This window comes from uncultured Algibacter sp., assembly GCF_947490405.1.
In the GTDB taxonomy this organism is placed as follows: domain Bacteria; phylum Bacteroidota; class Bacteroidia; order Flavobacteriales; family Flavobacteriaceae; genus Algibacter_B.
This window is the reverse complement of the sequence record NZ_CANLGU010000007.1, coordinates 115,343-217,751: the sequence shown is the minus strand read 5'-3', so window position 1 is coordinate 217,751 and position 102,409 is coordinate 115,343. Positions and strand designations below refer to the sequence as shown.

The 102,409-nt window shown below is 32.6% G+C and carries 96 protein-coding genes, 5 tRNA genes, 1 other RNA gene and 1 pseudogene; 42 read left to right on the top strand and 61 right to left on the bottom strand.

Annotation, left to right across the window (positions count from 1 at the left end; genetic code table 11):
• Positions 1–2,294 (bottom strand): Ig-like domain-containing protein (locus Q0772_RS15030; RefSeq protein WP_298346468.1); only part of this gene is annotated, 2,294 nt, incomplete at its 3' end.
• A 497-nt stretch (positions 2,295–2,791) separates the two neighbouring features.
• Here Q0772_RS15030 and Q0772_RS15025 point away from each other — a divergent pair.
• The gene (locus tag Q0772_RS15025; protein WP_298346466.1) at positions 2,792–4,381 is read left to right on the top strand and encodes a peptide chain release factor 3; all 1,590 of its coding nucleotides are present in this window, start codon (positions 2,792–2,794) and stop codon (positions 4,379–4,381) included.
• A gap of 52 nt (positions 4,382–4,433) precedes the next feature.
• Positions 4,434–4,691 carry a (4Fe-4S)-binding protein gene (locus Q0772_RS15020; RefSeq protein ID WP_366105885.1) on the top strand — a complete coding sequence of 86 codons (258 nt, stop codon included), beginning with the start codon at positions 4,434–4,436 and terminating at the stop codon, positions 4,689–4,691.
• Positions 4,692–4,731: 40 nt separating this feature from the next.
• Here Q0772_RS15020 and Q0772_RS15015 read toward each other — a convergent pair whose 3' ends face one another.
• From Q0772_RS15015 to rpsU, 18 genes are all read right to left on the bottom strand, one after another.
• The gene (locus tag Q0772_RS15015) at positions 4,732–5,049 is read right to left on the bottom strand and encodes a DUF3467 domain-containing protein (RefSeq protein ID WP_298346464.1); all 318 of its coding nucleotides are present in this window, start codon (positions 5,047–5,049) and stop codon (positions 4,732–4,734) included.
• Between the two features lie 87 nt (positions 5,050–5,136).
• Positions 5,137–9,438 (bottom strand): DNA-directed RNA polymerase subunit beta', encoded by a 4,302-nt coding sequence (gene rpoC, locus Q0772_RS15010; RefSeq protein WP_298346462.1) that lies wholly within the window; start codon positions 9,436–9,438, stop codon positions 5,137–5,139.
• A gap of 32 nt (positions 9,439–9,470) precedes the next feature.
• On the bottom strand, positions 9,471–13,283 hold the full coding sequence (rpoB, locus tag Q0772_RS15005) for a DNA-directed RNA polymerase subunit beta (RefSeq protein ID WP_298346460.1): 3,813 nt from the start codon (positions 13,281–13,283) through the stop codon (positions 9,471–9,473).
• A 196-nt stretch (positions 13,284–13,479) separates the two neighbouring features.
• Positions 13,480–13,860, bottom strand: a complete 381-nt coding sequence (rplL, locus tag Q0772_RS15000; RefSeq protein WP_298346458.1) for a 50S ribosomal protein L7/L12 — start codon at positions 13,858–13,860, stop codon at positions 13,480–13,482.
• A 73-nt stretch (positions 13,861–13,933) separates the two neighbouring features.
• On the bottom strand, positions 13,934–14,455 hold the full coding sequence (rplJ, locus tag Q0772_RS14995; protein ID WP_298346456.1) for a 50S ribosomal protein L10: 522 nt from the start codon (positions 14,453–14,455) through the stop codon (positions 13,934–13,936).
• Positions 14,456–14,475: 20 nt separating this feature from the next.
• Entirely contained in the window at positions 14,476–15,165 is a 690-nt protein-coding gene (rplA, locus tag Q0772_RS14990; protein WP_298346454.1) for a 50S ribosomal protein L1, read from the bottom strand.
• A gap of 20 nt (positions 15,166–15,185) precedes the next feature.
• Positions 15,186–15,623 (bottom strand): 50S ribosomal protein L11, encoded by a 438-nt coding sequence (gene rplK / locus Q0772_RS14985; RefSeq protein WP_298346452.1) that lies wholly within the window; start codon positions 15,621–15,623, stop codon positions 15,186–15,188.
• A 70-nt stretch (positions 15,624–15,693) separates the two neighbouring features.
• Complete coding sequence (gene nusG, locus Q0772_RS14980) at positions 15,694–16,248, bottom strand: transcription termination/antitermination protein NusG (RefSeq protein WP_298346450.1); 555 nt, start codon at positions 16,246–16,248, stop codon at positions 15,694–15,696.
• A gap of 12 nt (positions 16,249–16,260) precedes the next feature.
• Positions 16,261–16,458, bottom strand: coding sequence for a preprotein translocase subunit SecE (gene secE / locus Q0772_RS14975; RefSeq protein WP_298346448.1), 198 nt, complete (start codon positions 16,456–16,458; stop codon positions 16,261–16,263).
• A 48-nt stretch (positions 16,459–16,506) separates the two neighbouring features.
• A tRNA-Trp gene (locus tag Q0772_RS14970) sits at positions 16,507–16,579 on the bottom strand.
• Positions 16,580–16,643: 64 nt separating this feature from the next.
• Entirely contained in the window at positions 16,644–17,831 is a 1,188-nt protein-coding gene (gene tuf / locus Q0772_RS14965) for an elongation factor Tu (protein ID WP_298346446.1), read from the bottom strand.
• A gap of 67 nt (positions 17,832–17,898) precedes the next feature.
• A tRNA-Thr gene (locus Q0772_RS14960) sits at positions 17,899–17,970 on the bottom strand.
• Between the two features lie 93 nt (positions 17,971–18,063).
• Positions 18,064–18,136, bottom strand: a tRNA-Gly gene (locus Q0772_RS14955).
• A 171-nt stretch (positions 18,137–18,307) separates the two neighbouring features.
• Positions 18,308–18,389 (bottom strand) — tRNA-Tyr (locus Q0772_RS14950).
• Between the two features lie 33 nt (positions 18,390–18,422).
• Positions 18,423–18,496, bottom strand: a tRNA-Thr gene (locus tag Q0772_RS14945).
• A gap of 112 nt (positions 18,497–18,608) precedes the next feature.
• Positions 18,609–18,911, bottom strand: coding sequence for a ribosome-associated translation inhibitor RaiA (gene raiA / locus Q0772_RS14940; protein WP_298346444.1), 303 nt, complete (start codon positions 18,909–18,911; stop codon positions 18,609–18,611).
• 39 nt (positions 18,912–18,950) lie between these two features.
• Positions 18,951–19,841, bottom strand: coding sequence for a tyrosine-type recombinase/integrase (locus Q0772_RS14935; RefSeq protein WP_298346442.1), 891 nt, complete (start codon positions 19,839–19,841; stop codon positions 18,951–18,953).
• A gap of 198 nt (positions 19,842–20,039) precedes the next feature.
• Positions 20,040–20,234 carry a 30S ribosomal protein S21 gene (gene rpsU / locus Q0772_RS14930; RefSeq protein ID WP_298346440.1) on the bottom strand — a complete coding sequence of 65 codons (195 nt, stop codon included), beginning with the start codon at positions 20,232–20,234 and terminating at the stop codon, positions 20,040–20,042.
• A gap of 291 nt (positions 20,235–20,525) precedes the next feature.
• Here rpsU and Q0772_RS14925 point away from each other — a divergent pair, with 291 nt between their 5' ends.
• Positions 20,526–21,341 (top strand): hypothetical protein, encoded by an 816-nt coding sequence (locus Q0772_RS14925; protein WP_298346438.1) that lies wholly within the window; start codon positions 20,526–20,528, stop codon positions 21,339–21,341.
• Positions 21,342–21,753: 412 nt separating this feature from the next.
• Here Q0772_RS14925 and Q0772_RS14920 read toward each other — a convergent pair whose 3' ends face one another.
• The 7 genes from Q0772_RS14920 to Q0772_RS14890 form a co-directional block, all read right to left on the bottom strand.
• Complete coding sequence (locus Q0772_RS14920; RefSeq protein WP_298346435.1) at positions 21,754–22,920, bottom strand: acyl-CoA dehydrogenase family protein; 1,167 nt, start codon at positions 22,918–22,920, stop codon at positions 21,754–21,756.
• Positions 22,921–23,799, bottom strand: coding sequence for a helix-hairpin-helix domain-containing protein (locus Q0772_RS14915; protein ID WP_298346433.1), 879 nt, complete (start codon positions 23,797–23,799; stop codon positions 22,921–22,923). It abuts the gene before it with no gap.
• 18 nt (positions 23,800–23,817) lie between these two features.
• A complete protein-coding gene (locus Q0772_RS14910) occupies positions 23,818–25,449 on the bottom strand; it encodes an alanine/glycine:cation symporter family protein (protein WP_298346430.1) in 1,632 nt (543 codons plus the stop codon).
• A 106-nt stretch (positions 25,450–25,555) separates the two neighbouring features.
• On the bottom strand, positions 25,556–26,575 hold the full coding sequence (locus tag Q0772_RS14905; protein WP_298346428.1) for a potassium channel protein: 1,020 nt from the start codon (positions 26,573–26,575) through the stop codon (positions 25,556–25,558).
• Positions 26,572–26,799 carry a PspC domain-containing protein gene (locus Q0772_RS14900; protein WP_092851643.1) on the bottom strand — a complete coding sequence of 76 codons (228 nt, stop codon included), beginning with the start codon at positions 26,797–26,799 and terminating at the stop codon, positions 26,572–26,574. Before Q0772_RS14900 ends, Q0772_RS14905 begins: the two co-directional genes overlap by 4 nt.
• Positions 26,800–26,843: 44 nt before the next feature.
• A complete protein-coding gene (locus tag Q0772_RS14895) occupies positions 26,844–28,115 on the bottom strand; it encodes a DUF2851 family protein (protein ID WP_298346421.1) in 1,272 nt (423 codons plus the stop codon).
• Positions 28,116–28,141: 26 nt separating this feature from the next.
• Positions 28,142–32,170 (bottom strand): FG-GAP-like repeat-containing protein, encoded by a 4,029-nt coding sequence (locus Q0772_RS14890; RefSeq protein ID WP_298346419.1) that lies wholly within the window; start codon positions 32,168–32,170, stop codon positions 28,142–28,144.
• 148 nt (positions 32,171–32,318) lie between these two features.
• Here Q0772_RS14890 and Q0772_RS14885 point away from each other — a divergent pair, with 148 nt between their 5' ends.
• Positions 32,319–32,714: a DUF2721 domain-containing protein gene (locus Q0772_RS14885; protein ID WP_298346417.1), complete on the top strand. Its 396-nt coding sequence runs from the start codon at positions 32,319–32,321 to the stop codon at positions 32,712–32,714.
• A gap of 3 nt (positions 32,715–32,717) precedes the next feature.
• Here Q0772_RS14885 and Q0772_RS14880 read toward each other — a convergent pair whose 3' ends face one another.
• Positions 32,718–33,563, bottom strand: a complete 846-nt coding sequence (locus Q0772_RS14880; RefSeq protein ID WP_298346415.1) for a sterol desaturase family protein — start codon at positions 33,561–33,563, stop codon at positions 32,718–32,720.
• Positions 33,564–33,586: 23 nt separating this feature from the next.
• The gene (locus Q0772_RS14875) at positions 33,587–34,078 is read right to left on the bottom strand and encodes a YkgJ family cysteine cluster protein (protein WP_298346413.1); all 492 of its coding nucleotides are present in this window, start codon (positions 34,076–34,078) and stop codon (positions 33,587–33,589) included.
• Positions 34,079–34,194: 116 nt separating this feature from the next.
• Between Q0772_RS14875 and Q0772_RS14870 the strand changes: the two genes are divergently transcribed.
• The gene (locus Q0772_RS14870) at positions 34,195–34,893 is read left to right on the top strand and encodes a class I SAM-dependent methyltransferase (protein WP_298346411.1); all 699 of its coding nucleotides are present in this window, start codon (positions 34,195–34,197) and stop codon (positions 34,891–34,893) included.
• Here the strand turns inward: Q0772_RS14870 and Q0772_RS14865 are convergent.
• From Q0772_RS14865 to Q0772_RS14855, 3 genes are all read right to left on the bottom strand, one after another.
• Positions 34,883–35,299 (bottom strand): hypothetical protein, encoded by a 417-nt coding sequence (locus tag Q0772_RS14865; RefSeq protein ID WP_298346409.1) that lies wholly within the window; start codon positions 35,297–35,299, stop codon positions 34,883–34,885. The genes Q0772_RS14870 and Q0772_RS14865 overlap by 11 nt on opposite strands.
• A 289-nt stretch (positions 35,300–35,588) precedes the next feature.
• Positions 35,589–37,316: a TonB-dependent receptor gene (locus Q0772_RS14860; protein ID WP_298346407.1), complete on the bottom strand. Its 1,728-nt coding sequence runs from the start codon at positions 37,314–37,316 to the stop codon at positions 35,589–35,591.
• A gap of 73 nt (positions 37,317–37,389) precedes the next feature.
• Positions 37,390–40,410 (bottom strand): tetratricopeptide repeat protein, encoded by a 3,021-nt coding sequence (locus Q0772_RS14855; RefSeq protein ID WP_298346405.1) that lies wholly within the window; start codon positions 40,408–40,410, stop codon positions 37,390–37,392.
• A 356-nt stretch (positions 40,411–40,766) separates the two neighbouring features.
• Here Q0772_RS14855 and Q0772_RS14850 point away from each other — a divergent pair, with 356 nt between their 5' ends.
• Positions 40,767–41,450, top strand: a complete 684-nt coding sequence (locus Q0772_RS14850; RefSeq protein WP_298346403.1) for an ATP-binding cassette domain-containing protein — start codon at positions 40,767–40,769, stop codon at positions 41,448–41,450.
• On the opposite strand, the gene Q0772_RS14845 is transcribed toward Q0772_RS14850, so the two are convergent.
• Positions 41,451–42,278, bottom strand: coding sequence for a 2OG-Fe(II) oxygenase (locus Q0772_RS14845; protein ID WP_298346401.1), 828 nt, complete (start codon positions 42,276–42,278; stop codon positions 41,451–41,453).
• A 100-nt stretch (positions 42,279–42,378) separates the two neighbouring features.
• Between Q0772_RS14845 and Q0772_RS14840 the strand changes: the two genes are divergently transcribed.
• Positions 42,379–43,233 carry a glycosyltransferase family A protein gene (locus tag Q0772_RS14840; protein WP_298346400.1) on the top strand — a complete coding sequence of 285 codons (855 nt, stop codon included), beginning with the start codon at positions 42,379–42,381 and terminating at the stop codon, positions 43,231–43,233.
• Positions 43,230–44,168 (top strand): glycosyltransferase, encoded by a 939-nt coding sequence (locus Q0772_RS14835; protein ID WP_298346398.1) that lies wholly within the window; start codon positions 43,230–43,232, stop codon positions 44,166–44,168. Before Q0772_RS14840 ends, Q0772_RS14835 begins: the two co-directional genes overlap by 4 nt.
• A gap of 66 nt (positions 44,169–44,234) precedes the next feature.
• Here Q0772_RS14835 and Q0772_RS14830 read toward each other — a convergent pair whose 3' ends face one another.
• From Q0772_RS14830 to typA, 6 genes are all read right to left on the bottom strand, one after another.
• On the bottom strand, positions 44,235–45,305 hold the full coding sequence (locus Q0772_RS14830; RefSeq protein ID WP_298346396.1) for a glycosyltransferase: 1,071 nt from the start codon (positions 45,303–45,305) through the stop codon (positions 44,235–44,237).
• Between the two features lie 9 nt (positions 45,306–45,314).
• Positions 45,315–46,394: a phosphoethanolamine transferase gene (locus tag Q0772_RS14825; protein ID WP_298346394.1), complete on the bottom strand. Its 1,080-nt coding sequence runs from the start codon at positions 46,392–46,394 to the stop codon at positions 45,315–45,317.
• Between the two features lie 545 nt (positions 46,395–46,939).
• Positions 46,940–48,193 (bottom strand): O-antigen translocase, encoded by a 1,254-nt coding sequence (locus Q0772_RS14820; protein WP_298346392.1) that lies wholly within the window; start codon positions 48,191–48,193, stop codon positions 46,940–46,942.
• Positions 48,194–48,288: 95 nt separating this feature from the next.
• Positions 48,289–49,590 (bottom strand): O-antigen translocase, encoded by a 1,302-nt coding sequence (locus Q0772_RS14815; RefSeq protein WP_298346390.1) that lies wholly within the window; start codon positions 49,588–49,590, stop codon positions 48,289–48,291.
• 184 nt (positions 49,591–49,774) lie between these two features.
• Positions 49,775–50,005, bottom strand: coding sequence for a uroporphyrinogen decarboxylase (locus tag Q0772_RS14810; protein WP_298346388.1), 231 nt, complete (start codon positions 50,003–50,005; stop codon positions 49,775–49,777).
• Position 50,006: 1 nt separating this feature from the next.
• Positions 50,007–51,806, bottom strand: a complete 1,800-nt coding sequence (gene typA / locus Q0772_RS14805) for a translational GTPase TypA (RefSeq protein WP_298346385.1) — start codon at positions 51,804–51,806, stop codon at positions 50,007–50,009.
• A 142-nt stretch (positions 51,807–51,948) separates the two neighbouring features.
• On the opposite strand from typA, the gene Q0772_RS14800 reads away from it, so the two are divergent.
• From Q0772_RS14800 to Q0772_RS14790, 3 genes are all read left to right on the top strand, one after another.
• Positions 51,949–52,308: a hypothetical protein gene (locus Q0772_RS14800; protein WP_298346383.1), complete on the top strand. Its 360-nt coding sequence runs from the start codon at positions 51,949–51,951 to the stop codon at positions 52,306–52,308.
• A 191-nt stretch (positions 52,309–52,499) separates the two neighbouring features.
• The gene (gene kdsA / locus Q0772_RS14795) at positions 52,500–53,318 is read left to right on the top strand and encodes a 3-deoxy-8-phosphooctulonate synthase (RefSeq protein WP_298346381.1); all 819 of its coding nucleotides are present in this window, start codon (positions 52,500–52,502) and stop codon (positions 53,316–53,318) included.
• A gap of 40 nt (positions 53,319–53,358) precedes the next feature.
• The gene (locus Q0772_RS14790) at positions 53,359–53,595 is read left to right on the top strand and encodes a CDGSH iron-sulfur domain-containing protein (protein WP_298346379.1); all 237 of its coding nucleotides are present in this window, start codon (positions 53,359–53,361) and stop codon (positions 53,593–53,595) included.
• 21 nt (positions 53,596–53,616) lie between these two features.
• Here the strand turns inward: Q0772_RS14790 and Q0772_RS14785 are convergent, their stop codons facing one another.
• Positions 53,617–53,985, bottom strand: a complete 369-nt coding sequence (locus tag Q0772_RS14785; RefSeq protein ID WP_298346377.1) for a DUF1801 domain-containing protein — start codon at positions 53,983–53,985, stop codon at positions 53,617–53,619.
• Between the two features lie 90 nt (positions 53,986–54,075).
• Here Q0772_RS14785 and Q0772_RS14780 point away from each other — a divergent pair, with 90 nt between their 5' ends.
• From Q0772_RS14780 to Q0772_RS14750, 7 genes are all read left to right on the top strand, one after another.
• Positions 54,076–54,684 carry a hypothetical protein gene (locus tag Q0772_RS14780; RefSeq protein WP_298346375.1) on the top strand — a complete coding sequence of 203 codons (609 nt, stop codon included), beginning with the start codon at positions 54,076–54,078 and terminating at the stop codon, positions 54,682–54,684.
• A 116-nt stretch (positions 54,685–54,800) separates the two neighbouring features.
• On the top strand, positions 54,801–55,094 hold the full coding sequence (locus tag Q0772_RS14775; RefSeq protein ID WP_298346373.1) for a transcriptional regulator: 294 nt from the start codon (positions 54,801–54,803) through the stop codon (positions 55,092–55,094).
• An 84-nt stretch (positions 55,095–55,178) separates the two neighbouring features.
• Complete coding sequence (locus tag Q0772_RS14770) at positions 55,179–55,676, top strand: Coq4 family protein (protein ID WP_298346371.1); 498 nt, start codon at positions 55,179–55,181, stop codon at positions 55,674–55,676.
• Positions 55,677–55,688: 12 nt separating this feature from the next.
• Positions 55,689–57,068, top strand: coding sequence for a DUF4173 domain-containing protein (locus Q0772_RS14765; protein WP_298346369.1), 1,380 nt, complete (start codon positions 55,689–55,691; stop codon positions 57,066–57,068).
• A 6-nt stretch (positions 57,069–57,074) separates the two neighbouring features.
• Complete coding sequence (locus Q0772_RS14760; protein ID WP_298346367.1) at positions 57,075–57,458, top strand: hypothetical protein; 384 nt, start codon at positions 57,075–57,077, stop codon at positions 57,456–57,458.
• Positions 57,455–58,084 (top strand): ElyC/SanA/YdcF family protein, encoded by a 630-nt coding sequence (locus tag Q0772_RS14755; RefSeq protein ID WP_298346365.1) that lies wholly within the window; start codon positions 57,455–57,457, stop codon positions 58,082–58,084. Before Q0772_RS14760 ends, Q0772_RS14755 begins: the two co-directional genes overlap by 4 nt.
• A complete protein-coding gene (locus tag Q0772_RS14750) occupies positions 58,081–58,452 on the top strand; it encodes a DUF2809 domain-containing protein (RefSeq protein WP_298346363.1) in 372 nt (123 codons plus the stop codon). The genes Q0772_RS14755 and Q0772_RS14750 overlap by 4 nt, the downstream gene beginning before the upstream one ends.
• Positions 58,453–58,766: 314 nt before the next feature.
• Here the strand turns inward: Q0772_RS14750 and Q0772_RS14745 are convergent, their stop codons facing one another.
• Both Q0772_RS14745 and Q0772_RS14740 read right to left on the bottom strand, forming a co-directional pair.
• Positions 58,767–59,546, bottom strand: a complete 780-nt coding sequence (locus Q0772_RS14745) for an SDR family oxidoreductase (protein ID WP_298346362.1) — start codon at positions 59,544–59,546, stop codon at positions 58,767–58,769.
• Positions 59,547–59,576: 30 nt separating this feature from the next.
• Positions 59,577–60,782 (bottom strand): NAD(P)-dependent oxidoreductase, encoded by a 1,206-nt coding sequence (locus Q0772_RS14740; protein WP_298346361.1) that lies wholly within the window; start codon positions 60,780–60,782, stop codon positions 59,577–59,579.
• Between the two features lie 246 nt (positions 60,783–61,028).
• Here Q0772_RS14740 and ssrA point away from each other — a divergent pair.
• The 3 genes from ssrA (at position 61,029) to Q0772_RS14725 (ending at position 64,783) form a co-directional block, all read left to right on the top strand.
• Positions 61,029–61,423, top strand: a transfer-messenger RNA (tmRNA) gene (gene ssrA / locus Q0772_RS14735).
• 118 nt (positions 61,424–61,541) lie between these two features.
• Complete coding sequence (locus tag Q0772_RS14730) at positions 61,542–62,942, top strand: hypothetical protein (protein WP_298346359.1); 1,401 nt, start codon at positions 61,542–61,544, stop codon at positions 62,940–62,942.
• Positions 62,943–63,172: 230 nt separating this feature from the next.
• The gene (locus Q0772_RS14725) at positions 63,173–64,783 is read left to right on the top strand and encodes a hypothetical protein (protein ID WP_298346357.1); all 1,611 of its coding nucleotides are present in this window, start codon (positions 63,173–63,175) and stop codon (positions 64,781–64,783) included.
• A gap of 45 nt (positions 64,784–64,828) precedes the next feature.
• Here the strand turns inward: Q0772_RS14725 and Q0772_RS14720 are convergent, their stop codons facing one another.
• The 7 genes from Q0772_RS14720 to Q0772_RS14690 form a co-directional block, all read right to left on the bottom strand.
• On the bottom strand, positions 64,829–65,428 hold the full coding sequence (locus tag Q0772_RS14720) for a nucleotidyltransferase family protein (RefSeq protein WP_298346355.1): 600 nt from the start codon (positions 65,426–65,428) through the stop codon (positions 64,829–64,831).
• A complete protein-coding gene (locus tag Q0772_RS14715; RefSeq protein ID WP_298346353.1) occupies positions 65,428–66,459 on the bottom strand; it encodes an XdhC/CoxI family protein in 1,032 nt (343 codons plus the stop codon). The genes Q0772_RS14720 and Q0772_RS14715 overlap by 1 nt, the downstream gene beginning before the upstream one ends.
• A 130-nt stretch (positions 66,460–66,589) precedes the next feature.
• Positions 66,590–66,859: a hypothetical protein gene (locus Q0772_RS14710; protein ID WP_298346352.1), complete on the bottom strand. Its 270-nt coding sequence runs from the start codon at positions 66,857–66,859 to the stop codon at positions 66,590–66,592.
• A gap of 202 nt (positions 66,860–67,061) precedes the next feature.
• The gene (locus Q0772_RS14705) at positions 67,062–67,400 is read right to left on the bottom strand and encodes a rhodanese-like domain-containing protein (RefSeq protein WP_298346350.1); all 339 of its coding nucleotides are present in this window, start codon (positions 67,398–67,400) and stop codon (positions 67,062–67,064) included.
• Positions 67,401–67,464: 64 nt separating this feature from the next.
• Positions 67,465–67,779: a rhodanese-like domain-containing protein gene (locus tag Q0772_RS14700; protein WP_298346348.1), complete on the bottom strand. Its 315-nt coding sequence runs from the start codon at positions 67,777–67,779 to the stop codon at positions 67,465–67,467.
• 106 nt (positions 67,780–67,885) lie between these two features.
• A complete protein-coding gene (locus Q0772_RS14695; RefSeq protein WP_298346345.1) occupies positions 67,886–68,527 on the bottom strand; it encodes a thioredoxin family protein in 642 nt (213 codons plus the stop codon).
• 7 nt (positions 68,528–68,534) lie between these two features.
• Positions 68,535–69,083 (bottom strand): TlpA disulfide reductase family protein, encoded by a 549-nt coding sequence (locus Q0772_RS14690; RefSeq protein ID WP_298346343.1) that lies wholly within the window; start codon positions 69,081–69,083, stop codon positions 68,535–68,537.
• A 303-nt stretch (positions 69,084–69,386) separates the two neighbouring features.
• Here Q0772_RS14690 and Q0772_RS14685 point away from each other — a divergent pair, with 303 nt between their 5' ends.
• The 10 genes and pseudogenes from Q0772_RS14685 (at position 69,387) to Q0772_RS14640 (ending at position 78,459) form a co-directional block, all read left to right on the top strand.
• On the top strand, positions 69,387–69,683 hold the full coding sequence (locus Q0772_RS14685) for a GIY-YIG nuclease family protein (protein ID WP_298346341.1): 297 nt from the start codon (positions 69,387–69,389) through the stop codon (positions 69,681–69,683).
• Positions 69,684–69,730: 47 nt separating this feature from the next.
• Positions 69,731–71,137 carry an anthranilate synthase component I family protein gene (locus Q0772_RS14680; RefSeq protein WP_298346339.1) on the top strand — a complete coding sequence of 469 codons (1,407 nt, stop codon included), beginning with the start codon at positions 69,731–69,733 and terminating at the stop codon, positions 71,135–71,137.
• 258 nt (positions 71,138–71,395) lie between these two features.
• Complete coding sequence (locus tag Q0772_RS14675) at positions 71,396–71,962, top strand: aminodeoxychorismate/anthranilate synthase component II (RefSeq protein ID WP_298346337.1); 567 nt, start codon at positions 71,396–71,398, stop codon at positions 71,960–71,962.
• 98 nt (positions 71,963–72,060) lie between these two features.
• Positions 72,061–73,053, top strand: a complete 993-nt coding sequence (trpD, locus tag Q0772_RS14670) for an anthranilate phosphoribosyltransferase (RefSeq protein WP_298346335.1) — start codon at positions 72,061–72,063, stop codon at positions 73,051–73,053.
• Positions 73,054–73,368: 315 nt separating this feature from the next.
• Positions 73,369–74,151 (top strand): indole-3-glycerol phosphate synthase TrpC, encoded by a 783-nt coding sequence (gene trpC / locus Q0772_RS14665; protein ID WP_298346333.1) that lies wholly within the window; start codon positions 73,369–73,371, stop codon positions 74,149–74,151.
• A gap of 68 nt (positions 74,152–74,219) precedes the next feature.
• Positions 74,220–74,888, top strand: a pseudogene (locus tag Q0772_RS14660) (phosphoribosylanthranilate isomerase); the annotation flags it as partial.
• Between the two features lie 33 nt (positions 74,889–74,921).
• Entirely contained in the window at positions 74,922–76,103 is a 1,182-nt protein-coding gene (gene trpB / locus Q0772_RS14655; RefSeq protein ID WP_298346478.1) for a tryptophan synthase subunit beta, read from the top strand.
• Between the two features lie 218 nt (positions 76,104–76,321).
• Complete coding sequence (gene trpA / locus Q0772_RS14650; RefSeq protein ID WP_298346331.1) at positions 76,322–77,086, top strand: tryptophan synthase subunit alpha; 765 nt, start codon at positions 76,322–76,324, stop codon at positions 77,084–77,086.
• Positions 77,086–77,538 carry a tRNA (cytidine(34)-2'-O)-methyltransferase gene (locus Q0772_RS14645; protein WP_298346329.1) on the top strand — a complete coding sequence of 151 codons (453 nt, stop codon included), beginning with the start codon at positions 77,086–77,088 and terminating at the stop codon, positions 77,536–77,538. The genes trpA and Q0772_RS14645 overlap by 1 nt, the downstream gene beginning before the upstream one ends.
• Positions 77,539–77,655: 117 nt before the next feature.
• On the top strand, positions 77,656–78,459 hold the full coding sequence (locus Q0772_RS14640) for a DUF1080 domain-containing protein (RefSeq protein ID WP_298346328.1): 804 nt from the start codon (positions 77,656–77,658) through the stop codon (positions 78,457–78,459).
• On the opposite strand, the gene Q0772_RS14635 is transcribed toward Q0772_RS14640, so the two are convergent.
• Genes Q0772_RS14635 through Q0772_RS14625 form a run of 3 tightly spaced genes read right to left on the bottom strand, consistent with a single transcriptional unit; the run spans position 78,456 to position 80,191 of the window.
• Complete coding sequence (locus Q0772_RS14635) at positions 78,456–78,683, bottom strand: VF530 family protein (RefSeq protein WP_298346326.1); 228 nt, start codon at positions 78,681–78,683, stop codon at positions 78,456–78,458. The genes Q0772_RS14640 and Q0772_RS14635 overlap by 4 nt on opposite strands.
• A complete protein-coding gene (locus Q0772_RS14630) occupies positions 78,683–78,898 on the bottom strand; it encodes a DUF6500 family protein (protein WP_298346324.1) in 216 nt (71 codons plus the stop codon). Before Q0772_RS14630 ends, Q0772_RS14635 begins: the two co-directional genes overlap by 1 nt.
• 6 nt (positions 78,899–78,904) lie before the next feature.
• The gene (locus Q0772_RS14625; protein ID WP_298346322.1) at positions 78,905–80,191 is read right to left on the bottom strand and encodes a DEAD/DEAH box helicase; all 1,287 of its coding nucleotides are present in this window, start codon (positions 80,189–80,191) and stop codon (positions 78,905–78,907) included.
• Between the two features lie 210 nt (positions 80,192–80,401).
• Between Q0772_RS14625 and Q0772_RS14620 the strand changes: the two genes are divergently transcribed.
• Positions 80,402–81,232, top strand: coding sequence for a hypothetical protein (locus Q0772_RS14620; RefSeq protein WP_298346320.1), 831 nt, complete (start codon positions 80,402–80,404; stop codon positions 81,230–81,232).
• A 98-nt stretch (positions 81,233–81,330) separates the two neighbouring features.
• Here the strand turns inward: Q0772_RS14620 and Q0772_RS14615 are convergent, their stop codons facing one another.
• Positions 81,331–82,020 (bottom strand): uracil-DNA glycosylase family protein, encoded by a 690-nt coding sequence (locus tag Q0772_RS14615; RefSeq protein ID WP_298346318.1) that lies wholly within the window; start codon positions 82,018–82,020, stop codon positions 81,331–81,333.
• A 144-nt stretch (positions 82,021–82,164) separates the two neighbouring features.
• On the opposite strand from Q0772_RS14615, the gene Q0772_RS14610 reads away from it, so the two are divergent.
• The gene (locus Q0772_RS14610; protein WP_298346316.1) at positions 82,165–82,299 is read left to right on the top strand and encodes a 30S ribosomal protein THX; all 135 of its coding nucleotides are present in this window, start codon (positions 82,165–82,167) and stop codon (positions 82,297–82,299) included.
• A 55-nt stretch (positions 82,300–82,354) separates the two neighbouring features.
• On the opposite strand, the gene Q0772_RS14605 is transcribed toward Q0772_RS14610, so the two are convergent.
• A complete protein-coding gene (locus tag Q0772_RS14605) occupies positions 82,355–82,993 on the bottom strand; it encodes a hypothetical protein (RefSeq protein ID WP_298346314.1) in 639 nt (212 codons plus the stop codon).
• Between the two features lie 140 nt (positions 82,994–83,133).
• Positions 83,134–83,892, bottom strand: coding sequence for a peroxide stress protein YaaA (gene yaaA / locus Q0772_RS14600; RefSeq protein ID WP_298346312.1), 759 nt, complete (start codon positions 83,890–83,892; stop codon positions 83,134–83,136).
• 212 nt (positions 83,893–84,104) lie between these two features.
• Here yaaA and Q0772_RS14595 point away from each other — a divergent pair, with 212 nt between their 5' ends.
• Positions 84,105–84,533, top strand: a complete 429-nt coding sequence (locus Q0772_RS14595) for a DUF1330 domain-containing protein (RefSeq protein WP_298346310.1) — start codon at positions 84,105–84,107, stop codon at positions 84,531–84,533.
• Between the two features lie 319 nt (positions 84,534–84,852).
• Here the strand turns inward: Q0772_RS14595 and Q0772_RS14590 are convergent, their stop codons facing one another.
• Both Q0772_RS14590 and Q0772_RS14585 read right to left on the bottom strand, forming a co-directional pair.
• Positions 84,853–85,887, bottom strand: a complete 1,035-nt coding sequence (locus tag Q0772_RS14590; protein WP_298346308.1) for an RluA family pseudouridine synthase — start codon at positions 85,885–85,887, stop codon at positions 84,853–84,855.
• Positions 85,888–85,889: 2 nt separating this feature from the next.
• Positions 85,890–86,447, bottom strand: coding sequence for a PASTA domain-containing protein (locus Q0772_RS14585; RefSeq protein WP_298346306.1), 558 nt, complete (start codon positions 86,445–86,447; stop codon positions 85,890–85,892).
• 370 nt (positions 86,448–86,817) lie between these two features.
• Between Q0772_RS14585 and Q0772_RS14580 the strand changes: the two genes are divergently transcribed.
• The 4 genes from Q0772_RS14580 (at position 86,818) to Q0772_RS14565 (ending at position 90,533) form a co-directional block, all read left to right on the top strand.
• The gene (locus tag Q0772_RS14580; protein WP_298346304.1) at positions 86,818–87,798 is read left to right on the top strand and encodes a D-alanine--D-alanine ligase; all 981 of its coding nucleotides are present in this window, start codon (positions 86,818–86,820) and stop codon (positions 87,796–87,798) included.
• 94 nt (positions 87,799–87,892) lie between these two features.
• The gene (gene coaD, locus Q0772_RS14575; RefSeq protein ID WP_298346302.1) at positions 87,893–88,351 is read left to right on the top strand and encodes a pantetheine-phosphate adenylyltransferase; all 459 of its coding nucleotides are present in this window, start codon (positions 87,893–87,895) and stop codon (positions 88,349–88,351) included.
• A gap of 5 nt (positions 88,352–88,356) precedes the next feature.
• Positions 88,357–89,895, top strand: a complete 1,539-nt coding sequence (locus tag Q0772_RS14570; RefSeq protein ID WP_298346301.1) for a phospholipase D family protein — start codon at positions 88,357–88,359, stop codon at positions 89,893–89,895.
• A gap of 191 nt (positions 89,896–90,086) precedes the next feature.
• Positions 90,087–90,533 (top strand): HEAT repeat domain-containing protein, encoded by a 447-nt coding sequence (locus Q0772_RS14565; RefSeq protein ID WP_298346299.1) that lies wholly within the window; start codon positions 90,087–90,089, stop codon positions 90,531–90,533.
• 172 nt (positions 90,534–90,705) lie between these two features.
• On the opposite strand, the gene Q0772_RS14560 is transcribed toward Q0772_RS14565, so the two are convergent.
• A complete protein-coding gene (locus Q0772_RS14560; protein ID WP_298346297.1) occupies positions 90,706–91,443 on the bottom strand; it encodes an SDR family oxidoreductase in 738 nt (245 codons plus the stop codon).
• A 101-nt stretch (positions 91,444–91,544) separates the two neighbouring features.
• Between Q0772_RS14560 and Q0772_RS14555 the strand changes: the two genes are divergently transcribed.
• The 3 genes from Q0772_RS14555 (at position 91,545) to Q0772_RS14545 (ending at position 93,540) form a co-directional block, all read left to right on the top strand.
• Positions 91,545–91,889, top strand: a complete 345-nt coding sequence (locus Q0772_RS14555) for a helix-turn-helix domain-containing protein (protein WP_298346295.1) — start codon at positions 91,545–91,547, stop codon at positions 91,887–91,889.
• A gap of 358 nt (positions 91,890–92,247) precedes the next feature.
• A complete protein-coding gene (locus tag Q0772_RS14550) occupies positions 92,248–92,850 on the top strand; it encodes a Crp/Fnr family transcriptional regulator (protein ID WP_298346293.1) in 603 nt (200 codons plus the stop codon).
• A gap of 51 nt (positions 92,851–92,901) precedes the next feature.
• Complete coding sequence (locus tag Q0772_RS14545) at positions 92,902–93,540, top strand: hypothetical protein (RefSeq protein WP_298346291.1); 639 nt, start codon at positions 92,902–92,904, stop codon at positions 93,538–93,540.
• A gap of 320 nt (positions 93,541–93,860) precedes the next feature.
• On the opposite strand, the gene Q0772_RS14540 is transcribed toward Q0772_RS14545, so the two are convergent.
• Entirely contained in the window at positions 93,861–95,474 is a 1,614-nt protein-coding gene (locus Q0772_RS14540; protein WP_298346290.1) for a SulP family inorganic anion transporter, read from the bottom strand.
• Between the two features lie 99 nt (positions 95,475–95,573).
• Entirely contained in the window at positions 95,574–95,945 is a 372-nt protein-coding gene (locus Q0772_RS14535; protein ID WP_298346287.1) for a hypothetical protein, read from the bottom strand.
• Between the two features lie 146 nt (positions 95,946–96,091).
• Between Q0772_RS14535 and Q0772_RS14530 the strand changes: the two genes are divergently transcribed.
• Positions 96,092–97,828 (top strand): M14 family metallopeptidase, encoded by a 1,737-nt coding sequence (locus Q0772_RS14530; RefSeq protein ID WP_298346476.1) that lies wholly within the window; start codon positions 96,092–96,094, stop codon positions 97,826–97,828.
• Positions 97,829–97,831: 3 nt separating this feature from the next.
• Here Q0772_RS14530 and Q0772_RS14525 read toward each other — a convergent pair whose 3' ends face one another.
• Together Q0772_RS14525 and Q0772_RS14520 are read right to left on the bottom strand one after the other, a co-directional pair.
• Entirely contained in the window at positions 97,832–98,416 is a 585-nt protein-coding gene (locus Q0772_RS14525) for an NUDIX domain-containing protein (RefSeq protein ID WP_298346285.1), read from the bottom strand.
• A gap of 163 nt (positions 98,417–98,579) precedes the next feature.
• Positions 98,580–102,407, bottom strand: a complete 3,828-nt coding sequence (locus Q0772_RS14520; RefSeq protein ID WP_298346283.1) for a T9SS type A sorting domain-containing protein — start codon at positions 102,405–102,407, stop codon at positions 98,580–98,582.
• Positions 102,408–102,409: the final 2 nt, after the last annotated feature.

The following is a 102,409-nucleotide window of genomic DNA, read 5'->3' as shown; positions in this document are numbered from 1 at the left end:
TCTGCATCACATATCTCATAGGTGATCTGGTCAGGACCGTTATAATCCGCATTTGGGGTGTAATCAATCGTATCATCCGTTGGATCGTTTGGTGTGTTGCCATCGTTTACCGTAGCTGTTCCATTGCTTGGGCCACTAGTGATACTTATAGTACCTGTGCTTGGACCATCGCCTCCAAAATCATCATCATCTAATACGACAATGTTTACCGTGTCGTCTTCATCTACACTTGCCGTATCATCTACAGCCGTTGGCTCACAAGCAGAAACGCTAGCATTAGTAGCATTACCTACTCCTTGACCACTTCCAGAATTGGCAGCATTAGGTACACCTGTTGAACTTACTCCACCAGGTATTCTATCGTTACCATCTAATTGAGAAGAAAGGATACTTAAAGTACCTTCAACAGCGTCAGGACAACCATCACCGTCACTATCCGTGTCTATATGATCTGCAATACCATCTCCATCAGTATCAACAGTAGTCGTACTTGAAGGATTTGTAAAATTTGAAGCACAATCAAATTCAACATTATGTTGTCGCCCACTTGCTGATGCTCCTGCAACCTTTGCTATAACACCCAGACGTATTGTATACGAGGATTTACCTGAATGTTGGGTTGCATAATTAACTTGAGGAAAAGTATTCGTTACTCCAGGATATTCAATAACACCTGAAGTACCTACTACAAAATTGTCAACTGTATTTATCGTTAATTCTGTAGGGTCATCAACGAAATAACCAACAGGCAATTGTGACCAATTTTGCTCACTGTAACTACTGTTGCCATCAACATCATTAAAATTCACAAAAAATTCGGGGATAATCACATCATTAACACCAACTGCTCCTCCAGTAGTCACAAAATCAAACCTAAATTCTGTATATGCTTGGTCTCCTATATTTGCGAGACTAAAAGCAGATTGCGGTTGAAACGAATTAGGATTAGAACCATTATCATCAAGAGTTGGTAACGTAGTTCCATTAAGTTCCACTACAGTTACCAAGGCATCAATACCTAGAGCAACATTTGGGAACCTAAAAGTTTCCCCTTGTAAAAATGTACTATTATTACCATCACCTCCAGGTTCTTCAGTAAATGCATTATTAAAATTTAATACTGTTTGCGATCCACAAGCTGGTTGTGAATTGGTTGTTGTTGAAAAGCCTTCGTCTATATCTAGAATACCATCGTTATCGTCATCGTCATCACATATATCACTTATATTATCATCATCACTATCCAAATTCCCAGATGCAGTAGCATTACATCTATCAACGACAGTAATTTGTAAATTCCCTTGATTAGAACTTACACCTAAATCATCTTCAACACTAAACAAAATAGAAGCATCTCCTATGTAGTCAGTTTCCGGAATAAAAATTACATTACCACTATTATCAACAGTATAAGTTCCAATTCCTGTAATGACTAATGGATTTCCAACAGTACCCTGATTAGCAGGATTACTAGGGTCTATAAGTCTTACTGTTGTCGGGTCTAAATTTCCATCAGGATCACTTGAACCCGTAAGTACATTATCTGAAAATGAAGAATTAGAACTAATTATGTTTCCAAGATTATCAATAACAACTGGAGGTTCATTGACTGTAGTTGTATTCTCTATATCAAAAGTCACCTCTCCTAAGAAGCTTATAGAGTTTTGCCTGTTATTACTATCATTTGAACTACCATTTCTAAAGTTAATTGTACTAATGTTAGTATAATCGACCCTTACAACATATTGAGTATTGGCGGCACTTATTCCAGGTGCAAAATCAACATCACTTTGAAACCTTGTCCATGGTCCATTTTGAGATACCACTAATTCTGTCGCAGGTGTAGTTCCTCCCTCTATAGTATATGAATCTGTTACAATAACTTCAAAATACTCAAAACCATCAACATCTATAGCTTCAACTGCAAAACTATCTAACCTAGCTCTCACACCAACATCGTTAGCATCAATAACTGTTCCATCAAGTACAAATTCAACTTGCCATTCTACATAACCATCTCCAGCACCAGTATTAACAGTTGGCTCAAATCTATCGTCCACTCCTAAAGTAGAATCAATAGTAAATGAATCAGCATTGGGTTCATCCATATTTACTTTATCTACTATAGTTACTATAGCATCAATTAGCACTCCATCTGAAGAAAACTCAATATCTTGATAAATATACTTAGCTCCTATTTGTTCAGCGGCAGCTCCATTTGCTAATAAAGTTGGGCCTTGAGATAAATTAAATGTTGGCTGAGTTTGGGCAAGTACATTAACATTTGCAAGCAATAAAAAAACTAAACAAACGTAAAGCAAATTAAATTTTAAATTAGTTGAGAATCGTGTAAAATATATCATATTACTGAGGGTATGTTATAAACATTAAAAATGTAGAAAAGGGTATTCTTTCGTAAAAAAAGATGAGATTTTCAGACACTATGCTTGTTTGAGAGAATTAAATTTTCGCTAATACATATAAAAAATTAACATTTGTTAATAAAATTTTAAAAACGATTATGAAATCTAAAATTTGAAAATTGATCGTATGATATCAATTAATTTATGATAAAAATATTAAATGCAAATACTACAAACTATTAATACAACTACTCACTGACTACTCGAAAAAATATTTAAAAATTGTTTCTTTAAAAATTTAGACACAAAAACCTTTGTTAGTCACTTAAAAACAAGCATTTTTTTATTAAAGGTTAAAGTATGGTAGTATTGGTTTTAAAATATATGTTTTATACCACTATATTTGCAATCGCTTTTAATTAAACCATATGACATTTATTAAAGAAATAAATAGACGACGAACTTTCGGAATTATCTCTCATCCAGATGCAGGAAAAACTACCTTAACGGAAAAGTTATTACTTTTTGGTGGAGCAATTCAAGAAGCTGGTGCGGTAAAGAGTAACAAAATAAAAAAAGGAGCTACGAGTGATTTTATGGAAATTGAGCGTCAACGTGGTATCTCTGTTGCTACTTCAGTTTTAGCTTTTGAATATGACGGTATAAAAATTAATATTCTTGATACACCTGGACATAAAGATTTTGCTGAGGATACCTTTAGAACTTTAACAGCTGTTGACAGCGTAATCGTAGTTATAGATGTAGCGAAAGGTGTTGAAGAACAAACAGAAAAATTAGTTGAAGTTTGCCGTATGCGAAATATCCCTATGATTGTTTTTATCAATAAATTAGATAGAGAGGGAAAAGACGCTTTTGATTTATTAGATGAAGTTGAACAAAAATTAGGTTTAAAAGTAACCCCCTTAAGCTTTCCTATTGGTATGGGTTATGAATTTAAAGGTATTTATAATCTATGGGAGAAAAATATTAATTTGTTTAGCGGAGATAGTAGAAAAGATATTGAAGAAACCATTGAGATTTCAGATTTATCGTCTTCGGAATTAGATAATTTAATTGGTGAAGATTCAGCAAATACTTTAAGAGAGGAAATTGAATTAGTAGAAGGTATTTACCCAGGTTTTAATAAAGAAGAATACTTAAATGGAAACCAGCAACCCGTATTTTTTGGGTCTGCCTTAAATAATTTTGGAGTAAGAGAATTATTAGATTGTTTTGTAGAGATTGCTCCAAAACCTAGAGCTAAACAAAGTGAAGAACGTTTAGTAAAACCAGATGAACAAAAATTTAGCGGTTTTGTTTTTAAAATTCATGCTAACATGGATCCCAATCACAGAAACAGACTTGCTTTCGTAAAAATAGTTTCGGGTGAATTTAAACGCAATACACCTTATTTACATGTAAGACATAATAAGAAAGTAAAATTCTCAAGTCCTAATGCGTTTTTTGCTGAAAAGAAAGAGATAGTTGATATATCCTACCCTGGTGATATTGTTGGTTTACAAGATACTGGTACTTTTAAAATAGGTGATACTTTAACAGAAGGTGAAGTACTCAATTATAAAGGTGTACCAAGTTTTTCACCAGAACACTTCAGGTACATTAATAATGCAGACCCTTTAAAATCTAAACAACTTTACAAAGGTATCGATCAATTAATGGATGAAGGTGTTGCACAACTATTTACCCTAGAACTTAATGGCAGGAAGGTAATTGGTACAGTAGGGGCTTTACAGTATGAAGTTATACAATACAGACTTGAACACGAGTATGGAGCAAAATGTACTTACGAAAATTTAAACGTACATAAAGCATGTTGGATTGAAGCTGAAGATGAAAAAAGTGATGAATACAAGGAATTCATTAGAGTTAAACAACGATTTTTGGCCAAGGATAAAAGAGACCAATTGGTTTTTTTAGCTGACTCCCCTTTTTCACTTCAAATGAGTCAACAAAAGTACCCAAGTTTAAAATTTCATTTTGTCTCAGAGTTTAAATGATTTGGCACTTTTATGGAAAGAACGTATTTAGTCGTATTTTTTATTTAACTAACTGAATCTAACTCAAATTGATTTACTTATAAAAATTAACACTGATGAATTTAGTAATAAAACGATTACTGTAACCTACGACCCTTGTATATGCAAACAATCCGACACCTACTCCAAACAGCTTTCGGCTGTATTTAGAGATTCTGTAATTCCTTGGATAGATATAGATGCAGCTCCCGTTAAAGATATCGAGAAGCAAATAAGGAAATGTCCATCTGGTACTTTAAAATTTAAAAGCAATAAAAAAGTAGTGGCTTAATAAAAAAAGCCTATGAAAATTCATAGGCTTTTTTAATCTTTTAAGCTTGACCAGTTGGCCCAAAGTTAAGAGGTATTGGTGGTTGCTCGTAATCTTTAATTTCACCATGAGCATTTTCAAATCGCTTCACATTATCTCCTAATGCTTTTAGTAAACGTTTTGCATGTTGTGGAGTTAAAATGATTCTAGATTTAACTTTATTCTTAGGAACCCCAGGCATAATATTTACAAAGTCTACAACAAATTCTGAAACTGAATGGTTTATAATTGCAAGGTTAGAATATGTCCCCTCTGCTACTTTCTCATCTAACTCTATGTTAATTTGTCCTTGGTTTTGTTTGTCTTTTTCCTCAGCCATAATAGTACAATTTAAAAAAGCCCCCAAGTATTAAATATACATGAAGGCTTTTGTTTTTATATATTCCTACCTCCGCAGGAATTAATATTAATTATAATTTAACTCTTGCTTTACTTGCATCATTTCGTCAAATTCTTCTTTTGAACCCACAATGATGTCCGTATAACTTCTCATACCAGTACCTGCAGGAATTCTGTGTCCTACAATTACATTTTCTTTCAAGCCTTCTAAAGTATCTACTTTACCGGCTACTGCTGCCTCATTAAGTACTTTAGTAGTTTCTTGGAAAGAGGCTGCTGAGATAAACGATTTTGTTTGAAGAGAAGCTCTTGTAATACCTTGTAATATTGGCGTAGCTGTTGCAGGTTGTGCATCTCTTGCTACTACAAGTTGCTTATCTTCTCTACGTAGAATCGAATTTTCATCTCTTAACTCACGAGGTGAAATAATCTGCCCTGGCTTAAGATTTACTGAATCTCCAGCGTCTTCAATAACTTTCATTCCAAAGATTTCATCATTTTCTTTAATGAAATCAGCTTTATGAGCTAATTGATCTTCTAAGAAGATAGTATCACCAGAATCAATAATTCTAACTTTACGCATCATTTGTCTAACAACAACTTCAAAGTGCTTATCATTTATCTTCACACCTTGTAAACGATATACTTCTTGTACTTCATTCACTAAGTATTGTTGAACAGCTGAAGGCCCTTTGATATTTAAAATATCATTAGGTGTTATTGAACCATCAGATAAAGGCATACCTGCTTTTACATAATCATTTTCTTGTACAAGAATTTGATTAGATAACTTAACTAAGTACTTCTTAATATCTCCTAATTTAGATTCAACGATAATCTCACGGTTACCTCTTTTAATTTTACCGAAAGACACCACTCCATCAATCGCACTTACAACTGCTGGATTAGAAGGGTTACGTGCTTCAAATAACTCTGTTACACGAGGAAGACCACCAGTAATATCTCCAGCTTTAGCAGATTTACGAGGAATCTTAACTAAAATCTTACCAACATTAATTTTCTCACCATCATCAATCATTAAGTGTGCACCAACTGGTAAATTATAAGAACGAATTGTTTCACCTTTGGAATCTTCAATGTGAAGTGTTGGAATAAGCTTTTTGTTTCTAGACTCAGAAATTACTTTCTCTTGGAATCCTGTTTGCTCATCAATTTCAACTTGGTAAGTAATACCTTGCTCAATATTTTCATACTTCACTTTACCAGCGAACTCTGAAATAATTACACCATTATATGGATCCCATGTACAAACAACATCTCCTTTTTTCAAGTTATCTCCAGTCTTAACAAAAATAGTAGAACCGTAAGGGATATTATTATTACTTAAAACAATACCTGTTTTCTTATCTGTAAGTTTAAGTTCAGATGTTCTTGAAATAACAATATCAATGTCATTTCCTTCATTATCTTTTCCTTTAACTGTTTTTAAATCTTCTATTTCGGCAACACCATCAAACTTAACAGCTAATTTGTTATCTTCTGAGATGTTTCCTGCAATCCCACCCACGTGGAACGTACGTAAGGTAAGCTGTGTACCTGGTTCACCAATAGATTGTGCAGCAACTACACCCACTGCTTCTCCACGCTGTACCATTTTACCAGTTGCTAAGTTTCTACCGTAGCATTTAGCACAAATACCTTGCAACGCCTCACATGTTAATGCAGAACGTACTTCTAAACTTTCAATTGGAGATGCCTCAATTGCTTTAGCAATATCATCTTCGATTAATTGACCTGCTGAAACTAACAACTCATCAGTTAGTGGATTATGTACATCGTTTAATGACACACGACCAACAATTCGCTCTTCTAGTTTTTCAACAACTTCATCATTCTTCTTTAATGGCTCAACTTCAACACCTCTTAATGTACCACAATCTTCAGTATTGATAATTACATCTTGAGATACATCTACCAAACGACGTGTTAAATAACCTGCATCTGCTGTTTTAAGAGCGGTATCAGCAAGTCCTTTACGTGCACCGTGTGTAGAAATAAAGTATTCTAAAATTGAAAGGCCTTCTTTAAAGTTAGAAAGAATAGGGTTTTCAATAATCTCTCCTCCACCTGCATTAGATTTTTTAGGCTTTGCCATTAATCCACGCATACCTGTAAGCTGACGAATCTGTTCTTTAGATCCACGAGCTCCAGAATCAAGCATCATAAACACTGAGTTAAATCCTTGTTGGTCTTCTCTAATACGCTTCATAGACAGTTCTGTCAATTCTGCATTGGTAGACGTCCAAATATCAATAACTTGATTGTAACGTTCGTTATTAGTTATAAGCCCCATGTTATAGTTACCAGTAATACCGTCAACTAAACCATTAGCTTTATCAATCATTCCTTGCTTCTCTGGTGGAATAATAATATCACCTAAACTAAATGATAATCCCCCTTGGAAGGCGAATTTAAATCCTAAAGTTCTAATACTATCTAAGAAATTTGCCGTTTCAGGAACTGATGTTACTTTTAAAATATCACCAATAATATCTCTTAATGATTTTTTAGTTAGGACTTGATTAATGAATCCTGCTGCTTGCGGTACGTGTTGGTTAAACAATACACGACCAACAGTAGTTTCAACAATCATTCTATCAAGCTTACCATCTTCATTAATATCTATAGTTCTTACCTTGATACCTGCATTTAGGTCTACACGTTTCTCATTGAAAGCAATTTCAACTTCCTCCGGAGAATAAAATGTTAAACCTTCACCTTTAATAGGTAATTCTTTAGTAGACTTACGCTCTTTTGTCATATAGTAGAGACCAAGAACCATATCTTGAGAAGGTACAGTTACAGGCGAACCATTAGCAGGATTCAAAATATTATGTGATGCCAACATTAGTAATTGACATTCCAAAATAGCCTCTGGCCCTAATGGCAAGTGTACCGCCATTTGGTCACCATCAAAATCCGCATTAAATGCTGTACATACTAATGGGTGTAATTGAATTGCTTTCCCCTCAATTAACTTTGGTTGAAATGCTTGAATACCCAAACGGTGTAATGTAGGAGCACGGTTAAGTAATACTGGATGGCCTTTAAGCACATTTTCCAAAATATCCCAAACCACAGGCTCTCTTTTATCTATAATTTTCTTTGCAGACTTTACTGTTTTAACAATACCTCTTTCAATTAATTTTCTAATGACGAAAGGCTTATATAACTCAGCTGCCATATTTTTTGGCAATCCACATTCAAATAATTTCAATTCTGGACCAACAACAATTACAGAACGTGCTGAATAATCTACACGCTTACCAAGTAAGTTTTGACGAAAACGTCCTTGTTTACCTTTTAATGAATCTGATAATGATTTTAATGGTCTGTTAGAATCTGTTTTTACTGCAGATGATTTACGTGTGTTATCAAATAGTGAATCAACAGATTCTTGCAACATACGTTTTTCATTACGTAATATAACCTCTGGTGCTTTTATTTCAACCAAACGCTTAAGACGGTTATTACGAATAATTACACGACGGTATAAATCATTTAAATCTGAAGTTGCAAAACGACCACCATCTAACGGCACTAATGGACGTAATTCTGGTGGAATAATTGGCACAACCTTCATAATCATCCATTCTGGACGGTTCTCTCGATTGTTATTCGATTCTTTTAAAGATTCAACAACCTGTAAACGCTTTAAAGCTTCAGTCTTACGTTGCTTAGACGTTTCTGTGTTTGCTTTGTGACGTAACTCATAAGACAATGACTCTAAATCAATTCTTGCCAATAGGTCTATTAAACACTCAGCACCCATTTTAGCCAAAAACTTATTTGGGTCTTCATCATCTAAATACTGATTATCTTGAGGAAGCTCTTCTAAAATGTTTAAATATTCTTCTTCAGTAAGGAAATCCATTTTTTGTAATGGCTCACCTTCTTCATTTTTAGCTAAACCTGGCTGAATTACTACGTAACGTTCGTAGTAAATAATCATATCCAATTTCTTAGATGGTAAACCAAGTAAATAACCAATTTTATTTGGTAACGAACGGAAGTACCAAATATGAGCAACAGGTACAACTAAATTAATATGCCCTACTCTATCTCTACGAACTTTCTTTTCAGTTACTTCTACTCCACAACGGTCACAAACGATTCCCTTATAGCGTATTCTTTTATATTTACCACAAGCACATTCATAATCCTTTACAGGACCAAAAATACGCTCACAGAACAAACCATCACGTTCAGGTTTGTGTGTACGATAATTGATAGTTTCTGGTTTTAAAACTTCACCTCTAGATTCTGCTAAAATAGCTTCTGGTGATGCTAAACCAATTGAGATTTTATTAAACCTCTTAACTGCGTTTTTATCTTGTTTTCTTGCCATAATAAATGGTTGAAATGAATTTAATTAATTAACTACTCCTCTAATCTGATGTCTAACCCTAAACCTTTCAATTCATGCATTAATACGTTGAAAGATTCTGGTAAACCTGGATCTGGCATTGGTTCTCCTTTAACTATACTTTCGTAAGTTTTAGCTCTACCAATAACATCATCAGATTTTACAGTTAAGATCTCACGCAAGGTACTTGATGCACCATAAGCTTCAAGTGCCCATACTTCCATCTCACCAAAACGCTGACCACCAAACTGAGCTTTACCACCCAATGGTTGTTGTGTAATTAATGAGTAAGGTCCTATAGAACGTGCGTGCATTTTATCGTCAACCATATGTCCTAGTTTCAGCATGTAAATCACACCAACTGTTGCTGGTTGATCAAAACGCTCTCCTGTTCCACCGTCATATAAATACGTATGACCATATCTTGGAATTCCAGCTTCATCTGTAAATCCGTTAATTTGATCTATAGTAGCACCATCAAAGATTGGTGTTGCATATTTACGACCTAGTTTTTGTCCTGCCCATCCTAATACTGTTTCATAGATCTGGCCTATATTCATACGAGATGGTACTCCTAATGGATTTAGTACAATATCAACAGGCGTTCCATCTTCTAAGAATGGCATATCTTCTTGACGAACAATACGTGCAACAATACCTTTGTTACCATGACGTCCTGCCATTTTATCACCTACTTTAAGCTTACGTTTTTTAGCGATATAAACTTTAGCTAATTTAATAATACCTGCTGGTAACTCATCACCTACAGAAATAGTAAACTTCTCACGACGTAAAGAACCTTGTAAATCGTTTTCTTTAATCTTATAATTGTGAATTAAATCAGCTACTAACTTATTAGTATGATCATCAGTTGTCCATTTTCCAGAAACTAAATGCGCATAATCATCAACAGCATTCAACATTTTAAGTGTAAACTTCTTACCCTTTGGTAATACTTCTTCACCTAAATCATTAAAAATACCTTGAGCTGTTTTCCCATTAACAATAGCAAAAAGCTTTTCAACTAAAACATCTTTTAGTTCATCAAACTTTCTATCATATTGAGCTTCTAATGCTAAGATATCATCTTTATCTTGAGCTCTCTTTCGCTTATCTTTTACAGCTCTAGCGAATAATTTCTTCTCAATTACAACTCCATTTAATGATGGTGAAGCTTTTAGAGATGCATCTTTCACATCACCAGCTTTATCACCAAAGATAGCACGTAATAACTTCTCTTCTGGGGTTGGATCAGATTCACCTTTTGGTGTAATCTTACCAATTAAAATATCACCAGGCTTCACTTCAGCACCAACGCGAATCATACCATGTTCATCAAGGTCTTTTGTAGCTTCTTCCGAAACGTTTGGAATATCATTTGTTAATTCCTCGTTACCTAATTTTGTATCTCTAACCTCAAGAGAATACTCATCAATATGAATAGATGTAAAAATATCTTCACGAACAACTTTTTCAGATATTACAATCGCATCCTCAAAGTTATACCCTTTCCATGGCATAAAAGCAACTTTCATATTTCTACCAAGTGCTAACTCGCCTTTTTGAGTTGCATAACCTTCACATAATACCTGACCTTTAGTTACCTTATCTCCCTTAACCACAATTGGTTTCAAGTTAATAGAAGTCCCTTGATTCGTTTTTCTGAATTTTACTAATGGATATGTTTTAATATCGCTATCAAAACTTACTTTAGCTTCATCCTCAGTACGATCGTATTTGATTTTAATTTCATTAGCATCTACATAAAGAACTTCTCCAGTACCCTCAGCATTAATTAATACTCTAGAATCTGAAGCGACTTGACGTTCTAAACCTGTTCCTACAATAGGTGCGTCTACTCTTAATAATGGTACTGCTTGACGCATCATGTTTGATCCCATCAATGCACGGTTTGCATCATCATGCTCTAAGAATGGAATTAAAGATGCCGAAATAGACGATATTTGGTTTGGTGCAACATCAGTATAATGCAATTCGTTTGGATCAATCACAGGGAAATCTCCTTCCATTCTTGCAATTACCTTATCGTGTAAAATTTTACCATCTCCATCAACCTCTACAGTAGCTTGAGCGATTAATTTTTCTTCTTCTTCTTCAGCACTTAAATATGTAGGTGTATTTTTAATATCAACTACACCATCAGTTACTTTTCTATATGGTGTTTCAATGAATCCCATAGAATTCACTTTAGCAAATACAGAAAGTGAAGAAATTAAACCAATATTTGGTCCCTCTGGTGTTTCAATAGGACAAAGTCTTCCGTAGTGTGTATAGTGTACATCACGTACCTCAAACCCTGCGCGTTCTCTTGATAGACCACCTGGTCCTAATGCCGATAAACGACGTTTGTGTGTGATCTCTGCTAATGGATTCGTTTGATCCATAAACTGAGATAACTGGTTTGTTCCAAAGAATGAATTAATAACAGACGATAATGTCTTTGCATTAATTAAATCTATTGGTGTAAACACTTCGTTGTCACGTACATTCATACGCTCACGTATAGTTCTTGCCATACGTGCTAAACCAACACCAAACTGAGAGGATAATTGTTCACCTACCGTACGTACACGACGGTTTGATAAGTGATCGATATCATCAATCTCTGCTTTAGAGTTAATTAGCTCAATTAAGTATTTTATAATAGTAATAATATCTTCTTTGGTAAGCACTTGCTTATCCATTCCGATATCTAAACCTAATTTTTTATTCATTCTATAACGCCCAACTTCACCTAAAGAGTAACGTTGGTCAGAAAAGAATAACTTATCTATAATACCACGAGCCGTTTCTTCATCTGGCGGTTCAGCATTACGCAATTGTCTATAGATATGCTCAACAGCTTCTTTTTCAGAGTTTGTTGGATCTTTTTGAAGTGTATTATGAATGATAGCATAATCGCCTTTATCTTGATCTTCTTTATGTAATAAGATAGTTTTTACACCAGCTTCGAGAATTTCTTCTATATTTTCTTTATCAAGAATCGTATCACGATCAAGCACAATTTCATTACGCTCAATAGATACTACTTCCCCTGTATCTTCATCAACAAAATCTTCATGCCATGTATTTAATACACGTGCTGCTAATTTTCTTCCTAAATATTTCTTTAATCCTGTTTTTGAAACTTTAGCCTCTTCTGCTAAGTCAAAAATCTCTAAGATATCTTTATCACGTTCAAAACCAATAGCACGGAAAAGCGTAGTAACAGGTAATTTTTTCTTTCTATCAATGTATGCATACATCACTTGATTGATGTCTGTTGCAAACTCAATCCAAGAGCCTTTGAAAGGAATTACCCTTGCTGAATATAATTTTGTTCCATTGGCATGGAAAGATTGACCAAAGAAAACCCCTGGTGAACGGTGTAATTGTGATACCACTACACGCTCTGCACCGTTGATACAAAATGTACCAGAAGGTGTCATGTAAGGGATAGTTCCTAAGTATACATCTTGAACAATTGTTTCGAAATCCTCATGTTCAGGATCTGTACAATATAACTTTAACCTAGCTTTTAGCGGCACACTGTAAGTTAATCCTCTTTCAATACACTCTTCAATAGCATATCTTGGTGGATCAACGAAGTAATCTAAAAATTCTAAAACAAATTGATTACGAGAATCTGTAATTGGAAAGTTTTCCATGAAGGTATTGTATAAACCTTCATCACCTCTTTCTTCAGACTTTGTTTCTAATTGGAAAAAATCCTGGAAGGATTTTATCTGAATATCCAAGAAATCTGGATATTCCGTTCTATTTACAATAGAGGAGAAATTTAATCTTTCAGCTTGTGTTGACAACATCAATGGACGGAATTTTGATTAAAAAATATTTTGATAGTGTTTTAAACACTAGATAAAACAGCGAAATATCTAACCTACTTAGAAAACTGCTTTTGCAATTTATTTGCGTATATGTTTATATACGCAAAATGGTCTAGGTGTTATCCCGCCTTAATGCGGGATATACCTAAACCTTTGTATTATTGAGTAATTAAGCTTACTTAAGCTCAACCTCAGCTCCAGCCTCTTCTAAAGATGCTTTTAAAGCTTCAGCTTCATCTTTAGCTACACCTTCTTTAATTGGAGATGGTGCATCGTCAACTAAACCTTTAGCTTCTTTTAATCCTAAACCAGTTAATTCCTTAACTAATTTTACAACAGCTAATTTAGAACCACCTGCTGCTTTTAAGATTACATCAAATTCAGTTTGCTCTTCAGCAGCGTCTCCACCACCAGCAGCACCTCCACCAGCAGCAACTGCTACAGCTGCAGCAGCAGGCTCGATACCATACTCATCTTTTAATATAGTTGCTAACTCATTCACGTCTTTAACTGATAAGTTAACTAATTGTTCTGCGAAATCTTTTAAATCTGCCATTTTTCTATCGTTTTAATAATTTTTTAATAATAATAATAATAATATAATTGTAATAAGTGCGTACTGTTTAATACTATCCTTCTTTTTCAGATAGTGTTTTAATAATTCCAGCCAAAGTACCTCCACCTGATTTAAGTGCAGAAATAACATTTTTAGCAGGAGATTGTAATAATGTTACAATTTCTCCTATTAACTCTTCCTTAGACTTGATATCTACTAACATGTCTAATTGTTCGTCACCAATGTAAACTGCTTCCTCAATAAAAGCTCCTTTTAATAAAGGTTTTTCAGATTTTTTACGGAAGTTCTTAATTAACTTAGCCGGTGCATTACCTGTTTCAGAATACATCACTGATGTATTTCCTTTTAAAACTGTAGGAAGGTCTCCAAATTCTTTATCAGAAGCCTCCATTGCTTTTTCAAGTAATGTATTTTTAACAACTGCCATTTGCACGTTTGCTTTAAAAGCTGCACGACGCAAATCTGAGGTAGTTCCTGCGTTTAATCCTGAAATATCTGTTAAATAGATATTTGCATTATTAGCTAATTCTGCAGTTAAGTCCTCAATTACTTGTGATTTTTCTTCTCTTGTCATAATTTAAAGTTTTAACTTAATTAACCAATTTTAGGATCAATCGCTAAACTTGGGCTCATTGTAGAAGACATAAATATGCTCTTTACGTAAACACCTTTAGCGGTTGTCGGTTTTAGTTTCATTAATGTTGTTAATAATTCATTTGCGTTACCCGCAATTTTATCAGCACTAAAAGATGCTTTTCCTATAGCTGCATGTACAATTCCAGTTTTATCAACTTTAAAGTCAATTTTACCAGCTTTTACTTCGCTAACAGCTTTAGCAACATCCATAGTTACTGTACCTGTTTTTGGGTTAGGCATTAAACCACGAGGACCTAACACACGTCCTAAAGGACCTAATTTACCCATAACACTTGGCATAGTAACGATAACATCTACATCTGTCCAACCACCTTTAATTTTATCAAGGTACTCATCTAAACCAACGTAATCAGCTCCAGCTTCTTTAGCTTCTGCTTCTTTATCTGGTGTTACTAATGCTAATACTTTCATGTCTTTACCTGTACCATGTGGTAACGAAACCACACCTCTTACCATCTGATTAGCTTTACGAGGATCTACTCCTAAACGTACTGCTAAATCGACTGATGCGTCAAACTTAGTATTGGTAATATCTTTAATCAATGCTGATGCTTCATCAACAGAATAAAGTTTTCCTTTTTCAATTTTCGCTAAAGCTTCTTTTTGCTTTCTTGTTAATCTTGCCATTTTCTAATGTCTTTAATAGATTAAGAAGGAAATTTTCCTGTTACAGTTATTCCCATCGATCTTGCTGTACCAGCAACCATTTTCATAGCAGATTCAATAGTAAATGCATTTAAATCTACCATTTTGTCTTCTGCAATAGTTTTAATCTGATCCCAAGATACTTTAGCTACTTTTTTTCGGTTTGGCTCTCCAGACCCTTTCTTCACCTTTGCTTGTTCTAATAATTGAACAGCAGCTGGTGGAGTTTTAATTACAAAGTCAAATGATTTGTCTTTGTAAACAGATATAACCACTGGTAATACTTTACCTGGCTTATCTTGGGTTCTGGCATTGAATTGCTTACAGAACTCCATGATGTTAACACCTGCAGCTCCTAAAGCGGGTCCAACCGGTGGCGATGGATTCGCAGCACCTCCCCGAACTTGTAACTTAACTACTTTACCTAATTCTTTTGCCATTTTTAATAATTTAATTTTGATGTTATCTCTTTTTGGAAGCAAGAGACTCATCTATCTTAATGTAACACTATTATACTTTTTCAACTTGCATATAACTTAATTCTAATGGTGTTTTTCTTCCGAAAATTTTAACCATTACTTCTAGTTTACGCTTTTCTTCATTTATCTTCTCAATAGTTCCATCAAACCCGTTAAAAGGTCCGTCAATAACTTTAACCGTTTCTCCCTTAGTAAAAGGAATAGCGACATTTGCTGATTCTTCTACAGCCAGTTCATCAACTTTACCTAACATTCTGTTTACTTCAGATTGTCTTAATGGCACAGGATCACCACCTTTAGTTTCACCTAAAAATCCTATTACGTTAGTAACAGATCTTATGATATGAGGTACTTCACCAGTAAGGTTTGCTTGAACCATTATATATCCAGGAAAAAAAGTTTTCTCTTTTTGAATCTTTTTTCCATTACGGATTTGAATTACTTTTTCTGTAGGCACAAGAACTTGATCAACGTAATCCTGCAAACCTAAACGAGCAATTTCATTCTCGATGTAGGTTTTGATCTTATTCTCTTGACCGCTTACTGCGCGAACAACATACCATTTTTTTTCACTCACTTCAGACATAAAATTCTCCTTTTAACCGTTAATCCATTGAAAGTAAGCTGCAATAACTTTACTAAAAACTGTATCAACCCCCCAAATAGCAAGGGAAAATATAATTGAAAATACAGCAACTAAAACTGTTAAACTTTGTGCTTCAGCCCAAGTAGGCCATGTCACATTATTTTTTAGTTCCCCGAATGATTCTTTTATATAATTTACAATTCCAGCCATGTTATTTCTTTTTTTATCTAAATTGAAATGATACTCAATTTTGTATTGCACGGGTTGAGAGACTCGAACTCCCGACACCTGGTTTTGGAGACCAGTGCTCTACCAACTGAGCTAAACCCGTAAATATAAGTCAAGGTATTCCGAAAAAACGGAATACCTTTAACTCAATATTTATTTAAACTGTATTAGTCTAATATCTCAGTTACTTGACCTGCACCAACTGTTCTACCACCTTCACGGATAGCGAAACGTAAACCTACGTTCATTGCAATTGGTTGAATTAACTCAACAGTAATAGTTAAGTTATCTCCAGGCATAACCATCTCAACTCCTGAAGGAAGCGCAATGTTTCCTGTTACGTCAGTTGTACGAACGTAGAACTGTGGACGGTAGTTATTATGAAATGGAGTGTGACGTCCACCTTCTTCTTTCTTAAGGATATAAACCTCAGCTTTAAATTTAGCATGTGGTGTTACAGAACCTGGTTTAGTAATTACCATACCTCTAGAGATTTGAGATTTCTCAATACCTCTTAATAAGATACCTGCATTATCACCAGCCTCACCTCTATCTAATATTTGACGGAACATTTCGATACCTGTAATAGTAGATGTTAATTTCTCAGCACCCATACCGATAATCTCTACAGGATCTCCTGTGTTAGCTACACCAGTTTCAATTCTACCAGTTGCAACAGTACCACGACCAGTAATAGAGAATACGTCTTCTATAGGCATCAAGAAAGGCTTATCCATATCACGTACAGGCTCTTCAATCCACTCATCACAAGCAGCCATTAATTCCATTACAGTATCAACCCACTTTTGCTCACCATTAAGCGCACCTAAAGCTGAACCAGAAATTACAGGACCATTATCTCCATCATACTCATAGAAGTTTAATAAATCTCTAACTTCCATATCTACTAATTCTAATAACTCTTCATCATCCACCATATCAACTTTGTTTAAGAAAACAACGATACGAGGAATTCCTACTTGACGACCTAATAAGATGTGCTCACGAGTTTGCGGCATAGGACCATCAGTTGCAGCTACAACTAATATAGCACCATCCATTTGTGCAGCACCAGTTACCATGTTCTTAACGTAATCGGCGTGACCTGGACAATCTACGTGTGCATAGTGACGATTTTGTGTTTGATATTCTACGTGAGACGTATTAATTGTGATACCTCTTTCTTTTTCTTCTGGAGCGTTATCAATTTGATCGAAATCTCTTGCTTCAGATAAACCTGCATCAGCTAATACTTTAGTAATAGCAGCAGTTAAAGTTGTTTTACCGTGATCTACGTGTCCAATTGTACCAATATTTAAGTGTGGTTTTGAACGATCGAAAGTTGCCTTTGCCATGTTTTTAAATAATTTTAATCTTAGTTATATAATAATATTAGTGTATTCTATTTTTTACTCTAAATAGAGCCAATGACGAGATTTGAACTCGTGACCTCTTCCTTACCAAGGAAACGCTCTACCCCTGAGCTACACCGGCGTAAAGTTTTTATTCCCTTTTCTTTCTCAAAACAATCTTCAAAAGATTATTTAATTTGAAAGAAGAGATTCCTGCCTTCGCAGGAATTTTTAGAGCGGGAGACCAGGTTCGAACTGGCGACATTCAGCTTGGAAGGCTGACGCTCTACCAACTGAGCTACTCCCGCAATTTTATGATAAATTTACATTCATCAAAACTTCAATATTTCAACAAAAAATCAAAAAAGTCAGATTAACTCCCTCAGGTCGTTGATCCTGATTGGTTACCAATCCAATTAATTTTTAAACACAACTTTACAAAAGCAATCTTTTGACAAGCCTTTATTAAAAATTAAATGTGGGGAGAGCAGGATTCGAACCTGCGAAGACATAGTCAGCAGATTTACAGTCTGCCCTCGTTGGCCGCTTGAGTATCTCCCCAATTAACTTATTCCAATTTTTTTAAAGAACTTGAGCCGATGGAGGGACTCGAACCCACGACCTGCTGATTACAAATCAGCTGCTCTAGCCAGCTGAGCTACATCGGCGTTTTTCATGTTATTTTTATAAAAAAACCACATAAAAAAAGCCCGCTATTTCTAACGGACTGCAAATGTATAGATTTTTTACTTTATTCAAAACATTTTTTAAGAAATTTTATTATAAATGTGCTCTTAATTTTTCTTTTCTCTTTTTTAGTTGTCTTTGTAGTGATGCAACAGCCATATCTGCACCTTCTTCAAAGGTTTTACATTGTTTCTTAACTATTAAGCTATCTCCTGGTACACTTACTTTTGCTTCAAAAATTTTATTCTCTTTATCACTGGTATTTTCAACCTTTAAAAAAACATCAGATTTAATAACTTTATCATAATACATATCCAATTTATCCATACGCTTTTGGATAAACTGAATCAATTTTTGGTCGGCATTAAAATTTACTGATTGTGTGTTTACTTTCATAATACTCTTTTTGGTTAGACAATACACTTAAATACTATTTTACTTTTTACTTCTTGGGTGAGCTTGTATGTGCACTTTTTTTAATTCTGCTATACTATTGTGCGTATAAACTTGCGTTGCAGCCAAACTGGAATGCCCTAGAAGCTCCTTAACAGCATTTAAATCTGCACCTTGGTTTAACAAATGTGTAGCAAAAGAGTGCCTAAGTATATGCGGGCTCTTTTTTACTTTTGAAGATGCCAAACTAAAATACTCATTTATTATTCTGTAAACAAGTGTTTCGTATATTTTAATACCTTTTTTCGTTAAAAAAAGGTGCTCCTTATCTGTAATGGTTTCTAACTCGCTTCTCTGATTTAAATACTTGTTTGCTGTTTGCACTACAGATTTCAATAACGGTACGATGCGCTCTTTATTTCTTTTTCCAAGAACTTTTAACGTTTTGTTATGCAGATCTATACTGGATAGTTTGAGTTCTACCAACTCTATTCTTCTTATTCCTGTGGAATAGAATAATTCTATAACAAATTTGTTCCTTAAACTTTCAAAATCATCAGCAAAGTTTAATTCGTTTAAAACAGTTTCTATTTCTTGTTCTGAAAATGGTACCTGAACTTTTTTACTCGTTTTTAAAGCTTTATGTTTTAATAATGGATTGAGTTTGATAGCTCCTGTTTTAATTAGAAACTTGTAATAGGTATTTAAGGCTGATACTTTACGGTTTACACTTCGGTTTGATAGCCCACTCTCTACCAATGCCACTATCCAACTTCTTATTTGTGAATAGTTGACTTTGTTAATTGATTTTTCGTCGTATTCGTTTTGAATAAAAAACAAAAAGGCTTCTAAATCGGTTTGATAAGCGTTTACAGTTAATGCTGAATATTTTTTTTCTAAGAGTAAGTATTCTGTAAACTGTTGGAACGACATAATTTGGTTTGAAATTTCTAAGTTACAACTTTTAATATTTTTTACGAACGTGTTTTGGGTAGTTTTTTTTAAGGATTTCTTTTATGAGATGCCTGTTAATACACTTCTTATTATTAACAAAACAAAATACTCTTTATGAATAATAGTAAATAAAAAATCCCGCTTTTGGCGGGATTTAAATATTCAAAAAGAAATTTATTAAACTTCTTCTGCGTCTTTTAATGACTGTATGTATTGCGCTTTTTGAACTTGTGCTCTGCGTGCTACAGAAGGTTTAGTAAACTGCTTACGTTCTTGCAACTGATTTTTAATCGTTGTTTTTACAAACTTACGTTTGTAACGCTTTAACGCTCTATCTATATTTTCTCCTTCTTTAACTGGAATTATTAACATAGTGTCTTAACCTCCTCTCTTTTAGAATTTTTCGGGTGCAAATATAAAAAGTAATTTAGAGTTTGCAATTTTTAAAATAGTTTTTTTAGACTTGACTTTGTAAAAATTTTCTTCTATATTCGTTTAACGTCGGATATAAGTCATTAAAACGACGCATATCCGTAAAAACATTAGCCATTATTAAAAAAACCGAGTGAATCAATGAATAAGTTGACAAATATTGTACAACTAACTGTAAAAAAAATTAAATCAAATATAATTTCTTTAGTCTTGTTTCTGTACTCTATAATTATGAAGTTGGTAAAACTTATTCAACCATTAATTAATAAAATTAAAGAAAATGCAATTTCTTTACTTTCGTTACTATGTGCTATAATTGCGCTGTATTATTCACAAAAATCTATTGAACTAAGCGTAATGCAATTCAGTAAAAACTCTATTGCATCCGATAGTCTTTTCCAAGTGCAACTTGATAATTCTAAAAGGTTAAATGATAGCCTAATAAGAGAGGTAAGCAAAATTCAAGAAATTAACTCTGAATTACATAACATTAATAGATTACAATTAAATTCAATTGAGCGTCTTAATATTGCCACAAAAAAAACCTTAGATAATATTATATATTCAGAAAGACCTAATATATCTAATAATGGTTCTCTTAAATTATCCGATATAAATAGTGATGAAAAGTATATTAAACTCGATATTCAGAATATTGGAAAGAGGACTGCAAAATCAATAGCATATAGAAAATATATTATTAGTGAAAGTGGAGAAATAATATATTCAGATACACAAAAAAATAATCCCTTAAATATTTCATTAGAAAGCAACCAAGAATTCGTATTAGGATTTAAGTTCAAAACTAATTTAAAACAAAAAAAATTAAACGATTTTTATTTCTGCTACGAGTTAAGCTATTTAGACTCCAACCTTTCTAAAAAATTCTATTATACTAAATTTACTAAATACAGATTAAATAAAGCACTTGTAGATAAGCCTCTTTTTTATGCGTGCAATACACAAGAAACGATAAAACTACTTGAGATAATTAATACTGATTTGAAAAATAAAAAGGAACGTATATTTTCAAATAGGCCTGAATAATAAAATAACAATGGCTAACACCGTATAAAAAAAATTGCTAGTTTTAGCTAAACCAAAGTTAGTTGCTCGTTTGCTAGCTTCTGATTTTCCTTCGGAAAATCCTCGCACACAAACACGCAACTTTCCATATACATAAACGTTAAACGAACTCCTCAAAAAAACTAACGTTTAGGCTATAAAACTAAATTTAGCAAACACTCTTGCGTTAGTCCCGATAGCTATCGGGAGAAACGGCATCCTTTTTAAAATAGACATGTACTGAATTGCTTTTGAAGTAAATAATAAACAGATAGCTACGTCGCTCGCTCCTCGCTATGACGTTTAAAAAGATATAGTGGGAAAGCCCGACCCTTGTAATAACCTGCATATCGGTAAGCAGGCGCCCAAATTATAAGTTTAAAAACAAAGTAATTTAAGTTACTGGCTTATATTCTTTTTTATCGATAATAATTTTAGCAAGTATTTCTCTGAGTATCTCTGAAGTCCCACCTCCTATTGGCCCCAACCTACTATCGCGGAGTAATCTGGCCATTGGGTACTCTTCCATGTAACCGTAACCACCTAAGAATTGTAGGCATTGATATATAACATCGTCAGCAACTTTTGTGGACTTTAGCTTAGACATGGTTGCTTCCTTTACAACATACTCGCCCTTATCTAATCTGGCTGTTATGGCGTAGTTAAAAGTTTTACAAAACTCCATTTCTGTATATAAATCTGCTAAGCTGTGCCTTAGGGCTTGAAATTTATCGATGGTCTTACCAAAGGCATGACGTTCGCTCATGTATTGAAGGGCGTACTCTAAGGCGAATTCTGCACGTGCGTGGGCATTAACACCCATAATTAAGCGCTCTAAAGAAAAGTGTTGCATAATATATGAAAAGCCTTGATTTTCTTTACCTAAGAGGTTTTCTGTAGGTACTTTTACGTTATCAAAGGCTATTTCTCCAGTATCTGATGCACGCCATCCTAGTTTATCTAGTTTGGTTGCTGATATACCTTCCATATCTCTATCTAAAACAAATATGCTAATACCTTTATTACCAAGCTCTGAAGCGGTTTTTGCGGCTACCACTAAATAATCGCTGGTTACTCCATTTGTTATGAATGTTTTTGACCCATTTATGATGTAATGGTCGCCATCTTTTACTGCAGTAGTTCGCATGCCTGCCACATCACTTCCTCCAAATGGCTCTGTAATTGCTAAACAGCCTATTTTATCGCCTGCTATACTTGGTACTAAGTATTTTTGTTTGATAGCTTCATCCCCTTCAGCATTTAAGTGCGTCATGGCTAAATATGCATGTGCCCAAATTGCTGCTGCAAAACCACCTGAATTTATTTTTTGAAGTTCTTCTAAAAAGATAATGGTGTAAAACAAATCGAGGTTCATGCCCCCGTAAGCTTCTGGGTAATTTATACCAAAGAACCCCATTTCTCCAAATTCTTTCCAGATGAAACGCTCAATAGTTCCTGACTTTTCCCATTTATCGATGTGTGGAACTACTTCTTTCTTTAAAAAATGTTGAAGGCTTTTTCTAAAAAGGTTATGCTCTTCGGTGAAGTACATGCTATTCATTTAGTTTTCTTTTTCGAAGTGCAAATATAATTCAATTATCTTGATTTTATTTACGGGAAAGTCCTTAACTTTTGTTAATTCGTTTATTGTTTTATATCCTTCACGAAGCTGTCGCTGTTCTATGATGTTGTGTGCCAAATCATAATCTATATGAGGGATGGTAACCAAATCGTCAATGGTGGCTATATTTATATTTATTTTTTTAACTGCCTTTGGTGTTTTTACAGTAAAGTGGTTGGTTATTTTTTGAATAGTTTCTGGGGTTAAACCGTAAATATCGTTTAATTGCACATCTGCTATAAATCCGCCTTTTGATTTGTTTCTGAATTTTATAATACGGTTTGACAATACTTTGCCAACACCATTTACATCTTGAAGCTGTAGTGCTGTTGCTGTGTTTAAATCTTGTTTTTGCGCGTAGGTTTTGGGTTTATTATTGTAATTAAAAGAGGGATTGCTTTTAGGTTGAGGGTTTGTAACCCATTCTGGAAATTTAAAATACGGTGATATTGTTGCTAATAGAGAATCTGAAACCTTTGTAACGTTTTGAAACTGTTCTGCTGAGTTAATCCATTTATCTTGTTTTCGGAATGTTAATAGTCTATCTATTTCTTCATTAGACATTCCTATAGTTGCTCCTTTATAATCTGTAATAAAATTAGGGTTGAATGGATAAATTTTTGGTTGTCTTGATTCAATTTCAATGCGCCTTAAAGAATCTATTTCTTTAGTAAATCTTGAAAGTTCTTCTTGATTAATTGGAACTTCTTTGGGTGAAAAATCAACAAAAAAGTAAATACATTGAAAAATTACTATAAGTATTAGTAATAAAAAAATCCCATTCCGTTGTTTTCTTGAAAACGTGAAATGGGATTTCATATAATTTATTTATGTTATTTATTCTTTTGCGTCTTTTATAGCACCAAGATATCTATTTAATTGTTTTTTAACAACTGGGAATAAGAAATATAAACCAACCATATTTGGAAATATCATAGCAAAAATCATAGCATCTGAGAATTTCCAGATAGATCCCATACTAGCTGCAGCACCTATGATTACAAATAATAAGAATAATAATTTGTATGTTAAATCTGCTGCTTTACCTCTACCGAATAAAAATTTCCAAGATTGTAATCCGTAGTAAGACCATGATATCATAGTTGATACGGCGAATAAAACAACTGCAATAGTTAAGAACACATTAGAATAAGGTATATAAGCTGCAAATGCTTGTGACGTAATTCCTGCACCCTCATAAGCAACACCGTCAATTAACACTGCTCCAGAACCATCACCACCGTATTGGAATATTGCACCATCACCACCACCAAAATTGAATATGATAATTACTAAAGCCGTCATTGTGCAGATAACAACTGTATCAATAAAAGGTTCTAACAATGCCACTAAACCTTCAGAAGCTGAATATTTTGTTTTTACAGCTGAGTGCGCAATAGATGCTGAACCAGCACCAGCTTCATTTGAAAAGGCTGCTCTTTGGAATCCTACTAATAAAACTCCAATGATACTACCAACTCCAAAAGCTGTTGGATTAAATGCTTCTCTAAAAATTAATCCGAAAGCATCATCTATAAAAGAAAAGTTACTTCCGATTATGTATAAACATGCTATTAAATACATAACAGCCATAAAAGGAACAACTTTTTCAGTTACTTGCGCAATTCTTTTAATACCTCCAATAATTATTATACCAACTAAAACTGCGAGTACCAATCCTATAATGGCACCAGCACTTGTGCTTTCTAAACCCATCAATTCTTTTAGTACAATAGTTGCTTGGTTTGATTGTGCAGCATTACCTCCACCAAAAGAACCACCAATACAAAAAATTGCAAAAAACACTGCAGCAATTTTACCTACCATTCCAAAGCCTTTTTCTTTTAAACCTTTACTAATGTAGTACATTGGTCCGCCATAAACTGTCCCATCTTCACCAACATCTCTATATTGAACCCCCAAAGTACACTCAACAAACTTGGTAGACATACCTAACAAACCACATACAATCATCCAAAATGTTGCTCCAGGTCCACCTAAAGCAATTGCCAAAGCTACACCAGCAATATTTCCATTTCCTACGGTACCGGAAACTGCAGTTGCTAATGCTTGAAAGTGAGATACTTCTCCTTCTTCACTTTCATCTCTTATTGTTTCTATAGAATCCCCTCCTGGTGTTACATCACCATAAGCTGGTTCCACAACTGGATGATCTACATCATCAAACTTACCTCTTACGACATTTATAGCTGTTTTGAAGTGAAAAATATTAGGAAACTTGAAATAAATAGTAAAAAATAGTGCACTACCAACCAATAATACTAGTACAAAAGGAATGGTAATGGCATCACTTTTGTAAATTGGAAAGAATATAAAATCAAAAAAACCATCAGCTACTGGTTGAAATGCTTCATCTATACGTTGGTCTAAACCTTTTTCGGCTGTTTCTTGAGCAATTATTAAAACTGGAGTTATTAATGTAAAAATTGATAGAAGATATTTCTTCATAAGGATTGTGTTAGTTAGTTTTTATTGAAAGATTCTTACTAGATGACAGCAAGATGCTAAAAAAAAATGATTTTTTAAAACAAAGGCTGTTAAAATAGCAAAATTGCTAATTAATATCGTATTCTGAATTTAGAGCTTCAATTTGCTCAGGACGCCCTAAAACTATAATCTTTGATCGTCTAGCTAATTTCATTTCTGCACCGGGATTTACTGTATATTCTCCGTTTTCATCTTTGTACCCAATAACGGTACATCCTGTTTTTTTACGAAGATCCAAATCTTTAATTGTTTTAGGTTTTTTAGAATCATAAAATTTCTCAACAGCGACTTCCTCAATATTAATATCTGATTTGCCAACAATAGAAAGATTATCTATAAACTCCATTAATCCGGGAACCACAACCAATGAGGCCATATGATCCCCTCCTATTTTATCTGGAAGAATGACATTATCTGCTCCAGCAAATTTTAATTTATTATAAGACGATTCATTAGATGCACGACTAATTATAGTAATCTTACTATTCAATTGTCTTGTAGAAAGTACCACAAACAAATTATCAGCATCGTTAGGTAAAGCTGAAATAAAACATGCTGCTCGATCTACACCTGCTGTTACCAAAACCTCATCTTCATTTGCATTTCCTATAACATAAGGCACTTCATCTAATTGTAATCGCTCTTCCATCTCCTTATCTTTCTCAATAACTACAAATTGCTTTTTGTAAGCTGCTAGTTTTCTTGCAGCTTGTTTACCATTTCTACCATAGCCACAAATAACGATGTGGTTTTTAAAGCTATCAATCTTTTTTTGCATCTTTTTGTGTTTTAATTCTTCAACATCATTTTTGCTTAAAATATATTCAGTGATAATAGATAAAGCATAACCCACTATAACGATACTAGCTAAAATTAAAAAAATTGTAAAAATCTTAGACTCGTCGTCCAACGGAACTACCTCCCCAAAACCAACAGTAGTCATGGTTATAACTGTCATATACAAAGCATCGATCCAGGAATATCCCGATATCATAACATAACCAAAAACACCAACCATTAGAATAATGATTAGCATTAATACAGCTGTATAAATTTTTGTTCTAAAAAATTTTATAAGTGGATTCATAAATCAAAAACCGATGACCGTTTTGTATATATTAAATCTTTAATACGCATCCAAAATGCCAGAAACATGTATAATGCAAACCCAAATCCTACAGTAACAAAGGTTATGTACATAAAAGATGTTCTAACCACTTTTGCTCTTATACCAAAACGGTCTGCAATACGCTGACATACATAATATCCGTGTTTTTGAAAAAACAATAAAGGTTTATAAATACTGTTCATGTTGCAATTTAAGACTTACTTTTTTAGTTTAAAAAGTTTATGCCTTATTTATTGATTAATGAATTTCCTATGGCACATTGCAAACATTTATTTTTGTCACAATACTCTGTTTTGAGTTGAATTAAAGACTGCGACTGTAATGCAGATTTTGAAACTTTTTTAAGTTTATTGAAAGTCTCTATAATCGTATTTTTTTCAGAAGTTATTGTTGATGCCAGTTCAATTAAATCAGTATTTACTTCTTCTCCTTTCTGTTTTGCATAACTAAATTTTAGAGGTAAAATCGTATTAATTAATAATAAATCAATAAATGATTTTGATATCATTTTAGTTGAAGCCTTTGATTCTTTTTGAAAAGTATAATGCGTTTTCCAAAATTCAGAAGTAGAAACTTTGAAGAGCTCATAAAAATCTTCTCTCTGATTTATTTTAACAACTTTTGAAAATAAATTTTGATGTTTGTTGTATAAACTCGCTAATTGAGATAAACGGATTGTTGGAAAGTTTGGTGGTCTAAGCCTAAAAAACTGTAATGGTAAAACCTGACTGTTTTGAAGATTAAATTTTTGCTTTAAGAAATCGTACTCTTTAACCAAATTTGAGTAATATGGATGTTCTACTTCCTCATTTAGCAACCCAGATTGCCCAAATAGCAAGGCTTCAATAATTTGTTGATTAGATTGCGTCTTCCTTATTATTGAAAAATCAATTGAATTACCTAAACTAAAAAAGGCATCGCCATTTACTTTTAATCCAAAATTTTTAGTTAGCATTTTGAAAAGAACCGCTTCCCAATCGTTCTTAGAAGTTTGCAATAAATTTTGGATAGTATTCGATTTTCTATCTAAACGCTCAAAATATAGGCGTTCTAACCAATGATCTAAAACGAATTGATCTGTTAAAGCAAAATCATTTTCACAATTAATCCATTTATCTTTTTTTGATAGTAATTTTTCATAGTTATTTAATAAGGACTTATCTATATAATTCTTCAATTCTAAAGTAGGTATTACTGAGTTATCTTTTCTAAACACCTCTGTATCATCATCCCACACTACATGTAAAATAACATTATCATAAGCTTTATCTTGTTCATGATTATGTAAAAACCAATCTGAAGATTTTAAATGAATTTCTAGATTTCCTGCCCAAAGCTGCTCTCCTATTTTAATTTTTGCGTTAAAGAAATCTGGACCAGAATTAAAGTTATGTTGCCCTACGCTAGAGATAACAATAGCTTCCCCTTTGGTTGTTTTTAGATTATTAAAATTAATTTTCTTGTGTTTCCAGATGTAGTGTAAAAAATCTTCTTGCATGTGGCTGTATGTTTATCTTGGAAACTTTATTGTCCTTTATTTTTTTTGACAACAATAATTTTTGATTGACTATTTTTTCTAATAACATAAAAACCTGAAGCTAAACTCGTAGGCAATTCTATTTCTACAGCGTTGGCATTACTATTATAGATTTTGTTTTGTGGTATAATTTGCCTTCCAACCATATCAAAAACTAAAAGTTTATCACTCATATCTGAATTTAAAATAGTTATCTTACTATTTAAAACGGGAGATGGGAATACTTCCAAACGATTAGAATTTTTACCACGAGAACTAAAATATGGAACAGCAAAATTAAACGCATCTATTCCCACTTTCTTACCTATAATTCTACCTGGAATGTCATCTGCAGGTGGATGTATCCCTCCCCAAATCCTGGATAAACTACATTGGTCTGAAGCATCTTGATAAGTAGCCCATTGTAAGTTGATATCAATTGATGGCCCTTCCTCAAAAACCAAAAATTTATTTTTTTCAGCTTTAAATTCACCCAAGCCTCCTGGAAAAAACTCACTCCCTGTAATAGCTGCAAGCACCTCAGCGGCGGCTCTAGAATATGTTGAATGTCCAGAAACGTATCCTGCAAAAGGTGGTGTTACAAAATTGGGTCTTTGATACGGCCACCAATCTTCAGCTAGAATCCAGCCTACACCTGCCACATCTGTTTCTGTATTGTTTATAAAGTTATGCCCTTTCCAAGTATATAATTTTATTTTATTAATATGCTCTCCATTTATTCCAGATAGCGGATCGTTTTCTGAAACCAATTCGATATAGTCTGGGATTAATTCTATACCTTCCATATTATAATTTGGAGCAGTATTATCTGAACTTTGCCCTCTAGATGCCATATATCTAATTGCTGAAATAGGTCTAATATAATCGTACCATCCTTTAATACTCCATGCTGATATTGCAGCATCATGCATTGCGCCTCCTAAAATAAAATATGATTTTACATCCCATTCTAAAGGACTAAGAGTCTCTCCTTCTCCTTTAAATCGCTTTTCTAAAAAAGGATTATCGTTTACATAATTCAAAATTGTAAACCAATGCCCCGGCGGGGTTTCTGAATCTGGGCCATCTGCCCAAAACTCTGCTAAAACTCTTGCATAATCACCTCTTGGAACAACTTGTTCTTCATACGGTTGTTGCGTGATTGGGTTTATATCTCTTCCCTGACTAATATCTCCTCCTTCAAAAAATTTATAAAAATCAGGATACTCTTCATAATTAGTTGGCAAACTATTAAAATTAATATTGCCTATAGTTTTGGGTGAAATATCCCAGAAAACATTATCTGAGGTATCTAAATGTGATTGCCAAACTGAAACCATGGAAAACCCCCATTTATATGATTTGGAAGATCTCGTATCATTTTCGTTTAGATAAGGTGGAGCATCAGGGTCATTAAAAACACTGTATGTGTTACCACCTCTATTGTATATTGTTTTTTCATTATCTGTTAAAGCAAAACCATTTACAGCACCCCATTCTGGACTTAAAAAATCAATAACATCGCCTTCTATGAGGTTTCCACTTTGATCTACAAAACCATTTAAACTTAGCGGCTGCCACCTGTTTGGATTCGTGGTAAGAAAATCATTCGTCAAATTAGGGTTTAACGGAAAGTTAATTGGTTGATAAAATGCATTATTATAATCGGATTGCTCTCTAGCTCCATCTTGATTTCCATAAGCTATTAATGTCTGACCTATATAGTTCCCTAATGCACGAGCATCTCCAGAAATATAATCAGAATCAGTGAAATTCAAATCGTATCCTAATTGTGCCATGATTAAATCTAATCGTTCTTGTGTTTCTATTACTCCAGGAGAAATCCTGAATCGATGACTTAATAATCTATAAGCAGCATAACTAATAGCTTTTTTTCTTGACTCTTCTACAGATTCTAATGGTGTAAAACTTAAAAGCTCGCTAGTAAATCCTCTTACAGTATTTCCAATTAAATAGGGTCGTGCTTCTTTACTATAAATAGCCCAAGCATCATACACCGCTATACTGGCATGAAATAAGTTTCTAGCATGAACGGTTGGTCTCGCAAAATCGTTTCGAATGGCTTCCAGCAAAGCCTCATTCCATAATCTAGCAATAGATGTGTTTTCTGGAATATTTTGAGTATTTAATATTACCGTTTTAACCACAGGTTCACTAAAACATGAATTATTAAATTCTCGCACAGAAATCCTACCTTCTGCTTCAATATGCCATCTTACTGTTATGGCTTCTGAATTTTGGCCATCCAATAATTCTCCTCCTGTTATTTCCCAGATTGCGGTTGCTTCATCTTCTAAAGGATACATGTATGTTTCCGTTTTGAAAAAAGATGATGTATCTGAACCGCTAATAACTTTCGAGGTTAAATACTCACAAGAACCATCATCCAATATGGCTAAAGGGTTATAATTACAAGACTCTGGATCAATACATCCATAAGCTTTTTGGCTGGGTTGAATATTTAACACCGTATATCCATTTCCTTCAATCGCTTTTATAAAAGTATTAGTCTCTATTAGTTGAAGTGTTTCTACTAAACCAGACGGCCAACTTATTTTTAGTTGATTAATAATAGCATTTGAAGGCAACCCGAAATGAACCGGTTGCATACTTTGACTTAGAAAACCAACACCATTAAAGTAACGGATGATGTTACCTTCTGAAGTAGAGAGTTCTAGTTTAGTTCCAATAGCACTTCTGTTTGAAGTGGTTCCTTCTAAGCTTACTTTAAACCATTTTAAAGTTGAAGTTTCATCAAAATTTAAAAGTTTATTTTCATAAAAAAACGATTTAGACTCTCCATTTGTAACAAATAAATCCAAATCTCCATCATTATCATAATCAAAATCAAGAGCTTCAACACTTTTGGTAATTTCTGCTAATCCCGATGTATTGGATTCATCTTGAAAAGTATTTTGACCTTCCTGAATTAAATTTTTATAATATCTATTTTGTTCATCACCTCTACCTTCAAAACTATAGCCATTTAATATATATAAATCTTCATCACCATCTAAATCAAAATCCGCAAAACGAGCACCCCAAGCCCAACCTAATCCTATTAAATCAAACTCTGAGGCTTTATCTTCAAAGTTATTATTTCCGTTATTTACTAAAAGTGAATTTTCATCTATACCGGTAATAAAAAAATCAAAATCATTATCATTATCAAAATCATTAATAACAATAGCCATATCGTCTATTCCATTATCCAAACCATAGGTTGATGCTTGATCTGTAAAGGACATTCCACTCTGGTTTATATATAAATAATTAGATCGATCTAAATCGTTAGCTACAATAAGATCCATCCAACCGTCTTCATTGATATCAAAAGGAAAAGGTGTGTATCCAAATCTACTTACTGGTTCTATCAATCCACTTGCTTCAGTAACATTTGTAAATGTATTATTACCATTATTCCTGTAAAATGTATTGCCTGTACATCTATTCCAATCGCTAATGTATACATCTAAAAACCCATCATTATTATAATCAAACCATGAGGCTCCTGTATTCACACAACCGTTTACTTCTGGTAGACCTGAAATTTCCGTTATATCTAGAAACGTACCATTGCCTTGATTTAAAAACAGCTGGATTTTAAAAACATGTGTAAACAGTATATCTGGGAAACCATCATTATTTATATCTCCCCAAAACACACCTAATTTGTGTCCCGCTTGTGCCAGAGTAGTACTCGTTACATCTTCTGAAGTTAATAAATTGGTTAAGCCAGAGCTTTCTGTAACATCAGTAAACGTACCATTATTATTATTTCTGAATAACTTGCTTTTTGATGCTTCTGAGGTATTATTTTCAACAGCATTGGCAACAACAAAAACATCTAAATCGTTATCACCATCATAATCTGCTACTGCAACACCATTATTCCTCTCTAAAACACCAACACCAACAACATCTTCAACCCTTTGGAATGTTTGTCCATTGGTTATGTTTACGCTACTCCATAAAAAGATTAGCAATAGTGATATGTTAGTAAAATAAATCTTCATTCAAGCAATTATACAAATATAAAACATTGGTACTAGATAGACTTCTAACATCACACAATTAGGATATGTGAAATACCCAGAATGCGTTAGTTATCAATCATCAAAATTATTCGTTTATAAATCAATAACTTTGTATAAAATTGTTTTCATGGAACAGCTTACATTAACGACGCCTGCACTTTTATTTTCTGCAATTTCATTAATTATGTTAGCCTATACTAACAGGTTTATAGCATACACATCTGCAATTAGGGATTTGTATGATAAATACCAAAAGAATCATGATGAGCGTTTTTTTAAACAAATTAAAAATATAAAACATCGCTTGTATCTTACCAGATATATGCAAATTTTGGGAATTACTAGTTTACTTTTTTGTGTACTGACTATGTTTTTAATTTACATAAAACAAAATACTATTGCAGTTTGGATTTTTGGATTAGCACTAATTTTACTTATAGCATCATTAGCACTTTTAATTATTGAAATACAAATTTCTGCTAAAGCTTGGGAGCATCATATTAGTGATATTGAGAAGAGTTAATTTTTAACCTTTTGGAATATCTTCAGAAGACGTTGGCTTTTGATATTTCTGAAAAGGTTGTTTAAGTAAATCTTTGATATTACTGTTCTTTGCTTCATCGGGAAAAACATCAACTCCATACACAATTTTATCAGTATCTAACTCCATATAAGTTCCAAAAAGCCTATCCCAAACTGAAAATATATTTCCGTAATTAGAATCTGTATATGGCATTTTATAATGGTGATGTACTTTATGCATATCTGGAGAAACTATAACATAACTCAGCAGCTTATCTACTTTTTTAGGTAGTTTAATATTTGCATGATTAAATTGTGTGGCTACTACTGATAATGATTGATATAATAAAACAAGGGCTATGGGCGTACCTACAACAAAAATACCCATTAGTGTAAACACATAACGTATTAAACTCTCTAAAGGATGGTGTCTGTTTGCTGTAGTAGTATCAACCTTATGGTCGGAATGATGTACTAAATGTACCATCCAAAGTGGTTTTACTTTATGTTCTATAAGATGTGGTAAGTACGCACCAATACAATCAATTAAAAAAACACCAACTATGGCATATAACCAAACTGGCATTTCTGGCAACCAATTTAGAATACCAAAATTGTTTGCCATAACCCAATCCGAAGATTTTAGAAATAAGAACGCCAAAGGTAAGTTAACTAAAATAGTGGTTAAGGTGAAGAAAATATTTGGAATGGCATGTTTCCATTTTTTATAATTAAATCCTATTAACGGAATAATACCTTCTATTATCCAAAAGAATGTTAAACCACCAACAATAATAAAAGCACGATGGTGTGAAGGGATAGTTTCAAAGTAGTTTAAAATAGTTTCCAAAATTAATTTTTGTTTTAAAGATACTATTTTATTCTTTTCTTCATATCCTCAACTATATTAAAAGCAGCAGGACAAATGGCAACATTCTTGAGTGTAAGATTAGATATTTGCTGAAACTTTTTTCTATCAGTATGCGGAAACTCCCTACATGCTTTTGGTCTCACATCATAAATAGAACAGTAATTATCGGCTCCTAAAAATGTACATGGCACGCTTTTTAAAACAAAATCATTTTCCTCATCAATTCTTAAATAGGTCTCAATAAATTTTTGCGTTTTCATTCTAAAATGCTTCGCAATTCTATCTACATCTTTATCTGTAAACAGAGGCCCAGTAGTTTTACAACAGTTGGCACACTCTAAACAATCTGTTTTTTCAAATTCTTGATCATGCAATTCCTGCATCGTATAATCCAAATTTTTAGGCGGCTTTTTTTTAAGCTTTGCAAAGAACTTTTTGTTCTCGTTATGTTTATCTTTGGCGAGCTTTGGGAGATTATTTATGATGTCTTGCATGGTGTAAAAATAGTAACTTTCGTAATTACTAGAGATGAATAAACAAAGTAATCTTTAAAATTGAAACTTTAAACTAGAAGATTGCCACGACTTAAAAAGTCTCGCAATGACATACTATGAAAGATATTTTTGGAAAGGCTTTATTGGATTACCACAACGGAAACTATACTGAAGATATCGTTACCTCAACAAATATTTCAGATGAAGATGTTTTACCACTTCCCTATTTGTTTCGAGATTATAAAGACATGCCGAAGATTGAAAAGATGGCTTTAAAATTTTGTAAAGGTTCAATATTAGATGTTGGTTGCGGCTCTGGCAGCCATAGTTTGTATTTACAAGAACATAGTTTTGCAGTAAAAGCTATTGATATCTCTGAGGGTGCTATTAAAGTTGCTAAAGAACGTGGTGTTAGACATACTGAAATAAAATCGCTTTTAGATGAAACGGATACTTTTGATACCATTTTACTATTAATGAATGGGACTGGTATTTTTCAAGAAATTATTCAGGTATCTAAATATTTATCGCATATGAAAAGTCTTTTGAAATCTGGTGGCCAAATATTAATTGATTCGTCTGACATTAAATATATGTACGAAGATGATGATGGTGGTTACTGGATGGATATGAATGCTGGATACTACGGCGAACTGGACTACTTTTTATCGTATAAAGGCAAAGAAGAAACCCCTATAAAGTGGTTGTATTTAGATTTTGAAACTTTAAAATTAGCTTGCGAAAGTGTTGGGTTACAATGTGAGCTGGCCTTAGAAGGTGAGTATTTTGATTATTTGGCGCGAATCACTTCTTAATTCTATCTCTTGTAAAGATTCTTTTAGAATTTTTATTACCATAAATGAAGTTTGATTCATTTAAAACCAAAATTTGTTCAATTACAGTATAAGTTAAACTTTGTATTTCAATAAAATAAGTCTGTTTTTTTAATGATATTTTAAAAATCTCATGATCATTAATAATAATGTCATCTTCTCTAGTTTTTTCAGCTTTTGGAGGTAAATTCATTTCCTTCAAGACTTCAATAAAGCCTTTATCTCCAGAAAAACTAAATCTGTAAACTACATTCTTAGAATCCCCTTCTAACTTCCAATCGCCTTCAACTAGAGATTTTACCTCAGAAATAGTTTTACAACATGTTAAGTTCTGAGATAAACTATTAAAAAAGGATAGCAAAAATATAGCACAAAACAATCTTTTCATTCATTAGATTTTAACGATTACAAATTTATCAATTATGTTAGTTAACTAAAAGCATACAAAATATAAATGCTATTTATGAAGCTGATTTTAGCACAATCTGCGTTAAGGATTGCAGAGGAAAGCCCACAGGTTTTGCGCCTTAGCGCAAAAGCGAGGACTTGGAACGGAAAGCCTGACCCGACAGGGTAACGCCCTAAAAAATTAAATTCTATGAAATCTTCATGAAATTCCTACCTCCGTGGGAGTGATACTATGAGATCCTGAAACGAGTTCAAGATGACACTTCGTGTCAAAAATCAAACTTATACGTAGCGCCTGCTAAAAACTGAATGCTTTGCACTGGGAAATTCTGCCATTTCTCATAAGCTTTATTTACCATATTATTTGCTTTTGCAAACACAGAAAATTGGTCGTTTATATGGTATCCAAGATGCGCATTGGCATCAAAATAACTATCTAAAGCTACTGTAAATGGTGATGTTACAGTTACTCCATCATTTAAGAAAAATTGGTCTTTACGCTCACCTACGTAAAATAGATTTGCTCCCATAAACCAATGTTCATCCATTTGATAATCCAGAAAAAGAGAACCTCTTAAATCTGGCAAGTTCCAAGCTTCTGCCTCATCATCTGTGTTATATGTAAAATATTCTGCTTTAATACCAAGCTTAAAATTTCTATTCACATCTACATTAATCTCTCCGGCTACGCCAAAAGTATCCACATCGTCATAAACAATACCAAAAGAGTTCCCGTAGGTATAGTCTTGATTAGTTAAGGTAATCTCGTTATTTCTAAATAAGGCTTTGTTTCTATCAGCTAAATAGCGTCCGCTAATGTTATAGCTCATGTTACTGGATAGTTTTCCCTTTAATCCAACAAAAGCATTGTATAGCTGATCGGTTGGAGTGATGAATAATGTTGGAGAGACAAACGGATTCTCTGTAGCAAAACCATAATAGGAATTTTGAATTAAATCCCCTTGAATACCACCGTAAGCAATCAATACATCATTAACCAACCTGTACGTTGCTGTTATGTTTGGGTAAATAAATATTTTGTTTTCACCTGCTTCTCGGTCTCTTAGATAATAGATTGAAGCTCCTAAATCTAGCGTTAAATCGTCCTGTTTCATTTGGTAGGTTGGCGATAAACCAACTTGAAAATTCCCATAATTTAGCGCATTATTAGTCGCATAATTTCTATCGAAAGTTCCGCCTATGTAATCAATTTTTATATCCGTTGAAATTTCAACATCATTAATAGGCACATCCACTTTTGCTTTTGCTACGAACCTATTTTCTCCAGAGCCTTGGTTATCACTAAATCGTCTGAAAAAGAAACTTCCAGAGTTGATATAAGTATCTTCAAATTCAATATCACCTCCAAAATGGGCATTAAAAAAAGAATGTCCAACTTCAATATTATTAGCTTGTGCCTGAGCTAATTGTGTTTCATCCACACCGTACCAATTATACATTTGATGCTGAAAACCCGCCTCTACATTCCATGCTAAATCTCTTAATCTACTGGAATAATTCAAGTTGATTTTCGAGTTAGAAAAGTTATCATCAAAAGACACTCCTTCTATACCTCCTGCTGATGAATGATGGCTAACATAGCCTCCAACACTTTCATTTCTTGAAATGGCATGATTTAAATACACTTCACCTAAAATAGTAGTATAACTGCCCACTCCTAATGTAGCATAATTATCAAATAGTTTAGCTGGCGGACGCTTTTCTACTACAGCAGCTTTTCCTTTTGCTGGTGTAAATGTTGATGCTACAGGAAAAGAAAAAATATTATACTTAATCTCTTTTTTTGTTTCTGTAGTTTCATCATCTAAAGCAGGAACTTCCTTTACTTTAAATGCATCAGAAATTGTTGGTGTGTATGGCTTAACAACATCTATAACACCTGTATTTATTGTATCGTTTTCGGTTCTTTGAGCGAAACTTAATGTTATACTTAATAAAAGAATTCCTGTTGATATGATTTTGATTTGCTTACGCATTCTTATATTTTTTTGATTTACGATTGATGATGATATGCCTAGACTTTGCTGAGCATGACCATATAACTTGTATTTAATCTTCTGAAACTATTGATGAATTTGTTTTAGCTTCTTCTCTTTTGATTTTCCTAAGTTCTGTTTTTGCTTCGGAAACCACATCTTCAAATTCTGGAAAATTTTGAATAACACTTTCTAAAATATATGTGGCTTGAAATGCATCATCTAAAGCATAATAATTCTTAGCCATTAGCACCAACCCTTTTGCACTATAGTACTTATATCCAGAAAAATCTTTTGCTAATTTCTGTACTGATGCATTAGAACCTTTATAATTTCCTTCCTTATTTTTAAAATAGGCATTAAAGTATAAAGCTTCAGCTGCTGTTTCGCCTGTAGCAACACGCTCAACTTTTGCATAAGCAGACTTTGCTTTAGTTTCATCTCCTGTTTTCATTGCAGAACGTGCAATAATAATATGGGCATCACTTTTAATTTTATTATCAATTTTTGAACTGTTTAGTACTTTTTCAGCGTAAGCTACAGCATTATCATAACTCTCTAATTGATAATTAGCCTTCATCAAGTTAGACTGTGCAAATACAATATTCTGCGGATAGTTTGCTTCTTCTTCTAAACGTTGCAAAATTGGGATGGCTTTATTCCAGCTTTTACTTTCTAAATAAAACTGAGATAGACGTGATAAAGCCTCTTCTGTAAACTCGCTTTGGCTTGCATCTACAACATACTTGTAATGCGGTGCTGCATTTTCCAACAGATCTTTCTTGTAATACATTTGAGCCAAGTAAAAATGTGATTGCAATGCATGAATTCCATTAGGGAATTGATTTAAATATCCATTAAATTGCCTTATTGCCTTATCTGTATTGTTTTCTAAATACTGCTTCTCTGCAGCTTCGTATGTGGTATTATCTAAATCGGCATCAGTTACCTCAACATAATCCAATTGCTTCACCCAATTAGCATACTCGTCCACTTTACCTAAATCAATATATATTAATCGTGCTGTTGAAACTGCCTGAACCGCTTCTGGTGTTCCTGGGTAATCACCTGCCACTTTTTTAAATTTAGTTAAAGCGCTTTCGTTTTTACTTCCATTGTAATACACCAAACCTTGACGTAACAGTGATTTTGGTACGAAAGAACTCATTCTATACTCGCTATTCAACTGATTGTAAGCTTTCATAGCTTTATCTGTTTCATTTGCTTTTACAAATGAATTACCAAGTTCATATAAAGCATCATCTCTTAATTTTGATTTTGAATACTGGTTTATAAATTGCTCTAACTCTTTTATCTTCTTTGAAGTATTACCAGCGTAACCTACACTAATTGCCTTCTGAAATGCTGGATAATCAGAATCGATTTCATTCAATCTAATTGCGTTTTCATAAGCTGAAATAGCTCTTTGGTATTGACTTGAAACGAAATGAGCATCGCCTAAACGCAGGTAGGTATCATTAAGTCTAACTTTATCTTCTTTTTTATTTGAAATAAATCGATTAAAATACTCTGTAGCTTTTCCATAATTTTTTATTTTGAAATAAGTGTAGGCTAAATTGTAATCTATATTTTCTATCTCTGGAGTTGATGATGCTTCTGATTGTTGCTGAAATTGTTTAAAACCAACCAAGGCATCATCATAATTGGTTAAGTTATAATCGGCTTCTGCTTTCCAAAAGGTTGCTCTCGATGTATATTTGGGTTCTAATGCTTCTTTTAATGAAGCATCAAAAAGCGCTTCTGCTTCTTGATAATTACCTTCATTATATAATTCTAAACCTCTATAAAAAGCTACTTTTTGATAAGCTACTTTATTTTCAAAACTCTTTTTATTTCCCAACAGGTTTAAAGCTTCTTTATAATTTTTTGAAGTTATGTATGAATCTATTAAAAGAGTTTCGATTTCTTCTTGATACGGTGTTTCAGGATATTTTTCAAGGTAACCCGCTAATACCTGTGGCGCTGATTGATACGGGTTTCCTATTTCATAACTAATCTTTGCATAATTTAACCATGCATCTTCTTGAATTTTTAAATCAAAATCCATTTGAGAAGCATTTCTAAAAGCATTTAGGGCTTCCTGCTTTTTTTCTAAATTAATATAACTCTCTCCTAAATGATAATAGGCATTTTGGGCAATAGCATTGGTCCCTCCTACTATTTTATTAAATTCTGAAATCGCATTTTCAAAATCTTTTTGTTTGTAATACGCGTAACCTAATTGGTAAAAATCTGTATTATTCCATTTACCTCTTTTACCTTTATATGCTTTTAAAAAAGGAATAGCTTCAGCATACTGTTCTAGATTAAAATAACTTTCTCCAATGATTTTTGAAAGCTCTGAAACTTCAGCTTCATCACTAGATTCTAATCTTTCCTTTGCAAGCTGAATAGCGTTTTCAAACTTTCCTAATTTAAAATTTAAATCAGCTTGATAATACGATAGTTTTTCTTTGTAACGTTCTTGATCGTTAACTTGCTCAAAGTATTCATTAGCCTTGTCGTAATCATCACCTTCATAAGCCATAAAGCCAATATAATATTTAGCTTGTGAGCCAAATTCTTGAGAGCTTTCTACGCGACTTAAATACTTTTTTGCTGTTTTATAATTTTTAGTTGTAAACGCTGTGTAACCATAATTGAAGTAAAAATTTTCACGCTCTTTTCTGGCCAAAGCGTTTTCATCTACTTTCTTATACCATTTACTAGCATAAGCATATTTCGAGTTCTCGAAGTAGTAATCAGCAACGTCTATAAATGCTGTATTTCGTTTTGTGCTAGTTGGATATTCTTTTACAAAATTCTCTATTAACTGGTCTGCATTTTGCTGATTTAAACGCACAGCGCAATTTGCTATATAATAGGTGCAATTAGACTGTAAAATGGCTTCATTAGCAGTCTTTTTTACATCACTAAACATAGATTGGGCTGCTCGATATTGCTGATTGTTATAAAGCGACAAAGCTTTTTGATAATCCACCAAACTACTTGTATATGCCGCAGATTGCTGCGCAAATATTTGAAAACTAAAACTTACTACAATTATTAGTGAAAGAAAACTTCTTTTAGTCATTCTTGGATTAATTTTAAATTTAGAATCAAAGATAAATAAAGGCTCTTTGTTTTTGTTATAAGTAAAAAACAAAAATCTTTTATTTTAGATTCCCGTTTTCACGGGAATGACAAATTCAACTGAAACCTCGATAAAATTATCTCGGAGTTAGTTTTTATTTAAACTAAATCCTATAACGTAATAATCGTGCCATAATTATAAACCAACTTATTAAATGTTAAAAAAATCCAGAAAACAGCAGATAGAAAATTAAATTTTTCAATCACAACTATTCCAAACTTTTTACGTTTAGTTTTTACTTTCAAGTTTTAAATAATACATTTACCACAGTCAACAAAAAGAACCTTGTTTAGTTTATGTCAACTCCTATTTTACAATTAAAAGATGCTTCTATTTTTCAGGGCGAAAATTTAGTCCTCTCTGATGTTAATGTAGAAATTAACAAAGGAGATTTCGTGTATTTAATTGGAAAAACAGGAACTGGAAAAAGTAGTTTTATGAAAACACTTTATGCCGATTTACCGCTTACAGAAGGAGAAGGCCATATTGTTGATTTCGATTTAAAAACATTAAAAGAAAAAGACATTCCTTTTTTAAGACGAAAATTAGGAGTTGTTTTCCAAGATTTTAAATTATTAAGTGATAGAACGATTAATGATAATCTACGTTTTGTTTTAAAAGCTACAGGCTGGAAAGACAAAGATAAAATGAACGCAAGAATAGAAGAGGTTTTGAATAAAGTAGATATGAAAACCAAAGGCTTTAAATTTCCACACGAACTTTCTGGTGGCGAACAACAGCGTGTGGCCATTGCAAGAGCTTTATTAAATGATCCTGAGTTAATTTTAGCAGACGAACCTACAGGAAACTTAGACCCACAAACAAGTGTAGAAGTTATGGAAGTTTTGCAAGACATAAACAAAAATGGTAATACCATTTTAATGGCTACACATGACTATGCTTTGCTACTAAAATACCCAAGCAAAACTTTAAAATGTGACGACAATCAGGTTTATGAAGTAGTGCAGCGTAAAGGATAATCAATTATGCTTTTTGTAAACGTGAGGGTTTTTTCTAATGCCCTTTTTAAATACTTGCCTAACAAACATTCTTAATCCAGAATCACAATCTAATACTAAATTTTTCAATGTTTCATCTGGTCTTCCTCTGTACTTCGTCACATGAAATTTATCTGTTTCCTTTAAGGGGTTATCACTAAAATAGTAATTGGATATACAACGTCTATATTCATCAACTTCAACTTTATTTACAGAATGCCATGAAGTTTGATGAGTAGCCATTATTACTAGTCGATTAAAACTACTTTCAATCAATATTGGCTCTTTTTTAGGACCATTAGGCCAAAGCTCTAAATGACCTCCATTCTCTTTTTTCCAATTAGGAGTAACATAATAAAGTAAGTTCAATACCCTCCATCTTTCACGTTCTGAATCATGAGAATTATCTAAGTGGGGATTTAAAAAATTATTTTTAGCCATTAAAGACAATCCCCCAGCATATAGAGATTCATCAGCATATAGAGATTCTATATCACATATCTCCCCAATTAAATCTATTATACGCTTATCTTGAAAAGCATAAAGTACTTCCTCTAATAATGGATTATGCCGATTCATTTGAGCTGAGATATATTTATATTCTCGTATACTTTTTAGGCATCTCATTTCTTCCATTTGAGGAAATGATTCAAAACAAGCAACGGCTAATTCTTCAGGAAGCAAATTATCAATATAAAAATGACCTATATCTGGCTTGGTTTCAAAATACCCCCCCTTTAAACGCGACTTTTCATAAACTAATCTATCTAAAATCAAATTTGCTATTTCAATTCTTGATATTTTTCTCATGAGTACTAGATATAGTTAATGCAATTTAAACTTTATCTATTTAAATAAAAAGGAAATATTCAACTTAAAACTGTATTTTTGAGTTTTATTTAAGCCTGTAATGCTTTCTATTTTAATTCCCACTTTCAACTACAATGTTACACCTCTAGTAGAAGAACTTTCCAAACAAGTAATTGATTGCGGTATAACCTATGAGATTTTGGTCATTGATGATGGATCATTATCAGCAAGTAATAGCAAAAATAAATCTATCAATAACTTAAATAATTGCACTTTTGAATCCTTAAAAACTAATATTGGCAGAAGTGCAATAAGAAATTTATTGGCTAAAAAAGCACAGTACAACCTCCTTATTTTTATTGATGCCGGTACGTTTCCAAAACATAACAATCTAATCAATAGATATCTGACTTTTAAAAACAAAAATGTAGTTTGTGGAGGCATGACGCAACTTGAAAACCCTCCCAAAAAACCTTATAAATTAAGATGGTTATATACAAAAAAACGAGAGTTTAAAACTTTGTGTTCTTCTAATTTTATGATAAATAAAGATATTTTCTTTTCAAATCCATTTGATGAAACACTAAAAAAATATGGATGTGAAGATGTTCTTTTTTTTTCAGAATTAGCTGATAAAAAAACAGAAATTCTATTCATTAACAATCCTGTTACACATAATGCAGATGATGATGCTAATAGATTCATAAAAAAAACTGAAGATGCAATAAGAAACCTAATTGTTTTAATTCAAGACAAAAAAATAAATTCAAATAAATATATTATTTCGGAAATTTATTCAGTATTGCACAAATTGAGATTGAGTTTTTTAGTGGCTAAAATTTTTGTTTTTTTTAAACCAGCATTATTAAAGAATTTTAATTCATCATACCCTTCTATTTTTCTTTATGATTTTTATAGATTAGGTTATTTTTGTCTAATTAAAACAAAACAATGACTCCTTTCTTTTCTGTTGTAATACCACTTTATAATAAGGAAGCTTTTATAGAAAAGACCATAAAAAGTGTTCTTAACCAAGATTTACAAGACTTCGAACTTATAATTGTCGATGATGGAAGTACGGACAATAGTTTTAAAATTGTATCAAACTATAAAAATTCTAAAATAAGAATTCTAAAACAGTTAAACCAAGGAGTTTCTGTAGCTAGAAATAATGGTATTGAAAACTCAAAAGGAAATTATATTGCATTATTAGATGCTGATGATTTATGGTCTAAAAACCACTTATTTGAGCTCAAAAGACAGATATTATTTTTCCCTAATGCCGGACTTTATTGTAATAATTATGAGATTTTTTATTCTAAAAGCCTTACACGGCCTGCTAATTTGAACTTCCGTTTTAATAAAGAATGCTTGATTGTTAAAGACTTTTTTATGGCTAGTATAACACAATCTGTCGCATGGACTTCGGCAGTTGCATTTGAAAAAGAGAAATTTAAAAGTGTTGGTAGTTTTAATACATCATTAAAAACAGCTCAAGATTTAGACTTGTGGATTAAAATGGCTTTAAAATATCCTGTTTCATTTAACCCTTGCATAACTATGTCTTATAAATTGTATGTTGAAGAGAGTCTATCTAAAAATGAGTATAATGACATTCGTTACGAATTTATTAACAGCTATAAAGAAGATGAAAAAAATAACTCATCATTAAAAGTCTATTTGGATGTTAACAGATATGCACTTGCTATTAGATGTTTATTGAACGATGAAAACCAAATTTATAATAAGGTAAAAAAGGAAATTAATTATGGTAATTTAAATTTCAAACAAAAGTTACTCATAAATTCACCAAAATTCTTATTACTTATAGCAAAAGGATTACACAATATACTAAAAAAAACAGGGTTTTATTTGAGTGCTTATAAATAGAGTGTAACTTTTTCTTATACCAAATGAAACTTAATGGATGGGTTTAAAAAAGACTAAGTGAATCCATTAAATCAATAACTCACGCCAATCTTTGGTAATATTTTCTATAGAAAATTTTTCTACACTAGTTTTAGCATTATTTTTACATTTTAAATAAAGGATATTATCTTCAATCATTCTATCAAAAGCATTTGCTAATGCAGATACATTATGGTTTTCAACTAAAAGCCCGTTGTATTCATTCTGGATAATCTCATTTGGCCCTGATTTACAATTTACCGAAATAACAGGAGTGCCATAACTTAAGGACTCAATTAAAACTCTTGGAAACCCCTCATAGTAACTAGTTAATGTTGTATAAATTGCTCTTTTAACATAAGGAAATGGGTTTTTTAAAAATGGTACATAATAGACTCTGTCTTTTAGTTCTAAACTATTTATTTTTTCATGTAATAATTCAACATCTTTGCCTTGACCAATTATACAAAGCTTAATATTTTTAGTGAGTAAAATAGATTTCTTATATGCATTTAGTAAAAGGTCAAAATTCTTAACATTGTTTTCTATTCGTCCATACCACAAAATAAATTTACCATCAATGTCAAAATGTTCAGTTGTTCTGGCTTCTGTTATATTGATATCAACTGGATTATATATTTGCCTAACATTTTGTAAATTATAATTTATCTTTATTGATCTCATAATCTCTTTACTGACAGCAACTAGAGTAGTATTTCTATTATAAATTAATTTAGATAGTATCTTACTACTAGGAAAGTATCTTTTTAAATAAAAGCTTCTTACTAATGAAATTTTCCTTTTTGCAAGAAAAATATAATTATATAAAATATACTCTTTAAGAAAACTAGGTCTAGTTCGATTATCAATAATTATATCGAAATTATGATGTTTGAAAAAAGATCTTAATATTTTAAATTTCTTAAAACTTGTTAAACCTCCACCATATTCTCTCTCTAAATCAAATAAATTGCCCGCATATTTATAATCTATATCGCTTTTAGTAATTACTATGTATACTTCATAACGAAGATCAAAAAGTATTTTCGAGAGCATTGCAGTTGACCTTTCTGCTCCTCCTTTACCCAACGAAGTACCAACTACACAAACCTTTTTCATACTTAAATATTAATTTAAAAAGTTGTCGTAATCTATAGTGTCTCTTATAATTCGCTTTCTATCTTTAAAATATTTATTAAAAATACTCCGAGTAGAATCAACCCTATTCGCATTTACCCCTGTTAAATCTGCAATTCCATGAAAAATATCATCAATCATAAACTTAGAATCTAAATTTAGAGATACTTCGCTTTTATTTTGATACTTTTTAGAACACCATAAAACCATAGGAATCTCATAAATATTTTTAGTCAAGTTTTCATCCCTAAAATGTCCTGAAAATGCTATTTCATCATATACCTCTTCACCATGGTCTGAAAAATATAATACGAAACTAATAACATTATGTTTTCTAATTGTTTCAATAACAGTTCTAATAATATAATCTGAATACCTAATGGCATTATCGTAAGCATTTATCTGTTCATAAATATAATCCTCATTGAATTTACTTCTTGGGATTTGATTATTAAAAAACTTAAAATTATCTGGATATCTATAAGCATAATTAACATGTGCTCCTAATGTATGTAAAAAAATAATTTTTTTGTCCCCCTCTTCTAATAAAACTTCGTTCATTTTTTCAACTAAGCTTCCATCAAAAAGAGTTTTTTCTTTTGAATGCTTTATATTCAAAAAAATTGCTTTTTTAGCACCTAGCCCTATTTTTGTAATATGCGAGTCATTAACTCCTATGGGCTTTTGATTTGAAATCCAATAGGTTTTAAAATTTGCCTGATTTAAGAGTTGTAAAATAGAGCCATCATACTTAGCATTTGGATTTTCATAATTACCTAAAGTTAAAGCTTTTGTTAAACTAGCAATAGTATATGTTTCTGGACTTATAACGTCATTATATATTAGTAATTCATCCTCTATTTCTCCTAGTAAAGGTGTTGTATCCCTGTAATAATCATATAATCCAAAATGCAAACGTGATGTAGCTTCTCCAATGATAATGATATAAATTTCTTGATCGTTACTTGACCATTTTCTATGAACGTTTTTAAAATTTCCATACTTATCATTTGCATATTCACCTAACTTCTTTCCTTCTTTATAATATTGAATACTTGCTCTTACTACCATGTAGGGCAAATTATAGATTATTAATTCAGAAAATTTCAAAAACGAAAAAATCACTACAATTAGACCAAATATCTTTATTTTATTGATTTTAAATTTTGAAAAAGCAACCTGCTTTAAATTGAAATATGTATGGATAATTATCAATAAAACAATTACTCCAAATACTATTATTGATCTATCTATATAAAAATCTATAAATTCTATACTTTCACTAGAATTTGAATCTAAAATTACAAAGACAGTAGACGAATTGAAAGTTGTTTGAAACAAATAATAATATACGGTTTCAATAAAAATTATTAAACAAAACACCAAAAAGAAGGGAACAAATATTCTTTTATTTATAGCCTTACTAGCAATGAAATAATGAATACTAATAAAAATTATAGTGAATAGGATATTCTCAATTAAGTTTAAAAAAATACTTTTTGATATTTCATTAAAAAAAAGATCAAATAGAAATGCTAGAGATAAAACTAAGAGATATTTAGATAAAACATTATTAAAAACTTTCATATTAATATTTTGACTTGTCCAATATCAGTCTACAAAATCTTAGCAAATAATTTATCCCTCAAGATAATAAGCACCACAATAAAAAACACAACATACCTAATAAAATGAGCTAGAACAACACCATCTGTTCCGTAAATATCTATAAAATAAACTGAAAAACAATAAAACAATAAAACAGATAATAACTCAGTAGAAATAAAATACCCTATTTGCCTTTTTGCTATAAACTGATAAGATAGAACAATAGCTATAAATTTTACTAAATCACCCAATAACTGCCATTTAAATAGGCTAGACATCCCCAAAAACTCATTCGTATATAGTGCTTTAATGATATATACTCTAAAAACAAAAACTATAAGCATGCCTACCACAAGAAGCGGTAATAACATTTTATAAATTTTGATAATTTCTTTTCTAAAATCAAGTGTATTTGAAATTTTTGAATACATAGGCAATATGTATAATGGAAAAATTGCTGCTGTGAACTGCATATATATTCTTGAAATAGAAGTCATAGCTGTCCAATTACCTGCTTCAACAATACTTTGTTTTTCTTCAATTAAGTGTCTTATCGCAATATCTATTACATTACTAAAAAATATAACAATAATAGTCATTAAACTATAGGACAACAGTTGGTTTTTAAAACTTAAATTGAGTTTTATTCGTTTTAAGTCAATAAAATTATTATAGATTCCTTTACTAAAAATAATGTAAATTATAAATTGTAGTAAAGGAACGCTACTTATAGCAATTAAACTTCCTATTATACCAAATTTATAGGTAAGAAAAACAATTAAAAAAGTACTTAATACTATAATTATCAAACCCATTTTAGAAAATAACTTATATGCCGACAAGCCATTTAGCAAAGCGTATAAAATACCGTTAATAGCTATAAAAGGGATAGTAAATGCTAAGATTTTAAAAACAAAACCATACTGTTTACCTATTCCAAAAATAGCTTCGCTTAAGGTGTTAGACCAAAAAAATAAAGTAATGAACGATACTATTGAAGCTATCGCTGAAAAAACAAAAACGGTGGAGAATAAATTATTTAATTGCCTTTTGTCGTCCTTACACTCTGAAATGTACTTTACTAAGCCATTTGAAGTACCTAAAATAGAAAATTGCTCAAAAAAGCGATTAACATTCTTTAAGTTACCAATTAAGGCAATGCCTTCTGCACCAATTAAAATAGCCAAAACTTTCTGAGAGATTAATGAAAAGAACATTCTAACAACTACCAAAACAGTGTTTACAGATGTTACCTTGAGCAATAAATTATTTTTTATAAAATTTGGGGTTTTCAAGAATAATTCAAAATTAATTAATGTCTTGGCTATGTCACAAGATATAAAAAAGAAGAAGGACTTTAATTCCCTTCACTTTCTACACCAAAAAGAGAACTGCTAAAAATTAGCAAAATAATCCCATAATACATCACATAACTTATAAAATGAGCTATAACTGCACCTTTGATATTATTTAACATATCAATGAAATAGATACTAGTTGTATAAAGTATAATAATTAAAAAAGCCTCTGTTAATATATAATGCCAAAACATTTTTTTTGCCAAAAACTGATAAGCAATAATAATAGATAATATTTTTATAAAATCCCCTAGTAGCTGAAACAAGAATAGATCTTCAACAGGCTCAAACTCTTTCGAAAAAACGGTAACTACAATGTAGTGCTTTAACAAGTAAATCAACAATAATCCAACTGACAAAACAGGAATTATTGTTTTGTAGAAACTAACAACTTCTTTCTTAAATGCTCGGGTACTGCTTATTTCAGAAAATCGTGGCAATAAATATAAAGCAATTAAAGAACTTACAAACATCAAATAGTAATTTGATATTCTTGTCATAGCTTCCCAAAAACCAGCATCCTTATAACCTATATTTTCAATTATATAAGATCTTATTATTATTGCAACTAAAGGTAACAAAACTGCCGAAAAAAAAGCCATTAATGAATATGGACTTAGTTTTTTCAAAATTTCTAAACTAACATGACTAACTTTTATATGCTTTATTAAACTCTTTCTATTAATAATTCCAACCAGTGTAATTAAGAATATTAATGATTCTGCTATTACTACAGAGATTAAAGCGCCATCAATCTTATTTTGATATATTAAAAGTAGAGCAATAGCGACACTTAATATCTGACCGATAATATTAATGATTATGAGAATTTTATACTTTGAAAACCCATTCATTATAGAGAAAGTGAACATATTTAAAGCATAAAAGGGCAATACTATAGCAAAAATTCGTATCACATAAGCATAATCGTTGTATGTTGGAAAAATGATATTGTTAATCCATTCGGACTTGAAATAACAAAAAAATGACACTGTGATAGTGGCAATAAAACCTACATAATAAACTGTAGATAAGGTTTTACTGAGCTTTACTGTGTTTTCCTTGAATTCTGAAACATACTTAACAACACCCTTATACAATCCTAAGGTGGCAACAGTTTGGAAAGAGCCAACGAAGTTTCTTAAATTACCAATTAATGCTAAACCCTCGGCCCCAATAAATATAGCGATAGCTTTGGATGTTAGTATACCAGCTAGTACTCTGGTTAACACGGAAGCGGTTTGCAAAGAAGTAATTTTAACTAAAACCTTACTATTTATATAGTTTATTAATTTTTTCAATTAATATAAATTTCCATTGGCTACTATTCCCTCGTAACACTAATTTGTTTCTTTAAACGCTGAAAAGAATTTATTTATTTTATTACATTCTGCCTAATCATTCAAATATACAAAATGATTTATGTCTCACTTAATTTGGCTTCAAAAATTATAAGAAATTACACCGATTAAAATCAGTATACGTTTATTTGTTTTTTAAAATATAATACACGTTTATTACTAATATAGCAACGTTGGTTATAATTATTGGCTTAGAAATAGGCTCAAGTACTATACCATAAACCACAAATAATAAACACCCAAAAGCATTGACTATTCGTAACTTATTTACAGATTTCATTAGGAATGAGATAAGAACTGTTGCCATAGCAGCATACCCAGTCCATTCTATCCATGAAATTCCTAAAAACTCCAATTTATATTGATTTATTTCGCTTACGCTCTACTTCTGTTAAGTAGATTTTACGCAAACGTAAGTGGTTTGGCGTCACCTCAACATACTCATCTTTTTGAATATATTCTAGCGCTTCTTCCAAAGAGAATTTAATTGCAGGAACAATTTTAGCTTTATCATCAGCACCAGAAGAACGTACGTTACTTAACTTTTTAGTTTTTGTAACGTTAACCGTCATATCATCACCACGAGAATTTTCACCAATAACCTGTCCTTCATAAATATCTTCACCTGGGTCTACAAAAAACTTACCTCTATCTTGTAATTTATCAATAGAATAAGGAATAGCTTGCCCTTTTTCCATAGATACTAAAGATCCATTCTGACGTTCAGGAATACCACCTTTTAATGGTTGATATTCTTTAAAACGGTGTGCCATAATAGCTTCACCAGCAGTAGCAGTTAGTAATTGGTTACGCAAACCTATAATTCCTCTTGATGGGATAATAAATTCACAAACCATTCGCTCACCTTTGGCTTCCATACTAAGCATTTCACCTTTTCGCATCGTTACCATTTCAATAGCTTTACCAGAAACAGTTTCTGGTAAATCAATTGTCATTTCTTCAACTGGCTCGCATTTTACACCATCAACTTCTTTGATGATAACTTGAGGCTGTCCAATTTGCAATTCATAGCCTTCACGACGCATCGTTTCTATTAAAACAGATAAGTGTAATACACCACGCCCAAAAACCATAAACTTATCAGCACTATCTGTTTCTTCAACTTTAAGTGCTAAGTTTTTTTCTAACTCCTTAGTTAATCTATCTTTAATATGTCTAGAGGTAACGTATTTACCATCCTTCCCAAAGAAAGGCGAATCGTTAATAGTAAACAACATACTCATAGTAGGCTCATCAATAGCTATTGTTTTTAAACCTTCTGGGGCTTCCCAATCAGCAACAGTATCTCCAATTTCAAAACCTTCTAAACCAACAATGGCACAAATATCGCCTGCCTGTACCTCTTCTACTTTTTTTCTACCTAAACCTTCAAAAGTATGCAACTCCTTAATTTTAGACTTAACAATACTTCCATCGCGCTTTACTAAAGAAATATTTTGACCAACTTTAAGCTCACCTCGTGTTAAACGTCCAATTGCTATTCGTCCTGTAAAAGAAGAAAAGTCTAACGAGGTAATTAACATTTGTGTAGTGCCTTCTTCAATTTTAGGTTCTGGAATATGCTCAATAACCATATCCAATAAAGGCTCTATATTTTCAGTTTCATTCTGCCAATCATCACTCATCCAATTGTTTTTCGCAGAACCATAAACCGTTGGAAAATCTAATTGCCACTCTTCAGCACCCAATTCAAACATTAAATCAAACACCTTTTCATGTACCTCATCTGGTGTGCAATTTTCTTTATCCACTTTATTTACAACCACACAAGGCTTTAAACCTAAATCAATGGCTTTCTGTAAAACAAAACGTGTCTGTGGCATTGGGCCTTCAAAAGCATCAACTAATAACAAAACACCATCAGCCATATTAAGCACACGCTCCACTTCTCCACCAAAATCGGCGTGACCAGGGGTATCAATAATATTAATTTTTGTGTCTTTATAAATTACAGAAACGTTTTTAGATGTAATGGTTATACCTCTTTCACGCTCTAAATCATTATTATCTAGAATTAAATCACCTGTATTTTCATTTTCACGAAATAACTGACAGTGGTACATAATTTTATCAACCAAAGTCGTTTTACCATGATCTACGTGCGCAATAATTGCAATGTTTTTAATATTAGCCATAATAGTGCCTTATTTTAAGCGTGCAAATGTACGTGTTATTTAGTTAAAAATATGTTATAATTAAAAGCTATTATAATTTTTTAAGCTACGTTTTCGTTAATTTTAATGTTTAACCACTCTAACTAATAGTAAATCTCTCAACATGTCCCTAGTCTCTCGATATACAAAGTTTATCCCATACCTTTATTTTATTGCCATTTCTGCATATTGGTTTACCATTTTAAATAAAAGTGAAGACATAACAGCCTACCCCATTTTATTATTTGGAATTCCGTTTTTATGGCAAATCATCAAGCCTAATAAAAATCTAAATTTAACATTAGGCATCTCATTTGTATGTATCTCATCGTACCTTATACTAGCCTATCTATCAGATATTTTGCAAATAGTATCTCTTTCTCAACCTGTAAAACAACTCATGATGTATGGTGGATTATTTGTTTTCGGAAGCCTCGTTATGGCGCTTTGGATTATAAAAAACAGTCTCAACAAAACGTTGTAAAACCTTTGGGCGTTACCCTTAGGGTCGGGCTTTACGCTATATCTTTTTTGAGAAAAACAAAAAAGGATGCCGCTTCAATCCCTAACGCGGGTAAATCTGCCAACACCAAATATATTTTAGTAAAGCCAGTGCTAATTTATCAAAAACGTTAAAACTCCTTTTTGTAACTTTACGGCTTAAATTTTACATAAATGAAGCTGACGGACATTCCAAAAATAAAGCATACAAATTCTAATAACTTTTTTCTATTATGCGGCCCATGTGCCATCGAAGGCGAAGATATGGCACTACGCATAGCCGAAAAGGTAATATCAATCACAGATAAATTAGAAATCCCTTATGTATTTAAAGGCAGCTTCAAAAAAGCTAACCGAAGTAGAATTGATAGTTTTACTGGAATAGGCGATGAAAAAGCACTAAAAATTCTTCGAAAAGTTTCAGAAACGTTTGATGTACCAACCGTAACCGATATTCATGAAATTTCTGATGCTATAAAAGCAGCAGAATATGTTGATGTATTGCAAATTCCAGCGTTCTTAGTACGCCAAACCGATTTGGTAGTTGCCGCTGCAGAAACCGGTAAAGTAGTAAACTTAAAAAAAGGACAATTCATGAGCCCCGAAGCCATGAAACACGCCGTACAAAAAGTAAAAGATACTGGTAGCAACAAAGCTTGGATAACAGATAGAGGCACCATGTTTGGTTATCAAGATATGATTGTAGATTTTCGAGGTATCCCAACCATGCGTCAATATGCACCAACGGTTTTAGATGTTACCCACTCTTTACAACAACCTAACCAATCTGCTGGAGTCACTGGTGGACGACCAGATATGATTGAAACTATTGCCAGAGCAGGTGTAGTAAATCATGTAGATGGTTTATTTATAGAGACACATTTTGATCCTGCTAATGCAAAAAGTGATGGAGCCAATATGCTACACCTCGATAATTTAGAATCGTTATTAACTAACCTAGTTACCATCAGAAAAACTATAAACAGTTTATAATAAATAGTATCTTAGATAAAAATTGTCTTAAAAAAATACTATGGAAAACAATAAACGAGGAGGAGATGCTCCAATACAATGTGAACTAGAAGCTAATAAAAACTATGCATGGTGTACCTGCGGACATAGTAACGAGCAACCCTTCTGCAACGGATCTCACAGAGCCGAAAAAGCAACACCTTCGATGGTATTTACTGTTGAAGAAAATAAAACAGCTTACCTGTGCACTTGCAAACAAACTAAAAATCCACCATACTGTGATGGTTCTCATAACTAGAATTTAGCTTACAAAACCAATTTACTTATTATAAAACGATTTTCCTTTTTGCTTTTTTGCCTCCTCTAGGATAGCAATAAAAATAGCATCATCAATCTCTTCTACAGATTTATAGCGTAACGATTTAACAACCTTACGATTTTCGCTAACCAAATACGCATCAAACTTATCCAGATAAGCAGAATGCCAAAATCCAATATCCACAAATTGTTTTTTATGACTAGCATTAAGGTAGCACATTGGCGTCTCTCCTATGTAATAACAAGGAATTCGCCATTTGTATTTTAATTCAACCTCAGGAATAGTGTGCTCTATAATAACTTGAATATGCATCAAAATAGAACGGTATGGTTCGGGTTGATTCAATATATATTCTTCAGCTGGATTCATTTTCAAACTTTAATAATTATTAAATTAACAAAAATTTATAAAGCAAAATTCAAAAATATTTATTTACTTTGCAATTCAAAGTACTTTAAAATGGAATCAAAAGATTATTTAAAAGACATAAGTGATATTAAAGATATGATGAATAAATCATCACGCTTTATTTCGCTTAGTGGACTATCTGGAATTTTGGCAGGTATTTATGCTTTAATAGGTGCAGCTATAGCCTATTGGTTAGTAATAACATACAGTAGTGGTGTTTTAACACTTAATGGTTGGGTTTTTGAATCCTGCTTGTTAACCTTAGCCATTATAGCACTTTTAAGCATTAGTACTGGAATACTATTAACTACCCGAAAAGCTAAAAAAGATGGAGCCAAAATTTGGGATACTACTTCCAGACGTTTAGTAATTAACTTCTTAATACCCTTAATAGTTGGTGGTCTCTATATCTTAATTATTTTAAGTCAAGGAAAGTATGGTCAATCGGGTGGTTTAATGTTAATTTTTTATGGTTTAGCATTAGTAAATGCATCTAAGTATAGTATTGGAGATATTCAGTATTTAGGATACATTCAAATTGGATTAGGTTTAATTGGAGCCTATGAACCTGGTTACGGATTTTGGCTATGGGTAATAGGTTTTGGAATTATGCATATTATTTATGGTACTTGGATGCATTTTAAATATGATAAATCATAATGAGTAAAAGAAAAAAACTAGTTATAATATTATTAATTATCATAGTTTTGATTCTAGTATGGATAGAATTAGGTGTTGGTATTTTTGGAACACCTTGGGCAGGAAGTTAAGTTATAATGAGTATAATAACCAACATAAATAAAGCATTCGATCATCGCATTAGATTAGGCATCATGTCCATTCTAATGGTAAATGAGTATGCCGATTTTAATATGCTAAAAGAACTTTTAGGAGCTACAGATGGCAATTTAGCTAGCCATACCAAAGCCCTTGAAAAAGAAGAATATATAAAAGTAGAAAAGCAATTTATAGGCCGAAAACCAAACACTCGTTACTCTACCACAAAACTAGGAAGAGAAGCATTTAAAAAACATATTGACGCCCTTGAAAAATTAATTAACAAACAATAACCCCTTGCCTTTGCAAGAATACAAAATAGAAAACAAATTTTTTTATCAATTTACTTTGTAATCCAAAGTACTTTACTATAAGTGATGAAACATAGAAAAAAACTAATAGCATGGTTGTTTAAAAAATCTCAAAAGATTTATGGTGATTTATTTATAAATCGTAAACCTTGGGGTATTAAAAAAGGGGACCTTTTAAATTATCCTGAAGACTCATTTGGTAAGCACTTAGGCATCTTTCTTAATGAAAACAATTTTGAATTGATCCCAAAAGGAGAACGTCATGATGCATACCATACATTAACTGGTTATAAAACTAAAGTTGAAGACGAAATAGCTTTACAATACTTATGCATTGGAAATGGAAAAAGAAGTTTATATGCAATAGGAGCTGCTGTTTTTGGTGGTATAGTGCTTCCTGAATATTTCAATTACTATTATAAATCTTTTTGCTTAGGTAAAACAGCAAACGCATTCTATCATTTTAATTATAAGAACCTTCTATTGGTTTCTATGAATGACTTAAGGTCAGCCATTTTCTTAAAACATCAAATTAAATCAATGTATCAATATAAAACTATTTAAAATTAGTCAAAAATGAAAAACATTCCATTAATTATCGGCGCCTTATTATTTAGCACCTTGTTTCATAAACAAGGAATAGGCTTAAACCTTTCTATTTTCAATATTTTAACCTTAATTGTTCTAATTATCTACAATAAAAATGCTTTTAAACAAAAAAGCACCATTGCTTATGCAGTACTTTATCTTATCACTGCTGCTTCAATATTTATTTACAATAACTCCTTATCAATAATTGCCAATACCATAGCTTTTATAACATTAATTGGTCAAGTTTCGGAACAAAACTCTTCAATTTATGTTAATTGGTTAAACGGTTTATATACATGCATTGCTGGATTATTTCATAGAAATTTTGGTGTCAACGAAAATGAACAAAAAGTTGAATCAAAAAAAGAAATTGATTATTTACATCTCGCAAAAATCATTGGTATTCCCTTAATTATTCTTACCATTTTTATAAGTCTTTATAAAAATGGTAATCCAATGTTTAATGGTTTAATAAATGATATTGATTTTTCAATTATCAATTTTCAGTGGATTTTGGTGGCTTTATGCGGTTACTATTTACTAAGTAATATTTCAAACCCAGTAATTGTCGATCCTGCAACAATAAATGATGTTCAAACTGGTAACATACTTCCTTATCAAGAAAGCATAGAAACGGATAATCTTAAAAAAGAACATCAATTTGGTTTTATTTTAATTACAGCTTTAAATGCGTTAATAATTATTTTTCTTATAACTGATATTACTTATCTATTATCTTCAAACGATTTAAGAGCATCAGTGTTTTCTAATCAAGTTCATAGTGGTATAAATGCTTTAATTGCTTCAATAATAATTGCTATCATTATTATTCTATACTTCTTTAGAGGAGATCTTAATTTTTACAAAAAAAATAAAAACCTAAAACTCGTTGCTTACACTTGGATTATACTTAACGCCATTCTTGTAATAAATATAATTATTAAAGATGCCCAATATATTTATTACTTCGGTTTAACATATAAACGCATCGGTGTTTTAGTTTATTTACTATTAACGGTTATTGGTTTGGTAACCACTTTTATAAAAGTAAAAGACCTAAAAAACTTTTGGTATTTATTTAGAATTAATACTGTAACTGCTTTTACTATTTTGATAGTATCCTCTACAATAAACTGGGATAGTTATATCACTATTTATAATTTAAATTATGCAAAATCTATGGATTTTAATTACTTGATAGAACTTTCAAACAACAATGCTTTTATTCTCAAAAATTATTTAGATAAAAACAATTTAAATGATAAAAAGACTCTAACCATCAACCGAAAATTTAAAAACTACTTGCGCGAACTCAAGAATAAATCTTGGCAAGAATCACAATTTGACAATTTTAAACTCAAATAAAATATTGTGAATACATCTTTAACTATACTAAAAGCTACAGGACTATCATTCATCATTTTTTGGGCTATAATTTTTTCTGAAGAAAAGTTTATGCTAGATATGTTTCCTTATGTTTTCCTTTCGTTTATACCAATTGGCTTTTGCTGCTTAATAGTTATATGCTTGACTATATGTCCGTTTTTTTGGGCTAAGAATGAATCTAAAGATTCAGATACTATTTTAAAAACCTATTTTCCTTTTTATGCCATAATACTTTTTACGCTTTGTAGTTATGGGCTTATTACATCCAACCTTAATATTTTTTCCGTAGCTTTTATAATCTCAGCCTTTTTTACTTTATTAAAATCTTGGACTTGGTTAGCAAAATCTCATAAAAACAAAAAAGCATGACATATTTTAAAAGACTAATTAATCTATCTATCATAGTAATTATCCTTGTATTATTGATCGATTTCGCAATAACACATAAAACGAAACATTTTGTTTTTGACAATATAGAAACACTAAATAAAAATAAAGTAGGCCTTGTTCTGGGCGCTAGTAAATATACTTCGAATGGAAATACCAATTTATACTACAAATACCGTTTAGAAGCGGCCGTTAAATTATATAAAACAGGTAAGATTGAATTTATTTTAGTGAGTGGAGATAACGGTAGAAAAGGCTATGACGAACCAACTAATTTTAAAAACGATCTTATAAAACGGGGTATTCCTGAAGATAAAATCTATCTAGATTATGCCGGATTTAGGACTCTAGATTCAGTTGTAAGAGCAAAAGAAATTTTTGGACTATCTCAATTCACTTTAATTTCTCAAAAGTTTCATAACGAACGTGCTTTATACCTAGCACAACATTATAATATAAATGCAATTGCTTTTAATGCAAAAGACATTAAAGGGAAATATGGGTTTAAAACCAAGCTCCGAGAATATCTAGCAAGAACAAAAGCCGCAATTGATATTCTGTTTAATGTAAAACCTAAATATTTAGGTAAAAAAATTGACATTGTATGAAAATAAACAAAACATACTTAATATTAACAATAGCTCTTTTTACAATAGAAGCACTCATAGCATTTTTCCTTAAAACTGGTTTTATTCGTCATACCGTTGGTGATTTTCTAGTAGTAATTTTAATCTATTGCCTTTTTAAGAGTTTCTTTAAAATAAACTCTACAAACCTAGCAATTGCCGTATTTCTTTTTGCCCTATCTATTGAGTTACTCCAACTAATTAATATACTTAGCCTACTTGGTATGGAAAACAATAAAACAGCTATACTTCTTTTGGGTAGTACTTTTCAAATTTCAGATTTGATAGCCTATGGCTTAGGAATTATATGTTTTTTAATTATCGATTTAAAATTTATATCACATGAATAATACAAAACACCTCATGTTTTATCGTTTAAAAACTTTTGAAATCATCAGAAATCCAAAGGCTCTTTTTGATGATATACTACAGATTACCTTTAATCCATCATAAAACTCTGAAAACTTGGTTTTTCACTATATTATTTGGTTTTTCTTAAATTTAGGCTTTGAGATAGTTCAATCTGTTCATATCAATCATAAATCGCATGAATGAATTATGAAATTGAAACATATCTAGTATAAGCCATGTTTTAAGAACCTAGCAAAGACTTTTATATTTTAAATTAAGAGGATTAATAGGGTGTATTTAATTCATTAAAAACTTAATCTCGTCTATTTTTCTTTTGGATTGTTCTAACAATATGTGTAGCAGTCCTCCTTGGAACTAACCTTGGTAAAATCGACAAGAACTTATTAAAGCCCCCTGGAATAGCATACACTTTTCCTTTATGCATGGCTTTATATCCATAAAGAGCAACCTCCTTAGCATTTGCCATGTTAAATTTTATTTTATTATCACAAGTATTTTGAGAAACAGTTTGTTGAAATGCCGTTTTTGTTGGGCCAGGGCATAAAGCTGTTACACTTACTCCAGTACCTTTTAATTCATTTGCTATAGCCTCAGAAAATGATAGCATATAACCTTTTGATGCATAATAAATTGACATTAGAGGACCTGGTTGAAATGCTGCCAAAGATGACATATTCAAAATTTTTCCCGAACCGCGCTTTATCATACCATCTAACACTAATTTTGTTAGATGTGTAGTAGTTAATACATGTAGGTGTAACATTTCTGATTCACGTTCCCAATCAGTTTCTGTAAATGAACCGAATAAACCAAACCCTGCATTATTTACAAGTATATCTATGTGTTGGTTTTTAATATCCTCCATGATGCTTTTGGAGATATCAGGGAGACTTAGATCTTTAATCAAAGTTTCCACTTCAACATCAAACACTTTCAAAATAGATTCTTTCGCTTTTAAAAGGTTTGCAGCATCTACATCAATTAACACAAGCTTATATTGATCTTTTGCTAACAAAAATGATAACTCAAGACCTAATCCAGATGCTGCACCTGTAACCAAAGCTGTTTTCATGATGTACTTATTTACAAGATGGTAAAAGTATTACTTTTCTTCTATATAGTCTTGTAAATAACTAAAACGCTCAGTAAGTTTTCCATTTCCCGTAATTTTAGCGCGTTTTAAAATACCATCCTTATCATTATTAAAAAAAGCAGGTATTACGTGTTTTAAAAACATATCTCCAAAACCTTCGCTAGCATCTTGTGGAAGTTCGCAAGGGAGATTATCTACAGCCATAACGGTTATAGCTTTTTCATTTTTATAATCAACTTCAGATTCTGTTTGTGGGTCGTAACCATAAATAGGGTCTGCAATGGTTGAAGCTCTTAACGTTGTTGCTACTGGCCCATCTACATCACAACTTATGTCTGCAACTACTTTAATATTAAAATCTGAAGATTTCACGTCGTTTCTGGTGTATAAGTATGGTGCACCATCTCCGTAGAAATGTCCAGCAATGTAATAATTTGTTACTTTAGCAAAACGCATAAAGTCTGACTCATATTTTTCAGGGTAATTGAAAAAATCAAATACATCAGTTGCTTCTGTTCCATCCAACCTTTTATTATAATCTAATACATCAATTTTACAATACACTGGTTCATCAAAAGTATTGTTTAAATAATTTTCAACAGAAACTGATTTGATGTTCATAGCATCTAGCATTTCTTTAGAGCCGTTAGATACTTTACCACTACCAGTAAGCAATATTTTAATATTTGGCAATTCTATGTTGTTTAATTCTTTTATTAATGCTGCTTGATTTGGCAATGGACCCGCCTTGGGTAAATTCCATGAATTATATTTTAGTCCCCAAGCTCTAAAACCGTTGTAAGCACCTACAATACCTGCATAACGACCAAAACCTATCAATCTAAATCCCTTATCACTTACTATAGTCTCATGGTCATACAACTCAATGTTCTTTTCTAAAATAGCTTGTAACAATTTTCTATTATAGGATTGCTTTTTAATGGTGTGCGAAAAGAAAAAGTATTTTTTATTGGGAATAAGAGCGTCAATGGGGACTTCTTTTACACCAATCATCACATCACAATCTGAAACATTATTTGTAACTTCAAATCCAGCATCGATATATTCTTCATCTGAAAATACGCGAATATCAGAAGCTTCAACTTTGAAAGTAGCTTCTGGATATTTTTCTCTTGCTTTTGCTAATTTTGATGGTGAAAATACTACACGACGGTCTGGTGGGTTTTTGCGTTCTTTGATGATGGCGAATTTCATGGTGATGTGTTGATTTGTGTATTCGTTTAGCTGTTTTTACTGCTAGTGTAAACTGCCAACTGAAACTATTGGAATAATTTTTGCTCTAAATTAGTTGGATTTGGCATGATTTACAAAGATTTTGGTAAATTTGCCGCTTGCGTTAGGGATTAAACGGCATGTTTGAGCTCCTCGCCGAGAGCGAGTAGTGAAAGCCCGACCTCTTGTGGGTAACGCCCTAATGTATATTACTATTTTATTGACAACGGGGTCGACTGGTTTTGACAGCGAGATTAATTGAACGGTAAGCACGTCGTGTAATGGCATTGAAACACGTAAAAGGCTAGACCAAATTTTAAACGGCGAGAATAACTACGCTTTAGCTGCATAATTCGAATTATAGTAGAATTAGCCTAGGCTCACAAGGTGAGCAAGCTTTATGTCTCCGGAAAGCCTTGATTGACGGCGTTCTATTTTGAGGCATCGTAAATGTCAATATAGATTGGGTAGCGCTTTGATGCTCTTTTGAAACTAAAGAAGATAAGTTGTAAGTAGGTTGTCTTTAACCAGTTTACAATCGAAAACCTAAGAATAGACTAAACGTGTAGAAAGCTCTTTGGTTACTTGTTTGGACGAGAGTTCGATTCTCTCCGACTCCACATTCTAAAAACCTATTAACACTTTTAAATGTTAATGGGTTTTCTTATTTCAAAATGTTATTTTTTTATTAAAAATCTATTTATCTTTTAAGTCTATAGTTAAATTTGATAAAAAACTGTTATGACTAACTCAAAAACCACCTTAATTGTCTACTTTCTTTTTACTATTTTTTTTAGCATTAACGCTCAGGAGAAATTGCTTAAAGAAAAAGATTCAACCTTGTCTGGGTTAAAATTTAGAAGTATTGGTCCCGCTTTCATGTCTGGAAGAATTGCAGATATTGCCATAGACCCAAATAACCAAAACATATGGTACGTAGCTGTTGGTTCTGGAGGTGTTTGGAAAACATTAAACTCTGGTACTACATGGAAACCCCTTACAGACAAACAACCATTTTACTCAACAGGATGCTTAACATTAGACCCTAATAACTCAAATACGATTTGGGTTGGAACCGGAGAAAATGTTGGAGGTAGGCATGTAGGTATAGGTCATGGAATTTATGCCAGTTATGATGGCGGTAAAACATGGAAAAATAAAGGTTTAAAAAATTCTGAACACATTTCTAAAATTATTGTAAATCCGAAAAACTCAAATGAAATATGGGTTGCTGCTCAAGGTCCTTTATGGAGTTCTGGTGGAGAACGTGGACTTTATAAAACTACCGATGGAGGCAATACTTGGAAACTTGTTTTAAGTGATAATAAATGGACTGGAGTTACCGATATTGTTATTGACCCAAGAGATGAAAAAATTCTCTATGCAGCAACATGGCAACGCCATAGAAATGTAGCAGCTTATATGGGTGGAGGGCCCGGAACTGCCATTTATAAAAGTACGGATAGTGGTGAAACTTGGGATAAATTGAAAACCGGTTTACCAAACGAAGATATGGGTAAAATTGGTTTAGCTATTTCTCCAATAAATCCAGATGTTATTTATGCAGCTATAGAACTTGAAAGGCGTACTGGAGGCATTTACAAGTCGAGTAATAAAGGTGCTAGCTGGACTAAAATGTCTAATACCGTTTCAGGTGGCACAGGTCCTCATTATTATCAGGAACTCATTGCTTCTCCTCATGTTTTTGATAAACTTTATTTGATGAATAATAGCACGCTTTATTCTGAAGATGGAGGAAAAACATTTAAAACCATGAAAAAGAAAAACAAGCATGGTGATGACCATAGCTTAACTTTCAGACCAGATGACCCAAACTATATGCTTATTGGTACTGATGGTGGTATTTATGAATCTTTTGATGGTTCAGAAAACTGGAAGTTTGTAAATAATTTACCAATAACTCAGTTTTATAAATTAGCTGTTGATGATGCACAACCGTTCTACAACATATATGGAGGTACTCAAGATAACAACTCGCAAGGAGGACCATCAAGAACTTTTAGGACAAATGGTATTGTTAACTCTGATTGGTTTGTACTTTTAGGAGGTGATGGCCATCACCCGCTACAGAACCTGGCAATCCAAATATTGTTTATGCACAATCTCAACAGGGATACTTAAATAGGGTTGACAGAACTACTGGTGAAGCTGTTTTTATTAGACCACAAGAAGGTATTGACGAACCCTATGAACGTAATAACTGGGACTCACCTATTCTGGTTAGTAATCATAATCCGAAGCGTATTTATTTTGGAACACAACGCGTTTGGAAATCGGATGACAGAGGTGATAGCTGGAAACCAATTTCTAAAGATTTAACAAAAAACCAAGAACGCTTAACACTACCCATAATGGGTAAACAACAAAGTTGGGATGCCGTTTGGGATGTATATGCCATGTCCACTTACAACACCATAACATCGCTTTCTGAATCGCCACTAGATGAAAACGTTTTATACATTGGAACTGACGATGGTATTATTCAATTCACTAAAAACGGAGGAGCATCTTGGACAAAAAAATTAGTTAACGAATTACCTAATATTCCATCTTCCGCCTTTGTTAATGATATTAAAGCAGACTTACATGATATAAACACTGTTTATGTTGCTTTAGATAATCATAAATTTGGCGACTATAAGCCTTACTTACTAAAAAGCACTAATGGTGGAAAATCTTGGAAATCTATAACTAACGGCATACCAAAAAATGAGCTTATTTGGCGTATTGTGCAAGACCATTTAAACCCAAATTTGATGTTTCTAGCTACAGAATACGGAATTTATGTAACTCTTAACCAAGGTGAAAAATGGATAAAATTTTCAGAAGGACTACCAACAATTTCATTTAGAGATTTGGCTATCCAAAAACATGAAAGCGATCTTGTAGCTGCTTCCTTTGGTCGTGGATTTTATATTTTAGATGATTATAGCCCGTTAAGAGACGTTACAACAAACACGCTTGCTAACCCTACTCTATTTAAACCCAAAAAAGCATTACAATATAAACCTGTAAGTGGAGGAACATCAAGCCAAGGCGCATCTTATTTTGCAGCTAAAAATCCAGATTATGGAGCAATTTTCACCTACTATCTTCCTGAAAGCTTTAAAAGCCTAAAATCTAAACGCAGAAAAGCTGAAAAGCAATTAAACAAAGAAAATAAAAATATACCTTTCCCAGGATGGGACGCTTTAGATGAAGAAAAAAATGAGCAAGGTGCTTCCATAATCCTAGTAATTAAAGATAGTGATGGTAACTTTATAACAAGAATTAATGCGCCTTATAAAAAAGGGTTTAATCGTATTGCTTGGAACTTAAAGGTTCCTAATAGAACATCCCTAAACATGGAAAATATTAATACTAACACTACTAATTACTACTATAATTTATTCGCTGATGAAGGGTTATATGAAGTTTCTATGTTTTCAAACATAAACGGGAATATAAAGTCTTTATCCAAAACTCAAGTATTTGAAGTAGAAAGAATAAGAGAAAATGTTTTACAAAATCCTTTAAATAATACCATTGAAAATTATATTGAAAGCTTTAAGACATTTAAATCTGAATATGAGGCATGTATCAATAACTTCAACAATGCTAGTGAAAAATTAGAATCTTACAGTAAGGCTGCTATTTATGCTAAAGTTAATCCCGGACCTATAGAGAAGCAGATAAACAGATTGAAAAAAGAAATGCAAGCTCTAAAACAACAACTTAATGGCAATACATCAAAAAAAGAAATTCGGGAAAAAGACTTGCAATCAATATCATCAAGGTTATCTGTAGCTAGTCGTGGTTTTAGTACTACTTACGGACCTACCAAGACACATATGGAAAGTTTTGACAAAGCAAAAATGCTTTTTAATAGAATACAACCACGTCTTAATGAATTTATTAATGACGATATTCCTAAAATTGAAGACATATTGAAAAAGGCTGGAGTACCAACAATTTTAGAGTAGTTTTGTTGTTCGACATTAAAAACAAAAAAAAAGACCTTATAGAAATTATAAGGTCTTTTTTATTAAGTTTTTATAATCTTCAGGAAAATCAATATCAATTAAAATTTCGGCAGATTTTGGTTTGTAACTTATAACATCTGCTAATCTTTCATTAAGCAACTTTTTAGCACCTTTATCACCTTTTAAATTGGATAACATCTTAAAATACTTTCTAGGAAATATTGCAGGAACCCCATTAATCTCTCTATAGGTAGAAGCTATAATTGCTTGCTGATTATCTTTAGAAAGAGCGATAAGTTGGTTTATGTAATTTGAATCTACTTTAGGCTGATCTGCTAACATAATTAAAAGTGCATCTGGCTCTTCTTTCAAATTTTCTAAATGATTAATAATAGAAATAATACTAGAACTTAAGCCTTCATGCCAATTAATATTTTGCACAATACTTACATAATCATCAGAAATTTTCTTCCTAATTATTTCTGAATTTGCTCCCAAAACCACGTATACATTTTCAGCTTTTGACTTTAAAGCATGATTTATAGCTGCTTGTAAAAACGTAGAATTATTAAAAGGAAGTAATTGTTTAACGCTACCCATTCTTGAGGATTTCCCTGCTGCTAATATGACAACAGAAATAGTCATTAGGATTGTGTGCGAATTTTGCCAGAAATGGTTTTAAGATTTATAGGTTTTTTACGTCTAGTAGTTGCCAAAATCTCGGATAGGATAGATATAGCTATCTCTTCTGGAGTTATCGCGCCAATATTTAACCCCGCAGGACTATATATCCTATCTATGAAACTTTCATCTAAATCTGGATGATAATCAAATAAATCGTTTTGGAGTTGTTCTCTTCGTTTTGCTGAGCCTAAAACACCTATATATTGCAAATTACTATCTTTAAATTTAAGTAGGTATCTTAAATCTTGCGCATAATTGTGTGTCATTAAAACCACAGCACTTTCGGAATCTATAATATCAGCATTGAAACCTTCGGGTGTATTTGCTGATACTGATTTAGCTCCCGGGAAATCAGATAATTGTTTTGGATCCTTTATTGATGTAATAACATCTATTTCCCAACCTAAAAGCACTGCTGATTTACATAACTTAACAGCATCATGCTCACCTCCTACAATAAGTAATTTAAAGCATGGTGGCAACTCCTGTTTGAATACTTTGATACCTTTTTTTGAAGTAATATTTCTTTCAACAACTTTTGAGAAAGTAAAAGATTTATTTTGGCAGAATGCGACTTGCGAATAAAAGTCACCTTCACATTCATCTTCTTTTTTGTAATAGGACTGAATTGATATGGTGATTCTTTTTTCTATAGCATTAAAAAACAATGATTTAAACTCATTAGAAACTTTAAAAGGCTCTAATAAAATATAGAGGACACCCTCACAACCTAAGCGATAGCGCCCATCATAAGTCATTATTTTAGATTTCCCCGTTTCAAAGACAGATTGTGCTCTTCGCAATACTTCTTTTTCAACACAACCGCCACTTACAGCACCGGTCATTTTTCCTTCACTCGAAAGTAACATACGTACACCTGGATGCCTATAAGAAGAGCCATCTAAATCTACCACTGTAGCTAATACACTTGTAACTCCTAGTGCCTGATTATTAAAAGCTTCTTGAACTATATGTCTAAATTCATGAATCATACTAAATTCAAGGTAACAAAAATTTATTACTTTCTTAATTAGAAGATAAAATAAAAAAACTCCCGCTATTTCTAACAGGAGTTTTAATTATTTTTCAATGTTGCTTTACAACATCGTATAATACTAAGCTTTAGCTAACCTTTTGCTTTTCTTTCATTTTTTTCAGCAACATAAGTTCATGCTGTATTTCTTCTTTCCTTTGATTGAATTTCCTAACTCTTTCATCGATTAACTCTTGGTTTTTAATCCGAGCTTGACGTCTAAGTTCTGCTTTTTCCAACTCTTTTTGTTGGTCTCTTTTCTGTGCCATTCGTTCTCTAGCTACAGAAAGATATGAAAACCCATACATACTTAAAAATAAGAGGGCTATAATTCCTAATATGACGAAACCATTCTCCATTAGATTAATTATTTTAAATGCTATTAATTGTTAAAAACTTAAAATTTAGCCATTAAGTTAACAAATTTGTAAAAAAATGGCAAATCTTTAATCAAAGAAAGCAAAACCCTATTGCTACAAAAAATAAAAAAGGTAAAGTACTAAAAAAGTAGTTGAAAGAGCAAAATAACGACAAACAGCATGCTTACATAAACAAATACAACTAATTTGAAATTATTTCAAATCCTAACTTCTTCCAATTTAAAAGACCTCCCTTTAACTGATAAATAGAATCGAAACCAATAGCCTTAAATGCCTCTACACTTTTTGAACTACGTTTACCAGAACGACAGTAAATATAAACAGGCACATTAGTTTGAAGTAAACTAATACTATCTTTAAAATGTTCTGAAAAGTAATTGAAATTTATAGCATTTTCAATGTGTCCAGAATTGAATTCTTCTGGCGTTCTTACATCTATCAATTGTAGAGCTATACTGCTATGAACTTTTGTTTTAAAAGTTTCAGGTTTCAAAGTCATAACATCATCTTCAGATGACATACAAGCTGTTAATAGTAAAGTGATTATTAAAAGTAGAAACTTATTCTTGATGGAAATACTATGATTATAAATCAACAACATCTCCGGTCCATTCTAACATCCCTCCTTCAAGATTATAGGCGTTTTCAAAACCTAATTGCTCCATAATTTGACATGCTTGCCCACTTCTATTACCTGAACGACAATAGACATAATAACTCTTACTTTTATCAAGATCTTCAATTTCGTTTATGAATTCTTGTCCTTTATAAATGTCAATATGGATGGCATTGGGGATAATTCCATCTGCAACTTCAGCATCTGTTCTAACATCCAGTACTACAGCATTTTTGTCATTAGCAAGCTGTTCTGACCATTCTTCTTGTGTTAAGTCTTCCATAATTTTGAAATAAATCGTTATGCAAAATTAACATAACTATAATTATAGACGAAAAAAAACCGAAGTTATTACACTTCGGTTTTAGATTATACTCGTTTAATAATTCTTAGTGAGCATTACTTGAGGCTTTTGCTACTTTTATAGAACATCCAATTGCTTTTGTTTCTTTTTGCTCCACTTCTTTTCCATCTAATAAAGCATCTACAGCATTTTCAACATACTTTACTTTTACTGCAGAAGCGTCTCTATGATTATCATCTATAGCACCAATGTATTGTACTACGTTTCCTTTATTTGTTTTTTCAAGCACATAAATATGAGGCGTTTTAGTAGCACCAAATTTTGGATATATCTTTTGCCCTTCATCCATTAAATAAGGAAATGTAAAACCTTTTTCTTTAGCTCTTTTCTTCATTTCTGGTAAAGCATCTCCCGGTTTAACATTAATATCATTTGGCATAATTGCTATAACTGGATAGCCTTTTGACTCATATTTTTCGTTTAATGCTTGAATTCTATCTTCATACATAACAGCAAACGGGCATGTATTGCAAGTAAAGGTAATAATGAACCCTTTAGCATCACTGTAATCTGACATAGAAACCATATTGCCATCAATATTTTTTAACGAAAAATCTTCAGCAACGTCACCTACTTTATACCCCTTATGGCTTGTGTTATTTACAGTAAATGCACTAACCAGCATCAATAAAAGTAGTGCTGAAATTAATTTAATAGACTTTTTCATAATGTATTTAATTTAAAAATTGTTCAACTTCTTTTTCTAATTCTTCATAAGTAAATGATTGTTCAAAAAACTTACTTGTATCGTTTTTATAGATTATTGTTGCAGGTATTGATCCAGACCAATCTTTGCTAATTTTAGGAATCCACGTATTCATATCAATATCATCTAAAGCAATAACTTTTGAAGTCAATTTTTTTTCTTTAATAAACGGTTTTAGTTTTTTATCATAAAGATGTGGAAAATCTAAACTAACCAAAAGTACTTCCACATTTTGATTGTTATAAGTTGAGTTTAATTTTTCAAAGTATGGTAACTCTTTAACACAAGGTGCACACCATGTAGCCCAAAAATTTATAACATGAATTTTATCATCCTTTTTGTTTAAAAACTTCTCAAACCCTTTATAATCATAAACTTCAAGTTGAAAATTATTTACAGATACTTCTTTTTCAACTACTTGCCCTACAGGTTGATTTGAGACTTCGGCAGTTTTCTTTTTTTCCTGACAACTAACTATCATTAAAAGAAAAACAATAATTAATACATTTAACTTCATAAGTATAAATTTAATTAATAGTTCTTTGCATTTCTTATAGTTTAACAAACTTTTATGTAAAAAGTGTTTTAAAGTTTTGTGTATAACTATTTTCATTTCTATATTTGAACAGATTTAAGAATTGAAAATGAAATTTATTTTAAATAATACTTGGTGGTGGTGCTTTCGAAACTAACATTCGTGAAGTAAAATCCTAGTATATTTAAAACTTAAAATATCCAAAAGGCTTGTCATTCACGACAAGCCTTTTTTGTGTAAAAATAGTGTCATTTCCGCGAAGGCGGAAACCATATGGTTTGATTAATGTTTAATGACAAAACATATTACATATACATTATAACAAATAAAAAAGATGGAATTTTGTATATAGGAATGACAGGAAATATAAAACAGAGAATAACTCAATATAAAAAGAAACACACCAGAGGGTTTGCAAATAAACATAGACTAGATATATTAGTTTATTATGAAAATTTTGAAACTGCGGGAGAAGCAATAAAAAGAGAAAAGCAAATAAAGAAATGGAATAGGCAATGGAAAATAAACCTTATTAAGGATTTAAATCCAGATTGGAACGATTTATCACATTTCTTTATATAATTAAATAAAAAAATTTCCGCCTTCGCGGAAAAGACAGTAACTAATTTATGAATAAATACAGCTTATACACGCACCACAAGCGCATCTTAACAGATACCATTACACCTGTTACCGTATATTACAAAATACGAGACAAATACCCCAATAGTATACTTTTAGAAAGTGGTGATTATCATAAAAGTCAAAAAAACTTCTCGTACATCTGTTTCAATCCAATTGCTACAATAAAGGTTGAAAACGAAGTGATTTCAGAAACGTTCCCTGATGGCAGTGCTACATCTATAGAAATAACAGAAGACGTAAACGTAGTTGATGAGATTTATAACTTCACAAAAAAGTTCGATACCAAATCCGAAGAAAATTTCAAGTTCATTAACAACGGTATTTTTGGGTATACGGCTTATGATGCGGTACGCTATTTTGAAGATATACAAATAAGTAAAAAAGACAATTCTGTAGTTATTCCAGATATGTATTATGCGGTGTATCAAAACATTATTGCCATTAATCACTTTAAAAACGAAGCCTATATTTTTGCGCATTGTTATGAAGGTGTAGAAAATAATATTGATGAGATTGATACACTCATCAATGTTCAAAATTTTGCTTCCTATAAGTTTAACGCTAAAGGCGATATAACCTCTAATTTAACTGATGATGAATTCAGAGCTCACGTAGAAGTAGCCAGAAAACATTGCCAACGTGGAGATGTATTTCAATTGGTATTATCTAGACGTTTTACTCAAGAATTTACTGGCGACGAATTTAATATTTACCGCGCTCTTAGAAGTATAAACCCATCGCCGTACCTATTTTATTTTGATTATGGCGATTTTAAAATATTTGGAAGCTCGCCCGAAGCACAATTAATTGTAGAAGATGGTTTAGCCGAAATTCACCCTATTGCAGGAACCTATAAAAGAACTGGAGATTATGAAAAAGATGAAATTTTAGCCGAAAATTTAAAAAACGACGATAAAGAAAATGCAGAACACGTTATGCTAGTAGATTTGGCCAGAAACGATTTAAGTCGCCACGGTAGCCAAGTAAACGTTGGTACGTATCGTGAAGTACAGTTCTTTTCTCATGTTATACATTTGGTAAGCAAAGTAACAGGGCAAAAGCACGATACCACCTCAACCATGCAAGTTGTGGCAGATACGTTTCCCGCAGGAACATTAAGCGGCGCACCAAAACATCGCGCCATGCAACTTATAGAAGATTACGAAAAAACAAGTCGCGCATTTTACGGTGGCGCCATTGGGTTTATGGACTTTCATGGTAATTTTAACCACGCGATTATGATTCGTACATTTTTAAGTAAAGACTATAAATTATTCTGGCAAGCAGGTGCAGGATTGGTATCAAAATCAAACCAAGAAAACGAGTTGCAAGAAGTGTACAATAAACTAGGCGCGTTAACTAAAGCTATTACATTAGCAGAAGATATTTAAAATAAGGGCGTTACCCCAAAGGGGTCGGGCTTTCGGCAGTCGCTCTCTGCGAGGAGCTTCAACAAATGCCTCAATCCCTAACGCGGGGTATACCTGCCAACGGCGTTGTAAAACCAAACAAAAAACGTGTCCGCAAGAGCTGGAGAGATTAGAGATTAGAGATTAGAGATTAGAGATTAGAAAGTTGAATATAGTAGTAAATAAACCAAAATTTAAATAAAAGTTTCTCCACTTTAGAGAGACTAACAGGGGCTTATTATGAAAAAAGTATTAGTTATAGATAATTACGACAGTTTCACATACAATCTTGTACATTATTTAGAAGATTTAAACTGCGACGTTACCGTAGTAAGAAACGATAAATTAACTTTAGAAGATGTAGAACCTTTCGATAAAATTGTATTGTCACCAGGTCCTGGCATTCCAGACGAAGCAGGTTTACTTAAACCAATTATCGAAAAATATGCAGCCACCAAAAGTATTTTTGGTGTGTGTTTAGGCCAGCAAGCCATTGGCGAAGTATTTGGCGGTTCGTTAGTAAATTTAGAAGATGTTTACCATGGTGTTGCAACCAATGTAACCATTAACGTTGATGATGAATACATTTTTAAAGGTTTAGATAAAAATATTGAAGTGGGACGTTACCATTCCTGGGTTGTAAATTCTGATTTACCAGACAGCTTAGAAGCAACCTCTTTTGATGCTAACGGACAAGTGATGTCTTTAAGACACAAAACTTATGATGTTAGAGGCGTGCAATACCACCCAGAATCGGTACTAACACCAGACGGAAAGAAAATATTGGAGAATTGGGTTAATAATTAAAAAGCCCCCAAACCCCCGCAGGGGGCTTAAAAAAATGAAACATAAAATTAAATAACGAATCTAATTCCCTCTCCTTCGGAGAGGGCTAGGGAGAGGCCATGAAAGACATTTTAAACAGATTAATAAACCACGAAACCATTTCAACAGAAGAGGCAAAACAGGTTATTGTAAACATATCAAACGATATGTACAACCCAAGTCAAATAACGTGTTTTCTGTCTGTTTTTATGATGCGTAGCATAACCATAGAAGAATTACAAGGCTTTCGAAATGCACTTTTAGAACTATGCGTAGCAGTAGATTTAAAAGATTTTAATACCATAGATATTGTAGGTACAGGTGGTGATGGTAAAAACACGTTCAACATATCAACCTTATCATCATTTATAACAGCAGGCGCTGGAGTTCATGTGTCTAAACACGGCAATTATGGCGTATCATCAACATCAGGATCGTCTAACGTTATGGAAAACTTAGGCGTTAAATTTTCGAATGATGAAGATTTTTTAAAACGCTGTTTAGATAAAGCAGGCATTTGCATTTTGCACGCACCATTGTTTCACCCAGCCATGAAAAACGTAGCACCAATTAGAAGAGCATTAGGCGTTAAAACCTTTTTTAATATGTTGGGCCCGTTAGTAAACCCATCGTTTCCAAAAAACCATGTGCTTGGGGTTTTTAATTTAGAAGTGTTAAGACTTTACAGTTTTTTACATCAAAATTCTGGACATAATTACAATATTGTTTATGCCTTAGATGGTTACGATGAAATTTCATTAACTGGAAAAGCTAAAATAGTCTCCAATCATTCCGAAAAGCTATTTGCACCAGAAGATTTAGGATTAAAACGCATACCACAAGATGCTATTTTTGGAGGGAACACTGTACAAGATGCTTCAAAAATATTTGTAGATATTATAAGTGGAAAAGGTACAGAGGCACAAAATAATGTGGTTTGCGCCAATGCAGGATTAGCCATTGCAACTAGTAAGCAAATTTCGCATCAAGAAGGTTTTGAAATAGCGAGAACATCATTGTTTTCTGGAAAAGCAAAAGCAAGTTTAGATAGGTTGATTGAATTGAGTTGTTAGTTGTTAGTTGTTAGTTGTTAGTTGTTAGTTGTTAGTTGTTAGTTGTTAGTTGTTAGTTGTTAGTTGTTAAGATTAAAATAACGTTAGAAACAAAAAGAAAATTTGTAGAAAAGTCAAGTCCCAAGTCAATTCAAAAGAATTGATTGTCAAGGCGCAGAATAGATAAAGAAAAGCTCCGAGAACAGGAGAACGCAGTTCGACGCGGAGTTTTCGTATCGGTTTTCTTCTGTAAATCAGAAGAAAAATTCCTTGACTTGATCTTGATTTTTTGGTTCGTTTTGCATCAAGGCAAAATGAACAGAAATAAAAATTATAATGGATATACTAGAAAAAATAGTAGTTGATAAACGAAAAGAAGTCGCATTGAGGAAAGCGTTAATCCCAACCTCTCAGTTAGAACAATCAGTTTTATTTGAAAGACAAACGGTTTCGCTTGCCAATAACCTACGCAATAGTACATCTGGCATTATTGCAGAACATAAAAGACGTTCGCCATCAAAATCAGTCATAAACAACAGTCTCAATGTTCAAGATGTAGCAAAAGGCTATGAAGATGCAGGCGTTTGCGGTATGTCTGTTTTAACCGATGGCAAGTATTTTGGAGGATCGTTAGACGATTTATTAACCGCAAGAGCCAGTTGTAATTTGCCGCTTTTAAGAAAAGAGTTTATAATAGACGAGTATCAAATTTTAGAAGCAAAAGCGTACGGTGCAGATGTAATTCTGCTTATTGCAGCCATATTATCGAGAGATGAAATTAAACAATTTTCAGAATTTGCTAAACGTTTACATTTGGATGTACTTTTAGAAGTACATAACGAAGAAGAACTACATAAATCTGTAATGCCAAGTTTAGATATGCTTGGTGTTAATAATAGAAATTTAAAAACGTTTGAGGTAAGTTTAGAAACCAGTAAAGGTTTAAGCGAGCGTATTCCAGACGATTTTGTAAAAGTATCAGAAAGTGGCATTAGTAATATTGAAGCAATAAAAGCATTACAACCTTATGGATATCAAGGATTTTTAATAGGTGAAAATTTTATGAAAACCGATAATCCTGGAGCAAGTGCAACAGCATTTATAAAAAACCTGCTCTAACCTGCCAAACGGCAGGCTTCCCCAACGGATGAGGAGATTGCTATCTTAAATGGAAAAAGAAAAATACTATGAAAAGAGATACAAAACATACACCGCAACAAGTACTTTCCCCTTTAGAAAAAAGTAAGCTTAAAATTAAAGTTTGTGGTATGAAATACCAAGATAATATTGAAAGTGTTGCAGCGTTACAACCTGATTATCTGGGATTTATTTTTTATAAAGAAACGCCTCGCCATTTTGACACTAAAATTCCTGAAATTCCTGAAGGCATAAAAAAAGTAGGGGTTTTTGTGAATGAAGATGTGAGTACGGTTATTGAAAAGATAAACGAATTTAAGCTAGATGCGGTACAATTACACGGTGAAGAAGCACCTTATTATTGCAGCATTTTACGCTCTACTAACCTACTCTCTAAACCTATAGAAATTATTAAAGTATTCTCTATAAAAGACGAATTTAATTTTGAGGTTTTAGAGGCATTCGAAAATGTTTGCGATTACTTTTTATTTGATACCAAAGGCAAATTACCTGGTGGCAATGGTTACAGATTTGATTGGAGCGTTTTAAACGATTACCCATCTACAAAACCTTTCTTTTTAAGTGGTGGTATTGGTATAGACCAAATAGACGACATTAAAAATTTTATAGTAAGTAAGGCATCAAAATACTGTTATGCTATTGATGTAAATAGTAAATTTGAAACGGAACCTGGATTGAAAAACAAATCCATTTTAAGAGAATTCATTAATAAATTGCATAATAAAAAAACAATGAATTATAATGTAGACGACAAAGGCTATTATGGCGAATTTGGTGGCGCATTTATCCCTGAAATGCTGCATCCAAATGTAGAAGAGTTGCGCCAAAACTACTTAAAGGTTATGGCAGAACCCGATTTTCAAAAGGAATTTGATAAGCTTTTAAAAGATTATGTTGGTAGGCCTTCGCCTTTGTATTACGCAAAACGCCTTTCGAAAAAATACAACACTAAAATTTACCTAAAGCGTGAAGATTTAAACCATACTGGTGCACATAAAATTAATAATACCATTGGACAAATTTTAATGGCGCAGCGTTTAGGAAAAACTAGAATTATTGCTGAAACTGGCGCAGGACAACACGGTGTTGCTACTGCTACAGTTTGTGCCTTAATGGGTATGGAATGTATTGTTTACATGGGCGAAATAGACATTGCAAGACAAGCACCAAATGTAGCTAGAATGAAAATGTTGGGCGCTAAAGTTGTGCCTGCATTATCTGGAAGCCGAACGCTTAAAGATGCCACTAACGAGGCTATTAGAGATTGGATTAACAACCCTGTAGATACACATTATATTATAGGATCTGCTATTGGGCCACACCCGTATCCAGATATGGTAACGCGTTTTCAGGCCGTAATTTCAGAAGAAATAAAATGGCAATTAAAGGAACAAGAAGGGCGCGAAAATCCAGATTACGTGGTAGCGTGTATTGGTGGCGGTAGTAACGCGGCTGGTACGTATTACCATTATTTACACGAGCCAGATGTTGGTATTATTGCTGTAGAAGCTGCTGGTTTAGGTATAGATTCTGGTGAGAGTGCTGCCACATCGGTACTTGGTAAAGCCGGTATTATTCACGGTTGTAAAACCTTGTTGATGCAAACCAAAGACGGACAAATTACTGAGCCCTACTCTATTTCGGCAGGGTTAGATTATCCTGGAGTTGGCCCTATGCATGCGCATTTATCTAAAACAGGTCGTGCCGAATTTTTGTCTATAACCGATAGTGATGCCATGGAAGCTGGCCTAGAATTATCTAAGCTTGAAGGTATTATTCCGGCTATAGAAACCTCGCACGCCTTTGCTATTTTTAAGCATAAAACTTTTAAACCAGACGATGTTGTGGTGATGAGTTTATCGGGGCGCGGTGATAAGGATTTACAGAATTATATAGATTATTTTAAAATTTAAATATGGTTTTACTTGACCTCACAGGTTTTAAAAACCTGTGAGGTCAAGTAAAACATAAGCGTAAGCACATAACAGTGGCGCGTTAGGGATAGAAGCGGCATCCTTTTTTGAAGCATGAAAAAAAGATATAGCGGATAGCCCGACCGTGAGCAAACCTGCAAGGTTTTTTTCTAACCTTGTAGGTGCCAGCGAGGGGAAACGCCATTAAACAGAAAAAAATGAATAGAATTGTTAGTAAACTTAACGAGGACAAAAAATTATTGTCGATATATTTCACTGCTGGTTATCCAGAGATTAATGATACGGTTTCGATAATCCAAGATCTAGAAAAAAACGGTGTGGATATGATTGAAATTGGTTTGCCGTTTAGCGACCCATTGGCCGATGGTCCAACCATACAGGATAGCTCTACGGCGGCTTTAAAAAATGGGATGACTACCGAGGTGCTTTTTAAGCAACTGGAAGGTATTCGTGATACGGTTTCTATTCCGTTGATAATTATGGGGTATTTTAACCCGATGTTTCAATATGGTGTGGAGGCGTTTTGTAAAAAATGCCAAGAGTTAGGTGTTGACGGATTGATAATTCCTGATTTGCCGGTGGATGTGTACCATAATGAATACCAAGCTATTTTTGAAAAATACGGCCTAATTAATGTATTTTTAATTACGCCACAAACTAGTGATGCACGTATACGCTACATTGATTCTATTTCGAACGGATTTATTTATATGGTGAGTAGTGCGAGTACTACTGGCGCAAAATCTGGTTTTGGTGATGAACAAACGGCGTATTTTGAGCGTATTGGTAAAATGAACTTAAACAACCCGCAAGTAATTGGTTTTGGTATTAGTAATAACGAGACGTTTACCCAGGCTACAAAATATGCGAAAGGTGCTATTATTGGTAGTGCTTTTGTAAAGCATGTAACTAAGCATGGGGTAAAAACCATAGATAGTTTTACAAAATCTATATTAAACTAATGCCTTTAAACATTGTTTTAATAGAACCCGAAATACCCAATAACACAGGAAATATTGGACGTTTAGCTTTAGCTTCAGGTTCGCATTTACATCTTGTAAAGCCTTTTGGTTTTGAAATTGATGACACTCGACTAAAACGCGCTGGTCTAGATTATTGGCCACATCTATTGGTTACCTATTACGACAATATTGATGAGTTTTTCAGTATTAATAAAGATAAAACTATGGCTTTTCTTTCCAGTCATGGTTCAAAAAAACATTGGGATATTCCTTTTGAAGATAATATGTTTTTAGTTTTTGGTAAAGAATCCGTTGGTTTACCTAAACCTTTAATTGAAGAACATCAAAATTCTCTTTTCAAAATCCCTCTGTACAGTGAGCATGTTAGAAGTTTAAATTTAGCAAATGCTGTTAGTATAGTTGTTTATGAAGGTTTAAAAAACATTATTTAAATTATGATATCAATTATTTGACTTTTACCTTTTTTTAAAAGAACTTATAAAATGAAACCATCCTAAAAGCATTGGGATAATTTTAGTTAAAAATGCAAAATCCTTATAAATATTATCATGACACTAAAACAATTTTTAACCCTAGCATGTCTTTCTCTCATTATTTTCAATTGTAAAAATAAAGTATCAAATGATACTATTGCAATAGAAAAAGAATGGATAAATTTATTTAATGGGGAAAATCTTGACGGTTGGACTCCCAAATTCTACAAAGAAGATACTGGTGTAAACTATCTAAATACTTTTAGAGTTTCCAATGGTGTTATTCAGGTTAATTATGATGATTATACTAGTTTTGATGAACGCTATGGACATTTATTTTACAACGCTCTATTTTCATCGTATCATTTAAAATTCAAATACCAATTTACCAATCAATGGATGGAGGATGCGCCACATTTTACCTATAGAAATAGTGGTATTATGTTTCATACCCAAGATCCTAAAACGATTTTAAAGAATCAAAATTGGCCCATTTCAGTAGAATATCAAATACTAGCTGAAGCTAATAAAAATGAACCTAGGCCTACTGGTAATATGTGTTCTCCTGGTACTGATATTGTAATTGATAATAAAATAAGTGATTCACATTGTGTAAGATCCTCATCTAAAACTTATAAGTGGGATGAATGGGTTCATGGCGAACTTATTGTTTATAAAGATTCTTTAGTTCAGCATTTTGTGAATGGCAATAAAGTACTAGAGTATAGTAAGCCACAAATTGGTGGCGATATTTTAATTCGAGATTTTGATAGTGCTATTAAAATTGATGGAAAACTTCTTAAAGAAGGCTATATTGGGCTTCAAGCCGAAGGTCAGGGTATAAACTTCAAAGACTTAAAAATTAAAGTTTTGGATTAACGTTTTTTATTTTCTAACATCTTTAAATACATAGCTTCTACTTTAGTTCTCGCCCAAGGTGTACGTCGTAAAAATTTTAAACTGGATTTAACAGAAGGATGATCAGTAAAACATCTGATTTTAATCGTGTAGCCCATATATTCCCATCCATAATGCGCCACCAAATCATTAATAATTTGTTCTAATTTTATACCATGAAGTGGATTATTTGGTTGAGATTCCATTATAACTTTCCGACTAATTTTTTAATTTTTACTGCCTTTTCAAAATGATCTAACTTATGAGTTTGAATCCACCAAGTAGCAGCTTCCATTAGTAATTCTGGATTGTCATTTTTGTTTTTGAAAAATGCATAAAAAGAGATACCCACGTTTTCTCCTTTTATGGCTATCTTTTTATTACAAACTTCAATAATTTTAGCTTTTAAAATCTGTTGCATAAAAAATTAATTACGCCTATCGTTTCGTCGTCTAGAATTATTCTTATTGTTTCTGTTTCGGCTATTTCTATTTCCGCCTGAATTATTCGAATTAGAATTTCTAGGTTTGTTTCTTCGTTGTCTATTTTGTCCTAGTTTAATTGGCTCTGTAGAGGCATTTGGATCAGGCTCAAAACCTTCAATAATTTCTACTTCAATAGTTTCACCTATCAATTTTTCAATACCTTTTAAAAAAGACGTTTCATCTGCACTTACTAAAGATAATGCTTGCCCATTAGCTCCTGCTCTACCTGTTCTACCTATTCTATGTACATAATCTTCTGAAATATTAGGTAATTCGAAATTGATAACATGAGGTAATAAGGGAATATCCAATCCGCGTGCTGCAATATCAGTAGCTACTAACACTCTAATTTTACCGCTTTTAAAACCAGATAAGGCTTTTGTTCTAGCGCCTTGGCTTTTATTACCATGAATAGCTGCTGCCGTAATGCCAGACTTTACCATTTTCTCACAAAGCCTATTGGCACCATGTTTTGTTCTAGTAAACACTAAAACTTGTTTCCAGTTACCATCAGAAATCAACTTTATAATCAAGCCAGTCTTCTTCCCTTTGGCTACACGATATACTTTTTGAGTAATCGCTTCAACTGTTGTGTTTTCTGGAGTTGCTTCAACTTGAACAGGATGATTTAAAATACCATGTGCTAACTTCTTAATATCTTTTGAAAAGGTTGCTGAAAACATCAAATTTTGGCGTTTATCTGGCATCAAATTAATAACCTTTTGAATATCTCTCAAAAAACCCATATCCAACATTCTATCGGCTTCATCTAAAACAAAAATCTCTACACGTTTTAATGATAATAAACCTTGACTTTGTAAATCTAATAAACGTCCAGGAGTAGCCACTAGAACGTCTACACCTCGTCTTATAGTTGCTACTTGCGGCTTTTGATTAACACCTCCAAATATTACGGCACTTCGTAAGTTTAAAAACTCGCTATATTCTCTAACATTAGCATAAACTTGTGCTGCCAACTCTCGTGTTGGAGTTAATATTAACGCTCGAATGGGTCTGTATTTTTCTTTTGGGTTTTCAGAAAGAATATGTAAAAGAGGTAATGTAAACCCTGCGGTTTTCCCTGTTCCTGTCTGTGCAGACGCTAGCACATCTTTTCCTTCTAAAACTGGTGGAATTGCTTTTTGCTGAATGGGACTCGGGGTAGTGTATCCTTTTTTGCTAATTGCTTTTAGCAAGGCTTCGGATAAGCCTAAAGATTGAAATGGCATACATAGTGTTTATGAAGATCCGTGCTGGATTTTTGAGATTACAAACCGTTTATCAATTCAATCCCCTTCTAATTAAAGACACAAAGGTACATCTAATTTTAGAATATATTTTACACACTTGTACTTGTTATAAATTTCTACTACTTTAGCTCAGCTTTTTATTAAAAGCTTGCCCAAAACTATTAAAATATAAACTTAACAAACTTTAAAATGAGACACATTACATTATTATTTATTATAGTATCAACGTTTTTACATGCGCAAAAAATAAAGGTAAAAAGAGGCGAAGTATTTTTGGATGACAATAAAGTTGCTATAATTGAGAAACAAAAAATTAAAGGTGCCAATAACTTTTTAAAAGTATTTGATAATGATAATAAGCATCTATTTAATGCTAAGTTAGTTAGTGAAGAATCTCCCTTTTTTGGAAACCAAAAAATAAGCAGCTATTTTATTATTGAATGCCTTGAGCAAAAGGATAGTATTGGCATTGAAAAATTAGGATTTTACCTTGGAGAAAAACAAGTTGTAAAATATTTAGTTAATAATGGTATATTAACTTCAACTGGTTTTAACACTTCTAAAGTTGATACTAAACTGTCTGAGACTGAATCAAAACCTAGCTACGCTCGAGAAAAGTATGAAATTGATTTGAACTATATTGAAAATGTATCTTATGTAGTGAATAGAGACACATCAAATCCTTTATTTGTTAACGAAATAAAGACCAGTACTACGGGTAGTATTCTAAATGGTTTAAGTATTGTTCAAACCAAATATGAAATCTTTCAAGGCACAGATGAAGCAAGTAAAACTCTAATTGGTTATGGCTACATAGAAAAACCTGAGATAGGAGGAGTTAAATTGATAATTGCAAACTCCAAAAACACACCTTTAGGCTATTTTGATGGTTTTAAACATTTCACGTTTTACCCATTAACAAAGTTAGAAACCAATCTGAGTAACACAAAAAGTTCAGACAGACCAATTGACGGAATATACCAGTTTACTCAAATATTAATTGAAAAAAATAAATTATAGATTTTATGTTATAAATTGATTTGTTTTTATATTAAGTTTTTCTAGTCGCGTTAATGTATATTAACTTAAGATTACTACTCTTTTGAAAATTTATCAAATCAATCTATACCAAAAAACTCCTGATACTGCATCACTCGAAAATCGAAGGTATTAAATTCTGGGTTTTTAGCTTTAAGTTGTTTATAAAGTGGCATTCTGCTTATTGAAATGTTTGCAGCGCCAGAACCTGAGGTTAATGAAACAGTTTTTATAGTTTTAATTGAGGTTTCGACTGCACTCAACCTGACAGGTAACTCAAATTTATGAATTCGAGGTACTTCATTTGAAACGATTTCCAACTTTAAATTATAATCTCTTAGATGCTTTCTAAAGAAATATTCTGGTCCGTTTTTACTATTGCCGCCAGTAAACAATAAAGTATTAATATTTGGGTATTGCTTTAAATAACTAACAATATCCCGAAGTTTAATATTTTTCATCCCCAAATCTGAAGCATCAATTTTATCACGTTCTGCACTTTCAACAATATCGCAAACACCTATTTTGTGTTTTATTAGAAATGCTTTCCGTTGTGCAATAGCTTCATTTGAATTATCATAATGCAAATTCAGATCATGTATTTTATCTATGAATAACCACAATGAATTGTAATAACTTCCGTAGCAAAAATTAACATCCTTTTCTAATAATTCTCCTGTCGAAAATCGTGGTGGCGGTAATGTGCCCACAATTAATTTTGTGGTGTCTTTTTGAATAAATGGTTTGTATGGATGCTTGTGTTTAAACATTTCTGTTATTCTTGAAATAACAAATTTAACAGTTAATCACTTGTTAATAATTTGTTCTAAGAATTATTTTTTTGTAGGTTAAAAAAAGAATTTAAAATTAATTAAGATTCCCGTCTTCACGGAAATGACAAATACTATAATTCAATGGGAAAAGGTGACAAAAAAACAAAACGCGGTAAAATAAACAGAGGCACGTTTGGAGCAAGACGACCACGAATTAAAAAGAAACCTTCAGTTGAACAACAAATTAATGTTGGAAGTAAAGCGAAACCTAAATAGTAATTTCGATATATTTTAAAAGAGGTTTCGACTGCGTTCAACCTGACATATATGATTAATTATCTAGCTCTTTTAAAAGTTTATCGACTTCAAGTATTGTTGCTCTATATAATCGTTTATTGGGTTTTGTCATATGACTAGACTCAGTTTGAACGTCTTTTAAAATTTCTTTTGCATCTTCATTCTTATTTATACTTAATAGAAATTTGGCTAATATAAGTCGCTCTTCATAAAAGGAATATCGAATATCAATTTGTCTTAAATTAGATTCTGCTGCTTCTATTTTACCTTCTCTTTCTAAAGCTAACCCGTATACAAATTGCGTTCTTGATTTTTTGAATTGTGGATGGTCTTTTATCTTCTCAACATAATGAATAACCTTCTCGCAATCTTCAATATTAAAATAAACTTCAATGAGTTGCTTAATCGCATAAAAATTATTCTGAGAGTTATCTTTTAAAGCTTCTAGATAATGCGTGATAGCATTATTATAATCTTTTATTTCTAAATATGCATCAGCAAGATTTAAACGGTTTTGATAAGATTCTGAAAACTCTAATCGCTTTTCTAAATCTTTAACTTTCTTACTAGGATTGATTACATGTGCTATCTCATTGGTTATTTTTTCTGCATCACGTTTGTTATAAACCTGCGTAATTAAGTATATAAGCGAACCCACTACAGGTAAAAACATAATTAACAATGCCCAATAATAAGAATTTCTATTTTGGTACATGTGATAAATACAGTAGCCCTGAAGTGCGATTATTAAGTAAAAATACATTTAAAATAGACTGTTAAAAGTGGATTCCTGCCTGTGTAAAAATCACTAAACTATCGAATAAAAACTAAATCGTTAGCTTTTGACATTGGCTCACTAAAATTATAGCCATCATAGTTAAATCCCTTTAAATCATCAATAGTTTTTGCATTAGTATCCACGATGTAACGTGCCATCATACCACGCGCAGCTTTTGCAAAAAACGAAATCATTTTATACTCACCGTTTTTAAAATCTTTAAAATTGGCCGTTACTACAGGGACTTTTAAAGCTTTGGCATCAATAGCCTTAAAATACTCGTTACTGGCTAGGTTTAAGAATAACTCATCATCTTTAAGCTCTTCGTTTAAAGCTTTCGTTATATCTTTTTTCCAGAATTCATAAAGATTCTTTTTAACACCAACTGGCATTTTTGTTCCCATTTCTAAACGGTAAGGTTGCATTAAATCAGTAGGTTTTAAAACACCATATAACCCTGAGAGGATACGCACTGTATTTTGAAGCGTTTCCAGTTTATTTTCTGGAATTGTATATGCATCTAAACCTCTATACACATCACCATTAAAAGCATAAACAGCGGGTCTAGCATTATCTGTTGTAAATGGTAGTTCCCAAGATTGGTTACGCTCGTAATTAAGTTGCCCCAAGGCATCAGAAATACTCATTAACTTGGATAAACTCTTAGCTGATTTCTTTTTCAACAACTTATTTAAACGCTCAGATTGTTTTAAAAATTGAGGTTCGGTATGTATTGCCGTTGGTAGTGCGGTTTCAAAATCTAAAGATTTTGCTGGTGATAATACTAATTTCATGAATCAAGCTATTTTTCAACTCAAATTTACAACTACTATTTTATTTAAGAAATTTAAGATGAGAATTATTTGTGATTTGGTTATAAATGAAATTGATGCTATTGATTTTGTAAAAATTTTCAGCTACCTTCGTTTAACGTCGGATACTAGTCAGTAAAAACGACGTATATGCGTTAAAACCATTAGGTATAATTTGAGTAAACGAAAACAATATGCAGAAATATATAGATGCAACTCCTGAATCTGGAAAGAAATTTTATCAGGACTTTCACAACAAAGGAAAAATAGTTATGCTTAACTTATTGAAGTTTCGAGAAAAAGCCGACTATAAAAATTTGGAACAAATACAGCCTGACGAAACAATTAGCGGAGAAGAAGCTTATAAACTGTATATGAAAAACACTTTGCCTGAATTAAAAAAAGCAGGTAGCCGAATAATCTATTACGGAAAAAGCAACGATTTTTTAATCGGTCCTGAGTCCGAAAAATGGGATGCAATCTTGATAGTTGAGCACGAATCTGTCATGAAATTTATGGAATTTGCGCAAAGTGAAGATTATTTAAAAAATGCTGGACATAGAACTGCTGGATTGGAAGATTCTCGATTGTTGCCTTCAACTGAAATAAAAAACTACACCTAACAACGTATAAGTTTTATTGCTAGCTTATACAAATACGTTAAACGTACCTCTCCAAAAAGAAAACAACGTTACAATTAACAACTTCAGTTAGTTAACAATTGCGTTAAGGATTGAAGCGGCATCCTTTGTGCGGAGCTTAAAGACTAAAATTTTATTTAAAAAACGGTACTGATTAACTAATGAGATCCCGAAACAGGTTCGGGACTGCTTCGCAGAAAGATATAGTGGAAAGCCTGACCCCTTTTCGGGGTAACGCTTAAAGAAAAAAATAGAACTTTTATTTATGAGATTCCTGCCTTCGCAGGAATGACAGACATATTTACATCTCTTGATGCTTTGCATATGCACGCCACTTTTCGATGCATTGCTGCATATCGTCTGGAATTTCAGTATTAAACTGCATAAACTTGCCTGTTGTAGGATGCTCGAACCCAAGTGTTTTTGCATGTAGTGCTTGCCTTGGGAGTACTTTAAAACAGTTTTCAACAAACTGCTTGTACTTTGTAAATGTGGTACCTTTTAGTATTTTTTCGCCACCGTAACGGGCATCGTTAAACAAGGTATGCCCAATGTGTTTCATGTGCACGCGAATTTGGTGTGTGCGCCCCGTTTCGAGCTTGCAAGACACCAAAGTAACGTAGCCCAAACGCTCTAGTACTTTGTAATGCGTTACTGCAGGTTTGCCTTTTTCAGCTTCATCGTCAAGAAATACGGTGTTTTGGAGTCTGTTTTTTGGATGACGGCCAATATTACCTTCAATGGTACCGTTTTCTTCTTCAATATTCCCCCAAACCAACGCCACATATTCGCGCTCACTGGTTTTATTAGCAAATTGTGCCGATAAATGCGCCATAGCTTCTTCGGTTTTAGCAACCACTAAAAGTCCGCTGGTATCTTTATCTATACGGTGCACCAATCCTGGGCGTTCGCTAGAGTTATTTGGTAAATTATCGAACCTGTAAATTAAGGCGTTTATAAGTGTACCCGAATAATTGCCATGTCCAGGATGCACCACAATGCCGGCTTCTTTATTAACTACCAGAAGGTCATCGTCCTCATAAACCACATCAATCGGGATATCCTCGCCTACCAATAAATTTTCAAATGGCGGATGCGAAAATAGCACTCTTATTTTATCAAAGGGTTTTACTTTGTAGTTGGATTTTACAGCCACATCATTAACAAAAATACTGCCTTCTTTTGCAGCCGCTTGTATTTTGTTTCGGGTAGCGTTTTCAACAAAATTCATTAAATATTTGTCTATACGCAAAGGGGCTTGCCCTTTATCTACGGTAAATGCGTGGTGTTCGTACAAGTCGTTTTCGTCTGGTAATTTCGGGGTATAATCGTCCATAATTATGGTCTGTTACCATTACCAAGTACTAAATCTATCACAGAAGTTTTGGCAAGTTTATCGCCAGCATTAAGTGTTTTTCCTTTGTGGGTGAGTTTTAAAACCATGTCCTTACCAATATTGTCTACATAAGTAACCTTACCAACTTTAAAACCTAAAGCCTCTAAAGTGGGTTTTACTTGCCTAAACGTTTGGTCTATAAGGCCCGCAGGAATATTCATTTTTCGGTAACCAGAAGGGTTAAGCGTAATATATATTTTCCTATCTTCCTTAACCTTTGATCCAGCCAATGGCTCTTGCTCAATTACCGAGAATTTAGGATAATCAGGGTTATAATTAGCCGAATCTTGAATTTTCATTATCAGATTATTGTCTTTCAATTCCACCTCGGCAACGCTTATCGATTTTCCTTTTAAATCTGGTACCGTCTCAAAATCGCCATGATTGGTTGTACTACTTAACCACTGCAATGCTAAAAAACACAAAACAACTACACTCACTACAGCCAATAAAATTTGTTTTAAAAAGGTCTTACTGGTTAGAAATTTTACAATACTCATTTAAAGAATTTTGAATTAGGCAAATATATAAAAACCGAACTGTTTTTTCTTTTGCAAGATATATGATATTTTAGCTTAACTATAAATACATACGTTTTATTGTTGCCTTTTAGATTGCAAACAAACGGTAATTTGTTTTAGGTTTTAATATTTTGGGCGTTACCACAAGGGTCGGGCTTTACGTTACAAGTCCTCGCACCTCTCCCGATAATTATCGGTATCGGGCTGTGGGCTTTCCTCTGCAATCCCTAACGCGGTGCAGAAATAAAATTAAACTTATCACACAAAAATTCGTGTTTATAACCTTTAAAAAAGCTATTATAAATAAAAAAAGATTCCCTACTGCGTGGGAATAACAAAAATAAAATTAATGAAAAATATTGCCATCATCATGGGTGGGTATTCCAGCGAATACAAAATCTCATTAACCAGCGGAAACGTGGTTTACGAAACCCTAGACCGCTCAAAATACACACCATATCGCATTCATATTTTTAAAAATAAGTGGGTATATGTAAACGATGAAGCCGATGAATTCCCTATTGATAAAAACGATTTTTCAATAAACATTGATAGTTTTAAAATTACTTTTGATTGTGTATTTAATGCCATTCATGGCTCCCCAGGAGAAGATGGTTTTATGCAAAGTTATTTAGAACTATTAGAGATTCCGCATACAAGTTGTAACATGTATCAAGCGGCAATAACCTTCAACAAAAGAGACTGTTTAAGTGTTTTAAAACCTTACGGTATAAAAACTGCCGAATCATATTTCTTAAACCTAGGTGATACTATTAATGAAACCGATATTGTTGCCAAAGTAGGTTTACCATGTTTTGTAAAAGCCAATAAAGCTGGAAGTAGTTTTGGAGTTAGCAAAGTACATAAACAAGAAGACTTACAAAATGCCATTAAAGTGGCTTTCAAAGAAGATGATGAGATTATTATCGAATCGTTTTTAGATGGTATAGAAGTATCGGTTGGTGTAATAACTTATAAAGGCAAAACCAAAGTATTACCCATCACAGAAATTGTTTCAGAAAACGATTTCTTTGATTATGAAGCTAAATACGAAGGTAAATCTCAAGAAATTACACCAGCAAGACTTACCAAAGAACAAGAAAATAAGGTAAACAAAGAAGCTAAAAAAGTATACGAAGTTTTAAAAATGAAAGGCTTTAGTAGAAGCGAATTTATTTTTAAAGATGGTGATCCTCATTTACTAGAAATGAATACTGTTCCGGGGTTAACCAAAGCAAGTATTTTGCCGCAACAGGCTGCTGTAGCTGGTATTTCATTAGCTGATTTGTTTGATAATGCTATTGAGGAGGCTTTGAGAAGCCTCACTTAATCCCTACAACAAAAGATAACAAAATACCTAATTAAAGATTTGTATATTTGAGTACTAAACTTCTCCCCTTAAAGGAGATTAAGAGGGATTTTTTATGAAACGTGCTATTTTCCCAGGGTCTTTCGACCCACTAACATTAGGCCATTACGATATCATTAAACGTGGTATTACACTTTTTGATGAAATTATCGTAGCAATTGGTATAAACGCATCCAAAAAATACATGTTTTCATTAGATGAGCGTCAGCAATTTATTATTGATGCTTTTAAAGATGAGCCCAAAGTAAAAGTGGTAACCTATAAAGGACTTACTGTTGACTTTTGCCAAAAAAACAACGTAGAATTCATATTAAGAGGCTTAAGAAATCCAGCAGATTTTGAATTTGAAAAGGCTATTGCGCACACTAACAGAGATTTAGCGCCAATTGAAACTATATTCCTTCTAACTTCAGCAGATACGTCATACATCGCCTCTTCAATTGTGCGTGATGTGATTAGAAATAATGGCGATTATACTAAGTTGGTTCCGGATAGCGTTAGAGTGAAACCATAATTTTCATGAATGCTCTATTAAAATTTAATAGTATCCTTCTTGTTTCATTTATTGTTTTAACATCTTGTAAGTATAAAAAAACTTCAATGAAAGAAACCGATTTTTGTTCAAAAATTAAAAGAGACGATAGCGTATCACTTTCTAAAGAACTAGAGGAGTTCTCTGATGTATTGGAAAATAAGACTGGAGTTTATGTACTTGAAGATGGTAGTGGTTCTATGGTTGCCAGAGCGTGGTTAACGGAATATGCTGAAAAAACTATAGATATTCAATACTTTATATTTTCAACAGACAATGTTGGTCTTATTGCTTGCGATTATTTGGTAAGAGCAGCAAACAGAGGTGTTAAAGTTCGTGTCCTGGTTGACGATATTATGGTGGATGCAAAAGCTTCAGATATACTAATCTTTAATTCTCATGAAAATATTTCGGTTAAAATATATAATCCTGGAGTTAACCTAGGAAAAAACATCTTCCAGAAAATCGGAAAATTTGCAACAAACTTTGTATCAGCCAACCAACGCATGCATAATAAAACTTTTATTGTTGATGACCAAGTTGTTATTACCGGCGGAAGAAATATAGCAAATGAGTATTTTGATTACGACCATGAATATAATTTTAGAGATAGAGACATTCTTTTAATAGGTAAGGAATCTAAATCTGTAAAAACATCGTTTGAAACGTTTTGGAATAGCGAACTAAGTGAAGATGTTACAGATGTAATTAAAGATGAACCTGAAAACTTAAATGATAAAAATAGGTTTAACAAACTCCATGAATATGCTTGTAATCCAGAAAATTTCTGGCCTCAAGTAAGAAAGCGTATTGAGAATTTACCAGAAACATTTAATGCCATTAAAAATTCTGGTGGTTTAGTTTGGCTAGACGACATTTATTTTATTTCTGATTTACCTGGAAAAAACGATAACCCATCTAGTCTATTTGGAGGTGGTATTTCTACTTCTGCTTTGGTAGATTTAGTTAATAATGCCAAATCGTCTATTGATATACAAACGCCTTATTTAATTACTTCAAAAGCTAGTCAAGATTTATTTGAGAACGCTGTAAATCGTGGTGTTAAAATCAGAATACTTACTAATAGTTTAGCTTCTACAGATAATGTTGAGGCTTTTAGTAGTTACCAATCGGATAGGGAAACATTACTAAGAACGGGCGTTAGAATTTTTGAATTTAAACCCGATGCTGAAGCACGAAAAAAAATAATGACTGGAGAACTACAGGAAGAGTTGGAGTATACACCTATTTTTGGACTTCATGCAAAATCTATGGTTATTGACGGAGAAACAACTGTAATTGGAACCTTTAATCTAGACCCTAGAAGTGCAAACTTAAATACAGAATGTATTGTGGTAGTTGATTCTGAAAAAATTTCTAAAAGTGTTTTAAAAATTATGGAAATTGAGTTTAAACCTGAAAACTCATGGGAAACCACCTTAGACTTTAATCCGGATTCTGAAGTAAGCAACTATAAACGTTTAAAAACGTGGACAAGAAAAGTAATTCCTAAAGCTATTTTATAAGTTCCCTTAAAATAACTAATAAAACGTGGCAACCTCTCAACATAAATACAACGATTAAATTTTAGCTTTTACAACTTAAACTAAAACACAATTTACTTTGTTTAAGTTTTTAAGAGTAATCCACGTCATAATTTAGTGTGTAACAATTTAATAATATTATATACATATATAATAGTTAACAACCATAATCCATGTTACACAACATTACATATTTACTCTTTAAATTAAAAGTACGTCAGCCATCTGAAAACGACATTGCTCTTTGGATGGATACTAAGGATGTACTTAAATTAGAGTATGCATTAAAACATGGTAACTACAATACTAGAAAATTAGCTGCAGAGGCTTTAGAGCATGCAGGACAATGTTCTTCTGTTCCTGTATTATTACATGCTATAAATGATAGTGTACAAAATGTATCTATAGCTGCTTTAAATGCCTTAGAGGCTTTAGGTTGTGGTGATGATTTGGTGATTTCTATTACTAAAAAACGCTTTAATTGGGTAAAGGAATTAAGAGATAAAGAAGCCAAACAAGAAGCAAACAAGGATAAGAAATACACCATTTACCGTTGGGAACGTGCCAGTAAAAAATCGTTTGATCGGGTTAAGGAACAATTGAAACGCCCTATGCGGTAATTATATGCAACATCTTCCATTTAGACTAGTAAGTATAGCTTAAATTATGATTTAACTTTGTAAAAAATTTCAGCTAATTTCGTTCAACAATAGATAAGTTTCATTGAAACGGATACTTATCTATGCATTGGTTAGAGCATAACCCACCCGAAAAATCATTACCTTTTAATTGTTAAAGTGTTGTTCCTCCATCAACAATAATTTTCTCATTTCTTAAGACTTGAGACTTATTTGAAATTAGAAATTCGACAATTGGAGCTATATCTGTTGGTTGAACAATTCTTCCAATCGGAGATGTTGACGAAAAATGCTCTAATAAATTATTAATTGCTTCATCACTCATTCCTGACTTTTTCTGAATTGGACTTTCAGTTACCCCAGGACTAACAATATTGATTCTAATACCTCTATCAGCTAGTTCTAAATTTAAAACTTTCGCTATACTTTCCAAAGCTGATTTACTTGCCGTATAAACACTTGTGTTTACAAAAGATTTAAAAACAACAATTGAAGTATTTAAAACAATGCTTGATGGGTTTTTCAAGATTGATATAAACTTTTGGATTGTAAAAAATGCACCTTTAAAATTAGTATTCATTGTTTCATCAAACAATTCTTCAGAAGTTTCTTCAAAATTAGATGCTTTAAAAATTCCTGCATTTATAAATAACCCATCAATTTTCCCAAACTGACTTTTAACCTTTAACACTAATTCATCAATATCACTTAACGAAGACGTATCGGATAAAATTCCAACACAGTTTTTACCTAATTTAAGAACAGCGGTATCTAAATTTTCTTTAGTTCTTCCTGTTATCACTACTGTATAATTTAAACTTAATAGATATTCAGCACAAGCAAACCCAATTCCTGTTGTTCCTCCTGTAATTACAATTATTTGTTTATTCATATTACGATTCCTTTTTGCAAATTTGACAAATAACTATATATTTAACAAGTACTTACTTTTTAGTAAGTAACTAACCATAAAGTTGGAAAACCTAAATTATTATGAAAACAGGAGAAAAAATAATTCAAAAAAAATACCAACAAGCTAAGGAATGTCCAATAACCATATTTATGGAACAAATTGGAGGAAAATGGAAACCTGTAATTATCTGGCTTTTACTTTTAAACGAAGTAATGCGATTTAATGAATTAGATAAAGCTATTGATGGAATTAGTCAAAAAATGTTATCTCAACAATTAAAAGATTTGGAAAAATTAGATATCATTAATAGAAAATCTTACCCAATAATTCCGCCAAAAGTTGAATATCGATTGACTAATAAAGGAAAATCTTTGAAAGAAAATTTGACTTCGATAATGGAATGGAGTAATCAAAACTTGAAATAAATTACACCAGCTAACAAGGTATAAAAAGCATAGTGCGTTTGTGCTAAACCGAGAATTCTATGTGTATTAACTAAGTACGCTAAATATATTTTTTTTGAGTTGCTGCTATTTTTCAAAGAGATTTCTAAACTAGTTCAGGACCGCTTCTCAAAAAGATATAGCGAAACATTTATGTTCATGAATTAAATAATTAAATAAAATTGCATGAATAGTAACTCGCTTAGGGTAACGCCCAAAAACGCTTTTATAACTTGAGTAATACTTAGAAATTGTTGTATTATTTGACTTTGAAAAACATTTCAGCTAAATTCGTTTAACAAACAATAAGTTTCATTAAAATGGAACTAACCTATATATTATGCGTCATTACGAAATGGTAGTAAGTAAAGAAGAAATAATAAATCGAATTAGCGAGACATATTCTAAATTGACTTTTGAATGTCAACAGAAATTATCAAATACCTCTAAAGTTTTAACATTATCAAAAGGCGAAACACTTGTTAGAGAAGGACAATACTCTGATAAAACATTTTTTATATTTTCTGGTTGTGCAAGAGCGTTCTATTTAAAAGACGGGAAAGATATTTCTGATTGGTTTGCTTTTGATAATGATTTTATTAGTTCTATAAATAGCTTTTTTCTCAATATTCCAAGTCCACATTTTATAGAATTACTAGAAGACACCGTACTATTGGAGATATCAAGAAAAGATATAGAAAAACTATCTGATGAGTATCGTGATTTTGAACGTTTAAGTAAAATAGTAGTAACAAAAACAATGCTACAACAACAGGAAAGAATTTCGTCTATGCAATTTCATACTGCAGAACAGAAGTATGATAATATTTTATCCATTAGGCCAGATATTACACAAAGAGTTCCATTAACACATATAGCTTCATATATTGGAATTACACTCGAAACATTAAGTAGAATTCGGAATTTAAAAAACCGAATTTGATATAAATCAAATGACAACTTAATTTTTAAGTTGACTTTTGCTTAAAAAAAAATGAAGCGCATACATTATTTCTCTGGAGTGGTAATTTCCCTTTTTGTTGGAGTACATTTGTTAAATCATTTATATAGTCTATTGGGAGTAAATGCTCATATTGAAATGATGAATGATTTAAGAGTTGTTTATAGAAATATAATTATAGAAAGCATATTACTTTTTGCTGTTATAATCCAAATTTTTTCAGGTGTCAAGTTATTTTTAAAAAAGAGAAAAATTGCTTCTGGTTTTTTTGAAAAATTACAAATTTGGACGGGGCTTTATCTTGCAGTTTTCTTTTTTATTCATTTAAGTGCAGTATTATCTGGAAGAATGATTTTAAATCTGGATACTAATTTTTATTTTGGTGTTGCAGGATTAAATACGTTTCCATTGAGTCTGTTTTTCATTCCATATTACAGTCTTGCAATAATTTCATTTTTTGGACATATTTCTGCTGTTCATTCAAAAAAAATGAAAAGAAAAATACTTGGTATAGAACCTGTTAAACAATCATATGGAATTCTAATAACAGGAATAATTTTTACTTTGATTATACTATACGGGTTGACTAATGAATTTAAAGGCGTAGAAATACCGAAAGAATACAATGTAATAACAGGAAATTTAAATACGAATGCAGAATACCGTATATAATTTATTTCTAGTTTATGATATACTAACGGATTTCTATTTGGTTTTATTTACTAAATCTAGTGTTTAAAAATACCACTAATGATACACGACATTGTTAAAACGGCCATTTCAAAAACGAAATTCAATCTATAACTTAATCTGACAGCTAGCAAACTAGACCGCGTTAGGGATTGCAACGGCATCCTTTTTTTAAAAGACAACTATAAGTTAAGTATAGGACGAAGTATTTACATATTAATACGTCGCTTACCCCTCTCAATAACATTAAAAAAAGATATAGTGGAAAGCCCGACCCTTGTGGTAACGCCCAAATAAAAAAATTAGAACTTATACTCTGAAAGCCCTTTGGTGAATGCTTCTGGGTTTTCGGCAAGGTGATAGCGTGGATCGTCGATACCTTCTTCAATCACTTCTCTAAATTTAGGGCTAGATTTATAAAGCAAGACTTTACAATCTTCACTTAAATGTTTAAGTCTGATTTGTTTTCCTGCGGCTTCGTATTTCTCAACCAGATTAAAAATAGCTTCTATTGCTGAGTGATCGCTTACTCGTGATTCTACAAAATCGATTTCTACTTTGTCTGGATCGTTTTTAACATCAAATTTCTCATTAAATGCTATAATAGAGCCGAAAAACAAAGGGCCCCAGATTTCATAAATCTTAGTACCATCATCCTTAATGCGCTTGCGGGCGCGTATGCGTTTGGCGTTTTCCCAAGAGAATACCAATGCGCTGATAATAACACCTGCAATTACTGCGATGGCTAAATCAAAAATTACGGTTAGGGATGATACGGCAACTAAAACAATGACATCGCTTAACGGGATTTTATTTAAGATTCTGAAACTACTCCAAGCGAATGTACCGATGACTACCATGAACATAACCCCTACTAAGGCAGCGATTGGAACTTGCTCAATTAAACCTGATGCAAAAAGGATGAATATGAGTAACAGTACTGCGGCTACAATTCCTGAAAGGCGTGTTCTACCGCCTGATTTTATGTTGATTAACGATTGCCCAATCATGGCACAACCACCCATACCACCAAATAAACCTGTTACGATGTTTGCACCGCCTTGTGCCATACACTCGCGGTTGGCATCACCTCTGGTTTCGGTTAATTCGTCTACTAAATTAAGTGTCATTAAAGATTCTATTAAACCAATAGCTGCTAATATTAGGGCATAAGGGAATATAAATTTTAAAGTTTGAAGATTGAATGGTACTTTAGAAAAAATATCGGTTTGAAATTGTGGCAAACCACCTTCTAAACCTGTTCCGCCTCCATCGCGAATAAAACTTCCTACAGTTGCTACATCCAAATTTCCGAAGATCACGATTCCTGATACTACTAAAATAGCGATTAAGGCTTCTGGTAGTTTTTTAGTCACTTTTGGCAAGCCAAACATAATTGCCATGGTAAGACCTACTAAACCTAACATAGTCCAAAGTTGAGTTCCAGAAAACCAATCGCCATTAACATCTTTAAACATTCCTAACTGTGATAAGAATATTACGATAGCTAACCCATTTACAAAGCCCATCATTACAGGGTGAGGAATGAGTCTTACAAATTTACCAAGTTTAAAAACACCCGCTAACATTTGAATGATTCCCATTAAAATAACAGTTGCAAAAAGATAATATAACCCGAGTTGCTCACTAGGTTCTCCCATAGCATTTCCTTCTGCGACTAAGCTTACCATTACAACTGCTAAAGCTCCAGTGGCACCACTAATCATGCCTGGGCGACCTCCAAAAATTGAGGTGATTAAACCAATCATGAATGCTGCGTATAACCCAACTAATGGGTCTACACCAGCAACAAAAGCAAAAGCTACTGCTTCTGGGACTAATGCTAAAGCAACAGTTATTCCACTTAAAATATCGTTTTTCGCATTGGCTGTACGCTTTCTAATAAATTCAGTCATGATCGTTTTTTTGAAGCTGCAAATTTAATCTTAATAAGTTGGCTTGCAAGATATAGGGAATATAATTTATTTTCCCAACAAACTAAAACGTTGTAGTAATTAAGATAATTGATCATTCAACCATGTAAGTCCACTTTGTCGCTCTTGAAACAGCTTAATATTGCTATTAATATTACCATTCACATTGATTAAAGTTTCAGTGGACATAACCGCTCCACTAGTTTTAGTAATTACAGCAATAGCTTTGATTTCGTTAAGGTGAACAATATTTTTTTGTGCAGTAAATGTATAAGTGTATGAATTCTTTTTATTAACTAACAATGCAAAAGGAACATCTAGAGTATTTAATAGAAAATCGTGATATTCATCAATCATAACTTCATCCATTACAACACCTTCATCAACAATAACTTCAGCTAAATTATTTTTTAAAATATTAATTGTCCCAAAGGAAAGCTTATGACTACTCATATAGTTGTTTTTTGTAGAGAGTAAAAAAAACAACACATTCAAAAATAAATTATCTAACAATAGCAATACCGAACTAAGTTAGCGATTTTTTTTTAAAGTCTATTAAATTAAGAAATTGTAGATTTATGTCATCTCAAAAACAACCTATGCGTTTATTATTAATATTGTTCATTTTAGTAGTTTCATGTAAAAACCTAAATGACACACCGACTTATGATTTTGAAACTCACTTTGAAAAATCTAAGGGGCTAGAAACAGCAACATACAAACAAACCATTGACTTTTATTCGCATTTAGCCAACGCTTACTCCGAAATATCTATACAGGCTATTGGTGAAACTGATTCTGGTGAACCCTTACATGTTGTTACTTTAAATGGAAATGCTGTTTTTGATTTTTCAGAAATTAGAAAAAATAATAAACGAATTTTACTTATAAATAATGGTATTCATCCAGGAGAATCTGATGGTATTGATGCCACAATGATGCTTTTTAGAGATATTGTAGAAGGTAAAATTGAAACTCCAAAGCAAACTGTTTTAGTAACGATTCCTATCTACAATGTTGGTGGAAGTTTAAACAGAAACTCTACAACAAGAACCAATCAAAATGGTCCAAAATCGTATGGATTTAGAGGCAACGCCCGAAACTATGATTTAAACAGAGATTTTATAAAATGTGATACTAAAAACGCGAGAACATTTGCGAAAATATTCCATAAAATAAAGCCTGATGTTTTTATAGATAATCATGTAAGCAACGGTGCTGATTATCAATACACCCTCACACATTTATTCACGCAGCACAACAAATTAGGTGGAGATTTAGGGCATTATATCCATACTGAAATGATGCCAAAACTAGAAGAAAAGTTAACTCAAAAAAAATGGGATATAACACCTTATGTAAACGTTTTTAATAGCGTTCCTGAAAAAGGGTTTTCTCAATTTATGGATTACCCAAGATATTCCACAGGATACGCAGCACTCTTTAATTGTTTAGGCATGATGGTTGAAACGCATATGCTAAAACCTTACAAACAACGTGTTGAGGGCACTTATGAGCTAATGAAAAGTATGATTGAAGTTACAGAAGAAGATGGAGAAATTATATCTGAAATTAGAAAAAAAGCTTTAGTTGACATCTATAACAATAAGACATATGCTTTAAACTGGAAAATTGATACTACTAAATTCTCCACATTAAGTTTTAAAGGCTTTGAAACTGATAGATTAAAAAGTAAAATAACCAATTTAGAAAGGTTAAAATACGATACTACGAAACCTTTTATAAAGAACGTAAAATATCAAAATCACTTTAAATCAAGTTTGCATATTGAAATACCAACAGCATATATTATTCCCAGAGGCTGGCACAACGTTATTGATTTATTAAAATTGAATCAAGTTGAAATGTCAACTCTAAAAAATGACACTATTATATCTATTGAAGGTTATAAAATTCAATCATTTGAAACCAGAAAAAATGCTTATGAAGGACATTACCCCCATTATAATACTATGCTGAAAACGGATGTTCTTGATATAGCTTTCAGTAAAGGCGATTTAATTATATATACTAAACAAAATGCCATTAGATATTTACTTGAAACTCTGGAGCCAAATGCGCCAGATTCTTTTTTCAATTGGAATTTTTTTGATACTATTTTACAACAAAAAGAAGGTTTCTCTCCTTATGTTTGGGAGGATAAAGCTTTAGAATTATTAGAAAATAACCCAAAACTCAAAGAAGAATTCGATCTTAGAAAAAGGGACCCGTCAGAATTTAATAACAACTGGTATGCCCAATTGGATTGGTTATTTAAGAACAGTGAATATTATGAAAAAGCCCATTTGCTATACCCAATTTATCGAATAAAATAAGGTTTAATCAATAAGTATTTTAATATTAGCATATGAGTTTTCCATGGCTTTTTTAATTTTCTTTTTCCCCAGCCATTTTACTTTGGTAATACCTTCTTTTTCCTGTGGATATAATTTACCATCAAAAGATGTTTGCATTTCAAACCAATAAGTGATTTTTATTCTATAGCGCCCCCTCCGTTTAAATATATGATATGTAGTTTCTAAAGGCTTAATAATCTTTAACCCTGTTACACCTGTTTCTTCCTCGACCTCTCGAATTGCAGTTTCCTCAATACTTTCCTTTTTTTCAATTTTTCCTTTGGGTAAATCCCATTTTCCGTTTCTATAAATAAAAAGTACTTTACCTTTATCATTATAAACCTTTCCACCTCCAGCAATGACATTTGGTGCTTTTTTTAAAAACTTTTTAAGTAATTTTTTTTCGTTTTTGTGTACTAAACATGCTTCTTTAATATCACCATGATTTAGCTTTCGTATCACTCTCCTCAGGATAACAGTCTTTAAGTCATAGTTTTTAACCCCCTTTTTTTCTTTTAGTTCGGTTGTTAAAATTATAGGTTTATCTCCAACAAATATTTTGTACATAAAGCATTTTTTGAGTAATTTCTACATAGTAAAAATATCATTTTTACTACCAAACTCCTCTCAGATGAAAATTATTTTTATAATAATTAATTATTACAAAAAAAGCGAGCTACCACAAATGTAACAGCTCGCTTATTAATAATTAAATCAAACCTTTGTTTTTCTATTTTTTTACTATTATTTTCTTAGTAATAGTTCTGTATTCTGATACAAATTGAACCAAATACATTCCAGAATTAAGTCTACCAGCATTTATTTTCTGCAATCCAAATTCTAAATCTGATGCTACTCCTGACATTACACTTCTACCACTAACATCAATGATATTAAAATTCATAATCTCATCTTCAATTAATTCTAATTCAACATTCAAATTGTTTGTTACTGGATTAGGGAAGAATTTTGATTTACTATTTTGAGCTATAAAATCATTTTTAAATTCTTGGTAACTACTATAATTATTAACAAACCCTTCTAAGCTACCATCGTTTCCTCCTTTAGCGAGCTCTGAACTCTTTCCACTATTTCCACCTCCATAGTATTTATTGAAAAAATAACAAAACCATTTTGAACCAATTACCAAATTAACAGCCCCTCTCACATCAAGTGATGCACATATATTGTTATCTTTAATTAAATTAACAACATCAAAACCTGTTGTTTGCCCCGGAACAACTACTGATAAATCAAGTGTTTCAGGATTATAAACAAGGCTATGAATTCTATAGAACCCCTTATGAGAAACTTCAAAACTAGGAGTTTCAGACACATTTAATATTGTCAAGGAGTATGCTTCTGTCAAAACATATAGTCTTTGGTAACCATTTGGTATAATTGCTTTTCTACTTGTTTTAGCAGAAATAGTAGCTATACCTTTATCTAAACAGCTAATTGGATTTTTAGAATACATTTTTCCAGAAAAAGCTATACACTCTTCAGATTCTTCTACCGTTACCGGAGCACCCGTGGCATCTAAGGATGCACAGATTCCTGTTGCACCTACTAAGTTTAATACATCTACGCCTGTTGTTACACCTAATTCTACAATACCTAAATCTAAATAGTTTGCACTATCTTCTCTGGCATCATATACTAAAGTGTGAATCGTATATAATCCTGATCCTTCTACTGTGAACTCTGGTGTAGCACTTACGTTTTCGATTACTAAGCTAGTTCCTGATGTCAGTACAAAAATCTGACTGTAGTCAGTTGGTACATTGATGTTACCATCTGGTGTAGCACTTATTGTTGCGCTACCGCCTGTTAATACTACTGTAGCTGCATCGGCTGTAATCGTTCCGGCATCAGCTGTACAATCTTCTACCGTTACTGGAGCACCCGCTGCATCTAAGGATGCACAGATTCCTGCTTCTCCTACTATCGTTAATACATCTACACCTGTTGTTACACCTAATTCTACAATACCTAAATCTAAATAGTTTGCACTATCGTCTCTAGCATCGTAAACTAATGTGTGGATAGTGTATAAACCTGAACTTTCTACTGTGAACTCTGGTGTAGCACTTACACTCTCGATAACTAAGCCTGTGCCTGATGTCAGTACAAAAATCTGACTGTAGTTAGCTGGTACATTGATGTTACCATCTGGGTGAGCGCTTATTGTGGCACTACCTCCTGTTAATACTACCGTGTCCGCATCAGCTGTAATCGTTCCTGCATCGGCTGTACAATCTTCTACCGTAACCGGAGCACCCGCTGCATCTAAGGATGCACAGATTCCTGCTTCTCCTACTATCGCCAATACATCTACACCTGTTGTTACACCTAATTCTACTATACCTAAATCTAAATAGTTTGCACTGTCTTCTCTGGCATCATAAACTAAAGTGTGAATCGTATATAAACCTGATCCTTCTACTGTGAACTCTGGTGTAGCACTTACACTCTCGATAACTAAGCCGGTTCCTGATGTCAGTACAAAAATCTGACTGTAGTTAGCTGGTACATTGATGTTACCATCTGGTGTAGCACTTATTGTGGCGCTGCCACCTGTTAATACTACCGTATCAGCATCAGCTGTAATCGTTCCTGCATCGGCTGTACAATCTTCTACCGTAACCGGAGCACCCGCTGCATCTAAGGATGCACAGATTCCTGCTTCTCCTACTATCGTCAATACATCTACGCCTGTTGTAACGCCTATCTCTACAATACCTAAGTCTAAATAGTTTGCACTGTCTTCTCTGGCATCGTAAACTAATGTGTGAATCGTATATAAACCTGATCCTTCTACTGTAAACTCTGGCGTAGCACTTACACTCTCGATAACTAAGCCGGTTCCTGATGTCAGTACAAAAATCTGACTGTAGTTAGCTGGTACATTGATGTTACCATCTGGGTGAGCGCTTATTGTGGCACTGCCGCCTGTTAATACTACCGTATCAGCATCAGCTGTAATCGTTCCTGCATCGGCTGTACAATCTTCTACCGTTACTGGGGCACCCGCTGCATCTAAGGATGCACAGATTCCTGCTTCTCCTACTATCGTCAATACATCTACGCCTGTTGTAACGCCTATCTCTACAATTCCTAAGTCTAAATAGTTTGCACTGTCTTCTCTGGCATCGTAAACTAAAGTGTGAATCGTATATAAACCTGAACTTTCTACTGTGAACTCTGGTGTAGCACTTACGTTTTCGATTACTAAGCCTGTCCCTGATGTCAGTACAAAAATCTGACTGTAGTTAGCTGGTACATTGATGTTACCATCTGGTGTAGCACTTATTGTGGCACTGCCTCCTGTTAATACTACCGTGTCCGCATCAGCTGTAATCGTTCCTGCATCGGCTGTACAATCTTCTACCGTTACCGGAGCACCCGCTGCATCTAAGGATGCACAGATTCCTGCTTCTCCTACTATCGTTAATACATCTACGCCTGTTGTTACACCTAATTCTACTATACCTAAGTCTAAATAGTTTGCACTTTCTTCTCTGGCATCGTAAACTAATGTGTGAATCGTATATAAACCTGATCCTTCTACTGTAAACTCTGGTGTAGCACTTACACTCTCGATAACTAAACCGGTTCCTGATGTCAGTACAAAAATCTGACTGTAGTTAGCTGGTACATTGATGTTACCATCTGGTGTAGCACTTATTGTGGCGCTGCCTCCTGTTAATACTACCGTATCAGCATCAGCTGTAATCGTTCCTGCATCGGCTGTACAAAAATCCAATGTTACAGAAACCCCTGTTACATCTAATGAAGCACATAAATTATTAGCTGTGACAATTGACAAAACATCACCTCCAGTCGTTTCTCCAAATACTACTACATTTAAATCCAAAAAGTTAAGACTCTCTGGTCTTGAATCGTACACTAATGTATGAACGGTATATTTACCACTTTCTTCAACAATAAAACTTGGAGTTCCATTTACTTGCTCTATAACTAAATCTTCTCCTGAGGTTAACACAAATATTTTGCTATAGCCATCTGGAACAACTACATCATCATTTGGAATAGCTTCAATACTCCCTAAACCTCCATTTACTGATCCTGATACACCTCTAAATGTTCCTGCATCAGCTTTACAGATATCACCCAAGGTGAAAGTTATTATTTTGGTATCACAATGTCCAATACCTAAATCGAATCTATATAGACTAGCTGTTAGCTTATAATTACCATCTCCAAGATTCCAAGCGTGGTTACCGGCAGGAAACGTATAGGGTAAAATATTTTCAGTTATCCTGTAAATAGCTCCTGTATCCAAATTTTCAACCACATATCGTGCACTCTGTGAGTGACCATCAACATGCATACTGATGAAAAAATTATTAGGTAAATCTTCTGAAACATATGTACCTCCATCTACTAGGACAGAAGACTCATGTCCGTTTGTAAATTCCAAACCCTCTATGTGTCCACAGCCAATTTGTGTATTAGCTTGGGTAAAAGTTATAAGGAAAATGAAATAAAAAAGGTATCTAGATTTGGGGAATTGGCAAAGTAATTTTGATATCATGA

What these genes read in the sequence shown, in the direction of transcription:
- rplK (WP_298346452.1), bottom strand. Translation starts at nt 15,623, where the DNA reads ATGGCAAAAGAATTAGGTAAAGTAGTTAAGTTACAAGTTCGGGGAGGT.
- Q0772_RS14710 (WP_298346352.1), bottom strand. Translation starts at nt 66,859, where the DNA reads ATGGAGAATGGTTTCGTCATATTAGGAATTATAGCCCTCTTATTTTTA.
- Q0772_RS14850 (WP_298346403.1), top strand. Translation starts at nt 40,767, where the DNA reads ATGTCAACTCCTATTTTACAATTAAAAGATGCTTCTATTTTTCAGGGC.
- Q0772_RS14520 (WP_298346283.1), bottom strand. Translation starts at nt 102,407, where the DNA reads ATGATATCAAAATTACTTTGCCAATTCCCCAAATCTAGATACCTTTTT.
- Q0772_RS14780 (WP_298346375.1), top strand. Translation starts at nt 54,076, where the DNA reads ATGGAATCAAAAGATTATTTAAAAGACATAAGTGATATTAAAGATATG.
- Q0772_RS14890 (WP_298346419.1), bottom strand. Translation starts at nt 32,170, where the DNA reads ATGAAGATTTATTTTACTAACATATCACTATTGCTAATCTTTTTATGG.
- Q0772_RS14725 (WP_298346357.1), top strand. Translation starts at nt 63,173, where the DNA reads ATGGGTAAACAACAAAGTTGGGATGCCGTTTGGGATGTATATGCCATG.
- Q0772_RS14905 (WP_298346428.1), bottom strand. Translation starts at nt 26,575, where the DNA reads ATGAATCCACTTATAAAATTTTTTAGAACAAAAATTTATACAGCTGTA.
- coaD (WP_298346302.1), top strand. Translation starts at nt 87,893, where the DNA reads ATGAAACGTGCTATTTTCCCAGGGTCTTTCGACCCACTAACATTAGGC.
- Q0772_RS15015 (WP_298346464.1), bottom strand. Translation starts at nt 5,049, where the DNA reads ATGGCTGAGGAAAAAGACAAACAAAACCAAGGACAAATTAACATAGAG.
- Q0772_RS14690 (WP_298346343.1), bottom strand. Translation starts at nt 69,083, where the DNA reads ATGAAGTTAAATGTATTAATTATTGTTTTTCTTTTAATGATAGTTAGT.
- Q0772_RS14580 (WP_298346304.1), top strand. Translation starts at nt 86,818, where the DNA reads ATGAAAAATATTGCCATCATCATGGGTGGGTATTCCAGCGAATACAAA.
- Q0772_RS14615 (WP_298346318.1), bottom strand. Translation starts at nt 82,020, where the DNA reads ATGTTTAAACACAAGCATCCATACAAACCATTTATTCAAAAAGACACC.
- Q0772_RS14790 (WP_298346379.1), top strand. Translation starts at nt 53,359, where the DNA reads ATGGAAAACAATAAACGAGGAGGAGATGCTCCAATACAATGTGAACTA.
- Q0772_RS14570 (WP_298346301.1), top strand. Translation starts at nt 88,357, where the DNA reads ATGAATGCTCTATTAAAATTTAATAGTATCCTTCTTGTTTCATTTATT.
- Q0772_RS14845 (WP_298346401.1), bottom strand. Translation starts at nt 42,278, where the DNA reads ATGAGAAAAATATCAAGAATTGAAATAGCAAATTTGATTTTAGATAGA.
- Q0772_RS14585 (WP_298346306.1), bottom strand. Translation starts at nt 86,447, where the DNA reads ATGAGTATTGTAAAATTTCTAACCAGTAAGACCTTTTTAAAACAAATT.
- Q0772_RS14870 (WP_298346411.1), top strand. Translation starts at nt 34,195, where the DNA reads ATGAAAGATATTTTTGGAAAGGCTTTATTGGATTACCACAACGGAAAC.
- rplA (WP_298346454.1), bottom strand. Translation starts at nt 15,165, where the DNA reads ATGGCAAGATTAACAAGAAAGCAAAAAGAAGCTTTAGCGAAAATTGAA.
- Q0772_RS14785 (WP_298346377.1), bottom strand. Translation starts at nt 53,985, where the DNA reads ATGAATCCAGCTGAAGAATATATATTGAATCAACCCGAACCATACCGT.
- Q0772_RS14885 (WP_298346417.1), top strand. Translation starts at nt 32,319, where the DNA reads ATGGAACAGCTTACATTAACGACGCCTGCACTTTTATTTTCTGCAATT.
- Q0772_RS14720 (WP_298346355.1), bottom strand. Translation starts at nt 65,428, where the DNA reads ATGACTATTTCTGTTGTCATATTAGCAGCAGGGAAATCCTCAAGAATG.
- Q0772_RS14675 (WP_298346337.1), top strand. Translation starts at nt 71,396, where the DNA reads ATGAAAAAAGTATTAGTTATAGATAATTACGACAGTTTCACATACAAT.
- Q0772_RS14755 (WP_298346365.1), top strand. Translation starts at nt 57,455, where the DNA reads ATGACATATTTTAAAAGACTAATTAATCTATCTATCATAGTAATTATC.
- Q0772_RS14865 (WP_298346409.1), bottom strand. Translation starts at nt 35,299, where the DNA reads ATGAAAAGATTGTTTTGTGCTATATTTTTGCTATCCTTTTTTAATAGT.
- Q0772_RS14935 (WP_298346442.1), bottom strand. Translation starts at nt 19,841, where the DNA reads ATGTCGTTCCAACAGTTTACAGAATACTTACTCTTAGAAAAAAAATAT.
- Q0772_RS14715 (WP_298346353.1), bottom strand. Translation starts at nt 66,459, where the DNA reads ATGATTCATGAATTTAGACATATAGTTCAAGAAGCTTTTAATAATCAG.
- Q0772_RS14745 (WP_298346362.1), bottom strand. Translation starts at nt 59,546, where the DNA reads ATGAAAACAGCTTTGGTTACAGGTGCAGCATCTGGATTAGGTCTTGAG.
- Q0772_RS14620 (WP_298346320.1), top strand. Translation starts at nt 80,402, where the DNA reads ATGAGACACATTACATTATTATTTATTATAGTATCAACGTTTTTACAT.
- Q0772_RS14920 (WP_298346435.1), bottom strand. Translation starts at nt 22,920, where the DNA reads ATGAATAGCATGTACTTCACCGAAGAGCATAACCTTTTTAGAAAAAGC.
- rpoB (WP_298346460.1), bottom strand. Translation starts at nt 13,283, where the DNA reads ATGTTGTCAACACAAGCTGAAAGATTAAATTTCTCCTCTATTGTAAAT.
- rplJ (WP_298346456.1), bottom strand. Translation starts at nt 14,455, where the DNA reads ATGACAAGAGAAGAAAAATCACAAGTAATTGAGGACTTAACTGCAGAA.
- Q0772_RS14765 (WP_298346369.1), top strand. Translation starts at nt 55,689, where the DNA reads ATGAAAAACATTCCATTAATTATCGGCGCCTTATTATTTAGCACCTTG.
- Q0772_RS14640 (WP_298346328.1), top strand. Translation starts at nt 77,656, where the DNA reads ATGACACTAAAACAATTTTTAACCCTAGCATGTCTTTCTCTCATTATT.
- Q0772_RS14625 (WP_298346322.1), bottom strand. Translation starts at nt 80,191, where the DNA reads ATGCCATTTCAATCTTTAGGCTTATCCGAAGCCTTGCTAAAAGCAATT.
- trpD (WP_298346335.1), top strand. Translation starts at nt 72,061, where the DNA reads ATGAAAGACATTTTAAACAGATTAATAAACCACGAAACCATTTCAACA.
- Q0772_RS14775 (WP_298346373.1), top strand. Translation starts at nt 54,801, where the DNA reads ATGAGTATAATAACCAACATAAATAAAGCATTCGATCATCGCATTAGA.
- kdsA (WP_298346381.1), top strand. Translation starts at nt 52,500, where the DNA reads ATGAAGCTGACGGACATTCCAAAAATAAAGCATACAAATTCTAATAAC.
- Q0772_RS14565 (WP_298346299.1), top strand. Translation starts at nt 90,087, where the DNA reads ATGTTACACAACATTACATATTTACTCTTTAAATTAAAAGTACGTCAG.
- typA (WP_298346385.1), bottom strand. Translation starts at nt 51,806, where the DNA reads ATGGCTAATATTAAAAACATTGCAATTATTGCGCACGTAGATCATGGT.
- Q0772_RS14535 (WP_298346287.1), bottom strand. Translation starts at nt 95,945, where the DNA reads ATGAGTAGTCATAAGCTTTCCTTTGGGACAATTAATATTTTAAAAAAT.
- Q0772_RS14875 (WP_298346413.1), bottom strand. Translation starts at nt 34,078, where the DNA reads ATGCAAGACATCATAAATAATCTCCCAAAGCTCGCCAAAGATAAACAT.
- secE (WP_298346448.1), bottom strand. Translation starts at nt 16,458, where the DNA reads ATGGCTGGAATTGTAAATTATATAAAAGAATCATTCGGGGAACTAAAA.
- Q0772_RS14925 (WP_298346438.1), top strand. Translation starts at nt 20,526, where the DNA reads ATGAAGTTGGTAAAACTTATTCAACCATTAATTAATAAAATTAAAGAA.
- Q0772_RS14915 (WP_298346433.1), bottom strand. Translation starts at nt 23,799, where the DNA reads ATGAAATCCCATTTCACGTTTTCAAGAAAACAACGGAATGGGATTTTT.
- Q0772_RS14550 (WP_298346293.1), top strand. Translation starts at nt 92,248, where the DNA reads ATGCGTCATTACGAAATGGTAGTAAGTAAAGAAGAAATAATAAATCGA.
- Q0772_RS14680 (WP_298346339.1), top strand. Translation starts at nt 69,731, where the DNA reads ATGAATAAATACAGCTTATACACGCACCACAAGCGCATCTTAACAGAT.
- Q0772_RS14645 (WP_298346329.1), top strand. Translation starts at nt 77,086, where the DNA reads ATGCCTTTAAACATTGTTTTAATAGAACCCGAAATACCCAATAACACA.
- Q0772_RS14860 (WP_298346407.1), bottom strand. Translation starts at nt 37,316, where the DNA reads ATGCGTAAGCAAATCAAAATCATATCAACAGGAATTCTTTTATTAAGT.
- Q0772_RS14855 (WP_298346405.1), bottom strand. Translation starts at nt 40,410, where the DNA reads ATGACTAAAAGAAGTTTTCTTTCACTAATAATTGTAGTAAGTTTTAGT.
- rplL (WP_298346458.1), bottom strand. Translation starts at nt 13,860, where the DNA reads ATGGCAGATTTAAAAGATTTCGCAGAACAATTAGTTAACTTATCAGTT.
- Q0772_RS14830 (WP_298346396.1), bottom strand. Translation starts at nt 45,305, where the DNA reads ATGAAAAAGGTTTGTGTAGTTGGTACTTCGTTGGGTAAAGGAGGAGCA.
- Q0772_RS14895 (WP_298346421.1), bottom strand. Translation starts at nt 28,115, where the DNA reads ATGCAAGAAGATTTTTTACACTACATCTGGAAACACAAGAAAATTAAT.
- Q0772_RS14630 (WP_298346324.1), bottom strand. Translation starts at nt 78,898, where the DNA reads ATGCAACAGATTTTAAAAGCTAAAATTATTGAAGTTTGTAATAAAAAG.
- Q0772_RS14740 (WP_298346361.1), bottom strand. Translation starts at nt 60,782, where the DNA reads ATGAAATTCGCCATCATCAAAGAACGCAAAAACCCACCAGACCGTCGT.
- Q0772_RS14700 (WP_298346348.1), bottom strand. Translation starts at nt 67,779, where the DNA reads ATGGAAGACTTAACACAAGAAGAATGGTCAGAACAGCTTGCTAATGAC.
- Q0772_RS14530 (WP_298346476.1), top strand. Translation starts at nt 96,092, where the DNA reads ATGCGTTTATTATTAATATTGTTCATTTTAGTAGTTTCATGTAAAAAC.
- trpC (WP_298346333.1), top strand. Translation starts at nt 73,369, where the DNA reads ATGGATATACTAGAAAAAATAGTAGTTGATAAACGAAAAGAAGTCGCA.
- Q0772_RS14770 (WP_298346371.1), top strand. Translation starts at nt 55,179, where the DNA reads ATGAAACATAGAAAAAAACTAATAGCATGGTTGTTTAAAAAATCTCAA.
- Q0772_RS14525 (WP_298346285.1), bottom strand. Translation starts at nt 98,416, where the DNA reads ATGTACAAAATATTTGTTGGAGATAAACCTATAATTTTAACAACCGAA.
- Q0772_RS14900 (WP_092851643.1), bottom strand. Translation starts at nt 26,799, where the DNA reads ATGAACAGTATTTATAAACCTTTATTGTTTTTTCAAAAACACGGATAT.
- tuf (WP_298346446.1), bottom strand. Translation starts at nt 17,831, where the DNA reads ATGGCAAAGGCAACTTTCGATCGTTCAAAACCACACTTAAATATTGGT.
- Q0772_RS14705 (WP_298346350.1), bottom strand. Translation starts at nt 67,400, where the DNA reads ATGTCATCTGAAGATGATGTTATGACTTTGAAACCTGAAACTTTTAAA.
- Q0772_RS14825 (WP_298346394.1), bottom strand. Translation starts at nt 46,394, where the DNA reads ATGGTAGTAAGAGCAAGTATTCAATATTATAAAGAAGGAAAGAAGTTA.
- Q0772_RS14595 (WP_298346310.1), top strand. Translation starts at nt 84,105, where the DNA reads ATGCAGAAATATATAGATGCAACTCCTGAATCTGGAAAGAAATTTTAT.
- rpsU (WP_298346440.1), bottom strand. Translation starts at nt 20,234, where the DNA reads ATGTTAATAATTCCAGTTAAAGAAGGAGAAAATATAGATAGAGCGTTA.
- Q0772_RS14695 (WP_298346345.1), bottom strand. Translation starts at nt 68,527, where the DNA reads ATGAAAAAGTCTATTAAATTAATTTCAGCACTACTTTTATTGATGCTG.
- Q0772_RS14750 (WP_298346363.1), top strand. Translation starts at nt 58,081, where the DNA reads ATGAAAATAAACAAAACATACTTAATATTAACAATAGCTCTTTTTACA.
- Q0772_RS14605 (WP_298346314.1), bottom strand. Translation starts at nt 82,993, where the DNA reads ATGTTTTTACCTGTAGTGGGTTCGCTTATATACTTAATTACGCAGGTT.
- Q0772_RS14835 (WP_298346398.1), top strand. Translation starts at nt 43,230, where the DNA reads ATGACTCCTTTCTTTTCTGTTGTAATACCACTTTATAATAAGGAAGCT.
- Q0772_RS14910 (WP_298346430.1), bottom strand. Translation starts at nt 25,449, where the DNA reads ATGAAGAAATATCTTCTATCAATTTTTACATTAATAACTCCAGTTTTA.
- Q0772_RS14545 (WP_298346291.1), top strand. Translation starts at nt 92,902, where the DNA reads ATGAAGCGCATACATTATTTCTCTGGAGTGGTAATTTCCCTTTTTGTT.
- Q0772_RS14730 (WP_298346359.1), top strand. Translation starts at nt 61,542, where the DNA reads ATGACTAACTCAAAAACCACCTTAATTGTCTACTTTCTTTTTACTATT.
- yaaA (WP_298346312.1), bottom strand. Translation starts at nt 83,892, where the DNA reads ATGAAATTAGTATTATCACCAGCAAAATCTTTAGATTTTGAAACCGCA.
- Q0772_RS14685 (WP_298346341.1), top strand. Translation starts at nt 69,387, where the DNA reads ATGTTTAATGACAAAACATATTACATATACATTATAACAAATAAAAAA.
- Q0772_RS14635 (WP_298346326.1), bottom strand. Translation starts at nt 78,683, where the DNA reads ATGGAATCTCAACCAAATAATCCACTTCATGGTATAAAATTAGAACAA.
- Q0772_RS14540 (WP_298346290.1), bottom strand. Translation starts at nt 95,474, where the DNA reads ATGACTGAATTTATTAGAAAGCGTACAGCCAATGCGAAAAACGATATT.
- Q0772_RS15025 (WP_298346466.1), top strand. Translation starts at nt 2,792, where the DNA reads ATGACATTTATTAAAGAAATAAATAGACGACGAACTTTCGGAATTATC.
- trpB (WP_298346478.1), top strand. Translation starts at nt 74,922, where the DNA reads ATGAATTATAATGTAGACGACAAAGGCTATTATGGCGAATTTGGTGGC.
- Q0772_RS14800 (WP_298346383.1), top strand. Translation starts at nt 51,949, where the DNA reads ATGTCCCTAGTCTCTCGATATACAAAGTTTATCCCATACCTTTATTTT.
- Q0772_RS14840 (WP_298346400.1), top strand. Translation starts at nt 42,379, where the DNA reads ATGCTTTCTATTTTAATTCCCACTTTCAACTACAATGTTACACCTCTA.
- trpA (WP_298346331.1), top strand. Translation starts at nt 76,322, where the DNA reads ATGAATAGAATTGTTAGTAAACTTAACGAGGACAAAAAATTATTGTCG.
- Q0772_RS14590 (WP_298346308.1), bottom strand. Translation starts at nt 85,887, where the DNA reads ATGGACGATTATACCCCGAAATTACCAGACGAAAACGACTTGTACGAA.
- raiA (WP_298346444.1), bottom strand. Translation starts at nt 18,911, where the DNA reads ATGAAAGTAAACACACAATCAGTAAATTTTAATGCCGACCAAAAATTG.
- Q0772_RS14560 (WP_298346297.1), bottom strand. Translation starts at nt 91,443, where the DNA reads ATGAATAAACAAATAATTGTAATTACAGGAGGAACAACAGGAATTGGG.
- nusG (WP_298346450.1), bottom strand. Translation starts at nt 16,248, where the DNA reads ATGTCTGAAGTGAGTGAAAAAAAATGGTATGTTGTTCGCGCAGTAAGC.
- Q0772_RS14555 (WP_298346295.1), top strand. Translation starts at nt 91,545, where the DNA reads ATGAAAACAGGAGAAAAAATAATTCAAAAAAAATACCAACAAGCTAAG.
- rpoC (WP_298346462.1), bottom strand. Translation starts at nt 9,438, where the DNA reads ATGGCAAGAAAACAAGATAAAAACGCAGTTAAGAGGTTTAATAAAATC.
- Q0772_RS14610 (WP_298346316.1), top strand. Translation starts at nt 82,165, where the DNA reads ATGGGAAAAGGTGACAAAAAAACAAAACGCGGTAAAATAAACAGAGGC.